86 protein-coding genes and 4 tRNA genes (1 of these 90 running past the window's edge) are annotated in these 115343 nt (G+C 48.0%); 46 read left to right on the top strand and 44 right to left on the bottom strand.

What is annotated here, in order from left to right; all coding sequences use genetic code 11:
• A protein-coding gene (gene gntR / locus OX890_RS00455; RefSeq protein ID WP_268649911.1) for a gluconate operon transcriptional repressor GntR crosses the window boundary here: on the top strand, window positions 1-78 show its 3' end. The gene continues 921 nt to the left of window position 1, outside the view; the window shows 78 of its 999 coding nt (coding positions 922-999); its start codon lies beyond the left edge, outside the window; the stop codon is at window positions 76-78.
• Window positions 79-138: 60 nt separating this feature from the next.
• Here the strand turns inward: gntR and gntU are convergent, their stop codons facing one another.
• Complete coding sequence (gene gntU / locus OX890_RS00450) at window positions 139-1482, bottom strand: gluconate transporter (protein WP_006083518.1); 1344 nt, start codon at window positions 1480-1482, stop codon at window positions 139-141.
• A gap of 85 nt (window positions 1483-1567) precedes the next feature.
• Here gntU and OX890_RS00445 point away from each other — a divergent pair, with 85 nt between their 5' ends.
• Window positions 1568-2128: a gluconokinase gene (locus OX890_RS00445; RefSeq protein ID WP_268649910.1), complete on the top strand. Its 561-nt coding sequence runs from the start codon at window positions 1568-1570 to the stop codon at window positions 2126-2128.
• A gap of 459 nt (window positions 2129-2587) precedes the next feature.
• Here the strand turns inward: OX890_RS00445 and OX890_RS00440 are convergent, their stop codons facing one another.
• From OX890_RS00440 to speFL, 4 genes are all read right to left on the bottom strand, one after another.
• Window positions 2588-3742, bottom strand: coding sequence for a porin (locus tag OX890_RS00440; protein ID WP_259574339.1), 1155 nt, complete (start codon window positions 3740-3742; stop codon window positions 2588-2590).
• Window positions 3743-3860: 118 nt separating this feature from the next.
• Window positions 3861-5180, bottom strand: a complete 1320-nt coding sequence (potE, locus tag OX890_RS00435; protein ID WP_071940644.1) for a putrescine-ornithine antiporter — start codon at window positions 5178-5180, stop codon at window positions 3861-3863.
• An 86-nt stretch (window positions 5181-5266) separates the two neighbouring features.
• A complete protein-coding gene (speF, locus tag OX890_RS00430; protein WP_011848112.1) occupies window positions 5267-7429 on the bottom strand; it encodes an ornithine decarboxylase SpeF in 2163 nt (720 codons plus the stop codon).
• A gap of 320 nt (window positions 7430-7749) precedes the next feature.
• Window positions 7750-7833 (bottom strand): leader peptide SpeFL, encoded by an 84-nt coding sequence (gene speFL, locus OX890_RS21175; protein ID WP_224022194.1) that lies wholly within the window; start codon window positions 7831-7833, stop codon window positions 7750-7752.
• A gap of 502 nt (window positions 7834-8335) precedes the next feature.
• Here speFL and OX890_RS00425 point away from each other — a divergent pair.
• The 7 genes from OX890_RS00425 to OX890_RS00395 all read left to right on the top strand — a co-directional run bounded on the left by OX890_RS00425 (window position 8336) and on the right by OX890_RS00395 (window position 14753).
• On the top strand, window positions 8336-8875 hold the full coding sequence (locus tag OX890_RS00425; protein ID WP_268649909.1) for a YbhB/YbcL family Raf kinase inhibitor-like protein: 540 nt from the start codon (window positions 8336-8338) through the stop codon (window positions 8873-8875).
• 24 nt (window positions 8876-8899) lie between these two features.
• On the top strand, window positions 8900-9658 hold the full coding sequence (locus tag OX890_RS00420) for a helix-turn-helix transcriptional regulator (RefSeq protein ID WP_006083510.1): 759 nt from the start codon (window positions 8900-8902) through the stop codon (window positions 9656-9658).
• Between the two features lie 49 nt (window positions 9659-9707).
• Entirely contained in the window at window positions 9708-10058 is a 351-nt protein-coding gene (locus OX890_RS00415; protein WP_261273303.1) for a YkvA family protein, read from the top strand.
• Between the two features lie 193 nt (window positions 10059-10251).
• A complete protein-coding gene (locus OX890_RS00410; RefSeq protein ID WP_268649908.1) occupies window positions 10252-11649 on the top strand; it encodes a hypothetical protein in 1398 nt (465 codons plus the stop codon).
• 2 nt (window positions 11650-11651) lie between these two features.
• Window positions 11652-12689 carry an acyltransferase family protein gene (locus OX890_RS00405; RefSeq protein ID WP_268649907.1) on the top strand — a complete coding sequence of 346 codons (1038 nt, stop codon included), beginning with the start codon at window positions 11652-11654 and terminating at the stop codon, window positions 12687-12689.
• A gap of 94 nt (window positions 12690-12783) precedes the next feature.
• Window positions 12784-13389, top strand: a complete 606-nt coding sequence (locus OX890_RS00400) for a hypothetical protein (protein WP_268650638.1) — start codon at window positions 12784-12786, stop codon at window positions 13387-13389.
• A gap of 227 nt (window positions 13390-13616) precedes the next feature.
• Window positions 13617-14753: a GGDEF domain-containing protein gene (locus OX890_RS00395; protein WP_268649906.1), complete on the top strand. Its 1137-nt coding sequence runs from the start codon at window positions 13617-13619 to the stop codon at window positions 14751-14753.
• A gap of 184 nt (window positions 14754-14937) precedes the next feature.
• Here OX890_RS00395 and OX890_RS00390 read toward each other — a convergent pair whose 3' ends face one another.
• From OX890_RS00390 to OX890_RS00375, 4 genes are all read right to left on the bottom strand, one after another.
• Window positions 14938-15522, bottom strand: coding sequence for a YSC84-related protein (locus OX890_RS00390; RefSeq protein ID WP_006083498.1), 585 nt, complete (start codon window positions 15520-15522; stop codon window positions 14938-14940).
• A gap of 152 nt (window positions 15523-15674) precedes the next feature.
• On the bottom strand, window positions 15675-16589 hold the full coding sequence (locus tag OX890_RS00385) for a hypothetical protein (protein WP_268649905.1): 915 nt from the start codon (window positions 16587-16589) through the stop codon (window positions 15675-15677).
• Window positions 16590-16646: 57 nt separating this feature from the next.
• Complete coding sequence (locus tag OX890_RS00380) at window positions 16647-17045, bottom strand: nitrous oxide-stimulated promoter family protein (RefSeq protein ID WP_268649904.1); 399 nt, start codon at window positions 17043-17045, stop codon at window positions 16647-16649.
• Window positions 17046-17192: 147 nt separating this feature from the next.
• Entirely contained in the window at window positions 17193-17552 is a 360-nt protein-coding gene (locus OX890_RS00375; RefSeq protein ID WP_268649903.1) for a DsrE/DsrF/TusD sulfur relay family protein, read from the bottom strand.
• A gap of 274 nt (window positions 17553-17826) precedes the next feature.
• Here OX890_RS00375 and OX890_RS00370 point away from each other — a divergent pair, with 274 nt between their 5' ends.
• The 7 genes from OX890_RS00370 to OX890_RS00340 all read left to right on the top strand — a co-directional run bounded on the left by OX890_RS00370 (window position 17827) and on the right by OX890_RS00340 (window position 23424).
• Window positions 17827-18675 carry a hypothetical protein gene (locus OX890_RS00370; protein ID WP_268649902.1) on the top strand — a complete coding sequence of 283 codons (849 nt, stop codon included), beginning with the start codon at window positions 17827-17829 and terminating at the stop codon, window positions 18673-18675.
• Between the two features lie 144 nt (window positions 18676-18819).
• The gene (locus OX890_RS00365; protein WP_012090451.1) at window positions 18820-19131 is read left to right on the top strand and encodes a hypothetical protein; all 312 of its coding nucleotides are present in this window, start codon (window positions 18820-18822) and stop codon (window positions 19129-19131) included.
• Window positions 19132-19140: 9 nt separating this feature from the next.
• Entirely contained in the window at window positions 19141-20595 is a 1455-nt protein-coding gene (locus OX890_RS00360) for a protein adenylyltransferase SelO (protein WP_268649901.1), read from the top strand.
• Window positions 20596-20608: 13 nt separating this feature from the next.
• Window positions 20609-20941 carry a DUF3630 family protein gene (locus OX890_RS00355; RefSeq protein WP_006083491.1) on the top strand — a complete coding sequence of 111 codons (333 nt, stop codon included), beginning with the start codon at window positions 20609-20611 and terminating at the stop codon, window positions 20939-20941.
• Between the two features lie 2 nt (window positions 20942-20943).
• Complete coding sequence (locus OX890_RS00350; RefSeq protein WP_006083490.1) at window positions 20944-21966, top strand: serine/threonine protein kinase; 1023 nt, start codon at window positions 20944-20946, stop codon at window positions 21964-21966.
• Window positions 21967-22096: 130 nt separating this feature from the next.
• The gene (locus OX890_RS00345; protein ID WP_006083489.1) at window positions 22097-22705 is read left to right on the top strand and encodes a thiol:disulfide interchange protein DsbA/DsbL; all 609 of its coding nucleotides are present in this window, start codon (window positions 22097-22099) and stop codon (window positions 22703-22705) included.
• Between the two features lie 506 nt (window positions 22706-23211).
• On the top strand, window positions 23212-23424 hold the full coding sequence (locus OX890_RS00340; protein ID WP_006083486.1) for a DUF1107 domain-containing protein: 213 nt from the start codon (window positions 23212-23214) through the stop codon (window positions 23422-23424).
• On the opposite strand, the gene OX890_RS00335 is transcribed toward OX890_RS00340, so the two are convergent.
• Window positions 23421-23642: a cell division protein ZapB gene (locus OX890_RS00335; protein ID WP_006083484.1), complete on the bottom strand. Its 222-nt coding sequence runs from the start codon at window positions 23640-23642 to the stop codon at window positions 23421-23423. The two genes, OX890_RS00340 and OX890_RS00335, sit on opposite strands and share 4 nt — an antisense overlap.
• Window positions 23643-23821: 179 nt before the next feature.
• Between OX890_RS00335 and OX890_RS00330 the strand changes: the two genes are divergently transcribed.
• Window positions 23822-25315, top strand: coding sequence for a Na+/H+ antiporter NhaC family protein (locus OX890_RS00330; RefSeq protein WP_006084462.1), 1494 nt, complete (start codon window positions 23822-23824; stop codon window positions 25313-25315).
• Between the two features lie 80 nt (window positions 25316-25395).
• Window positions 25396-25749: a RidA family protein gene (locus OX890_RS00325; protein ID WP_126493021.1), complete on the top strand. Its 354-nt coding sequence runs from the start codon at window positions 25396-25398 to the stop codon at window positions 25747-25749.
• 162 nt (window positions 25750-25911) lie between these two features.
• Here OX890_RS00325 and OX890_RS00320 read toward each other — a convergent pair whose 3' ends face one another.
• The gene (locus OX890_RS00320) at window positions 25912-26253 is read right to left on the bottom strand and encodes a hypothetical protein (protein ID WP_126493019.1); all 342 of its coding nucleotides are present in this window, start codon (window positions 26251-26253) and stop codon (window positions 25912-25914) included.
• Between the two features lie 12 nt (window positions 26254-26265).
• Window positions 26266-26538, bottom strand: coding sequence for a Rho-binding antiterminator (locus OX890_RS00315; RefSeq protein ID WP_071940624.1), 273 nt, complete (start codon window positions 26536-26538; stop codon window positions 26266-26268).
• Window positions 26539-27078: 540 nt separating this feature from the next.
• Here OX890_RS00315 and OX890_RS00310 point away from each other — a divergent pair.
• On the top strand, window positions 27079-28170 hold the full coding sequence (locus OX890_RS00310; protein WP_106649153.1) for a branched-chain amino acid aminotransferase: 1092 nt from the start codon (window positions 27079-27081) through the stop codon (window positions 28168-28170).
• Window positions 28171-28265: 95 nt separating this feature from the next.
• Here the strand turns inward: OX890_RS00310 and OX890_RS00305 are convergent, their stop codons facing one another.
• The 7 genes from OX890_RS00305 to OX890_RS00275 all read right to left on the bottom strand — a co-directional run bounded on the left by OX890_RS00305 (window position 28266) and on the right by OX890_RS00275 (window position 41077).
• Window positions 28266-32792, bottom strand: coding sequence for an EAL domain-containing protein (locus OX890_RS00305; RefSeq protein WP_268649900.1), 4527 nt, complete (start codon window positions 32790-32792; stop codon window positions 28266-28268).
• A gap of 391 nt (window positions 32793-33183) precedes the next feature.
• Window positions 33184-34047: an isocitrate lyase/PEP mutase family protein gene (locus tag OX890_RS00300; RefSeq protein ID WP_126493015.1), complete on the bottom strand. Its 864-nt coding sequence runs from the start codon at window positions 34045-34047 to the stop codon at window positions 33184-33186.
• Window positions 34048-34101: 54 nt separating this feature from the next.
• Window positions 34102-35325, bottom strand: a complete 1224-nt coding sequence (prpF, locus tag OX890_RS00295) for a 2-methylaconitate cis-trans isomerase PrpF (protein WP_126493013.1) — start codon at window positions 35323-35325, stop codon at window positions 34102-34104.
• A gap of 144 nt (window positions 35326-35469) precedes the next feature.
• A complete protein-coding gene (acnD, locus tag OX890_RS00290; protein WP_126493011.1) occupies window positions 35470-38073 on the bottom strand; it encodes a Fe/S-dependent 2-methylisocitrate dehydratase AcnD in 2604 nt (867 codons plus the stop codon).
• Between the two features lie 81 nt (window positions 38074-38154).
• A complete protein-coding gene (gene prpC / locus OX890_RS00285) occupies window positions 38155-39282 on the bottom strand; it encodes a bifunctional 2-methylcitrate synthase/citrate synthase (protein ID WP_268649899.1) in 1128 nt (375 codons plus the stop codon).
• Window positions 39283-39378: 96 nt separating this feature from the next.
• Window positions 39379-40257 carry a methylisocitrate lyase gene (prpB, locus tag OX890_RS00280; RefSeq protein ID WP_106649158.1) on the bottom strand — a complete coding sequence of 293 codons (879 nt, stop codon included), beginning with the start codon at window positions 40255-40257 and terminating at the stop codon, window positions 39379-39381.
• Window positions 40258-40309: 52 nt separating this feature from the next.
• Window positions 40310-41077 carry a GntR family transcriptional regulator gene (locus OX890_RS00275; protein ID WP_126493008.1) on the bottom strand — a complete coding sequence of 256 codons (768 nt, stop codon included), beginning with the start codon at window positions 41075-41077 and terminating at the stop codon, window positions 40310-40312.
• A gap of 331 nt (window positions 41078-41408) precedes the next feature.
• Between OX890_RS00275 and OX890_RS00270 the strand changes: the two genes are divergently transcribed.
• Complete coding sequence (locus OX890_RS00270) at window positions 41409-41873, top strand: DUF523 domain-containing protein (protein ID WP_232005129.1); 465 nt, start codon at window positions 41409-41411, stop codon at window positions 41871-41873.
• Between the two features lie 7 nt (window positions 41874-41880).
• Here OX890_RS00270 and OX890_RS00265 read toward each other — a convergent pair whose 3' ends face one another.
• The 3 genes from OX890_RS00265 to OX890_RS00255 form a co-directional block, all read right to left on the bottom strand.
• Entirely contained in the window at window positions 41881-42825 is a 945-nt protein-coding gene (locus OX890_RS00265; protein ID WP_126493006.1) for an acyltransferase, read from the bottom strand.
• A 13-nt stretch (window positions 42826-42838) separates the two neighbouring features.
• On the bottom strand, window positions 42839-43735 hold the full coding sequence (locus OX890_RS00260) for an acyltransferase (protein WP_006083469.1): 897 nt from the start codon (window positions 43733-43735) through the stop codon (window positions 42839-42841).
• Window positions 43736-43844: 109 nt separating this feature from the next.
• Window positions 43845-45371 carry a YifB family Mg chelatase-like AAA ATPase gene (locus tag OX890_RS00255; protein WP_126493004.1) on the bottom strand — a complete coding sequence of 509 codons (1527 nt, stop codon included), beginning with the start codon at window positions 45369-45371 and terminating at the stop codon, window positions 43845-43847.
• A 216-nt stretch (window positions 45372-45587) separates the two neighbouring features.
• Between OX890_RS00255 and OX890_RS00250 the strand changes: the two genes are divergently transcribed.
• The 4 genes from OX890_RS00250 (at window position 45588) to OX890_RS00235 (ending at window position 52364) form a co-directional block, all read left to right on the top strand.
• The gene (locus OX890_RS00250) at window positions 45588-46697 is read left to right on the top strand and encodes a DUF1963 domain-containing protein (protein WP_126493002.1); all 1110 of its coding nucleotides are present in this window, start codon (window positions 45588-45590) and stop codon (window positions 46695-46697) included.
• A gap of 740 nt (window positions 46698-47437) precedes the next feature.
• The gene (locus OX890_RS00245; protein ID WP_126493001.1) at window positions 47438-48466 is read left to right on the top strand and encodes an ABC transporter substrate-binding protein; all 1029 of its coding nucleotides are present in this window, start codon (window positions 47438-47440) and stop codon (window positions 48464-48466) included.
• 45 nt (window positions 48467-48511) lie between these two features.
• Window positions 48512-50296, top strand: a complete 1785-nt coding sequence (locus tag OX890_RS00240) for a sensor domain-containing diguanylate cyclase (protein WP_126493551.1) — start codon at window positions 48512-48514, stop codon at window positions 50294-50296.
• Between the two features lie 751 nt (window positions 50297-51047).
• Window positions 51048-52364, top strand: coding sequence for a hemolysin family protein (locus tag OX890_RS00235; RefSeq protein WP_107946304.1), 1317 nt, complete (start codon window positions 51048-51050; stop codon window positions 52362-52364).
• Here the strand turns inward: OX890_RS00235 and ilvY are convergent.
• A complete protein-coding gene (gene ilvY, locus OX890_RS00230) occupies window positions 52361-53233 on the bottom strand; it encodes an HTH-type transcriptional activator IlvY (RefSeq protein WP_268649898.1) in 873 nt (290 codons plus the stop codon). The genes OX890_RS00235 and ilvY overlap by 4 nt on opposite strands.
• 260 nt (window positions 53234-53493) lie before the next feature.
• Between ilvY and ilvC the strand changes: the two genes are divergently transcribed.
• The 7 genes from ilvC to OX890_RS00195 all read left to right on the top strand — a co-directional run bounded on the left by ilvC (window position 53494) and on the right by OX890_RS00195 (window position 62928).
• On the top strand, window positions 53494-54972 hold the full coding sequence (ilvC, locus tag OX890_RS00225) for a ketol-acid reductoisomerase (protein ID WP_259483683.1): 1479 nt from the start codon (window positions 53494-53496) through the stop codon (window positions 54970-54972).
• 757 nt (window positions 54973-55729) lie between these two features.
• Window positions 55730-57403, top strand: coding sequence for an acetolactate synthase 2 catalytic subunit (gene ilvG / locus OX890_RS00220; protein WP_172599625.1), 1674 nt, complete (start codon window positions 55730-55732; stop codon window positions 57401-57403).
• Window positions 57400-57657, top strand: a complete 258-nt coding sequence (gene ilvM / locus OX890_RS00215; protein WP_006083459.1) for an acetolactate synthase 2 small subunit — start codon at window positions 57400-57402, stop codon at window positions 57655-57657. Before ilvG ends, ilvM begins: the two co-directional genes overlap by 4 nt.
• A gap of 136 nt (window positions 57658-57793) precedes the next feature.
• A complete protein-coding gene (gene ilvD, locus OX890_RS00210; protein WP_126492994.1) occupies window positions 57794-59653 on the top strand; it encodes a dihydroxy-acid dehydratase in 1860 nt (619 codons plus the stop codon).
• A 17-nt stretch (window positions 59654-59670) separates the two neighbouring features.
• On the top strand, window positions 59671-61266 hold the full coding sequence (ilvA, locus tag OX890_RS00205) for a threonine ammonia-lyase, biosynthetic (RefSeq protein WP_126493550.1): 1596 nt from the start codon (window positions 59671-59673) through the stop codon (window positions 61264-61266).
• Between the two features lie 266 nt (window positions 61267-61532).
• Window positions 61533-62666 carry a pyridoxal-phosphate-dependent aminotransferase family protein gene (locus OX890_RS00200; RefSeq protein ID WP_126493549.1) on the top strand — a complete coding sequence of 378 codons (1134 nt, stop codon included), beginning with the start codon at window positions 61533-61535 and terminating at the stop codon, window positions 62664-62666.
• 1 nt (window position 62667) lies between these two features.
• Window positions 62668-62928, top strand: a complete 261-nt coding sequence (locus OX890_RS00195; protein WP_268649897.1) for a hypothetical protein — start codon at window positions 62668-62670, stop codon at window positions 62926-62928.
• 58 nt (window positions 62929-62986) lie between these two features.
• Here the strand turns inward: OX890_RS00195 and OX890_RS00190 are convergent, their stop codons facing one another.
• Together OX890_RS00190 and OX890_RS00185 are read right to left on the bottom strand one after the other, a co-directional pair.
• Complete coding sequence (locus tag OX890_RS00190; protein ID WP_012090428.1) at window positions 62987-63115, bottom strand: hypothetical protein; 129 nt, start codon at window positions 63113-63115, stop codon at window positions 62987-62989.
• 100 nt (window positions 63116-63215) lie between these two features.
• The gene (locus tag OX890_RS00185; RefSeq protein ID WP_071940608.1) at window positions 63216-64973 is read right to left on the bottom strand and encodes a retron Ec67 family RNA-directed DNA polymerase/endonuclease; all 1758 of its coding nucleotides are present in this window, start codon (window positions 64971-64973) and stop codon (window positions 63216-63218) included.
• A 574-nt stretch (window positions 64974-65547) separates the two neighbouring features.
• On the opposite strand from OX890_RS00185, the gene OX890_RS00180 reads away from it, so the two are divergent.
• The 8 genes from OX890_RS00180 to OX890_RS00145 all read left to right on the top strand — a co-directional run bounded on the left by OX890_RS00180 (window position 65548) and on the right by OX890_RS00145 (window position 74220).
• Window positions 65548-66561 carry an IS110 family transposase gene (locus tag OX890_RS00180; protein WP_107946627.1) on the top strand — a complete coding sequence of 338 codons (1014 nt, stop codon included), beginning with the start codon at window positions 65548-65550 and terminating at the stop codon, window positions 66559-66561.
• 496 nt (window positions 66562-67057) lie between these two features.
• Window positions 67058-67921, top strand: a complete 864-nt coding sequence (locus OX890_RS00175) for a Tim44 domain-containing protein (RefSeq protein ID WP_126492992.1) — start codon at window positions 67058-67060, stop codon at window positions 67919-67921.
• 412 nt (window positions 67922-68333) lie between these two features.
• Window positions 68334-68753 (top strand): D-ribose pyranase, encoded by a 420-nt coding sequence (gene rbsD / locus OX890_RS00170; RefSeq protein WP_107402826.1) that lies wholly within the window; start codon window positions 68334-68336, stop codon window positions 68751-68753.
• A 42-nt stretch (window positions 68754-68795) separates the two neighbouring features.
• Window positions 68796-70301, top strand: coding sequence for a ribose ABC transporter ATP-binding protein RbsA (gene rbsA, locus OX890_RS00165; protein WP_107402825.1), 1506 nt, complete (start codon window positions 68796-68798; stop codon window positions 70299-70301).
• A complete protein-coding gene (gene rbsC / locus OX890_RS00160; protein ID WP_006084428.1) occupies window positions 70298-71281 on the top strand; it encodes a ribose ABC transporter permease in 984 nt (327 codons plus the stop codon). The genes rbsA and rbsC overlap by 4 nt, the downstream gene beginning before the upstream one ends.
• Window positions 71282-71294: 13 nt before the next feature.
• Window positions 71295-72179 (top strand): ribose ABC transporter substrate-binding protein RbsB, encoded by an 885-nt coding sequence (gene rbsB / locus OX890_RS00155; protein ID WP_107402823.1) that lies wholly within the window; start codon window positions 71295-71297, stop codon window positions 72177-72179.
• Between the two features lie 14 nt (window positions 72180-72193).
• Complete coding sequence (rbsK, locus tag OX890_RS00150; protein WP_107402822.1) at window positions 72194-73117, top strand: ribokinase; 924 nt, start codon at window positions 72194-72196, stop codon at window positions 73115-73117.
• A gap of 101 nt (window positions 73118-73218) precedes the next feature.
• Complete coding sequence (locus tag OX890_RS00145; RefSeq protein WP_107402821.1) at window positions 73219-74220, top strand: substrate-binding domain-containing protein; 1002 nt, start codon at window positions 73219-73221, stop codon at window positions 74218-74220.
• A gap of 102 nt (window positions 74221-74322) precedes the next feature.
• On the opposite strand, the gene OX890_RS00140 is transcribed toward OX890_RS00145, so the two are convergent.
• Both OX890_RS00140 and OX890_RS00135 read right to left on the bottom strand, forming a co-directional pair.
• Window positions 74323-75687, bottom strand: coding sequence for a sodium-dependent transporter (locus tag OX890_RS00140; protein WP_268649896.1), 1365 nt, complete (start codon window positions 75685-75687; stop codon window positions 74323-74325).
• Between the two features lie 368 nt (window positions 75688-76055).
• Window positions 76056-76556, bottom strand: coding sequence for an Lrp/AsnC family transcriptional regulator (locus OX890_RS00135; RefSeq protein ID WP_006083449.1), 501 nt, complete (start codon window positions 76554-76556; stop codon window positions 76056-76058).
• 192 nt (window positions 76557-76748) lie between these two features.
• Here OX890_RS00135 and OX890_RS00130 point away from each other — a divergent pair, with 192 nt between their 5' ends.
• A complete protein-coding gene (locus tag OX890_RS00130) occupies window positions 76749-77474 on the top strand; it encodes a substrate-binding periplasmic protein (protein WP_012588746.1) in 726 nt (241 codons plus the stop codon).
• Window positions 77475-77527: 53 nt separating this feature from the next.
• Here the strand turns inward: OX890_RS00130 and OX890_RS00125 are convergent, their stop codons facing one another.
• The 3 genes from OX890_RS00125 to OX890_RS00115 all read right to left on the bottom strand — a co-directional run bounded on the left by OX890_RS00125 (window position 77528) and on the right by OX890_RS00115 (window position 80625).
• Window positions 77528-78310, bottom strand: coding sequence for a phosphatase PAP2 family protein (locus OX890_RS00125; protein ID WP_268650637.1), 783 nt, complete (start codon window positions 78308-78310; stop codon window positions 77528-77530).
• A gap of 122 nt (window positions 78311-78432) precedes the next feature.
• Window positions 78433-79911, bottom strand: a complete 1479-nt coding sequence (gene creD, locus OX890_RS00120) for a cell envelope integrity protein CreD (RefSeq protein WP_126492984.1) — start codon at window positions 79909-79911, stop codon at window positions 78433-78435.
• Between the two features lie 207 nt (window positions 79912-80118).
• On the bottom strand, window positions 80119-80625 hold the full coding sequence (locus OX890_RS00115) for a hypothetical protein (RefSeq protein WP_012588743.1): 507 nt from the start codon (window positions 80623-80625) through the stop codon (window positions 80119-80121).
• Window positions 80626-80874: 249 nt separating this feature from the next.
• Here OX890_RS00115 and OX890_RS00110 point away from each other — a divergent pair, with 249 nt between their 5' ends.
• Window positions 80875-82047, top strand: coding sequence for a winged helix-turn-helix domain-containing protein (locus OX890_RS00110; protein ID WP_126492982.1), 1173 nt, complete (start codon window positions 80875-80877; stop codon window positions 82045-82047).
• Here OX890_RS00110 and OX890_RS00105 read toward each other — a convergent pair.
• The 3 genes from OX890_RS00105 to ubiK all read right to left on the bottom strand — a co-directional run bounded on the left by OX890_RS00105 (window position 82044) and on the right by ubiK (window position 83161).
• Window positions 82044-82391, bottom strand: coding sequence for a hypothetical protein (locus OX890_RS00105; protein WP_071940603.1), 348 nt, complete (start codon window positions 82389-82391; stop codon window positions 82044-82046). The two genes, OX890_RS00110 and OX890_RS00105, sit on opposite strands and share 4 nt — an antisense overlap.
• 74 nt (window positions 82392-82465) lie before the next feature.
• On the bottom strand, window positions 82466-82810 hold the full coding sequence (locus tag OX890_RS00100) for a hypothetical protein (RefSeq protein ID WP_126492980.1): 345 nt from the start codon (window positions 82808-82810) through the stop codon (window positions 82466-82468).
• Between the two features lie 96 nt (window positions 82811-82906).
• Window positions 82907-83161: a ubiquinone biosynthesis accessory factor UbiK gene (gene ubiK / locus OX890_RS00095; RefSeq protein WP_006083441.1), complete on the bottom strand. Its 255-nt coding sequence runs from the start codon at window positions 83159-83161 to the stop codon at window positions 82907-82909.
• A 234-nt stretch (window positions 83162-83395) separates the two neighbouring features.
• Here ubiK and rep point away from each other — a divergent pair, with 234 nt between their 5' ends.
• Window positions 83396-85408: a DNA helicase Rep gene (gene rep / locus OX890_RS00090; protein ID WP_006084415.1), complete on the top strand. Its 2013-nt coding sequence runs from the start codon at window positions 83396-83398 to the stop codon at window positions 85406-85408.
• A 47-nt stretch (window positions 85409-85455) separates the two neighbouring features.
• On the opposite strand, the gene OX890_RS00085 is transcribed toward rep, so the two are convergent.
• On the bottom strand, window positions 85456-88104 hold the full coding sequence (locus OX890_RS00085; protein ID WP_126492978.1) for a sensor domain-containing phosphodiesterase: 2649 nt from the start codon (window positions 88102-88104) through the stop codon (window positions 85456-85458).
• Window positions 88105-88310: 206 nt separating this feature from the next.
• Between OX890_RS00085 and OX890_RS00080 the strand changes: the two genes are divergently transcribed.
• The 4 genes from OX890_RS00080 to OX890_RS00065 all read left to right on the top strand — a co-directional run bounded on the left by OX890_RS00080 (window position 88311) and on the right by OX890_RS00065 (window position 88759).
• A tRNA-Arg gene (locus OX890_RS00080) sits at window positions 88311-88387 on the top strand.
• A gap of 53 nt (window positions 88388-88440) precedes the next feature.
• A tRNA-His gene (locus tag OX890_RS00075) sits at window positions 88441-88516 on the top strand.
• Between the two features lie 33 nt (window positions 88517-88549).
• Window positions 88550-88626, top strand: a tRNA-Pro gene (locus OX890_RS00070).
• 56 nt (window positions 88627-88682) lie between these two features.
• Window positions 88683-88759: transfer RNA gene (locus OX890_RS00065), tRNA-Pro, on the top strand.
• A gap of 655 nt (window positions 88760-89414) precedes the next feature.
• Here OX890_RS00065 and OX890_RS00060 read toward each other — a convergent pair.
• From OX890_RS00060 to OX890_RS00005, 10 genes are all read right to left on the bottom strand, one after another.
• Window positions 89415-91334, bottom strand: coding sequence for a bifunctional diguanylate cyclase/phosphodiesterase (locus OX890_RS00060; protein WP_268649894.1), 1920 nt, complete (start codon window positions 91332-91334; stop codon window positions 89415-89417).
• Window positions 91335-91342: 8 nt separating this feature from the next.
• Window positions 91343-92050: a transglutaminase-like cysteine peptidase gene (locus OX890_RS00055; RefSeq protein WP_268649893.1), complete on the bottom strand. Its 708-nt coding sequence runs from the start codon at window positions 92048-92050 to the stop codon at window positions 91343-91345.
• 19 nt (window positions 92051-92069) lie between these two features.
• Entirely contained in the window at window positions 92070-92678 is a 609-nt protein-coding gene (locus OX890_RS00050; protein WP_006083436.1) for an OmpA family protein, read from the bottom strand.
• Entirely contained in the window at window positions 92678-94096 is a 1419-nt protein-coding gene (locus tag OX890_RS00045; RefSeq protein WP_006084411.1) for a TolC family outer membrane protein, read from the bottom strand. Before OX890_RS00045 ends, OX890_RS00050 begins: the two co-directional genes overlap by 1 nt.
• A 29-nt stretch (window positions 94097-94125) precedes the next feature.
• Window positions 94126-95508, bottom strand: a complete 1383-nt coding sequence (locus OX890_RS00040) for an HlyD family type I secretion periplasmic adaptor subunit (protein WP_063884674.1) — start codon at window positions 95506-95508, stop codon at window positions 94126-94128.
• Window positions 95505-97682 (bottom strand): type I secretion system permease/ATPase, encoded by a 2178-nt coding sequence (locus tag OX890_RS00035; RefSeq protein WP_006084409.1) that lies wholly within the window; start codon window positions 97680-97682, stop codon window positions 95505-95507. Before OX890_RS00035 ends, OX890_RS00040 begins: the two co-directional genes overlap by 4 nt.
• Before the next feature lie 90 nt (window positions 97683-97772).
• The gene (locus tag OX890_RS00020; RefSeq protein WP_327238052.1) at window positions 97773-112892 is read right to left on the bottom strand and encodes an Ig-like domain-containing protein; all 15120 of its coding nucleotides are present in this window, start codon (window positions 112890-112892) and stop codon (window positions 97773-97775) included.
• Window positions 112865-114799 carry an Ig-like domain-containing protein gene (locus OX890_RS00015; RefSeq protein WP_268649892.1) on the bottom strand — a complete coding sequence of 645 codons (1935 nt, stop codon included), beginning with the start codon at window positions 114797-114799 and terminating at the stop codon, window positions 112865-112867. The genes OX890_RS00020 and OX890_RS00015 overlap by 28 nt, the downstream gene beginning before the upstream one ends.
• Window positions 114718-115092 carry an Ig-like domain-containing protein gene (locus tag OX890_RS00010; protein WP_268649891.1) on the bottom strand — a complete coding sequence of 125 codons (375 nt, stop codon included), beginning with the start codon at window positions 115090-115092 and terminating at the stop codon, window positions 114718-114720. The genes OX890_RS00015 and OX890_RS00010 overlap by 82 nt, the downstream gene beginning before the upstream one ends.
• Window positions 115011-115265: an Ig-like domain-containing protein gene (locus tag OX890_RS00005; protein WP_268649890.1), complete on the bottom strand. Its 255-nt coding sequence runs from the start codon at window positions 115263-115265 to the stop codon at window positions 115011-115013. The genes OX890_RS00010 and OX890_RS00005 overlap by 82 nt, the downstream gene beginning before the upstream one ends.
• Between the last annotated feature and the right edge of the window lie 78 nt (window positions 115266-115343).

The raw sequence follows: 115343 nt of genomic DNA, 5'->3' as shown, positions 1-115343 counted from the left end.
GACCGATTAAATGGCAAAGAGATAGCCGAATCTGTTATCGATCTGGGCTATCGTATTGATCTAGGGGAAACATTGTAGACTTCCCCTCGATCTTTCGCTTAACGGCTAATGCCTAATGTTTTTGATCTCTGGCTAGCGTTAGAGAAACGCTGAGATGATGACTGCAACTATGCCGCCCGTCGTGCCAATAATGGTTTCCATTACCGTCCACGTTTGCAGCGTTTGTTTTTCTGACAATCCAAGAAAACGGTTAGCGAGCCAGAAGCCTGAGTCATTAACGTGCGAGAGCACAATCGAACCACCGCCAATGGCAATCGTAATCGCCGCCAATTGAGCACCATCTAAGTTTAGTGGTTCAAGTATCGGGATGATAAGGCCGCAAGCCGTTAACATAGCCACGGTTGCCGACCCTTGGATCACGCGCACCGAAGCCGACAAAATAAATGCCAGTATCACAATCGGTAATCCCGAACCTGCCAGCATATTCCCTAACGCATCGCCGACACCCGAATCAATCAGCACTTGCTTGAACACGCCGCCAGCACCGGTGACGAGAATAATAACCCCCGCAGGTTGGAGCGCACTGCTGCAGATTTCCATGATGCGATCATTGGGAATGTTACGTCTCACGCCCAGCACATAGAATGCGATTAAACAGGCCAGCAAAATGGCGGTGAAAGGATGACCTATCAAGGCGAGCCAATTATGCAGATCGGATTTTTCATCAATAAAGCGCGACACCACCGTCTTCAAACCGATAAGCAGCAGTGGAAAAATCACAATACTGATTGATAGCGCGAATGAGGGGATAGGTCCACCTTCTCGTTCACCTTTTTCTTGCTGCTCGTGGGCTGGCAGCTCAACATGGACTTTTTGCGAGATGAGACTGGCAAAGAGTGGGCCGCCAAGAATCATCGCAGGAATCGATGCCAGCAGGCCGAAGACTATCATGTAGCCAAAGTCGGCATTGAGCTGTGAAGCAACTAAAATTGGCCCAGGTGCAGGGATAAGAAACGCCTGACAGGTGGCAATACCCGCGAGCAACGAAATACCAATTTTAACGACGCTGCCGCCCCCTTTACGAACTACGGCAAAGGCGATGCCAATCAGCAGTACCACAGCAACGTCGAAGAAGAGGGGTAGCGCACAGATAAAGCCAGTAAAGGTCATCGCCCAGTGGGCTTTGTCGTTACCAAATTTATTCAGCAGTGTATGGGCTATCTGATCTAGTGCACCAGTCTCTTCCATGACGCGACCAAACATCGCCCCCAAAGCGACCACCACCGCCACAAAGCCTAGTGTTCCCCCCATACCTTGTTGAATAGTATTGGTAATATCGGCTGGGTTCATGCCAGAGAAAAGACCGGCAATGATCGACACCAGTATCAGTGATACCACTGCATGTAATCTCACTTTCATCACTAAGAACAGTAGCAGGGCAATTGAACCCAGCGCTGTCAGAATCAATGACATATCAGACATAAGAGGACTTTTCCTTGTTAGTTAAGTTGTCCACATTTTTGTAGGTTACCGGTAACATGTTACCCGTAATATGGTAGAGTGGGAAGTGACTAAATTCGAGAATTGGCATGAGGTTAACAAAGTGACTGAGAGAAAAAAAGGCAATAGCTATGTGTTCATGGGCGTCTCTAGTTGTGGCAAATCTTCGATTGGTGCTGCGGTCGCAAAGGCGTTAGAAACTAAATTTATCGATGGTGATGACCTGCATCCTAGAGCCAATATTATCAAGATGAAATCTGGCTCACCGCTTAACGATAGCGATCGCGCTCCTTGGCTTGAGCGCATCAACGATGCTGTGTATAGCATTGAACAAAAAGGTGAACAGGGGGTGATTATCTGCTCTGCGCTGCGTCGTCAGTATCGTGACTTAATCCGTCAGAACAACAGTAAGCTGGTGTTTATTCATCTATATGGTGATTTTGAATTAGTCAAAGAACGCATGTTTGCCAGAAAAGCCCACTTCATGCCGATTGAGCTACTTAAGAGTCAGTTCGATACGCTGGAGATGCCCGCGACCGATGAAGCTGACGTTATCCAAGTTAGCATAGATGGCACTTTCGAAGAGGTGGTACAGCGCTGTATTCAGGCGATAAATGGCGAAGCATAAGCATAAGTTGGTCATTGGAGCTTAACGCGCGGCTTGGCTGCTTTATCATGATGTTGCAGATTAGCCTTTAAAGCGAAGGGGGAGCTGAACGACAGTCGTCGGCATTAATAAGTGACGCTGAAGGTCGAAGCAAATCTGGAGCTAGCCGCTCGACATTGAAAAAAAACCACTCCAGAAACTGACTTGGAGTGGCGTAGAGATAATGGTAAGCCTGCGGTACCATCCAATGAGTGTTACGGCGAGCGTTTGTAGACGAAACGTGCGCCGCACCTCAGCCTCAAATAAGCTCACGCATATGAGCGATGACGCGAGCTGCCTGTCCTGCAAAACATGGTTAATTCAACATGTGGCTAAAACAGCCACTGAAGACTGTTACTTAAAACAGTTCTGCCACATGCGACCAAGGAATGCCAAAGTCGAATAAGCGCTTTAGCAACCTTGGTTAAATTCCCTTAAGCCTTAAAAGAAGTAATTAATCCCGACTGCGAAGCTGTTGTCTTCCTGTGCTTCGAGTGCGGCATCATCCATGTCACTGAAATCTAACTTCATTTCGGCAAACATCACAGTGTCGTTACTGTAGCGATAGTGCAGTCCCAGCATGGCAAATTGGCGGGTCCATTTACCTTGGATAGGCGTAGTTGCATCTGTGTCTAAATCTAAATAACTGAGCACGACCATAGGCACAAAACCGTTGTCGAATTGATAGGCTGTCATCAACTCGGCACCAGTGGCGTCGTAGAGATCACCATTGACCAGTTCATTACTCTTACTTTGGTGAGCGTTAAAACCCACATAAAGACCGCTGGCTTCGCGTCCTTCTGCATAGTGATAGTAGTCACCGTACATGGCACCAATGCCAATAATTTCATTGGTCTCATCGACTTGGGTATTACCTAAGTGGCCTTCAAAATCACCGCGGTTAAAGCCTGCGAGTAGCTTGAATTTGTCGGTTGCCGCATAAGTGATGCTGGCGCCGTAACTGCTGTCGAAGCTCAACTCAGAGTTACTCATTTCGCTGCCGTCATCATTTTTTAAGCTGACATCGCCATTGGTTTTGGCTGCATATTGCAAGGCGATTTGCACTGGGCCGACACTATTGCGGTAAATAAAGGCGGAGTCGGCACGGCCAGTGCCAGTGAGGCCGCCATCGCCAAAGGTGTAAGCACCAACGCTGTAACCTGCGAAAACGTTGGGTAAATCTGTGGTGCCGGCGACATCGTAATAGGCGCCCCATTGTTTACCGAAGCTCAAACTCCCCCAGACATCGTGGGACATGCCGACATAACCTAAGCGGTTATAGAGAAAATCATCGGTCTTTTCGGCGGCGAGTTTGCCCCCTTGCATCACTAGGCCATCGTCGCTGGAGACCATATTGATCCCCCATTCTGTGGTGGCGAAGGCGGTCCAGCCGTTTCTCTCACTGCGCTCGAAGCTAAATCTTAAGCGTGAAGAATCGTCGATAACCGAGGTATCGTGGCTGTCATTCAGGGCGGCAAACCCCAACCAACCTGTTAAATCTAATGTGTTTTTTTGATCTTTATAAAGCTCAACCGCCTGACTGCTGGTGGCCGTTAATAGCATAGGTAACACTAAGGCGAGACAAGTCTTATTCATAAATCCCCCGATAATGAGCAAGTATTCTCCAGGGGATCATAGGCTTGGCCTATGATCCCTGAGTAACCGTTCTTTTAGATGGTGTAATTAATCGTTTTCGATAATGCGCTAGCCGGATTTAGGCTGGACGCGTATCGGCAACGGGTGCTTTGTTTGAGATCACGCCGAAGATAGTCCAACCGAAGAAGGTGGCCATGGCGCCAAGCATTACAGCGGTTTCGCCTGAGCTATACAGGGCATAGAAGCTATATAAGGCACCGATCACGGCAATCACGTTGGCAATACGGGCTTTATTAACTGGTACTTTTTGCTGTCTTTGCATTATGCCAAGGGCGGCCATCGATAGGATGTAAGGCACAATGTTGGTGACGACGGCGAGGTTAACGAGTGCTTCGAACTGTTTGCTCAGTGATGGGCTAATAGTCATCAGAGATAAAACGGTTTGAATACAAACGATAATGGTCATACCCCAAATTGGCGCATCGGCTTTACTGACTTTAGAGAAGATTTTAGGGAAGAATCCTTCATCTGCAGAGGCTTTAAACACTTGGGCAATAGTGAACTGCCAACCTAGCAGCGAGCCAGTACAAGAGATAATGGCGCAGGCCATCACGATTTTACCGACCACAGGGTTAAACATCTGCGCGAAGGCTAAACCGAAGGGCGCGTTTGACATGGCAAGTTCGGCGTTTGGCACAATACCGGCAATGACGTTAGTAGAGACGATATAAATTACCGCCGCGCCTAAAGTACCGCCCATTACTGCGATAGGGACGTTTTTCTCTGGATTATCGACGGCTTCTGAGTTGGCACAGGCCGATTCTAAACCAAGGAATGCCCACAAAGTCATCGCGATAGAACCGCCTAACGCTTTGAAGAATGGCATATCATGCGGGTTCCATGCACCTTTGTAGAGGTCGATGTCGAACCAGAACCAACCAATTAACGACACGCCAATCACGGGTAGAATAATCCCCCACACAGTCACGCTACTCACACGACCTGTGATACGGGCACCACCGAAGTTAGCAATCGTTGCCAGCCAAAGCACGCCAACGGTTGCAAGACAAATGGCCATCGGGCTTAGGTTTACATCGAGCAGCACGGCGGCATAACCCACGGCTGAGATCGCAATGGCGACGTTGGCGATAAGCAGCGAAACGGCATAGGTGTAGTTAGCCATAAAGTTGCCTGAGCGGCCGAAGGCATATTCGGCATAACCGCCCATACCACCGGATTTCTTACTGAACATACCGCACTTGGCAAAAGCGTAGGCGAGGGCAGTTGAACCCGCCGCTGTGACTAACCAAGATAAAATCGAAATAGTACCGACTTGAGCTAATTGGGTTGGCAGCATAATAATGCCCGAACCCATCATGTTGACTATGGTGATAATAGTTAATTGGACGACGCCAATTTTATTTTCTGATTTACTCATACTAATAACCTAATGTAGGTGACTTATTATAGGGAGTATGAAATTGACTGCAGAGCGGGGTTAATAAACTCTGCAGTCAGTCTTCATTATTTATTTAGTACATAGCCCATTGCTTGAATTTTGCCGTCAGGAGTGTTTTCGAGATAAACACCTTGTAGTTCTGGCGAGAATCCAGGTAATAAGTTGATACCTTCTTCGAGAGCTTGGAAATAACGTTGAACAGAGCCACCCCATATTTCACCTGGTACCATACATAGCACACCTGGTGGATAAGGAAGTGCGCCTTCTGCAGCAATTCTTCCCTCAATTTGTGATAGCGGGACTAATTCGACTTTGCCACGAATGAATTCTAGGTTTGCTTCCTGTGGGTCCATCACTTTGGTTGGGAAATGCGCTTTACGGAACATTTCTTTCTGCAGTTGTTTTACATCATGGCTGACATAAAGATTGTGCATTTCTTGGCAAAGTTGGCGGATGGTATAGTCTTGATAGCGCGCTTTATTCGCGTTATAGACGTTAGGTAAAACTTCAGATAATGGCGCATCTTCATCGACTAATTTCTCGAATCGAGATATTTGCGATACCAGATGTTGCATCTTGGCCATATCTTCCGCAGGCGTCATCAGGAATAAAATCGAATTTAAGTCGCACTTCTCAGGAATAATATTATTTTCCCGTAAGAAGTTAGCCAAAATAGTTGCTGGAATACCAAAGTCGGTATATTTACCGGTTTCTACATCTATGCCTGGTGTTGTTAATAGGAACTTACAAGGGTCAACGAAGTATTGGCCTTTGTCATAACCTTCGAAGGAGTGCCATTTCTGACCGGGTTCGAATTCGAAGAAACGTAAGTCATCGGCCATTTGCTCAGTTTCATAGTCTTGCCATAGGCGACCATCTATCATGGTTGGCACGAATGGCTTGATATATTTACACTTTTTCAGCAGTAGCTTACGTGCTTCGATGCCGGCTTTTACCGCTTCGCGCCACAGGTAACGACCGCTTGCGCCTTCATGCATTTTCGCGTTCACATCTAGCGCCGCAAATAATGGATAAAAGGGGCTGGTAGAGGCATGCATCATAAAGGCGTTGTTGAAGCGTTTATGGTTGCAATATCTATCTTGTCCTTTGATATGTTTATCTTTTTTATGGATTTGCGATGTTTGCGAGAAGCCCGCCTGCTGTTTATGCACCGACTGAGTCACGATAATGCCAGGATCTTCAGCGGTCAGTTCGAGCAAGAGTGGCGAGCAGTCATTCATCATAGGGATGAACTGTTCGTAACCGACCCAAGCCGAGTCAAACAAGACGTAATCACACAGATGACCAATTTTATCAATCACTTGGCGAGCATTGTAGATAGTGCCGTCATAGGTGCCGAGTTGGATTATCGCTAAACGGAAGGGGCGTTTTTCATCGGCTCTTTCTGGGGCGACTTCGCGAATTTGATCTCTTAAATAGGACTCTTGGAAGCAATGAGCGTCGATGCCACCAATAAATCCGAAGGGATTACGTGCGGTTTCTAAATAAACGGGTGTTGCACCAGCTTGGATTAACGCGCCATGGTGGTTTGATTTGTGGTTATTGCGGTCGAATAATACTAGGTCACCTTTAGCAAGCAGCGCATTGGTCGCCACTTTATTTGAAGATGAAGTCCCGTTAAGTACAAAGTAGGTTTTATCGGCATTAAAGACTTTGGCAGCATATTTCTGCGCTGCCAGTGGTGCGCCTTCATGGATCAATAAATCACCCAATTTGACGTCGGCATTACACATGTCGGCGCGGAAAATCGTTTCGCCAAAAAAGTCGAAGAACTGACGACCCACAGGATGTTTACGGAAGAATTGTCCGCCTTGGTGACCTGGACAAGCAAAGGTGGAATTACCCATTTCAACGTACTTTTTCAGTGTGCCGAAGAAAGGAGGTAATAGCGCTTGCTCATATTTATCGACCGCAGTTTCAACCTGTTTTCCGTAGAAGTCAGTGTTATCGCCGCAGAGTTCAAATACCCCAGTAATAGATGAGCAAACATCGTCTGGGAAAGTTTCTTCGCAGCAAACTGAAACGAAAATCGGTAGTTTCAATCCGGTGTTTTTAATCTTTTCAACAATACCATTTCTAACATCATCAACAGAGACTACAGCCGCGCCCACATCGCAAAAATCTGTGGTTAATACATTGACGACTTCTCTGTCGATATCGAAACAAGATCTAACAGATAAGCTAGCGGCTACTTTTAATGATTTCATAGTTAATTTCCCTTTTACTTTTTAAAAAATAGATACAAGTGTGCCTATACCTAATTAAAAACATTAATGGCATAAAAATTAGATATAGCTATTCCGTGCGCAGGTTAGATGTGGTTATGCAATGTCGCGAAATAAATAAAAGTTAAAATATATTTATTGGGCGTGCAAATAGCTTAGCCGCAGTAAAACTGCACTGATAAAAGAATGCTTTGATAGTGACGCAAGATAATAAACCAAAAAAAGACAGTACATTAAGTGTTTGCAAAAATTAGAGCAATAGCACTTTAGACCTGTTTGTTGGCCTACTACCTGCGCTGAGATTAGCGGAGGAAGATAAAGGAGTGATCGAAATAGTCACGTTGACTAGGCATCATGATATGCCGCGTGCGCCGGATATGCGCCATGATTTTAGATTTCCTCTTCATATACGACTCCATTATGACTTAGAGAAAATAGTTAGGTTTTATTACGGAGTGAAGTTTATATGTGAGTTATAAATAAAATCATGACCTATGTCTTACTTTTTAATATTCAGTGCTTAAATTTAACTTATTTAATCGATATTAAACTGAGTCAATCATACTTAAGTATCTTTATCTAAATTATGAAAGTAAATATTGTCAGTGTTATTTAAATAATGATTTTTGCATAAAACATCTTATTCTTTTTTTCTGATTTTAATTAAAGGGCTGTAGTAATAAGCTTCTTGATTTATACCGTACGACGAACTTGCATGGTTATGCATAAATTCTCTTTACAGAATCACATGCATGCTTAAAGATTGCAAAAATGACAGTTTTTTTCTCACATTTGAGCATTTGGGGCAGAAAGTTGCCGTTTTAGGGCAGATGTGATCTTTTGGATTGACGTAAATTAGTCAGGTCGAAACATCAATGGGAGATAGACATGAATAAATGGTGGCTAGGGGCGAGTTTAGTATTGGGCTTATTTGGACAGGCACATGCTATGACGTTAACGAGCAAAGATATGAGCGAGGGCAATAAACTCACATCGCAATTAGTATTTAATGGTTTCGGTTGCCAAGGTGAAAACATTTCGCCGCAACTGACTTGGACTGAAGTACCTGCGGGGACGAAAGCGTTTGCGGTGACGGCTTATGATCCTGATGCGCCAACGGGCAGCGGTTGGTGGCACTGGGCGGTATATAACTTACCCGCAGCGCAAACATCATTGGCGCAGGGCGCGGGCTCGCATGCTGATGCACTGCCTAAAGGCGCTATCGCTTTGAAGAACGACTTCGGCACCACTGACTTTAGTGGTGCTTGTCCGCCCGAAGGTCATGGCGTACATAGGTATGAATTCACTGTGTGGGCATTGCCCAGTGCATTAGATCTGCCAAAGGACGCTAGCCCTGCATTATTAGGCTTTATGCTCAGAGCACAAGCCTTAGGTAGCGCCAAGTTGACTGCGGTATATAACCGATAATCCATTGATAATTAGGCTGGTGTCATGATCCGTTTGTTTGAATATGATTCGAAGCAGGCACAATCTTTATCTCAAGTACCTGTGCATCAGCCGTCAATTATTCGGGTTATCCATGGGGAAAAGTCTTTACTCTGGCAAGATGAATCCGTTTTGGTGGGCCAAGGTCAGTTACTGTTAATTCCTGCGGGTTCGCATATCAGCTTTGTGAATCGGCCTTTTCTTGGGCGCTATCGGGCGGTGCAGTTATTACTTCCCCACGATTTACCCCAAGGGATTTTATCGAGCACGGCCGATTGGCGCGATCCTATGCCAGTCCAAAACGTATCGCGCGCGGTGGACTTAGCTTGGAATGCGTTATTACAGAGTTTGAGCTTGTCTCTGGCTGATTCTGTTCAGCTGCATTATCTGGCTGCGTTACTGCTCAGTTTGCCTGATAAACGCAGTGTGAACTGGTTGTATGGCCACACGCAACGCAGCGTGACTCAAGCGGCCTTGGCTTTGATGAGCGTGAGTCCTTCGGCGCCATGGCAGCAGGAGGAGATTGCCGACAAGTTACACATGAGCACGGCCAGCCTTAGGCGTAAATTGGCGTTAGAAGACACCAGTTTTAGGCAGTTGTTAGTCGAAGTCCGGCTGAGCCATGGTTTGGCCATGCTGCAAAACTCGGGCGAGCCATTACTACAAGTGGCCTTAGCCTGTGGTTATCAATCGGCGGAAAAGTTTTCCTTACGTTTTAAGCAACAATTTGGCCTGACCCCTGCGGCTTATCGTCGTACACTGTGAGGAGAAATAGATTGATACTCAAACAATCTCAAGCTGCAGGAGCGATATAATGGCGGATGAGCAATTTACCGACAGCGGATTTTGGAACAAGGTTAAACTCTTTAGCCGTCAGGCGGGCAGGGAAGTGATCGAGCGTGCCCTGTGGCTTTATTATGCGGCGCAGCAGCCAAATACGCCTAAATGGGCCAAGTCTGTCATCTTCGGTGCCTTGGCGTATTTTATTTCCCCTTTAGATGCGATCCCCGATCTCACGCCTTTAGTGGGCTTTACCGATGACTTAGGTGCGCTTGCCGCCGCTTTGACTATGGTGACCTTATATATTGATGACGAAGTGAAATCCCTCGCGGCGGATAAACTAGCGCTCTGGTTTGGCGATAAACCGACGGAACCTAAGGCTTAAGCCTAATGTGCTCGACAAGACCTATGTGATGCTAAATTGCGCTAAAAATATGATTTTATTAGGAGTCGTTGATTTGGTTTTTACTTAGATTTTCTGGGGTAAAAATATTTTTTTGCAAACGTTTCACTATTGCTTGATTGCGCTATATGCTAGCGCTGTTTTGTAAACCCCTTGTGTTTGTTTAGGCAGATAAATGAAAAATATTATGGTAGTGATCCTATGGTTTTTAGGTGTCTCTGCCGCTACCCCCGCGTTTGCCGATGAGGCCTCTCCGGAACAACTCGCCCGTCTTTACCTCGATTTTATGGCGCAGAATAGTCGCCAGAGCGAAGCTTTGTGGCCGGGTTTTCGCCTCGAAGATAAAGTGCACCTCTTTAGTTATGGCGGCAACGTCTGGCTGCGTCAGCCCGGTGGCGAAATCATTCAAGATAATAGTGTCTTAGAGTCAGTCAACCTGCAGTCTGGTTTGTCGATTAATTTCGGTTTTCCGCAATATCAAGGTCAGCCAGGGGTATTAATCCAACTCGAAGCGCCGAACATCCAATTTACTGCCGACACTAAGCCCACGGATTTAGCCTTTTTAATCTGGGCCAGTAATGGTCTGCATGAAGCTTTCCATTTTTATGCGCAATCCGAATGGCGAGTATTAGAAGAGGGCAGGCGTTACGAGGGTGAAGTATTTCCGCTCAGCCTCGATGCCCGTTATTACCGTTTACAGTTGTTTGATGCCTTAATGGCGGCGCTGGCACAACCCGAGCAGCAGTCATTACACTTGAGCCATGCGGCCTATTGGTTGCAGCAATGGCGTCAAATTGCGCCGAACGAGGATAGAGTCGGTTACATCAACGACCTCGTCGAAGGCAGCGCTAAGTATGTTGAATTGGCTGCTGGGGCACGTATCTTGAGCCAAAATCAAACCTTACTCGGTTATCAGCAAATACTGACCCAATATGTGCACGACTATTACCAGCAGAGAAAGATGTTGGGTGGTTGGACGGCGGAGGCGGAAAACATCGGCGCCTTGGCGGGCATATTGTTGGATAGCACTCAAGATCCTTATGTGTGGAAAGAGTCTGTCATGTCGGGCATGTTACCGCTAGATTTGCTATTAAATCGCGTGAAACCAGTGCAGCCCTTAGAAAGAAAAGATAATAAACAGAAGAAGCCGCTACAGGAAATGCTAGCGTATTATCCCGCCACTCAAGCGAAATTGTCGCAGCTATTATTGAATGCGCAGGACGTTAGAGTACCGTTATTGGTGATGCCGAGCGTGAGCGATAGCAGTAGTTTTATTGATGTGGGTGATGTGCGTTCTGGTTTTTATGTTGTGCCGTACCAAGATGAAATGACGCAAGCCTATCTAGGGATGAGCGCGCAATTTAGTAACTTGTCAGTGAGTGGCAGTCCATTACTCGATGTTCCTGTACAAAATTATTGTGAGGGCATTGAGGCTGCAACTCTGTTACCTTTGGCATTCCCCTTTCAGCGTGAGGGTCAGTATCTGGTATTCAATGAAGCAGAAGTCCATGGAACTATTAGGGTTTCTGCGAGTGTTGTTGATGGAAGAACCCTCTACTGTGCGATGAATTAATAATGAGAAAAAATCAGCTCGAATTTACCTACATGCGTGGCATTGCGATTATCTTTATCGTACTTGGCCACAGTATTTACAACTCTGGAGAAGGTTTCCCGCTGCTGTTGGAAAACCTATTACGCGGTGGCACGGCCTTGTTCGTGTTTATCTCGGGATACTTTTTCCATCGTATTTTTTATAAGGATTTCGACTACAGTAAGTTCATGAAGAACAAGGTACAGAACGTACTTTATCCTTTTTTAGTCGTGTCTCTGATCGGTTTATTCTGTTTGTGTTTGCGCTGGATTTTTATGGAGCACCAGTCGCTCGGCAAACTCTTGCTGAGTATTTTTTACACAATACGTAACGGTTATATCCTGTATCCGCATTGGTATATTCCATTCATCATGGCGGTATTTTTATTTTCGCCAATATTTTTGTGGTTTATCCGTTGCTCACAGCAGATGCGTTGGACGCTATTTGTACTGAGTTGTGTGGTGGCTATTCTGCTGCATAGACCCATAGGTAACGTCAATTTCATCCACTCAGTGGTGTATTTTATGCCTTTCTATTTGATTGGTATTTTATATTCGCAAGATGAACATATTGTGACGCGCTTTGGTTCTATCTTTACTGCCCTCGCGATGATTTTTTTAGTGGTGAGCTTAGTCGAGCAAACTTATATAGTGCAGCATATTGGTAACTACCATAAGGCTCCGTTTGAATATAACGGCATCGATTGGCAGTTTATTCAAAAACTCTGTTTATGTGTGTTAGTGCTGAATTTCTGCGAATGGTTGTCGGGACGCAGTCGATTGCCTTGGTTAGTGGAAGTGGCTGAGATGAGTTTTGCGATTTTCTTTATTCATCCGCTGTTCGACATGATGTTTAACGCTACTGCGACCTTAATGCGTTACCGTTTACCGCCGGGATCTTGGGTCACTAGCGTGCTCTTCTCCGCGGGGATTTTTATCTTCCTGATGATGGGAAGTATTATTACGGCTCGCTTTATTAAGAAGCGTCTCGGTAACCGTTCACGCACGTATATCGGCTGGTAATCACTTGGCTTATCATCACTAACACTAGGGAAAATTCAGTTTGAATTTATTTCCTAGTGTTAGGGTGTTTTTCATCTAAAAAATGGAGAACATGATGAAGTCCAAAATTGCCCTACAGAGTCTCGCGCTCGCCAGTTTGTCTTCGATTGCCTTACCATCTATAGCGGCTCAAGCTGAGCCCTTATCCACTGAGACGCAGAATGCTTTCTTCGCGCAAATTGCCGCCCATTGTGGCCAAGCTTTTGCGGGAAAAGTGGTTTCGGGTGACACTGCGGACTCGGCCTTTAGCGGTAAGTCCTTAATTATGCACGTGCGCGAATGCAGCGACACTGAGCTTAAGATACCGTTCCATGTCGGTGATGACCATTCACGTACTTGGGTGCTGACTAAAACGCAGCAAGGACTTAAGTTGAAACACGACCATCGCCATCAAGATGGCAGCGAAGATGCTGTGACTATGTATGGCGGCGATACCATGAATGATGGGACAGTGCTGAAACAATCGTTCCCCATTGATAGGGAATCTATCGACAACTTCGTTAAGAATGGGCTAACCCAGTCGATCACGAATGTGTGGCACATGGAAATTACGCCAACAACGTTTAGCTATCAACTCACGCGCGAAAACCGCGATTTCAAAGTCGATTTTGATCTCACTCAACCCGTCGCATTACCGCCAAAACCTTGGGGGCATGAGTAGTTTAGCTGGGCCTATAATTGGGCTGATGTTGCTATAATCTGATGTATTTCGCTTTATTATATGTATTTTATTTGTGATTTGCTTTCAGCATAAACTTTGCTGAAAGCATGCTTTGACATTCTCTATCTGACTCCTTATCAGCATTGCGGAATTACTTCTTACCGTATGAGTATCGACTCTGATACTATTTCTATCTAAACCTAGATATGAACTTATCAGTCCAAAACATGATAGAACTCGATTCTCCAACGCTAATCATCGCACAAGCTATTGTTCAATGGCTGCTTGCAATATTACTGATGGCTGAGAGGGGAATGGATAAAGGGACAAAATACTGGGTTATTGCACTGTTTATTCACGGGATTGCTAACTTACTGCTGTTTTCTCGTCCTTATTTACCTCCCGTTATTGCGGTTATTTTTTATAATTTTTGCGTCACTACTGCGTTTTCATTCAGTTATCTGGCGTTTGCTTGCTTAGTGGGTAAACAAGCGCCGCTTTGGCTCGTTTTATTCCCCATATTCGTGATGATCCTGACTATGTCTATTTATATTGATGACATAGCCATGCGAGTTATTTTTGCAAGTATTATTACGGGTACTCAATTGATCTTAATGGCATTTATTTTAACGAGAGGCAATTGGTCTGGAAGTGAAAAGCTAAAGGGCTGGTTGATGTATTCTACTGGCTTATTCGGGGTAGGCTTTATCGTAAGAGCCTTATTTTGTTATGTAAAACCAGAATTATTTATTCATTTAGTCGCCAAAAGTTCTTTTCAGAGTGGATTAGTGATTGCTGGAATGATTTATATCATTTTCAGCACGGTTGTCATTCTGTTAGTTAGATTGGATAGATTAAACAAAGAGTTATCCACATTAGCTTCGCAGGATAGTTTGACGGGTTTATTTAACCGAAGGGCTTTTATGCATAATGCGACGAGTATCATCGCCAGTGAAAACTTTCCCGTTAGTGTGCTTATGTTAGATCTTGATAATTTTAAGAAAATTAATGACGTACACGGACATAATGTCGGCGATACTGTGCTTAAGCTTTGTGCTGATGCTTTGCAAGATGGACTAAAGCAATATGGCATTATTGGCCGTTTCGGTGGCGAAGAGTTCGCCGCCATTTTACCCAGAGCAGATAGCGAACAAGCATTAGTTGTATCCGAAAAACTTCGATTAGCTATTGAAACAATTAATGTAAATCCAGATATACGGTTATCAATTAGTATTGGTGTGGCGACGTCCAGTAGTGTTTCGAGTATTGAGCCTTTGCTTATTCGGGCCGATAAGGCTTTGTATGAGGCTAAATCTAAAGGTCGCAATCAGGTAATTCATGCAGATCTGTTAGCACTTAATTAGTTTTTTATTCAATGGCTTATTTATTCTGTTATTTCATGTATTCAGCCTTTATACGACCAAGTCACTTGGGAACAAGCTAAAAGTGCTTTCAAACATTGTTTACTTCTATCTTTAAATCATAACGTTATAAAAAAACGGCGAGCACTGAGGCTCGCCGTTTGAGTTAACCGTTTAATGGTTCGTATTAGTTAGCTTTAGGCTCGAAGCTAAAGGCTTGACCCGCAAGGGCTGCTTCAAACATCAAACCGCCTTTCGCTGCGGTAAATACCGCCATGCCGTTAATGTACGAGCCACTTGCCGAGCGATTGCCACCCGATTGGCCTGCGCCTGCTGAGTTGCCTGTGGTTCCCGCTTGAGCACTCGCGCCCATGTTGATGGCAACTGCTGATGCTTGGGCATCAAACTCGAAACTGCCGCTCGTGAAGGCTTCATAGGATTTAGCATCTTTAAAGAAGATGATCTCGCTGTAGGCTTGGCCACCTAATTGAAAACCGATGGATAATTGAGTCAGGCTCGAATCACCCATATAAACACCGCCTTGATAGACTCGGCCCTTGCCATAGGCTGCGCCAATGCCTATGCCGCCTTTACCCACAGTTGGGAATAACGCATAGCCATAGGCTGTGTCGAAAAACTTACTGGTTTCTTTCGCTTTTTGGAAATTGACTACCGCCTGATCATAGCTTTCATCCGCATGTGCAGTGGGCGCCGCAAATAGGCTCACGATAAGGCATGTCGATGCCGCAATGGCAGTTAAAAATGATTTCATGGTAACGCCTCTTCAAGTCTTCAGTTGCTCCAGACTAGCCTTTATCGACACAAATGACAGCCAAAAGTGACTCCTGTGTCAGCTTAGGTTCAGTGTTCGACTCAATGGTTGGAGTGATATTGATGGTGATTATTGGAGTGTGGTTTCGCTAATTAGTTCTTAGGTGGTGAAGAAGCTTGGTGTTTTTCTGTGTCGTCCTGCTGAATTTGATGTAAGAATTCATACTCCTCAGGGGTGAGCACATTTTCAATCGCGATCGGGCGTGGCTGTGGTTGGGGTTTAGCCAGGCGACCTTTTAGGTAGGCAGATCGGGTGATTTGTTTCAGGCCGTATACGGCCAACATATACATGCTCAGCAGTAAGGTGAGTCTTGGTAACGCATGGGATAGCAACGATAAGTTATCACCAAGATAGAAGGGCAAAATCACCACAAACACGCGGATCAACCAGTTCAACAACATGGCTAAAGTCAAACCTATCAGCCACCGAAACCGAATGGTACCGAGCGCCTCTTGGGTTAATGTGGCATCACTTTGATTGCGTTTATGCCGACGAAACAGCACCCACAGCGCGATAAAGTAACAACAGGTTTGTATTGATAGCAGTGCGGGCAGTATGGCGCCCCATTGGCTAATGCTAATTTCCTTCAGCATCTGTGTTAAAGGTTGCCACTCCCCGTAGGGATGCGCGCTTAATCTTAGGGCGATATCTAAAATGGCGAAAACTAAGGTAAATGCTGACGGCCAGTAATGTTTTGAAAACCCTAGTGGTTTATTAGTTGGTACTAAGCTGCGTTTGCAGTAGAGATAGAGCAAAGGCATAAGCAAAAAATAGATAGGGTTAATCAGGTTGAATAGAATATGGATCGGAATTGGACTGTTATCGCGGTTCAACAATCCCGTTAGGAAGTACAGGGCGATGAGACTTAAGAAAGCGGCGAGGAGTTTTTGGTTACCGTCTGGGTGATAAAAGTAGCGAATATAAATAGCTAACGCGAGGCAATGTACGCCTCCGAATAACGACAACCACCAGTAAGCTTGAGCGAAAAAAGTATTAAAATCGTTCATATGCGATACCTCGAGCCCTGTTATATCAGGGAAATCGGCTCGGTAAAAGTATCGCCGTTAGTTTTTCTGCTGGCTTGCTATGCGCTGATGACGATTTGAAGCCGCCTCGGGCACAGCGCTGGGAACGGGAATGCGTTCCGCGAGTAAGTGTTTGATTGCACGAATGGGATGCGGTAACAGCATCCGAGGGCCGGAGAAGATCATGATCTCTTTGACGATTTGTTTTTGCGCTGGTTTGTAGCAATGTACTGGGCATTTATTGCAGGTGGGTTTGCTTTGTCCGTAGGGGCAGCGATCTAGGCGCGTTGCGGCATAATCCAATAACTCAATGCAATCTGCGCATAGGCCCGTCGCGTCTTGGCCTTGGTGTTTTGCCTTGCAATAAATCATCACCATAGCGGCAATTGTCTGGTGCTCGTACAGGAGTTTGCCCGTAAGCAGTGTGGCTGTGCCCATTGGAATACCTTAGCTTGTCACTCGGAAATCCCATCATAGGCAGTGAAATTGGCGCTGACAAAACGAAAGCGCCAATTTATGAAGGTGCGCACAAAATGGGGCTTTAAACAATCCCGCCCTCTTAGCATACGCACCTAAAAGTAAACCTTAGATATGCATCACTTTGTGGGCAGCCAGTGTCCAGCGAGTTAAATCTTGTAGCGTACCTATGCGCGCGCCTTCGATGATCATTTCCGCCGTGACGCCTCGCGCTTGAGCGCAGGTCTTACAAAGCAGGATAGGCACTTGCTGCGCTGAGAGGATCTCGAACATCTGTTGTAGGTTATAGCTTAAGTCGGGTGTGGTTTGATTTTTGAGTGCGCCAAACACGGCATCAGACATGAGAAAGAGTTTAAGATCGACGGCTTGTTCATCCTGATCCTTCAGTGCTAATGCGATGCGTAGGCTGTTAAATAGCTTTTCTGTCCCGTAGGGGCTAGCGTGGGCCACGATAAGAATACTTTGCATCAGGTTTTCCTTATATTTGTCGTAAACTGGGCGATTGGGGTGATAAGGCAACGCGGTTCCGTCAGTCTAGCGCAATTGGCTATAACTATTTGAGCGCAAGCTCGTATAAAAAGGCATAAATACTTGATTTACACCGACACAATGGACTTTAATAGCGGTTAATCTCTGCTCAATTTTTAGCTAGACTCGGTTGCCATGGACACTGTCCTAATGGATTTTGGCAAACCAATTGACACGGCTTCTGACGAGAAGCGGCCATCAAAGGTGAACAAGAATGAAGATCATAGTCGTATTTATACTAATTGCTGTCGGGGTGTTTTTATTCCTTCGCGCGCAGCGATTGGCGAAAGAAGAACAAGAGGCGATGAAACCCAAGTCGACCACGGTAAAACCTGTTGTTCCTACCGAAGACGCACCTATTTCCTCCGCTGCTGAGCCTGAGCGCGTAGAGCCTGAACCAGTTGAGCCGGCAGTGGACACTCGCGTGGTGGAAGTTGAGCCCGTCATCGAAGTGGAAGCGGAATTAATGCCCCGTGAGACGAATGAGCCAGCGAACATTTCGGTGGCGCTAGACACAGATATCATCGAAGTCGATATTCCTGCGGCCCATAATGAAGAGGCGGTGATCATCTTAGGCACCACGCCAACAGATGAACAAGCTGACACCGAAGGTGATGTTAAGACGGAAGCAGAGCCAGCATCGAGCAAGCGTTCAGAGGTCGGTGCACCAGGGGCTTGGGCGAATGTAACCTTAGTTCGGGCCTTTGAGGAGTATCAAGGGGCAACGTCAGCCAGTGCTCGCTATACCGCGCTGCAAAATATGGTCGCTGAGTGCTACAAGCAGCGTAAATCGGCAGATTATCTTAACTATGGCGCTCAGTTAGCTGAAGAATATGTCGCACTGTTCCAAGCGGCTAGCGCCGAGCAAGGCAAAGATACTGAGCTTAAGTCTTCCGGTTTCTTGCATTTAGCCACCTTACTAAATGATACCCAAGCCTTCGATGCCGCCATTGTCATTTGTCGTAAAGCATTAGAGCTTGGGCTGAGCGATGGCACTGTCACTGGCTTTGAGGGCCGGATCAATCGGATTGAGAAAGCACAGGCTAGAGCAACTACGGCTTAACACTTTGGTTGGGAGCGCTTAGCGGGTAAACCCTTAAACGAAAAGCGGTTATTTCCCTCGTCTAAGCAGTGTAGAATCCCTGCTAACTGAATGCGCAAAAGGCGAACTAAGGTTCGCTTTTTTTATGGGCTTGATAGGGGAAAAATGAAACTAAGCTATGCCTTACCGAATGTCTTATTCGGGCTTGGATTATTGCTACTCAGTGGCTGTACTAAAACCCCAGAATGGACCCTATTTTATTATCCCGATGTGAGTGCCATTCCGGTGACGCCTTTGCAGGCCGAGGATATTAATGGCTACTACGACACCCTAGCGCAATGCCAGAGCAAGGCCCACGGCATGCAGCGTCTAAGCAGCTCTGGCGTGAGTGGCTTTGGCCTTGGGGTGTATCAATGTGGGCACCTATGTGAGTTCGACGATAAGTCGGTGCTGGTTTGCAAGACCATGAGCCAATAGGTGGACAAGATGAAGTTTAAACAGGATTTTTTTACACAGTTACCTGAGTTTTACTCGCAAGTGTACCCGCAAGGGATTACTAAGCCTGAATGGCTGGCATGGAGTGATGACGCTGCGCAATTGATTGGCTTAAGCCAACCCACAGATGAGTTGTTATTGGGCTTGTCTGGCAATGCCGCCGTCGATGGCGCGACTTACTATGCCCAAGTGTATAGCGGCCACCAATTTGGCGGTTATACGCCGCGCTTAGGGGATGGACGCTCGATCATTTTAGGTGAAGCGATTGGCCCAAATGGCGCATGGGATGTCGCCCTTAAAGGCGGCGGTCCGACGCCTTATTCGCGCCGTGGTGATGGTCGAGCTGTGATGCGCTCTGCCGTGCGTGAGTTTTTAGTCTCTGAGGCGTTGCATCATTTGCACGTGCCGACGACCCGCGCCTTGGCCGTGATTGGCTCTGACCTGCCCGTATGGCGTGAGAGCCAAGAAACCGCAGCCATTACAGTGCGTTTAGCCCGCAGCCATATTCGTTTCGGTCATTTCGAGTTTTTCTGCCACAGTGAGTGCGGCCGTGCCGATAAGCTGATTCAATTACTCAACTTCACTATTACTCAGCACTATCCCCATTTGAGTTGTGATGCCGCAGGCTATAAAGCGTGGTTTTTACAGGTAGTGCAAGATACCGCCAAGATGATTGCCTACTGGCAGGCGGTCGGTTTTGCCCATGGCGTGATGAACACAGACAATATGTCGATTCTGGGTGACAGTTTTGACTTCGGTCCCTTTGCGTTCCTCGATACATTCCAAGAAGATTTTATCTGCAATCATTCGGATCCCGAAGGTCGTTATGCCTTTGGACAGCAACCGGGTGTCGGTTTGTGGAACTTGCAACGCTTAGCGCAGGCGCTTACTCCTGTGATCCCATCCGATGACTTAATTGCCATTCTTAATCAATACCAAGAGGCGCTAGTGCAGCCTTATTTGCGCTTGATGCGGGCAAAACTAGGTCTATCCATCGTTGATGTTCCGTCGGCGGAGCTGGACAAACAGGATCTCGACCTCATAGGTCGATTCACTGTGCTGATGGAGAAGAATCAGCTTGATTACACTCAGACTTGGCGCCAATTAGGCAAGTTAGATCCGACCAGCAAACACAGTGCGCTACGGGATGACTTTATTGATGTCAGCCAGTTTGATGCTTGGTACCAATCCTACCAACAACGATTGGGCGCAGTAGCGGATATCCCAACGTGGCAAACTGAGCGCAATAGTGTGAATCCCAAATATATTTTGCGTAACTATTTAGCCCAAGAGGCGATAATCGCGGTGGAAGAGGGTAATCTTGCGCCGCTGCATTTGCTGCAAAAAATCTTAACTCAGCCCTTTGCTGAACACGCAGAACATGAAGACTTGGCCAAGCGTCCACCGGACTGGGGCCAAGGTTTGATCATGTCATGTAGTAGTTGATTGGATAACAAGCATGAAATTACCAAGCACGCATTTAAAAGCTATTAGCTTAGATACCATAAGCTTAGATAGAAGCGCCTTAAGTTTAGCGGTCAGTGCGGATATCGATTTTGATCGTTTCGCTGATTTTGCCGAACCCTTAGCCGCGGCGCTCGATTGCACTGTGCGGGAGCGTCAGTGGGGCGCCGACAGGCATCAATGGTTATTAGAATTTGAAGGCAGCCAGTTATGGCTCAATTATGAGTTTTACGGCAACATTTGCTGGCTCTCGACTGAACGAGAAGCCGATTTTGAGGTGCTGGAATACTTAGCTACTTTGCTGCAACCTCACCTAAGAGTGAACTGAATATGAGTCAGAATATGACGCCACCGACCACGAGTTCTAGCGGCGCTGAGTTTCATTTTCAAGCGCTAACACCGGATTTGATCTTAGATGCGATCGAAAGTCTGGGCGTGTACCCAGAAACAGGCTTGCTCGCGCTGAACAGTTACGAGAACCGCGTGTATCAGTTCCGCAGCGATGAAGGTCTGCGCTATGTGGTGAAGTTCTATCGTCCCGACCGTTGGAGCGACGCGCAGATCCAAGAGGAGCATGATTATGCGCTCGCACTTGCGGCAGAAGATATCCCAATTGCGGTACCTGTGATCATCGAAGGTCATACCTTACACAAGTACCAAGGCTATCGATTTACCCTGTTTCCTTCCTTGGGTGGCCGTGCCTTTGAAGTCGATAATTTAGAACAGCTGGAATTAGTGGGTCGATTCATCGGTCGTATACATCAGTACGCAGCGCAAACTGTATTTGCTGAACGTGAACCGCTGAATCCGCAGATTTTAGGCGCCGAGCCGCTCGCGTGGTTAAAGCAATCCAATCTGGTACCTAACAGCCTACGCTTGCCGTTTTTTACCGTCGTTGAGCAAGTGTTGGCTAAGGCGAATGCGATTTGGGATCGCCAAGATTTTGCGGCCATTCGTTTGCATGGCGATTTACACCCAGGCAATATTTTGTGGACGCCAGATGGTCCCGGATTCGTCGATTTAGACGATGCTCGCATGGGGCCGGCGATTCAAGATTTATGGATGATGTTAACGGGTGATAGAGCGCAGCAGTTGATGCAGCTTGAGATATTACTCGAAGCCTATGAAGAGTTTTGTGAGTTTGATACAAGGCAGTTAGCCTTGATTGAACCGCTGCGGGCGCTGCGTATGGTGCACTACAACGCGTGGATTGGTCGTCGCTGGGACGATCCAGCTTTCCCGATGAACTTCCCTTGGTTTGGGGATGAAAAGTATTGGGAACAGCAGATCTTGGCATTTAAGGAGCAGCTTTTTGCCCTTGGCGAGCCACCACTGAGCCTAGTGCCTTATTAGTATTGAGCAAAATATGATGTCACAGACGTATCTTGTGACATTAGATTGAACTCTTAAGCTTGAGTTACACTCAAAAAATGGAATATGTTAGTCTCCAGCCAATTTATCAAAAATGATTTAAGGAATGTTCATGAAAAAAGTATTACTTATGGCCGCGGCTTTGTTACTGGCGCCACTGGCTGTATCGGCTGTGGAATACCAAGAAGGTGTGCATTACACAGTGATTAACGATGGCCCAGCAACCGCTAAGCCAGAGATCACCGAGTTTTTCTCTTTCTATTGCCCACACTGCTTTAATTTCTCTAAAACGGTAGTGCCAAAAATTCTCGCCGAAAAGCCTGAAGGCGTAGCGTTTAACCAAGCACACGTTGATTTTATTGGTAAAGAAATGGGCGTTGAAATGTCACGCGCATTCGCAGTTGCGCATCAGTTAAACGTCGATGATAAAATGGATGCGGCGTTATTCTCTGCCATTCATGAGAAAAAAGAACACTTCACTAGCCTTGCCGATATTCGCGCTCTTTTCGTGGCTAACGGTGTCGATGGTAAAACCTTCGATGCGGCCGCTGAGTCTTTCATGGTGAAGGCGCAAATGGCGAAAATGAAGCGTGATACTGAAAACGCTAAGCTGACTGGCGTACCTGCTCTCGTCGTTAACGGTAAGTATCGTGTTGAAACCGGTGCGATTAAATCCTACGACGAACTGTTAGATATCGCTTTCTACTTAGCAAAAAAATAGTTCGGATGACCTTATCACACCGCTGTCATCTGAGCGGTTGATAATACTGCACGTACAGCGTTTTAAAGGGAGCCTTAAGGCTCCTTTTTTGTTGCGGCAAAGAACAACAGTAAGGTGAAACGAGCAGAGACAGCTGCTGTAAGGCATACGGTAGGCTGTTAGAGGGGTTAGTCGTTTGAACTCATTGAATAAAGACGAGGTAAAAAATGGGCAAAAAAAACCGTACTTCTTATAACGGAAAGTACGGACTTGAGCCAGAGGACTCATTTTTACCCTGAGTAACGCTGCTAATTTAACAGAGCGTCAAAAAATTGGCAAGTGACATTATTATGGCGCTTTGTTTTTTTGGTTTGCAGCATGGCATATTGGTAAGTTAACTAAATCAGATGATTAACAGTGTTGGGCAATCAAATATGAAAAAAAGCCCCCGAAAGATGAACTCAAGTGGTAAAGCTTCTGTCAAACAACTGTAATCAATAACAACAAGAATGCTTGTAGGTGGTCATATGAGAGTTTTTCCTGTCTACGCACCTAAGCTTATCGTTAAGCACGCGCGTATTTTTCTCACTGGTGTTATTTGGGTTAAAGACTTAGGACGATTGGAATTTGAGAAGGGGCGGTTTTTACTGCCAAGAAAAAGCCTGCCAAAAGTGAAGCAGGCTATTTTAGAATTGAACGAACTGATCGAAGCGCAGCATCATCAAACAAATGCTGTTTAGATTTCGCTGTTTAACAAGCCAACAAGGCCAGTCACTTTTTCGTTCCAAGAAGTGAGTTCTTCTTGTAGTTGCTGGTTTTGCGCATTCAATTGTTGATTGTGCTCACTCAGCGTAGACGCTTTTTGCTTCTCTTCTTCAAGCTCCATTTTTAGAAGCTCGATAGTTTCGAGTGCAGCCTGGATTTTGGTTTCCAGTTTGGACAGTAATTCAAGGCTCATCTGGAGAGTCCTATGGTTTCTGGATGGGACTGTGATTCTAGCAGTGCCTAGAACTTAAGGAATAGCGATTCTTGTCGTTTGGTCAAAAAACACCCTATTACTGGGTTCTAAATTAAGTTTTTTTGCATTTGTTATTAACTCGTTAGTATTCTTGGTTTTATTTTTTATCGGAATGGTCCATGTCGCCTAGTCTGCTCGCCATACTCCCGCTACTGTTGACCTTAACCTTAGCCCTGTTTTTACGCCGCACGCTGGTGGCGTTAGGCGTTGGTATCGTCTCTGGCGCCCTATTGATCGCCCAATTTGACCCGCTACAAACTGGGCGGTATTTGCTTGATATCGGTGTTAAACAATTTTATGCCCAAGGCGCGTGGCAAGCGTGGCACCTCAATGTGCTATTGGCCATGTTGCTGCTAGGTAGCATGACGCAGTTGTTAGCACGTGGCGGCGCCGTGGGTCAGTTTGGCGATTGGCTATATAGCCGTATCCGCACTGAGCGTCAGGCGCGTCTGGGAGTGGTTTTCCTCGGTTGGTTAGTGTTCATTGATGGGATTTTCAGTTGCCTTGCCGTCGGTCATGTTTGTCAGCCATTGAGCCAGCGTTATGGCATTCGCCATGAGCAGCTCGCTTATCTGGTCGATTCCAATGCCTCGCCCCTGTGCGCGCTATTGCCTTTCTCCAGTTGGGGCCCCTATGTGATGGCACTTATTGCGGGGATCAGCTTTTTGCCAGTGTCGCCGCTGGAAGCCTTTATAGATGTGGCCTTATTCAACTTTTACGCCATAGTGACCTTAGGTTTGTCCGTGCTTGTCGCTTGGTATGGCGTGGGTTTTCGCTCTTTTGTCGCCGCTACCGTGGTGGAATCTTCAAGTACAGTCGAGACCAAGGGTAATCCTTGGCTGCTCGCGATTCCTATGCTGACTCTGTTATTGGCTTCAGTGGGATTAACTTTGTGGTCGGGGGCTCAGCAGGTCTCTTCTTGGGATGTGTCGCTCTGGATGGCTAAGGCCGATATTGGCGCCTCTATGCGCGATGCTTGTTTGTTGGCGACCTTGGTCACTCTGATTATGCTGGGCTTGTCTGGGCGACGCTTAACGGCGTTAGTGGGGGATTTGAGCCACGGTGTGCGCATGATCGCCTTTGCCATTGCAATTTTGCTCTGCACTTGGATGATTGGCGCTGTTATCCAAGATCTTGGCGTGGCGAAATTGTTGGCCGCTTGGGCTAAATCTTATCTTTCTCCGCACTTGCTGGTGGCGGGCATGTTTTTACTCTGCGCGATAATGGCTTTTGCGACGGGTTCAAGCTGGGGCACATTTGCGATTATGATCCCGATTGGCGCTGAGATTGCCCATAATTTAGATCCTCATCTGTTATTGCCAGTATTGAGCGCTGTGATGGCAGGGTCAGTTTTTGGCGATCACTGCTCGCCCATTTCAGATACCAGCGTGCTCAGTGCGACCAGTTCAGGTTGCGCTCCCCATGACCACGTGGTGACCCAGTTGCCCTTTGCATTAATCGCGGCGTGTTCGGCCTTGGTTGGATTCCAATTAGTGAATTTAGAAGTGGCGACGCCGTTAGTGTGGTTGGCCGTGGTGAGCTGTGGTCTCGGTTTATTTGCCTTGATGGCGCGCTTCTATTCGCCTTGGCCTAAGTTAGCGGCGCAGACATAACGCCTGTTTATCGTTAAAATGGCCTATTCAGTTTGAGCTGAACCAATTATTTAAATGTACTGATTTAAGAGATGATCAATATGAGCATTACCCGTTTAGACGTTGGCACCCGCATGAGCAGCATAGTCATTCACCAAGGTACTGTGTATCTGTGTGGTCAAGTGGCGAAGGATAAGTATCAAGAAATTACTGAACAAACCGTCACTATGCTTGAAGAAGTCGATACCTTGTTGGCGCAGGCGGGGAGTTCGCGTGAGCATGTATTATCAGCGACTATCTATCTGAAAGACATGGGTGATTACGATGCGATGAATGCCGTATGGGATGCTTGGGTGCCTAAAGGCCATGCGCCAGCCCGCGCTTGCGTGCAAGCTGCCATTGCTGAGCCGGAATATTTGGTTGAAGTGTCTGTAATAGCGGCGGTCGCGGTTTAAGCGCTAAGCTATTTTTCGCCCTGTTTAGAAACCTATTTCAATCCCTATTTAGAATCCTGTCACCGAGTGTCATCACTCGGTGAAGCTTTTCCGCAATACACCTCGCTATCTAAACCTGCATTGTTCATCACGTTCACTCTCTTCTAGCTAAATCTTTCAGCTTTAACCTAATAAGTATTCCATTAAATGTTTAGGCACAAGCGGTGGATGATCCACATATTGGATTGAGAGTGCCGCGGCGATCGCATCAATATTCTGTTGCGCTAAGCCCTGTTCGATAATGGCAAACGCCCAAGGAGCCTCAGTTTTGAGCTTTAGGTAATAAGGCGTGTTGATAAATTGTGCGAGTGAGTAAGCCGCGCCACCTAAACCATACCCCCAACCCTCGCTGACCTGAAAGGGTCTATCAAGATGCGCCGTATCAAACTCAATCAGCTGGGGATATTGGCCATTATGCCCACCGGTCCAGTGACCGATTTCAACCGCTAACATTATCTTTGCCATGTGTTGTCCTCGCTAACCTTGTTTAGTGGCAATCTGCATCCTGCCAAATTCAGCATTCACATCGACAGGCGTGATAGCGACGATATGGTCGAGCCTAAGAGATTGTTTATTTTGTTGCTGCTGGATAACAAGCCACTCGGTTTTGTCGGCTCTGGTTTGCGTGGTGATGGCTTGACCTTGGCACTGCGTGCCATCAATCAACTCAATCTTGAGCTGATAACCGCGCAGGCAGGCAAGTTCGAGGTAATCGTAGTGCTCACAGGGGATCATCTTATAGTCAGACATAGGTTTATCTCATCGGGAGTTCGACCCCATTGTGGCAAAAATACTTGCCATTGGCATTATGTGTGACCCAATGCGGGTTGTTTTATCTTGTATCTAATGCAGTGTGAAAGGCTGAGCCAAGCATGTTAGCGAGTTTTTTATTGCTTAGACCTTTATACCCAAGCTACCTGAAGATACGAGTTTCAGAGCGCCTAGGGTGCTTCAATTCAAGGCGCATCAATGACAGAATGTCGGTCACCTTTTGAATTGATGCAACACGGAAGTGGAGTTCCCTAGGCGCTCCGTCCCGGCGGGTTTTAATGCACTTTATGCTGTGTTGGTTATTTTTAACTTAGCCCACTAGGTCCGCAAATAACCGCAATCGCCATGGATGGCGTGAATGCCATTTATGCAGGAGCAATAAAGGGCCTTGCCTAAAGTGCGTTAAATTCCCGCGGAATCCTGCATCTTCAGATTGTTTGGGTATAGATATGCGCGCCCCTCTTGACTTTATTCCTGTCGCTCCCTAGTCTGCTTGTTCAGTAATCAAGGTGGTATGCGATGGAAATAACTTACAATTTAAAACCTGCGTCCGAGCGCCGTACTGAGCAATTCAAGCCCGAGGGGAATGTGGGCTTTGGTAGCCTCAGAACCGATCATATGTTTTTGATGGATTATCATGACGGACAATGGTGCGATCCACGCATCGTTCCCTATGGTCCATTTGAAATGGCACCGGGTGCAATGGCGTTGCATTATGGCCAGTCGATCTTCGAAGGCGCGAAAGCCTTTATGCATGAAGATGGCGAGATTTATACTTTCCGTATTAATAAGAATGCCGAGCGGATGAATCGCTCCGCCGATATCGTCTGTATTCCTAACATCGATGAACAAGTGCAGATGGATGCGATCAATGCGTTGATCGATGTCGATCGTCTGTGGTTCCCGATGCAGGAAGGTGCGTGTCTGTATATTCGCCCCTTTATTTTTGCGACTGAAGACCGTCTCTCTGTTAGCCCAAGCACGCGTTATACCTTCTGTGTGGTATTAAGCCCAAGTGGTGCTTATTACGCCGCTGGCGTGAACAAAGGCATACGCTTGCTGATCAGCAAAACTTTCCATCGCGCGGTATCGGGTGGCACTGGCGCCTCAAAAGCGGCGGGTAACTATGCGGCTTCGTTGCGTGCGGGTAAAGCCGCGGCAGCCTTTGGTGCATCGCAAGTGTTATATCTCGACTCGACCAATCAACAGATTGAAGAAGCGGGCGCGATGAACCATTTCCACATCTTAAAAGATGGCACTGTGATTATTCCTACCTTCACAGATACCATTCTTAAGTCGATCACCTCGCAATCCATCATGGAATTGGGTGAGATGCTTGGTTGTGAAGTGCGCCAAGAGACTGTCATGCTTGATCAATTTATCGCCGATATCGAATCGGGTGAAATTATCGAGGCGGGTGGTTTTGGTACGGCAGCCGTGGTTTCAGCCGTGGGCTCCTACATTTTTGAAGATGGCCACATAGTCACAGTTGGTAATGGTGAAGTGGGCGAGCATATTCAGCGCATCTACAAACTGTATACCGAAATCCAAAAGGGCCACATTCAAGGTCCTGAAGGCTGGGTTAAGCGTGTTGAACGTTTAGCAAAGTAAGGAATTTGTGGTGATGTTTAAAGGCTCCTAGGAGCCTTTTTTATTGGCTGATTTTGACGATGACATTTGTAGGCTTCGCCTCAAATCAAATCAAATCAAATCGGCTGTGGCTTAGATTGATTCTTGAGTAAAGTTAAAAAGTCTGCAGCACTTAAGGGTTTACTGAGTAAGAAACCTTGTACTTGATCGCAACCCTGCATCGCCAAGAAGTTGAGTTGTTCTTGGGTCTCTACGCCTTCGGCGACAACGTTGAGGTCTAAACTGTGGGCGAGGGCGATAATGGCGCTGGTGATGGCCGCATCGTCGGGATCATTGGTGATGTCTCTGACGAACTCTCGATCAATTTTCAGCGTGTCTATCGGGAAGCGTTTGAGATAACTCAGGCTCGAATAACCCGTCCCAAAATCATCCACTGCTATGGTTAAGCCTAGGGCCTTGAGTTTTGACAAAATACTGACTGACTCTTGCGGATTGCCCATGATCATCGACTCTGTCAGTTCAAGCTCAAGGGATTGTGCCGGGAGACCAGAAACTGCCAAGGCAACTTCTATGGTGGAGATAATATCGGCCTTAAGTTGGCGCGCCGATAGGTTAACGGCAACAGTGATACCGTTGAATCCTAAGCTATTCCATTCGGCTAATTGCTGGCAGGCTTGATTGATCACCCAATGGCCAATTTGGGTGATGATGCCGGTTTCTTCCGCCAGCGGAATAAACTCGACGGGGGAAATGGGGCCAAGTTCAGTGTGATGCCAACGTAAAAGCGCTTCTATCCCAGTCAGCGAGCCATCTTTTAAACAGAACTTAGGCTGATAAACTAAGCTCAACTCGTTGCGTTGAATCGCCTCTTTTAACCCACTTTCGAGTTGCACATGGCGAGTGGCAATTTCATTTAACTTAGAAGTATAAAACTGGAAGTTATTTCTACCCGAGGATTTCGCGTGGTACATGGCTGTATCGGCAAATTTAATCAGCGAGTCGGCATTATCAGCATCGTTTGGATAGAGACTGATGCCGATGGAGGTCGAAATGGTTAGCGTTTTATCGTCCAATAAGAAGGGCGTTTGGAATGCTCTGAGTACTTTTTCTGAGATCAAAGTGGCGGCTTTGGTTTTCGCCACCCCTTCTAAAATAATGGTAAATTCATCACCACCTAGGCGTGCGACCGTATCGCCATCGCGCACCGCATTTTGCAGTCTTCTGGCGACTGCTTTGAGCAGTAAATCGCCGACATGGTGACCCATGGAGTCGTTGATATGTTTAAAGCGGTCGAGATCTAAAAACAGTAAGGCGACGATATTGTTCGCCCTATGCGCTTGGGTAATCGCGTGATTGAGCCTGTCTTGGAATAAGGTTCGGTTTGGCAGGCCCGTTAAGGTGTCGAAACTGGCGAGAAAACGCAGATCTTCTTCGGCTTTTTTCCGCTGTGTGATGTCGGTAAATACCGCGACGAAGTGACTGGTTTCACCTTTAATATCGATAACTTGGTTGATCTCAAGCCAGACTAAAATCGCCTGCCGTTGTTTATTGCGGATCCACAGTTCCCCGACCCAATGTTTATGGCGCAGCAGCTGTTGTTCAATGGTATTGAACAATTCACGCTGTTGGCGCCCAAAGGCTAAATGAATGAAATGCCTGTCGGTGATTTGGCGCTCTGTGTAGCCAGTAATGGCACAAAAGGCAGGGTTAACCGAGCGAATGCGATAGTCTAGGCCCGCAACGACAACCGCTTCATTCATACTGTTGAGCACTTGCGAGGACAATACCAGCTCGTTCTCAATCAGTTTACGAGAGGTGATATTACGATTAGTCCCTGTCATGCGGATTGGGTTATCTAGGCTATCTTTTTCAACCACTTTGCCACGGTCTAAAATCCACACCCAATTACCCGGTGAGCGTTCGACACGGTACTCGGCTTCGAAGAAAGGCGAGCGGCCTTGAAGGTGCTCGTTTAGCTCAAGTTTGAATCTCTCTCTGTCTTCAGAGTGCATGCTCTCATGGGCAATATTGCTGCTGTTCCAATGGGGAATCGAAGAGTCCATATTGGTACGATAGACTTGGTTTTCGGGTATGTTCCAGTCCCACATGCCATCGCCAGACGCCCAAAGTGCCAGCTTTAGCCGCTCCTCTGAGGCGCGGATACTGGTTTCAAATTCACGTTGTTGTTGGCGTTTGTTCCTACGCCAGATAATGGCCCAAGCCAGCAGTCCTAAAGTGAGTAAGAAATAGAGGATATAGGCGAATTGAGTGCGATAGAAGGGGGCTTGCACATTCAGATCGACAAGCAGCGCATAGGCACCTTCTGAGTTATATTGCAGCCCATGACGAACATGTAATCGGTAATGGCCAGGATTGATGTTAGTAAAGGTGATTTCATTGCCTGTGGGTAGCTCATGCCATCTGTTATCAAACCCTTCGAGATAATAGCTGAAACGGTTTCTACCCGTGTAGCTGAAATCCAATGAGGTCACCTCAAAACTGATTAGCTGATCGCTATAGTCCATCACTATGCTAGGGGGGCGGCTTAAATCGAGAATCGTATGGCCTTTTCCCGCAATGCTATAGCCAGTGAGCGCGACTTTAACATCGGGTCGTTGATCTGGAATCGACTCTGGATTGAAACGATTGATGCCATTAATGCCACCAAACCAAAGATCACCATCGCTGTCCTGCAGTTTTACGCCGCCGTTAAACTCCAGTGCCTGCAATCCTTCCTGTTCGTTGAATATGATGACGCGATTGGTTTTAGGGTCAAGTTTGCCTATGCCGGCATTGCTGCTAAACCAAATATTATGTTCTTGGTCCTCAAGTAAGGCGTAAATGGTATCGCTTGGTAATCCCTGCTCGCGGGTGTAATGAGTAAAGCCTGCATTGGCATCTTGAGAAGGTAATATACTGATGCCACCATGGGTGGCGAACCACACCTCGCCCGCCTGAGTCACTAAAATATCGCGGACACGGTTATTGATTAAGCTTTTCTTATTAGCAGCTTGATGGAAGTAAGATTTACCTATGCCCGTTTTCATATCCAGTTTCAGCAGGCCATCGAGTGTGCCTATCCAAAGCATATCTTTGTGCGCTCTTAGGATTAAAAACTGGTTTTGTGCCGGATGGAAATTATCAATATGTGCCAATGAGATAAAAGTAAATTCATCGGTATCGATAGCCTTGCGATAGAGGGCGTGGGTCGTTGCGACCCAGAGATGGCCTTGATCATCAATTTCTAAACTTCGGATGTAATTGGCTTCAGAGCCTTGGTCTGTACTTGCTGAGACCTTGAGTAATTGGAAATCTCCCTCTGGCGATAGCCGACCAAGTCCATAGTTAGTGGCAAACCAGAGCACGCCTGCTTTGTCTTGATCAATATCTCGCAGGGTGAGATTTAAATTGCGTTGATGCATCCCTAAGGCGTTCGCAAATCTCTCCGTAAAGTGCTCATATTGCCCGTTCGTTAACATGCGCTTAAGCCCAGCGCCTTCAGTACCTATCCAGAGGGCATCATCTTTACTGCGGAACAAGGTGCGAATATTGTTACTCTGTTGCGACAGATCTGGGGTGTATTCGAAAATATGCTGAAAATACTGGCGGCGGGTATTTATTTTATCTAAGCCCGAATAACTGGCGCCTAACCATAAATTACCAAAGGGATCTTGCAGCAAACTCAGTATGTTGTTTTCACTGATACTGTTGGTGCGCTTAGGATCATACCTGTGGTAAGTCGCATTGAATGCTTTGTTGTTTCTCTCCAGTTGAATAAGACCCGCTTCAGGCCCTACGACCCAAAAATCACCCTGTTCAGTTTGGATAAAATCCTTGATATAAGGCACGTTATCGTCGGTCTGCCAAAGGATTTCGCCCTGTTGCGAGGCTAAGTTGTAGTGCCATAGCTGTCCACCGAGCGCTAAGCTGATCGAATAGGCCGAGTTCGCTTTAATTTGATAGGCCGTGACATTTTGCGGCACGTTCAAGCGGGTGATGGTATTTGCACTGACAGCAAAGGTGCCGCTATCTTGGGTTCCAGCTAACAGATAAGTGTTTTCAACATTGGCTAGGCTTGTGATATGGGGTTCGACACTATTACCTAAACTCACTTGGGTAATGCGTTTAGTTTTGATCGATAGGGAAAATAGCCCTGCTTTAGTACCAATCCAGAGTGTATTACCCACTATGCTGAGTTTGGTGGTGCGGGGATCGGTTAAGCCTTGTTCTTGGCCAAAGTGTTCAAAGGTCCCAGTGCTCAAATCGAGTCGATTGACTCCTTGGCTGAACGTGGAAACCCAGATGTAGCCTTCTGAATCTTGAATAATGTCAGAGACATAACTTTCAGAAATACTGTTAGGATCGTTGGGTGAGTGGGTGAAAATATTGAAGTTATGACCATTATAGGCATGCAAACCATCTTGAGTGCCAATCCACAACATGCCAGCACTGTCCATAAACAGGCTGGTAATTGTATTCTGGTTGAGACCATCTTCACTGCGAATATGTTCAAATTTAAGCTGTGTAAAAGCCGCACTCAAGGGTTGCGTTAATCCATTGCACGATATCCCCCACAAACTTAGGATACAAAGCGCGCTTAGCACAAGCTTGTGGATTAGTTGACTCAAATTTTCCCCTACCAAAAAACGGACCCATCCTGATTAGGTTTCTATTTAGTTTAGTTCTTAGCCTAGACCTTAAATGCCATTTTGTTGTAAAAATTTAGTTTAAATAACTGACTTGGTTTAAAAATAACCAAAATCGATGGGCGCGATTCTATCACCGATCATGCGATAGCTTAAATATACTGTTTCAGTGTCTTTGTGCTGGTTATGACGAGCTTTTTTTCCCGTGTTTAAGCTTAAGAATCTTAGCACTGTTTAAGATAGGCCAACATATGATGCTGCGACAAATGCAGCGAAAACCAGTGCGTGGGGTCACTAAAATCACGAGGGCGAATAGAAAAAGACCTTGCCGGAAGGGGGAGAAGCAAGGTCTTTGGTTGAACTATTTTAAGGCTATAGCGGGTGCATCTCAGTTATGGCCATAACCGAGGTCAAGATCTAAATACGCTTGTGTGTTTATGATCCGTTCACGCTCAGCAAACGACACCATCTTCTCGGCAATGCTGTCACTGTCACCTTGCTCGAGAATGGTGCGTAAGGTGTGCTGACAAGCATGGATAGTCGCTCGCTGTAAGTCAGAGGGAATAATAATGAACTTGTATCCCAACTCTTGCAGTCTGTCCTTCGACACCAGCGGTGTTTTACCACTGTGGAACATATTGATGAGCTTAGGCTGCTTAATATGTTTAGCGATCAATTCAATTTGCTCAACGGTTTCGGGTGCTTCGACAAAGATCACGTCGGCACCTGCCGCTAAATACGCTTGTGAGCGTTCAATTGCAGCGTTGAATCCTTCAACGGCGATCGCATCAGTGCGGGCAATTAAGATAAAATCTGGATCAGTTTGGCTGTCCTTGGCGACATGGATCTTGTGCACCATTTCTTGGGTACTCACCAAAGATTTATCATTCAGATGGCCGCAGCGCTTTGGAAAGGTTTGATCTTCCAAGTGCAATGCTGCGACACCCGCTCGCTCAAAGGCTTTTACTGTGCGACTCACGTTGATGGCATTACCAAACCCAGTATCCGCATCCGCTATGATGGGTACTTGGGTCACTTCGACCATTTGCTCGAGTCGATGCAGCACTTCGCTAAAGCTCAGCATGCCTATATCGGGGAAACCACAACTTCTCGCAATCGCGCCGCCACTGGCGTAAATCAGCTTAAAACCTGTCTGTTCGGCTAAACGTGCCGTCATTCCATCGTAAACAACGGGTGCGACGTGAATATCATCACCACTTAGCATTTGTCGTAATGCCGTTGTTTTTTTCATTTGAATTATCTTCCTTGTGCGCCTTTAGCGATTAATCCAGAACCCTGTAGACGATTAGAAACAATCGCTCGGTACTCGCACAAAACCTTCCATCAGTACGCGGGCGCTGCGGCTCATAATGGCTTTAACCACAGTCCACTGCCCGTCAACCATTGACGCCTCTGCGCCGACGCGCAAGGTGCCAGAGGGATGACCAAAGCGCACCGCATCTATTTTGTCCTTAGTGTCTCCGCCAGCAGCTAAGTTAACTAAGGTGCCGGGGATTGCTGCTGCTGTGCCAATTGCCACTGCTGCCGTGCCCATCATGGCGTGGTGCAGTTTGCCCATCGACAGGGCGCGCACGAGCAAGTCGATATCATCGGTATTGACGGGTTTGCCGCTCGATGACACATAGGCTTTGGGTTTAGCAACAAAGGCGACCTTGGGCGTATGTTGGCGCGTAATCGCTTCATCTATATGCGAAATCAAGCCCATACGCACAGCGCCATAGGCGCGAATGGTTTCAAATTTAGCCAGTGCCGCCGTGTCGCTGTTAATATCATCCTGCAGCTCAGCGCCTGTGTAGCCTAAGTCCTCAGCATTGATAAAAATGGTGGGAATGCCAGCGTTAATCATAGTGGCCTTAAAGCTGCCAATACCCGGCACTTCTAGCACATCAACAACATTGCCCGTCGGGAACATGCTGCCACTCCCTCCGTTAGAATTGGCATCTTCGTCAGCAGCCGGGTTCATAAATTCGATTTGCACTTCGGCGGCGGGAAAGGTCACACCATCGAGCTCAAAATCTCCTGTTTCTTGCACTTCACCCTTGGTGATGGGTACATGGGCGATAATGGTTTTGCCTATGTTGGCTTGCCAAATACGCACAGTGCAGATGCCATTGTGTGGAATGCGGGCCGTATCAATTAAGCCATTACTGATGGCAAAGGCGCCGACGGCGGCGGTTAAGTTGCCGCAGTTACCACTCCAATCGACAAAGGGTTTATCGATGGCCACTTGGCCGAACAGGTAATCGACATCGTGATCGGTTTGGGTGCTAGGGGAGAGGATCACAGTTTTACTGGTGCTTGAGGTGGCAGCGCCCATGCCATCAATTTGTTTACCGTAGGGATCTGGGCTACCAATCACTCGCAGTAACAAGGCATCACGGGCAGGGCCAGCAACTTGTGCGGCTTTTGGCAAATCCTGCAGTCGGAAAAATACGCCCTTGCTGGTGCCGCCGCGCATATAGGTCGCAGCGATTTTGATTTGTGGCGCGTGGGGTGTTGAAGAATTCATAGATTGACTCCAAAAGGACTCCCAATGGAATCCAAATGAGCGCCAGTAACTTAATTGGGGAAGTTATTGGCGCTCGGTTTAGCTAACTAATATCTAAGCGTCGATTCAAGTGCCGACTCTGGCTCGACTCAAACAAGGTTCGATCTAAGCCTGATTCGATTCGAGAAAGTCCTGCGCGAAGCGTTGCAATACGCCGCCCGCCTCGTAGATCGAGACTTCTTCGGCGGTATCGAGACGACAGGTTACTGGCACTTCGATGCGCTCACCATTTTTACGGGTGATAACGACGGTTAAATCCGCTCGTGGCGCTGGCGTGCCGAGGACATCGAACACTTCGGTGCCATCGATGGCGTAAGTCGCGCGGTTGTTGCCGGCTTTAAATTCCAGCGGCAACACGCCCATACCCACTAAGTTAGTGCGATGAATGCGCTCGAAACCTTCGGCAACAATGGCCTCAACACCCGCTAAACGCACGCCTTTGGCGGCCCAGTCGCGGGACGAACCTTGGCCGTAGTCTGCGCCCGCTATGATGATCAGCGGCTGCTTACGTTCCATATAGGTTTCAATCGCTTCCCACATGCGGGTGACCTGGCCTTCGGGCTCGATACGCGTCAGTGAACCTTGTTGCACTTTACCGTCAACGATTGCCATCTCGTTTTTAAGCTTGGGATTGGCAAAGGTCGCACGCTGGGCGGTTAAGTGATCGCCCCTGTGGGTGGCATAGGAATTAAAGTCTTCCTCCGGCAAGCCCATTTTGTGCAGGTATTCGCCTGCGGCGCTGTCCATCATAATGGCGTTCGACGGCGATAAATGGTCTGTGGTGATGTTGTCACCCAGCACCGCCAGTGGTCGCATGCCCTTGAGTGCGCGTTCACCTGCCAATGCGCCTTCCCAGTAAGGAGGGCGGCGAATATAAGTAGATTGCGGACGCCAATCGTACAGCGGGCTAATTTGCTCGCCGTAATCGACGGCTAAATCGAACATAGGCTCGTACACTTTGCGGAATTGCTCAGGTTTAACACTGGTCGCAATCACGGCATCGATTTCTTCATCCGATGGCCAAATATCGATAAGTTTGACTGGATTGCCATCATGATCTAATCCCAGCACATCCTTTTCGATATCGAAACGTATGGTGCCAGCTATCGCGTAGGCGACGACCAATGGCGGCGAGGCCAAAAAGGCTTGTTTGGCATAGGGATGAATACGGCCATCAAAGTTGCGGTTACCCGATAACACAGCGGTGGCGTACAAGTCGCGGTCGATCACTTCTTTTTGAATCACAGGATCCAGCGCGCCGCTCATGCCGTTACATGTCGTGCAGGCAAAACCAACAATGCCAAAACCGAGTTGTTCAAGCTCAGGCAATAACTTGGCTTCTTCCAAATACAACTGCACCGCTTTTGAGCCGGGGGCGAGTGAGGTTTTGACCCAAGGTTTACGACTTAAGCCTTTGGCGTTGGCGTTGCGGGCAATCAGACCCGCTGCAATCACGTTGCGCGGGTTGCTGGTGTTAGTGCAGCTGGTAATCGCCGCGATAATCACAGCGCCATCAGGCATTAAGCCGGGTTCGTTTTCGACTACGCCGCTAATTCCGCGCTCAGCTAATTCTGATGTTGGCACCCGTGCATGTGGGTTTGATGGCCCTGCAATAGTGCGTACCACCGAGGATAAATCAAAACGTAATACGCGTGGATAGTGCACTTCGGTCAAGCTGTCGGCCCATAAACCTGCGGTTTTGGCATAGGTTTCAACCAGTTTAACTTGCTCGGCTTCGCGGCCCGTTAAGGTCAAATAATCAAGGGTTTGCTGGTCGATGTAGAACATGGCCGCAGTGGCACCAAATTCAGGCGTCATGTTCGAAATCGTGGCGCGATCGCCTAATGTCAGCGCCGCTGCGCCTTCACCGAAGAACTCTAAGTAAGAGGAGACGACTTTTTGAGCGCGTAGAAACTCGGTTAAGGCCAATACGATATCGGTAGCCGTAATGCCAGGCTGCGGTCTGCCCGTGAGCTCAACACCGATAATGTCCGGCAGACGCATATAAGATGCGCGCCCCAGCATGACGCTTTCGGCTTCTAAGCCGCCGACACCAATGGCGATAACACCCAGTGCATCAACGTGCGGCGTGTGGCTGTCGGTGCCAACTAGAGTATCGGGGAAGGCCACGCCATTGCGTGAATGCACCACAGGCGACATACGTTCTAAGTTAATTTGGTGCATGATGCCGTTACCCTGAGGGATAACATCAATGTTTTTAAAGGCTTTTTGCGTCCAATCAATAAAGTGGAATCTGTCTTCGTTGCGTCTGTCTTCGATAGCGCGGTTTTTAGCAAAGGCGTCTTTATCAAAACCACCAAACTCAACGGCGAGCGAGTGATCAACAATGAGTTGTGTTGGTACAACAGGGTTCACTTTAGCGGGATCGCCACCTTTAGCGGCAATCGCATCACGCAGGCCCGCAAGGTCAACTAAGGCGGTTTGCCCCAAAATGTCGTGGCAGACCACACGGGCAGGAAACCAAGGGAAATCCAGTTCTTGCTTAGATTCGATAATTTGTTTCAGCGAGGCGGTTAAGTCCGCAGGTGTGCAGCGACGGACTAAGTTTTCAGCCAGCACGCGCGAGGTATAAGGTAGCTTGGCGTACGCGCCAGGAGCAATCGCTTCTATGGCTTCGCGGGTGTCGAAATAATCGAGTTTGGTGCCGGGTAAGGGCTTGCGATATAGGGTATTCATAGCAGTGTTCATAACATCATCCATTTCGGAAAATGAAGTTGGCGCGAGACTGTCTATTAATAGCAGTCTCGCGCCAAGAGTCGTTAGCTTGGCTTAACGGTTGGCAATGGGGACGACTTTGCGTGGGGCCACGCCCACATAATCGGCACTTGGGCGGATGATGCGGTTGTTAGAGCGTTGCTCCATCACGTGCGCCGCCCAGCCCGTTACCCGTGAACACACGAAGATTGGCGTGAACAACTTAGTCGGAATATCCATGTAGTGGTACGCGCTGGCGTGGAAAAAATCAGCATTACAGAAGAGTTTTTTCTGTTCCCACATTAGGGCTTCACAGGCAACCGATACGCGGTATAGACGGTCGTCACCGTTGGCGGCAGCCAGTTTTTCTGACCATTCTTTGATGATGGCATTACGTGGATCGCTGTCGCGGTAAATCGCGTGGCCAAAGCCCATGATCTTATCTTTACGCTCCAGTTTGCCCATCAAGATGTCGCGCGCATCGGCTTCATCTTTCATGTCTTTGATCAGTTCCATCGCCGCTTCGTTCGCGCCGCCATGCAGCGGGCCGCGTAGTGAACCAATGGCGCCAGTGACGCATGAATGCATGTCTGACAGGGTTGAAGCACAGACGCGAGCGGTAAAGGTTGATGCGTTAAACTCATGTTCTGCATAAAGAATTAACGATACGTCCATCACTTTAGCATGCAGTGCCGACGGCGCTTTACCATGTAATAAGTGCAAGAAGTGTGCGCCAATTTGATCGTCATCGGTTTCAGTGTCGATACGCACGCCATCGTGACTAAAGCGATACCAGTAACAGATGATCGATGGGAATGCAGCCAATAGGCGGTCGGTAATTTCACTCTGCTCGCTAAAGCTGTGCTCGGCTTCTAAGTTGCCTAGCATAGAGCAGCCAGTACGCATCACATCCATAGGATGAGTCTCGGCAGGAATGCGCTCCAATACTTCTTTTAATGCTTGTGGCAGACCGCGAAGGCCTTTGAGTTTGGTTTTGTAGGCATCAAGCTGGGCTTGAGTGGGCAGCTCGCCGTAAAGAATGAGATAGGCGACTTCTTCGAAGGTGGCATTTTCACCGAGATCTTTCACATCATAACCGCGGTACGTGAGCCCCGAGCCTGACACGCCCACTGTGCTTAATGCGGTTTCGCCTGCGCTTTGGCCACGTAGTCCTGCGCCGCTTAACTTTTTACCTTCTGACATAATGTAATCCTTCCGTTAACGCTATTTGATTATTGCCAGCGCCGAGCGCTGACGTTTATTGGTTAAGGCTGCTGGTGTAGGGCGGCAGCTTGTCGGTTATTTATCTTGGCTAAACAGTTGATCTAACTTGTCTTCAAAGGCGTGGTAGCCCAAGTATTGATACAAGTCTTTACGGGTCTGCATAGTGTCGAGCACGTTACGTTGATGACCATCATTCATCAGCGCTTGCATCACGTTCAGCGCCGCTTGGTTGGCTGCACGGAACGTACCCAGTGGATAGAGCACCATGTCGGCACCCGCCTCGGCGAGTTCTTCTTTATTGAACAATTGAGTTTGGCCAAATTCAGTCATGTTGGCCAAAATCGGCGCCTTGACTTGGGCCTTGAAGTGGCGATATTGATCGAGCTCAGTTAAGGCTTCGGCGAAGATCATGTCGGCGCCGGCGGCGATATAAGCTTTTGCGCGTTCGATACCGGCTTCTAAGCCTTCCACGGCGACCGCATCGGTTCGCGCCATGATCACAAAGTTAGGATCGGTACGGGCATCGACGGCGGCTTTAATGCGATCGACCATTTCTTCGATACTGACCACCGCTTTGTTAGGTCTGTGGCCGCAACGCTTTTGCGACACTTGGTCTTCCATGTGCACAGCGGCGACGCCGATTTTTTCGAATTCTTTGATGGTACGAGCAATGTTGAATGCGCCGCCCCAGCCAGTGTCGATATCAACCAATAAAGGCACTTGCGTGGCAGAGGTGATACGACCAGCATCAATCAGCACATCATTCATTGAGGTCATGCCTAAGTCAGGCAAACCGTAGGAAGCATTGGCAACGCCAGCGCCAGAAAGATACAAGGCTTGGAAGCCTGTTTGTTCTGCCATCAAGGCAAAATAGGCATTGGTGGTGCCAACGATTTGTAACGGTTTGGCCTTAGCAAGAGCTTGGCGAAAACGTAATCCTGCGCTTTGGGTCATGGTTTTATCCTTTTCCATTTTATGGGAAGTGGGCATAGTGAGCCGTAAGAACTTAGCTAATGTTGGCTAAGGTTTCTTTTGCGGCTGCATTGGCTTGCAATTCAATTAAGCGTAATTCGGTATTTTTACGCCCCTGTTCGATATGGCGGCGCATCAGCAAACTGGCGAGTTCACCATCGCGCTGGGCAATGGCTTCGACTATGCGTCTGTGTTCGGCAATCGCTTTCACGGGGCGATTTTTATTAGTGCACTGGTAGCGATACATACGTAGCAGGTGGTACAGGCCGCCGACTAAGGTTTCCTGCAGATGCTTGTTACCGCTGGCTTGAATAATTTGGTAGTGAAAATCGACATCGCCTTCCTCTTGAAAGTAAGTATCTCCCTTGGCGAGCGCCGCTTCTTGCGTTGCGAGTAGATCTTCTAGCTTGGCTAATTGTTCTGGAGTAATACGGCTGGCGGCGAGTTCGCAGGCCATGCCTTCAAGCACGCTACGAAGTTGATATAAGTCGTTAAGTTCGCTCACTGTTAGTTGTGCAACGCGGGCGCCAACATGGGGGGCGCGCATCACTAAGCGTTGTCTTTCTAAGGTTTGCAGGGCTTCGCGGGTCGGGCCGCGGCTGATGCCGTATTTTTCGGCCAATGCTTGCTCGTTAATCTTGCTGCCTGCAGGCAGTTCGCCCTTGATGATGCTGGTTTGGATCTGCACCAAAATTTGATCGGCTAATGTGGTCGACGTTTTATCTGCCGAGGTCGATTTGACCTTATGCAGGTGGGGAACTTGAGTGTCATCAGAAACGAACGTCGTGTCTTGCTTCAACATAGAACGCATCACTATTAATAGGATTGTCGACAATGGGTAAAAAATAGCCCTCTCTCAGTAGATTGTCAACAATGTGTTTACTTAGACGTAAGTCTACATCCTAATTGATTTTTATTTATTATTATGATTTTTATAGTTTTATTTTAATTTGTTCGTTTTTAATATTTTATCTTATGAATTTTTACATATTAAATTGTCAACAATGAAGTGGTTTTTGCCGTCCGTTCTTGTTGCTGGTGTTGATGGCTTTGGGGGGAAATCGTCCAAATGCATTTTGCATGTTTGTCCTTCGCGTTATGCTATGGGCGGAATGACACGCTTGGAGGTGACAGTGGAAAAAGTGTTAGTGAGCAGTTGTTTGCTCGGGCAAGCGGTGCGCTACGACGGTGGTCATAACTTGATGGAGAGCGAGCTGGTACAGACGTGGCTTGAGCAAGGGCGGATTGTAGCGATTTGTCCCGAATGTGCAGGCGGTTTGCCGACACCCAGACCGCCTGCTGAGCGGGTTGGGCAGCGTATCTTAACCGCTCAGGGTGAGGATGTGACCCACGCTTTTAGTCTGGGAGCCGATCTCGCCCTAAAGCTGGCGCAACAAGAAGGGATTAAAGTGGCGATCCTAAAAGCCCGCAGTCCATCCTGTGGTAATAGGCAGATTTACGATGGTCAATTTGTAAAACAGTTAATTACGGGACAAGGATTAACGGCTGAAAAACTCAGCGCCGCAGGAATAACCGTATTCAATGAATTGGAGTTATCCGCTGCAGCGGCATGCGTTGCTGAACTAGAGCAAAGCTAGAGGCGAGCTAGCTTGCTTGAGTGTGATTAGTGCTGGTGGCGCTATCCGCGACATTTTGATTTGTTTGCAGTAACGCATGAATTTGTTGATCTTTTTCCGCCCACACTTGGTTTAACCAGCGTTGGAACTCGACGCGATATTCAGATTCAGAGAAATAACGCGTTGGATCGACTTGAGGTACAGGCAACGCTCTTATCCTAACAATGATCTTAGTGACTTTACCGTTCATTACCCAAAACAGAATATCGTCAGGTGCATCGGGATAGACAATAGTCATATCCAGCAGGTTAGTAAATTGCTCACCCATGGCCGATAGGGTAAAGGCAATACCGCCCGCTTTAGGGCGTAACAAATGCTGATAAGGCGAGTTTTGGCGCTGATGTTTATCTTGGGTAAAACGGCTGCCTTCAACATAGTTAATGATTGACGTGGGCATATTTTTAAATTTTTCGCAGGCGCGGCGTGTGGTCGCTAAATCTTTGCCCTTAAGCTTCGGATTCTTCTTGAGTTTTGCCGGGCTAGTCCTGTTCATGAAAGGCATATCTAGCGCCCAACAACCCAGTCCCATAATCGGCACATAGGCGAGTTCTCTTTTGAGGAAGAACTTCAGCATAGGAATATGGTTGCGTAACACATAGGTTTGCGCGGCAATGTCGAATCCACTGAGATGGTTGCTGATCAGCAAGTACCAGCTGTTTTTATCGAGTCCTTCTAGGCCTTCGACGTCCCACTCAATTTTAGCGATCAAAAACAGAATGCCACCGTTGCAGCAGGCCCACGCCCACATAAAACGATTCATAACCGCAGTCACCGCATTACGTGCACTTTGCGCTGGCATCACAAGTTTTACGACTCCGCCTATGCTGATAAGCGAGCCCCAAACAGCGGTATTAATGATCAGCAAGCTTAAGCTCAGCATAAACAACACTGGCCCGGGCAGAAAATTCAACATAGTGGCGTTACCTTTATTCTTTATTCGCTTGGCTAGCGAGTTGGCTTAACACTTGATCCTTAGTGAGCCAGAGTTGATTCAGTTGTTCTTGGAAGCCAATTTTAAAATCGCGGTCATTCATATAATCGCCGCGCATCGCAGGATCAATATCAGAAACCTTGATGTGTACTTTAACGCTTGGCAACTTACCTGTCAGGTAGTCCCAATAGCTTGGCACTGAGTCTGGGTAATAAATGGAGACATCGACTAGCTTGTGGATCTGTTCACCCATGGCCGATAGCGCGAAGGCCATGCCGCCTGCTTTAGGTTTTAACAAATGTTGGAACTGTGAGTTCTGCTTTTGATGCTTAGCTTTACTGAAGCGGGTGCCTTCGACAAAGTTCATCACACTTACCGGTTTAGCCTTGAACTTAGCACAGGCTTTACGTGTAATTTCAATGTCTTTGCCCTTTAGCTTAGGGTTTTTACGTAGCTGTGCCGTGCTATAACGGCGCATAAACGGAAAATCGAGCGCCCACCAAGCTAGGCCTAAAATCGGCACAAAAATCAGTTCTTGCTTGAGGAAAAACTTCAAGAAAGGGATTTTTCGATTAAAAATCCGCTGCAGGATCAGGATATCGACCCAAGACTGGTGGTTGGCTATCACCATGTACCACTCTTTAGTGGAAAAGTCGGTGTCACCACTCAGTTCAATCTTAACGGGATGTAAGCAGCGTTCAATTACGCCATTAACACTGATCCAAGCGCTGGCACAAAAGTCGAGTACATGGCTAGTTGCAGTCCTTAACGAACTGATAGGTATCAGTTTTATAAAACTGACCAACAGGATTGGGATTGTCCAAAAGACGGTATTTATAACGTAGCCTAAAAATGCGATACAGCCTTTTATCTGTGAAAACAGCGTTCCCATCCGAGCCCCCTGACAAAAATTGGAGGCCTATGTTACTCGGTGTCGGCGTTTGGCTCAATCTTAGGCACTGCTGGTCGGTGCATTTGTTAACATTTATTCCCGGGCAAACTTAATATTGCTGGGATAAGCGGGCGAGTAATCTATCCATGGCGCGATAACCCAGTGCTTGGGCAATATGGCGGCGTTCTGTGTTAGGCACTTGTTCCAGATCGGCAATCGTGCGCGCAACTCTTTGTATACGATGAAAACTGCGAACCGAGAGGCCAAGCTTTACCACGCTTTGCTCCAAAAACACTAAATCAGCGTCACTGAGTCCGCTAAAGCGTTTCAATTGTTTCCCTGTGAGTTCACTATTGAGCACGCCAGCGCGGGCGAGTTGCAGCTCACGCGCTAGTTTCACTCGTTTGGCGATATCTTGGCTGGTCTCTGTTTGCGGCGCGGCTTGAGTTAAGGTGCCCGCGGGGAGTTTGGGGACTTCAATGGTTAAATCGAAACGGTCGAGAAACGGGCCTGAAAGCCGCGAAAGATAACGCTGAATTTGTTCTGGGCTCGATCTGTGTTGGCTATCGATATCGCCACTCGGGCTGGGATTCATCGCCGCGATTAATTGGAAGCGACTCAAAAATGTCAGCTTAGCGGCGGCGCGGGAAATCACTACTTCGCCGGTTTCCATCGGTTCGCGCAGGCAATCTAAGACTTTACGCGGAAATTCAGCCACTTCATCTAAAAACAGCACGCCACGGTGGGCGAGGGAAATTTCACCGGGTTTGGGAATACTGCCACCGCCCACGAGGGAAATCGAAGAACTCGTGTGGTGCGGCGCCCGAAAGGGTCGCTGTAAAAAATGCTGCGGTTTAATGTCGAGTCCAGCAACGGAATGAATTGCTGCTACTTCTAATGCTTCCTCATAATTAAGCGCGGGCAATAGCGCCATCATGCGACTGGCAAGCATGGTTTTGCCCGTACCTGGCGGGCCTAGCATCAAGAGGTTGTGGTTACCCGCAGCGGCAATTTCGAGTGCTTGCTTGGCCTGATATTGGCCAATCACATCGCTCAGGCAAGTATGGGACTCGGGTGTCTCTTGGCTTACCCATTCTAACTGTGGCGCCAGTGTTGGTAGTTGGTTTTGCCCTTGTAAATACGCGGCTAGACTTTGCAGATGCGAGCCAAACAACACATTGGGATAGCCGACTAGCTCTGCATCGTGGCGGTTATCTAGCGGTAAGACCAAGGTATGGTCTTGGCGCTTCGCCGCGATAATCGCGGGCAATAACCCTTGGCAGTAACGTATGTGCCCAGACAGTGCCAGCTCGCCGACAAACTCGATATTTTTTAAACTGTTAATGGGAATCTGTTCCGAAGCGGCCAATATGCCCACGGCGATGGGTAAGTCGTAGCGGCCACCTTGTTTAGGTAAATCAGCTGGCGCGAGATTGACGGTTATCCGCCGCATTGGAAACTCGAATCCCGCATTGATCAAGGCACTGCGTACTCGCTCACGAGCTTCTTTTACCGAAGCTTCGGGTAAGCCTACAAGATTAAATGCTGGTAAGCCGTTGCTGAGATGCACTTCAACTGTGACTTGAGGAGCTTCGACCCCACAACTGGCTCGGGTATTGACGCAGGCAATCGCCATAAACAAATCCTTTTGTTGATCTTTTTCGCTGAATTTGAGTGTAGCAGTAATTAATGGGAGGGGTTTCCTATCGCCTAGGTCGTTGCCCTTCTCATTAGCAAGCTGTTGACTCCGGCTTTGCTAATCGTGTGATAGGCTTGGCAATTTGCCTTATTTGAAGATGGCAAATAGTTGATAGAAATGATAAAAAACAAACATTGGAGTCGTGAGGTAAATATGGATATGTTGTTAGCAGAAAATTCCCCCATTCGTCAGCAGCTGCTAGAGCAAAAGCTGGTGCAGTTTAAAGACCCGCATCTTGCCCATACGTTATCGGCGTTTATTCGCAGTAGTGTCGATCTCTATCCCAGTGCAATCGAAGACTATGCCCAGTTAGGTAACAGCCGACTGGGTGGATTGCCGGATTTGCCTGTCGACATGGATTACCCAGTGACCTTGGTCGGAAGGGAGGAGATGCTGGATGCTTACGCTGAGGAATTCGACCACACTCGCGAGTATATCGAGGAGCATTATTGGTGGTCGGAACAATGGGATTGGGACGAGGCGGCGGAGGCCTTCCGTGTGCCCATGCAATTTATCGCACAGATCAACTGTAGCGAACTGAAAGTGTTACAACCCTACTTGCCCAGAGAGGGGCGATTGTTATTCTTCTTGGAGCGCTGGCGATTCTCAGAAATGCTTCGCGGCCATGTCTATTATGTCGCTGAGGATCAGCAGCTTAACTCTGGGAAAGCGATTGCCGAACTTAAATTCAGCGATGCTGTATGTGCTAACTATGAGTATGAGGCGGCTTATCAACTTCAGGGGATTGCCAGCATTAAGATGATAGCCACTGACATGATTAATAGTGACAACCCGCATTTATTAAAGTTAGCCAAGGCACGTTTACAAGCGCTACCAGAACAGCAGCAAGCTATGGTGCTACAAGCCCTTGTGGATGATGAATTGGCTCCAGAGTGGCAAGATCAGCTCAAGGGCTATGAGCTGATACAATTGAATGAGCACGGGTTCATCCCTGGCCAGATTCTCACTCAATCGCAATGGGCTAATACCGAGTGGCAGCCATCCAGCTTGCAGTCATTGCTGGTCCCCGAGCAGCCGCTGCCGTATTACAATGGTATCGCCAGCATTAATGGCCATGGCGATAGTCGCTATAAAGCCCCCGAGCTCCACGCTGCGGCTGAGTTAGGCGGCAATGCCGAAGATTATCTAGTACTGTTCAAAGTCGTCTACAGTGAGCATTCTATGCAATTGAATTTTATTATCCACAGGGATGATTTAGCGTTAGGAAAATTCGATCGCATTTACTGCATATATGATTATTAGCGTATTGAAAGGTTGGCTATAACCAACCTTTTTGTTTGGCGATGCGGGCTACGCAGCACTTGGAGTACATAGAGATGATTGGAGATGTATGTTACGACCGACTAAAAGAAGAGTCGCACAATTTCGTGCCTTTGAGTGTATATGAGTTATAAAGGATTGATTCTGGGAGAAATGATTACGACTGAATAGATTAAGTGATTGATATTTATATTTAATTTTTTCAATCAGTTAATGGAGATTAGTCAACCTATGCCATTATATGAGGGCATCGTTGAGCAGCCTCATTTGGTTTACCCTCCAATGAAAATCATGGTTCAAATCCCCCAATCTTGATTCACCTCGGCCGGTAGGCCGCATTAACGGCTAGAATGAACTCGTGTACCTTGTGACTCTTTATGACGAACCAAGACGAACCAACAACTTACCCTTTTAAAACGTTTAGGTTCCCGTCATTTTCTCCGTGGTTAAGCCGTAAGACTGACCCATAAGAGAGTCAGCAACGACTCATAAACATTCTGCTACTGAGCCGCTCTATCTCCCTATACCGACGGGGTGTCGGAATAAATAGTCAGCATATAAAGTATACTTTGTATCATTTTGTGGTTTAATCGAAACATCTGCTGCTGGTTTTAGCAACATTTTGGGCGGCGATGCGGTAACAAGGTTGTGAATCGATAATAATAAAGTGACCTCTTGTGAAGGATGACATTTGAGGGAACATGGTCGAGGAGAACTCGCCTATGCGTTCGTGGATGTTAGCGTGTGTGTTTATCTGTACTGCGGGGTTTGGTGGGGCAGTTTGGGCTAAACTCGATGTCGTATTTTTTAATCCAGGGGCTGTCGATGACAGTTTTTGGGGGGACGTCGACCAATTGATGCTGGAGGCGGCGACAACACTCGATATTAAGCTCGAAATCATTCATTCCGATCGCAATCATTTCAAGATGATCACCCAACTCGATGAGTTGTTAGCTTCCGCAAAGGCGTTACCTAATTACGTTATTCTGGTTAATGAAAAACAATCCGCGATAAAAATGCTGCAAGTGCTTTACTCCCATCCCATCTATGTGCAATTGATTTTAAACGATATCTCTATCGGCGAACGTGATGTTTTACTGCAAGATCCCCATTGGCAAGAATATCTGTTACCCGCCATTATTCCCGATAATTACGCTATAGGTTCGGCGACCGCTAAGGGCTTAATGGACGACTTAGAGGGAAAGCAGGCTAAAGTTTTGTTGATTTCGGGCGATAAGTCGACGCCTGCTTCAGTGCTACGTACCCAAGGTGCCAGCGATTATTTCTTTATGCAGCCCAATGCCACTCTGACTCAAACGGTTTATGGCCAATGGAGTGACGCAGTAGCTTATGGTCAAGCGCTCACTCTGCTGAACCGTTATCCCGATCTGAATGTGATTTGGACCGCCAGTGATCGTATGGCGATTGGAGTGCTTAAAGCATTGAAGGAAAAAGGCTTAGTCTCGGGTAAAGATGTATTTGTCAGTACGATCAATACGTCACCTGAGATTTTACAGCTTTGTCGCCAACACGCGGTGAGCATTATTGGTGGCGGGCACTTTATGGCTGGCGCGTTAGCTTTGGTCGAGTTGCAATATTATCAGCAGCATAAGCGCTATATCCCCTATGACAATGTCACCTTGTTCGGCGTTTTACTGCCTGATTCGGCATTTTATCAAATGTTAGTTGCTCGGGATTGGCCGCAGATTTTCCAGTCTCAGATTTTGAATAAGTTGCCCTTCAAGGCGTAATAACGGGTGTACATGAAGCATCGAAATCATTCTATTAGTCATAAGATGACGCTGACCATCATAGGGGTGAGCTCATTTTTTGCCGTGTTAACTATGCTGGTGCAATTGATTTGGAACTATCAGGATAGTATCGACAACGCCACGTCGGATATCCGCGAATATTCAGAATCTATTCTGCCGAGCGTGGCGAAGTCGCTGTGGGATGTCGACCGCAGCCTGCTATCTGATTTGCTCTCTGGTTTAGGGATGATGCCGTTAGTGTCGAGTGTGCATTTAGACAGTATCGACGGCGTTACTATGCAGCTGGGTAAACCGCTGTTAACCGATGATGAGTCGCAAACTCTGTTTCATTATCCGGTGACTTATCAAGACCAGCCGATCGCCACTTTAACCGTAGGCTTAGACACCAACCAGCTTTACTACGAGCTGTGGCGGCAGTTGATTTTTATTGTGCTTGGCAATGGTTTAAAGACCCTGCTGATGATCTATTTGATCTTGACCTTAGTGCGACTCATGGTGACAGATAGACTGTCGGCATTGGAAGATTTTACTAATAAAATCAATCTAAAATCGTTAAAAAAGTTGTCTGTTCCCGAAACGGTGACCGCCAGTCCTGACGAGATTGCTCATGTGGCATTGTCGCTTAAGGCCATGTACCAAAGGATACGCAATGACCTCGCTATCAATAAACGCCATCAACGTGCGTTACAGCAACAGCAGCATTTATTGTCGGACTTAGTGAAAGAGCGGACCAAAGAACTGGACTGGCAGTCGCAGTCGAATCAGTTGCTGGCAGAGATTTCGTTGCAATTTTTGAGTATCGATCCCTGCAATGTAGATAAAACCTTAACTGAGGTGTGCCACAAAATCGGTCAGTTGTTTGATGTTGAAAGGGTGAGTATTCTCGAATTTCATCAACAACATGCCTATTACCGCAGTTTTTGGACCAGCGAGTTACATGCTAACAAGGTCCAAGGGATTTCGGTGGACAACATTACTCAGCTTGCTAAAAAATTCGAAACTGAATCGACCTTAGTGATTGAGGATCTTGAGGCGTTAAAGGCATTGTCACCGCAGGAATATGAAGTGATGAAATCCGTGGGCATTTGCTCTATTGCTGCCTTTGCGATTAAAAATGCCGGAGAGTTATTGGGATTACTCTCGCTGTCGACTGTGTCGCGGCCCTTGAATTGGAACGCCCAGAAAAAGAATATGCTGACTCAGTTTGCCTCCGCATTGAACGAGTTACTGCTGCGCGAGCAAAAAGAGCGGCAGATGATAGTGCTGCAACAAGCGCTGGTTACTGCCAATACTCAATTGAAAGAAAAGGCCGAAACCGATGAGTTGACTGGGTTAGCGAATAGACGTCCTTTTACCGAAAGGCTAGAGGCTGTGCTACAGACCAAGGCGCCAGCAGGGCTGTTGATGTTGGACGTCGATTATTTTAAATCCTATAACGACACTTATGGTCATATTGAAGGTGACCTAGTGCTTAAGCGTGTGGCGGATGCCTTAGCGCAGTGCGATATCCTGCCGCACAATGCTTTGTTGGCGCGCATCGGGGGCGAAGAGTTTGCCTTAGTCGTTGAGCACGTCTCACCTGCGCAGTTAACGGCCATTGCCACGCAGCTGTGTTATCTCGTCGAGCAACTCAGTATTCCCCATCAAGCATCGCCGTTGGCTGTGGTAACGATTAGTATTGGCAGCGTGTTTTTGCCATTAGACAAGGTCTCGGGACTTAAGATGCCCGACGTGTTACGCCGTGCCGATGTTTGTCTCTATCGCGCGAAGGATAAAGGGCGTAATAGGGTCGAAGTTGAAGTGATTTAATGGCATAGGGGCAAGTCAGCCTTGTACCTATACCTATTGCAGTCTTTTGTTGCTCGGCACCAGTTGAGTATTGCTCCATCATTAGGTGCTCTCTGCGCTTAATGATTGGGATTAAGCCTCAAATTGTCCTATCTCCATGCTTAAGTAATGTTTAGGTCATCAGCGTTCGTCATTTAGCCATCCGGCGATATTTAGGCTAAATCAGCTGAGCCTCTTTATGTCACAGACCGCATTCAATCATGCTAACTAATTGATAACATTTGCATGAAACTGTGCTGTAGATCCATCGTTAAGATAAAAATTACTCAAGGTGAGGTAATATTAGGCGGCAAATGAGATATAATCTGTCGCCCATAGTCGATTTAGCGATGCACTCTGAGTGACATCCATGCTGCCATTCTGGACGTATTTCTCGTAACGCAACTAAGCAAAAGCCACGACTGCCTAGTCAATTCCATTGGCTTAAATGTACGTTCTAGCAGCTCAATATCAAAGCCACCGCACTGAGATGTCTTAATGATGTCGAGTCGCGCCTAAGCCGTGAATTTGCAGATATACTCAGAGCAGCCTAAAACGGCAATGTAAGTGCTTTTTATCTTAGGGTAGCAAGGAGCTGGCACAGCCGTTTGAACGGTTTGTAGACTGGATAAACTCTAGCAAACTGTGCCCCAATAAAATGAATTCAGCTGACTCGCGAGCCATAAAGCGCGGGTTGGTCCTAGTTAGTCCAGTGTTAAATGAAAGGTGTTACATGAGTCTCTTTGATAACGTGATGATTATATTGTGCCTAATCGGCGCGAGTTGTTTCTTCTCTATGTCAGAAATTGCACTTGCCGCTTCACGTAAAATCCGTTTACGTCAATTGGCCGATGAGGGCGATGCCCGCGCAGAAAAAGTGTTGCAGTTACAAGCCGTTCCCGGCAGCTTTTTTACTGTGGTACAAATCGGGCTTAATGCCGTTGCCATCATGGGCGGTATCGTCGGTGAGTCGGCATTTCGACCTTATTTCTATGAATTACTATCGCCTTTGCTGACCGATCCTTGGTTGAGCCAACTGAGCTTTATTTTATCCTTTGTTGTCGTCACCAGTGCCTTTATTCTGGTGGCCGATTTGATGCCAAAACGCATTGCGATGGCGATGCCTGAGCCCGTCGCATTAGCCGTTGTTGGGCCTATGTCTTTCTGTATTGTGCTATTGCGTCCATTAGTATGGTTTTTCAATGGCATGGCGAGCGGCATCTTTAAACTGCTGCAAATCCCAACCGTGCGTAACGATGCTATCACCTCCGACGACATTTATGCTGTGATGAATGCGGGCGCCGAAGCTGGAGTTTTAGATCGCGGTGAACAACAGATGATGGAAAATGTGTTTGAAATGCAAACCGTTTCTGTAACGTCTGCCATGACGGCCCGTGAAAGCTTAGTGTACTTTTTACTGCAAGACAGCGAAGAAGATATCAAGCGTAAGATTTCTGAAGATCCCCATACTAAGTTCCTCGTCTGCGATGGTCAGTTAGATATGATTAAAGGCTTTGTTGATGCAAAAGAATTGCTGATCCGTGTGATCAACGGTGAGAATATCACCTTAAAAGGCAGTAATTTAGTCCACACTTCGCTGATTATTCCCGATACTTTGAGCCTGTCAGAGGCGATGGAATATTTTAAGAATAGCCGCGCCGATTTTGCCGTAGTAATGAACGAATATGCCTTAGTGGTGGGTATTGTCACGACCAACGATTTACAACGCGCCGTGATGGGGGCTTGGTCATTGCACGAGAGCGAAGAGCAGATTATCGCCCGCGATGGTAACTCTTGGTTAGTCGATGGGGTAACACCGATTACCGACGTGATGCGCGCCTTCGGCATCGAAGAATTCCCGCATAATCAAAACTACGAAACCATTGCCGGTTTTATGATGTATATGCTGCGTAAAATCCCTAAGCGTACCGATTTCGTCAACTATGCGGGCTATAAATTTGAGGTGGTCGATATCGATTCTTACAAGGTCGATCAGCTATTGGTGACCCGTATCGATCCTATCGATAAGCTCAACTCGCCGGATGTTTAAATCACATCCAAAAACGCATTGACTATGGGATCGTCGAGCCGCTTCACTTTACAGCAGCAACCTAACTCGAAGGGCGGTATTGCAACGGGAGAAGCGAGTAACTGGATACGATCCCGCACTGGGCTGTTATTGATTACCACTTCTGGGCTCATGCTCACGCCGCAGCCCAACGCCACCATTGAGGCGATCGCTTCTTGGCCCGAGACTTGGGCGTAAATATTAGGGCTGATGCCCATTTGTTTGAACCAGTTATCGGCGCGGCGACGTCCGGGCCCGTGGTCGGGAATGATAAAGGGCATACTCGACCAATCTATGGGCGTTTGGCTAATTTGCTGCTGCACCGCGCAGCGGATAGTCGGCGCGATAATCGACAGCGGCACATCGTCGATTTTGGCAAAGTGCAAGCTGCTCGGAAACGGATCGGGCAGGGCGGCGATGGCGATATCGGCGCGATTCTGTTGTACTTCGGCCAGGGCGTTCGCCGCATCTCCCGTGGTTAAGGCTATCTCGACGAAGGGATGTTCTTGGCGGAATAAATCCAATAAACCCGGTAAATGACTGTAGGCAGCAGTGACCGAGCAATACAGATTTAACCGACCGCGCAGTACGTCCTGCTTGAGATCGATACTGTGCTTGAGCGTGCTCCAATGGTTCAAAGTTTGCTCGGCAAACAGCTTAAACTCGCGTCCCGCGTGGGTTAAGGTCACGCTGCGATTATCCCGCTCTAACAGCTTAGCGTTCACTTCCTCTTCTAATCTTTGCAGAGCTCGGCTTAAGGTCGATGGGCTCACATGCATCTGCTCCGCTGTCTTGGCGAAGTGCAAACTGTCACATAAGTGCAGGTACAATTTGAGGGTACGAATATCCATGAGCTTATCCTGTTTAGTTTGAACTTAAGCCTAGCTTGAGTGACGGCGTGATTCGGTGCTGCATATTGGTGCCGATATTACTGTCAGTGTTATGAATCCATGATTGCCGTTGACGTTGCGCATAATGCAATATGAAGTTTCGAATATATCATTTTAAGCAATGATAAGCATGGGTTATAGTGATTTCAATCACAACCAAGCCGTAACATTATGTTAGTTTGGTTGCGTCCAAAATTTCTGACTTATAGGTGGTATATCAGATGGCTAACTATTTTAACTCTCTGAATTTACGTCAACAATTAGCACAGCTTGGCCAATGTCGTTTCATGGATCGTTCTGAGTTTAGCGACGGCTGTAACTACATAAAAGATTGGAATATTGTTATTTTAGGTTGTGGTGCTCAAGGTCTTAACCAAGGCTTGAACATGCGTGATTCGGGTCTGAATATCTCTTTTGCCCTGCGTCCTGAAGCGATTGAACAGAAACGTGCCTCATGGCAAAAAGCAACCGATAACGGTTTTTGTGTCGGTACCTTTGAAGAATTAATCCCTACGGCGGATCTGGTGCTTAACCTGACGCCGGACAAACAGCATTCCAACGTGGTTAACGCGGTTATGCCACTGATGAAGCAAGGCTCTACCTTGTCTTACTCACATGGCTTCAACATCGTTGAAGAGGGCATGCAAGTTCGTCCCGATATCACGGTAGTGATGGTTGCGCCTAAGTGCCCAGGCACTGAAGTGCGTGAAGAATACAAACGTGGTTTTGGTGTGCCTACCCTTATCGCGGTTCACCCAGAAAACGATCCAAACGGTGACGGCTTAGAGATTGCTAAAGCCTACGCCAGCGCAACGGGTGGCGACAGAGCCGGTGTTCTACTGTCGTCTTTTATCGCCGAAGTGAAGTCGGATCTGATGGGCGAGCAGACCATTCTGTGCGGTATGTTGCAGACGGGCGCCATCTTAGGTTACGAGAAAATGATCGCCGATGGCGTTGAGCCAGGTTATGCGGCCAAGCTTATCCAGCAAGGTTGGGAAACGGTCACTGAAGCGCTGAAACACGGCGGCATCACTAACATGATGGACCGTTTGTCTAACCCAGCCAAGATTAAAGCATTTGAAATTGCAGAAGATTTAAAAGAAATCCTCCAGCCATTATTTGAAAAGCACATGGATGACATCATCAGCGGCGAATTCTCTCGCACTATGATGCAAGACTGGGCGAACGATGATGCAAACTTACTGCGTTGGAGAGCCGAAACTGGCGAAACAGGTTTCGAAAATGCACCCGTATCGAGCGAGCATATCGACGAACAAACCTATTTCGACAAAGGTATTTTCCTTGTCGCTATGATCAAAGCGGGTGTGGAACTGGCGTTCGACACTATGGTGTCTGCGGGTATCGTGGAAGAGTCGGCTTATTACGAGTCACTGCACGAAACCCCACTTATCGCCAACACGATTGCCCGTAAGCGTTTGTACGAAATGAACGTAGTGATTTCAGATACCGCCGAATACGGTTGCTACCTGTTCAATCACGCCGCCGTGCCTATGCTGCGCGATTACGTTAATGCCATGTCACCTGAGTATTTAGGTGCTGGCCTGAAAGACAGCGCAACCGGTGTCGACAACCTAACGCTCATCGCAGTTAACGAAGCGATTCGTGAAACGGCAGTGGAATATGTTGGTGCTGAGCTTCGCGGTTACATGACAGATATGAAGAGCATTGTTGAGGCCTAATTGAGTTTTAGCTGAGATTTAGTTGAGCTTAAATTAAACCCAGCATTGGGGGAGAGAGTTGAGACTCAAAGGACTTGGGTCTCAGCTCAGTTCCCAAACAAGCTCAAGATAGTGAAACGCGCATCTTGAGCTTGCTTAGTGATAAATCAGTTTAGTGGAAACCAAATTTTTTCCTGTTCAGTGGGTTGTCGAGCGGGCAAAAACGACATTGTTAGTGAGTGAATAGTCAGTGAGTGAATCTTCGGTGAGCGTTCGATGGTGAATGGGCGTTCAGTGAATGAATCCAGCGGTAGGCGCATCGCGCCGACTGAGGCTCAACAGTTAACGTTTTACTTTGTTGTTTTGCATTGTCTCGGCAGGGAAGCTGAATTTTTTTTGACAAAAGATATTTTTTATTGTGTTTGGCCGTTGCTTTATGGTAAAGCTAATAGCTCGCGCTAGGGCAAAGCCCAAAGCGATACTAACTTTCATGCAATATCCCAATTTTAGAAACACCGATTAGGAATCCATATTGATGTTTAACCAAGCTGCCAAGCTCATTCTCGTGATTATTACCGTCGTGATTATTAAATCACAGCGGGGGCGGCGCATGGCGAACTGATAGACCTAAAAGGTTAAAAGTTTCGAAAGAACCCCCCGCTCCGAAAGGACCGGGGGGTTCTTCGTTTCAGGGCCTAGAGTAAGGTTCTAAGCTTCGAAAGAGTAAAAAATTAGCGTCGATTTTCGGCAATTCAGGACTAACGTAGCGAGAGAGAATATGGAACCAGGGCAGATGATCAGAGGCGCAGACGCGGTAATCAAAGTGTTAGCAGCACATGGAGTCACCACAGTGTTTGGTTACCCAGGTGGTGCCATTATGCCAATATACGATGCCCTCTATGGAAGCCCTGTTGAACATCTGCTCAGCCGTCACGAACAAGGCGCCGCCTTTGCGGCCGTAGGATACGCAAGAGCCAGCGGTAAAACCGGCGTGTGCTTTGCGACCTCAGGCCCAGGCGCGACTAACCTGATCACTTCCTTAGCCGACGCGCTGTTAGATTCAGTGCCTATCGTGGCCATTACGGGCCAAGTCTCTACCGCCGTTATCGGCACTGATGCGTTTCAAGAAATCGATGTGCTGGGCATGTCACTGAGCTGTACTAAGCACAGCTTTATGGTGACAAATATCAACGACCTGATCCCAACCTTGTATCAAGCCTTCGAAATCGCCGCATCCGGCCGCCCTGGCCCTGTGTTGGTCGATATCCCGAAGGATATCCAACTCGCTTACCTCGAATACCGTACACCTTTGCTGGCCGTCACCAACGAACCTCAAGCCGAAATGAGTGATATCGAGGCCGCCCGTGCGCTGTTGGCTGAGGCTAAACAACCTATGTTGTATGTCGGCGGCGGTGTGGGCATGGCGGGCGCGGTCGATCAACTGCGTGAGTTTATCAAAGTAACGGGTATACCTTCGGTCGCAACCTTGAAAGGGCTTGGCAGTATCGCCCACGGCACGCCAGGTTACTTAGGCATGTTAGGCATGCATGGTGGCAAAGCGGCTAACTTAGCGGTACAGGATTGTGATTTGCTGATCGTGGTGGGCGCCCGTTTCGACGACAGAGTCACCGGCCGTTTAGCGAGCTTTGCCGACAAGGCCAAAGTGATCCATTTAGACATAGACGCCGCTGAGCTGGGCAAGTTACGTATGCCAGAGGTGGCTATCGCCGGTGACTTACGCCAAATCCTCCCCACCTTAGCCATGTCGATGAACATTACGCCTTGGCAGGCCGAGGTGGAGCATTTATCCCGTAAACACCAATGGGATTATCAACACCCCGGCAGTTTGATTTACGCCCCTGCGCTGCTGCGCCGTTTAGCCAATAAGTTACCCGAGGACAATGTTGTTTGTTGCGATGTGGGCCAGCACCAAATGTGGGTGGCCCAGCATATGTGGTTCCGCCGTCCAGAGGATCACCTGTCCAGCGCGGGCTTAGGCACTATGGGTTTTGGTTTGCCCGCCGCGATTGGTGCGCAAGTGGCCCGTCCCGATGCCACTGTAGTGACTGTGTCTGGCGATGGTTCTTTTATGATGAATGTGCAGGAACTGACCACCATCAAACGCCGCAAGCTGCCAGTGAAAATCGTGCTGGTTGATAACCAAAAGCTTGGCATGGTGAAACAGTGGCAACAGCTATTCTTTGAAGAACGCTACAGCGAAACGGATTTATCCGATAACCCAGATTTTGTTTTATTGGCCTCCGCCTTTGATATCCCCGGCCGCACGATTTTCTCTTCCGACGAAGTGGAAGAAGCCTTAACCGAAATGTTAGCGGCTAAGGGCCCGTATTTGTTACACGTTGCAATCGACGATGCTTTTAACGTTTGGCCACTGGTGCCCCCCGGCGCATCAAACAGCGATATGATGGACGAAATGGAGAAACAAACATGATCCACTCTCTGGAATTAACGGTTCAACAACGCCCCGAAGTGCTTGAGCGTGTTTTGCGCGTGACTCGCCATCGTGGCTTTACGATTACCCAAATGCAGATGCGCATGAATGACGATGCGAGCCTGTCGCTGGATATGGAAGTCGATAGCGAACGTGCCATCGAACTGTTAAGTAATCAGCTGAATAAACTGATTGATGTGACTCAATGTAAGGTATTGTTACCGCTGAGCTTGCAACAAACGGCGAATGCTTAAGGCCTTGCTTAGGTGCATTTTAGTCCATGATGTTGAGTGACTATGAGTGCCAGATATTGAGGGGAATGCGGCAAGTGCAGCATTCACCATGTGAATTAAGAATACGATTTTCGATTTGAGATAAAGGATACAGTCAATGCCAAAGTTACGATCAGCTACCAGTACCGAAGGCCGCAATATGGCGGGTGCCCGCGCGTTATGGCGCGCCACAGGGGTGAAAGACAATGATTTTGGTAAGCCAATTATCGCTATTGCTAACTCCTTTACTCAGTTTGTACCGGGCCACGTGCACTTAAAAGACATGGGCTCACTCGTTGCAAGCGCCATTGAAGAAGCGGGCGGTATCGCAAAAGAATTCAATACCATTGCCGTCGATGACGGTATCGCCATGGGCCACGGCGGCATGCTTTACAGTCTGCCATCGCGTGAACTTATCGCCGACAGTGTGGAATACATGGTTAACGCCCACTGCGCCGATGCCTTAGTGTGTATCTCCAACTGCGACAAGATCACTCCCGGTATGTTGATGGCGGCGCTGCGCCTTAATATTCCCGTGGTGTTTGTGTCTGGCGGACCGATGGAAGCAGGCAAAACTAAGCTGTCGGATAAGCTCATCAAACTCGATTTAGTCGATGCTATGGTGGCGGGCGCCGACTCGAACGTGAGCGATGAAGACAGTGCCAAAATTGAGCGTAGCGCGTGCCCAACGTGCGGCTCTTGCTCGGGCATGTTTACCGCCAACTCAATGAACTGTTTAACCGAAGCACTAGGATTATCGCTGCCGGGTAACGGCTCTATGCTGGCAACCCACGCCGATCGCCGCGAGCTGTTTTTGGAAGCGGGTCGTCGCGTGATGGCGCTGGCAAAACGTTATTATCATCAAGATGATGAATCGGCATTGCCACGTAATATCGCAAATTTTAAAGCCTTCGAAAATGCTATGACCTTAGATATCGCCATGGGCGGTTCATCTAACACTGTATTGCATTTATTGGCCGCCGCGCAGGAAGCCGATGTTGATTTTACCATGGCGGATATCGACCGTATGTCGCGCCTTGTGCCGCACCTTTGTAAGGTTGCGCCATCGACGCCTAAATACCATATGGAAGACGTGCACCGTGCGGGTGGCGTGATGGGGATTTTAGGTGAACTCGACAGAGCCGGATTGTTGCATACCGATGTGTTCCATGTGGCGGCGGATGAGGGTGGCAATTTAAAGTCGGTGCTCGCCAAGTACGACATAATGCAAACCCAAGATGATGCGGTAAAACACTTCTTTATGGCGGGGCCTGCGGGCATTCCGACCACTAAAGCCTTTAGCCAAGATTGTCGCTGGCCGTCACTGGATAATGACAGACAAGAAGGCTGTATCCGTAGCCGCGAGTTTGCCTTCAGCCAAGAGGGCGGTCTTGCCGTATTGTCGGGTAATGTGGCCGAAAACGGCTGTATCGTTAAAACGGCGGGCGTGGATGAATCGAATCTGACCTTCATCGGCTCTGCTCGCGTCTATGAAAGCCAAGATGACGCAGTGGCGGGTATTTTAGGCGGTGAAGTGGTGGCGGGCGACGTGGTTGTTATTCGTTATGAAGGCCCGAAAGGCGGCCCAGGTATGCAAGAAATGTTGTACCCAACCAGTTACTTAAAATCACGCGGGCTAGGCAAGGCCTGCGCGCTGATCACCGACGGTCGTTTCTCCGGTGGTACTTCTGGTTTATCTATCGGCCACGTCTCACCCGAAGCTGCCGCTGGCGGCACTATCGCCTTGATTGAAAATGGCGATCGCATCGAAATTGATATACCCAAGCGCAGCATCAAGCTGGCGGTAAGCGATGCTGAACTCAATGCTCGCCGCGAAAAAATGCACAGTCTTGGCCCAATGGCGTGGAAACCTATTGGTCGCCAGCGTTATGTGTCACTCGCGCTTAAGGCCTACGCCATGCTCGCCACCAGTGCCGACAAGGGCGCGGTGCGCGATCGCAGTAAACTGGAGGACTAATTATGTTTACTGCATCTATGTTGCCACTCTCATCGCAAACTCAGGCGGATTTAGCCCATTTTCAGTTGGCACAAAGCTATCTGCAAAAAATCCTGTTGTCATCTGTGTATGACATAGCGAAAGTGACGCCGCTTTCCAGCATGAACAAGTTATCAGCGCGTTTGGGTTGTCAGGTATTTTTGAAGCGCGAAGATATGCAGCCAGTGCATTCCTTCAAGTTACGCGGTGCCTATAACCGTATCGCCCAACTGACGAAAGAAGAATGTCAGCGCGGCGTGGTATGTGCTTCGGCAGGCAATCATGCTCAGGGTGTGGCGATGTCAGCGGCGAGTCGCGGTGTGGATGCTGTGATTGTGATGCCTGAGACGACGCCCGATATTAAAGTCGATGCGGTGCGCCGTTTAGGTGGCAACGTGGTATTGCACGGCCAAGCCTTCGATCAAGCCAATGGTTTTGCAATGGCGATGGCCAAAGAAGAGGGCCGAGTCTATATCGCGCCCTTCGATGATGAAGCTGTGATCGCAGGCCAAGGCACTATCGCCCAAGAGATGTTGCAGCAGCAGCGCGATCTCGAAGTGGTATTTGTGCCCGTGGGCGGTGGCGGTTTAATCGCGGGTATTGCTGCCTATTACAAGGCGGTGATGCCGCAGGTGAAAATTGTCGGCGTCGAGCCAGAAGATGCCGCTTGTTTAAAGGCGGCGATGGAAGCGGGCGAACCTGTGACACTGGCGCAAGTCGGTTTATTTGCCGACGGTGTGGCGGTGAAGCGTATCGGTACTGAGCCGTTTCGAGTCGCCAAACTGTATGTCGATGAAGTAGTCACCGTCACCTCGGATGAAATCTGCGCTGCGGTGAAAGATATCTTCGAAGACACCCGTGCGATCGCCGAACCCGCAGGGGCTTTGTCCTTGGCTGGGCTTAAAAAATATGTCAGCGCCAATGCCAGTGGCGACAGCGGTAAAGGCGAGAAAGTCGCCGCGATTTTGAGTGGCGCGAATGTAAATTTCCACAGTCTGCGTTATGTGTCGGAGCGCTGCGAACTCGGCGAGCAAAAAGAAGCGGTACTGGCGGTGAAAGTCCCTGAACGTCCGGGAAGTTTCTTAAAGTTCTGTGAGTTACTCGACAAGCGGGTGATGACAGAGTTTAACTATCGTTTCAGTAGTCGCGATCTGGCCGTGGTGTTTGCCGGCATTCGCTTAAGCCGAGGCCAAGGCGAACTTGAACAAATCATCGCTACCTTAGAGGCTAACGATTTTGAAGTGCAGGATTTATCCGGCGATGAAACCGCGAAATTGCATGTGCGTTACATGGTCGGCGGTCATCCACCAGAGCCTTTAGAGGAGCGTTTATTTAGCTTTGAGTTTCCTGAACATCCCGGTGCGCTGCTGAAGTTTTTAACTACCTTGCAGAGTAAATGGAACATTAGTCTGTTCCATTATCGTAACCACGGCGCGGCCTTTGGCCGAGTGCTGGCGGGGTTTGAAGTACCCGCGAGTGATGCTTTGCCGTTCCAACAGTTTTTAACTGAGTTGGGTTTCGTCTATCAAGAGGAAACCCAAAGTCCTGCCTATCAGCTGTTTTTAAATGCGGGTAACGGCCACAAAGTCTTATAGCGTTCGCTGTGATGCAAATAGCTTAGATCGACGCGATGACATTTTAGGCAATGTTAGGCACAAGTTAAGTCAAAGTTAGGCTAAAGGAGGGGCGCACATGCGCCCTTTTTTGTGGTAGTTTTGTAGACTTAATACTCTAGCCGCCGATTAATACGTCACAGTTAAGTTACTGACTTAACCCGTTAACGATTAACGGGCAGTTTCTTAAAACAGAACGGCTAACGAATAACAACGAGACCTCGACCTGCACGCATTAAGGAGACATGATGTTACCAGCACCGCGTTTTACCGCTTTTAATCCTCCTCGCCGTATTTTGATGGGCCCTGGCCCGTCGGATGTTTATCCCGAAGTGCTTGCGGCGCAGTCCAGACCGACAATCGGCCACTTAGATCCGCTGTTTGTCGGCATGATGGATGAGCTTAAGAGCCTGATCCAATACGCCTTCCAAACTAAAAACGAAATGACTATGGCAGTATCCGCGCCGGGCAGTGCGGGCATGGAAACCTGTTTTGTTAACTTAGTCGAGCCGGGTGAGAAGGTGATTGTCTGTCGTAACGGTGTGTTTGGTGAGCGTATGCGCCAAAACGTCGAGCGCGTGGGCGCCATTGCAGTGCTGGTGGACAATGAGTGGGGCGCACCTGTCGACCCTGCTGCGGTGGAAGCTGCGTTGAAAGCCAACCCCGATGCCAAGTTTTTAGCCTTTGTGCATGCCGAAACCTCTACTGGTGCTTTGTCCGATGCCAAAACCTTGTGCGCATTAGCCAAACAATACGGTTGCTTATCAATCGTCGATGCTGTGACTTCCCTTGGCGGCGTCGAGTTAAGAGTCGATGAATGGGGCATAGATGCCATTTATTCTGGCAGTCAAAAGTGCCTCTCCTGTGTACCGGGTTTATCGCCCGTGTCTTTCTCGAGCGCAGCGGTAGAAAAACTCAAGAATCGTAAAACTCCTGTGCAAAGTTGGTTCCTCGATCAAAGTCTAGTGATGGCCTATTGGACCAGCGCGGGCGGCAAACGCAGTTATCATCACACTGCGCCAGTGAATGCCCTGTATGCACTGCATGAATCTCTGCGTATGTTGGCGGCCGAAGGCTTAGAGAATGCATGGCAACGCCATCACGAAATGCATTTAGTGCTGCGTGCTGGGCTGGAAAAGTTAGGGCTTAATTTTGTGGTTGCCGAAGATTATCGCCTACCGCAGCTGAATACGGTTTATATCCCAGCAGGTGTGGATGATGCCGCAGTGCGCACTCGTTTGCTGAAGGATTACAACCTCGAAATCGGCGCAGGCCTTGGCGCCCTTGCGGGTAAAGCATGGCGCATAGGTCTAATGGGCTTTGGTGCCCGCCGTGAGAATGTTTCTTTATGCCTCAAGGCATTAGAAGAAGTGTTGAACTAATATGCCAAGATTACGCTTTGCCCTTTGCGGCCTAATGATCGCTCTGCTCAGTGCCTGTTCGGTGAACAATACCAGCAATGCGTCCTGCGATTTTGTATGTGGAACCAACAATAATCAAAGTATGCGTGAGGCGAGCGGCCACGATACGGGCAGCGCCGATGAGCGACAAAAAGATGTCAGTATTGGCTTCTTGAGTGTCATCTTCGGCGGCATAAGCCGAGCACTTTCTTCCGATAAGTCATCGGATGGGAAATGCGTGTAATGCTGTGAGTGTTAGTTGTCTTTGAAATATTGAAAATCCCCGTAATGCGGGGATTTTTTTATTTTGTTAATAAAGTCACTTTTGGCAGCAGGTGATATTGATTAAGCACTGTCATTCCAGTGACACGCCATGAACTCATCCCTGAGGGCTCGACGGCGGCATCCATACCGCCAACGGTCACTTCCATGACAGTGCTTAATCCAGTTAAGCCCGTGGTATGCCTGATAGTCTGTTGTTTACAAATAGGGCATTTCAAAAATTTTAAAATAGGAGGTTCTTTAAAATTGTTAAATTTTATTGTAGTTGGAGATAACCTTTTCCAGCCTATAAAATAATGGTCTAAAACCTTCAAAGTTAATTTTTTTTCTATTTAATTTCACAACATCATTAGCAAAAATGTTTTTGCCATAAAATATATTTTTAGGCTCCTTTTTCTCTGTTGGGTCAAACTTTCTACCATTGACAACAGTTTCCCAAAGCTCTTTCTCGAAAAAATTTTCAATCATTGTGTCGTTTCCATCACTAAGGGGGGTAATGACAAGATATAGATTATGAACAACATGAACAAAGGTTGATGTTTTAACCGCATCACGAGTTGTAGACCCCTTCGTTTTTGGGGGTGAAAAAGTGCAGGTTTTAATCTTCTCTAATTCATTGATTATATCTTTCAATCCTTCATCATTATCAAGAATTATAATTACGGGGTGCTTAGGTTTGGGGGCTTTATATTGTATGTAATTTGAGTGGTAGTTTGCTATGAACATTGCCAAATATGATGTTCCTCCTGCTAACTCCAATAAGAATTTAGTTCTTTTTGTATAATTTAAAAATTTAATTTCAGTTTTGAAATCAGTAGTTTTAGTAGGCGGGGTTGCAAGTTTCTTAAAACTGCTAGACAATGCATGCAATGCAGATAACAAATAAACATTATCCGTTTTTCCTTCGCAAAGAATTGTAGGTTTATCAGAAGAATAAAAATTTTTATAAAATAAAAACTTGCTTAATATCTTTTCGCGCCCATTTAATAAAAGTTTTGTTCTAAAACCAAAGTTTCTATGAGTATAGTGGATACTTAAATTTTGAGGATAATTAACTCTATTGTAGTAATCGATAGAATCGATAAAATTCAATTGCCCTTCTAGCTCTAATAACGAACCTTCAATTTCTTGTCCATCTATTTCTTTCGTGAACCGCCCAGTGTTAAATAGTTTGTTACACATTGCTTTAGTTAACTGGCGATATTCTCGTTTAACCCCAACTTTTTTATTTACAATTAAACCAGTTACATCTTGTCTAGAATCTTTAAATTGAATTCTGGTCTTGCTATTATTAATGTTAAAACCAGATCTAGTTATCTCATGCAACAATCTTTGACTAGGTAAATACTCTCCGTCTTCAAAGTTCATGATTTGAATTGGGAATGTTGATTTTCTAGTTGAAAAAGTTATATCGTCAACATATCGGGTATATGTACAGGAGTATTTTTTTGCCAAAGATGCTAATCTAATATCTAACGAATGGGTTATCAAGTTTGTAATAACGGGGGAGCACGGGCTACCTTGAGGTAATTCATTATTAAAACAACAGATCTGAGCAATAGTTGTCGCAATTACCTCTTCAAGTAAAAAGCTATTGTTTTTAATGAAAAAGCCGCTAACTCGACCAAAATTGAAAGAACCAAAGAAATTTTCAAGATCGATATTAAGTACATTCTTCTTATTTTTATGCATCTCTGCATTAGTTATAATAGATCTCTCTCTGACAAAACCATGCGACAAAGAATTATTAACTCCATTGCGTTTATTTATATTGTCAATGCACTCTAGCAATAGGTTAGATAAATTTCGCTGCAATTGTTTTAATTTTTCATTGGGCGCACTGATTGATCTTTCTCCACCATTTTTTTTTGGTATTAAAAAAGATTTGTACCTTTGTTCAGGTATTGAATGGTAGAGCAAATGAGTAAAATGAGACGGGTTATAATTCAGTAAAATTGCTAAATCACGTCTAGTTTTGCAACTTTGCAATTTATCTATGGCATCCATAACCTATAAAACCTCATCACATTATTATGAAGGTAGCTTACGGGCACTCCTTCGCATAGTCAGAGACATTAGAAGTAATGTAACTATTCATAAGGCGAGTCTATCAGACATTTTTTTCACTGATTGCGATACGCAACCCAAAATCTGCCCGTAAGCTATAACCACGTTACATTAACATTATGATTTGTCAACGTATATTATAAAAAGATACGACAAGCATTTTCACGATGGCGGCTGTGTTAATGACTCTTTCAAAACAGTGTTTGCTGAGATGCTGCTTCGATCTTGGCATTTTTTCGGAGTTCTGGCGAATAGTGCGCACAATAGTTAACGAGATTGAGCACTGAAATTAACGAGCCACCCATTGTGAAATTTACAGAGTGTATGTTTGGTAGAGGGGGGGGCAGATTACTGTCGCGATTGGCAAGATTAAGCACTGGCATGGAAGTGACCGTCCGTGACAGGGATGTCACGGTCGAGCACACAGGGATGATGAGATGGACACCTCTTGTAAAGTAGGCGTCATTAACGCCATATTGAATCTGCAAGCTCAATATCAACAAAGGTGTCCACTATGAAAATTACTCTAATTGGTATCGATTTGGCAAAAAATGTTCTCCAGGTTTGTGGTGTTAATCAAGCAGGGAAAGCGGTATTTAATCGCACAATTAAACGCACCCAACTATTAAAAACGCTTGTGCAATATCCCGAGGCTGTCATTGCTATGGAAGCCTGTAGTGGCTCAAATTATTGGGGCAGAGAACTTATCTCTCAGGGTTTTGAGGTCAGATTAATTCCACCACAACATGTGAAACCATTCGTGAAAGGGAATAAAAATGACCGCAATGATGCTTTTGCTATATGTGAAGCGGCTCAACGTCCTAACATCATTTTTGTTAAACCAAGATCTTTAGAGCAGGTCGATGTGATCATTAGCCATCGGATCCGAGAGCGCCGTATTAGGGTCAGAACGGCATTAACTAATCAGATCCGTGGTTTATTAAGTGAATATGGCATCGTTATCCCTAAAGGTCGTGATCCACTTAACCTAGCACTTCCTGAGTTACTCGAAGATGCAAGTAACTCGCTTACCACTATCGCTCGTCGTTACATTAGGGAATTGCTCGATGAGCTTTATGCCATAAATGCTTCGATTAAGTCATTAGAAAAAGATATTCGGATACAAGCAAGAAATCATCCAGATACCAAACGGTTAACCGCAATACGAGGTGTCGCTGAGATTATTGCCACAGCAGCGGTATCCTTTGCTGGTGATGGCTCCAGTTATCAAAATGGTCGACATTTTTCTGCAAATTTAGGGCTCGTTCCAAAAGAGTTTTCAAGTGGTGGAAAACAGAAATTAGGTGGCATAACCAAGCGTGGTAACAGCTATCTAAGGCGTCAGTTAATTCAAGGTGCATGGTCTGTCATACGCTACGCAACAAACAACGATGATAGGCTGTCTGTATGGGCGAGAAATATCATTGAACGAAGAGGCAAGCAAAAAGCAGCTGTGGCAGTTGCAAATAAACTGGCGAGGATAATTTGGGCGATGCTCTACTATAAAACAGAGTACAGAGCCTGTTAACTAAATGAAGCAATAACATACCCTAAAAAACCGAACACAATTAATGAAGTAACAGGTAATACCGGCCTTTGCAAATGCTGAGAGAGTATAAGGAGTTATAACTCCGAAGGGACGATAAGCAGCAAAGGCGCGGTTCTCATTAAGGCCAGAGAACAAAGATTCTCACAAACAGGTCGGATATACGTACGCAGTATTACTTTCTGTTACTCATAAAGTGGTTGATCTGTTCGAGGTGTCCATATATGTGCTTGCTGCGTGTCACTGTAATGACAGTGCTTAATCATTTCTCACATTACATAGTCAGAACTGACGTGTCTTTTGTCGCATTCTTAGTCGAGTCATGTTGAACAATTAGGGATGAAGCCCCACGACTTTGATTTCGATTTAGAAGAACAAACGAAGTTTGTAAGCCTAGGCCCCTCTTTTGATAGTTGACATATAATGTCATCCCGCTATGATGCCGACACCACAGGTTATACAAACAAAGATCTTATAAATGAAAAAGTTATTAATTATGTTTGCGATGATTTTTGCGGTTAGCTTGGTTGCTAGTCCAGTCGCAGAAGCGAAAAAGTTCGGCGGTAGTAAGTCTATTGGCAAGAGTCATCAAACAGCGCCTGCTCAACCAGCGGCGACTAACACACCGACTACGGCACCAGCGGGAGCGCCGGGCAAGAAAGGTATGATGGGCGGCATGTTAGGCGGTTTATTAGCGGGTGGCTTATTGGCGGCGTTGTTTATGGGCGGTGGTTTTGAAAATATTCAAATCATGGATATTTTGATTATCGGTTTGCTGGCATTCGTACTATTCAAAATTGTCCGTACTGTGATGGCCTCAAAAGCGGGGGCGCAGCAAAGACCAGCCTACGCGGGAGCAGGCCAACCCAATCCGAATATGCAGCGCCAACAGACTGAACAAACAGGTTTTGCCACCAATGCAAACAGCGGCAGCAATGGTTTTGGCCAAGCGACAAGCGCAGTTCCTTTTGATTTGCCTGCCGGTTTTGATTTACCCGGCTTTTTGGAAGGTGCTCGTAGCCACTACAAAACCTTGCAATTGGCGTGGAATGAAAACGACTTAAGCAAAATCCAAGAGTATGTTTCTATTGATCTTTACAATGAACTCAGCAACCAACGTCGCGAGTTAGTTGGCGATCAGCACACTGAAGTGATGTTTTTGGATGCCGAACTCGTCCGCGCCACACACAATGCAAATCTTGCGGAAGTGAGCGTTAAATTTAGCGGCCGCTATCGCGATACCGTTGAAGGCGTAGAAGAGGACATTAAGGAAATCTGGCATTTAGAGCGTAACGTAACGCAAGCCAATTCACCTTGGTTGATTGTCGGTATCGAACAGTAACCTGCCCGTCTTCAAAAGCAGCCTTAATCTCTTAAGGCTGCTATTTATATCCCCTTGAGTTCCTATCCAGCCTTCCCTCAGTAGTTCAACGTTATTGATAGATAGAAAGAAGCCACCGCTTAGGTCAGATTACTGCGACTGATATAGCAGTCACTTTTATAGCAATTACTAATCAGGGTTCATTTTTCAATCAAGCCAGTTTTAACTTTGTTAACCCAACCGCTTAAGTGTGATCAAGATCTCATTTTTGATGCTAATAAGCTGCAAAACCTTCAATAAGTTCTTACAGTTCCTGCCATCGAAACGATTGCGCAAACGGTTCGCTTGTGTTTTATCACTGCGATTTTCTACAAAATCCCTAGGTGAATTGCCAAGAATGCCGTTGAGTGCGACTTAAGCTGTGGGAATTAAAATGAAAAAAACAACCCTACTCAACCCTGCTTTATCAGCTCTAGTGGCTCATTGCGGTCACTTTGACGAAATAACGATCTGTGATGCTGGCTTGCCGATCCCTGCCAATGTTGAACGTATCGACATGGCGTTATCACCCGGTGTGCCCGATTTACTCGCCTGTATTGATGCCATCTTGAGTGAACTGCAGTTGCAATCAGTGATCTTAGCGCAAGAAATCATTGAGATTAATCCGCAAGTACATCAACAAATTTTGGATCGGATTGCGCAAGAGCATCAGCTCAGTGGCCGCCAGATTGATATCACTTATATCAGCCATGACGCCTTTAAACGACAAAGTCATAACAGTCGCGCCATAGTGCGCAGTGGTGAGTGCAGCCCTTACGCCAATGTGATTTTCAGTTGTGGTGTGCCCTTTTAACGGCGTCTCCTTTTAACGGAATAGGATAAGGGTCTGATAGATATGCAATCAGCCATTCTCAAATTAGACAAGATAGTCAAAACTTTCCCTGGGGTTAAGGCGTTAGATGGTGCCAGCTTGCAGGTTTATCCCGGTAAGGTGATGGCCTTAATGGGTGAAAACGGTGCCGGTAAATCGACGTTAATGAAGGTGCTGACAGGCATTTATCAAAGCGATAGCGGCAGTATTGAATACCAAGGGCAAGCGGTTAAATTTAGTGGTCCACGTCAATCACAATTGGCGGGAATTAGCATTATTCACCAAGAGCTTAACTTGATCCCTGAGTTATCTATTGCTGAGAACATCTTTTTAGGTCGTGAGCCTTGCCATCGTTTTGGGGCTATTAATTGGCAAGCCATGTATCAGCAAGCCGATAAGTTGCTTGCGCGTTTAGATGTGAAACACAGTAGCCGTACTTTACTGGGGCAGTTGAGTTTAGGGGAGCAACAACTGGTTGAAATTGCGAAAGCAATTTCCTTTGAGTCCAAGGTCATCATTATGGATGAACCGACGGATGCACTCACGGATGTGGAAACTTTGAGCCTGTTTCGGGTGATTAACGAGCTTAAACAGCAAGGTTGCGGCATCGTTTATATTTCCCATCGTCTTAAAGAAATCTTCACTATTTGTGATGATGTGACCGTGCTCAGAGACGGCCAATTTATTGCCGAACGCAGCATAGATGATTTAAGTGAAGATACCATGATTGAGCTGATGGTTGGTCGCCAGCTTGATGAGCAATATCCCTATCAAGATCATCGCCAAGACAGCGTGTGTCTTGAGCTGAAAGAGCTGTGCGCCGCTGATTCATCTGCGGTGAGCTTTAAGCTTAAGCAAGGGGAGTTACTCGGTATTGCAGGGCTTATGGGGGCGGGTCGAACTGAGCTGATGAAGCTGATTTTTGGCGCGATTCCAATTCGATCGGGCAACATTTTATTGAATGGTCAGCCGCTGAATATTAAGTCAAGCCAAGACGCCCTTGCTAATGGCATTGCCTATATTTCTGAAGACAGGAAAGGCGATGGCTTGTTGCTGGAACTCTCGGTGAAAGAAAATATGTCGCTGTGCAGTTTAGGGGAATTGTCGCAGTTTGGACAAATTCAGCATAAGCGTGAACAAGCCAAAGTAGCGGAATTTATTAATGCTTTTAATATAAAAACGCCGACACAAGATCAAGCGATTGGTTTGTTATCTGGTGGTAATCAACAAAAAGTCGCCATCGCTAAGGGGTTAATGACTCAACCTAAGGTATTGATCTTAGATGAGCCAACCCGTGGGGTAGATGTTGGCGCGCGTAAAGAAATTTACCAACTGATTAATCAATTTAAAGCTCAAGGTCTTGCCGTGATCATGGTGTCATCCGATATGCCCGAACTACTGGGTTTAAGCGATCGCATTTTAGTGATGCACCAAGGTCAAATCAGCGCTGAATTTGAGCGCCATCAAGCTGGACAAGAACAAATACTGGCCGCTGCCGTCGGTAAATACCAAACAGAGGGAACCCTATGAAGCCTGTAAGCACTAACCCTGCGGCTGTGCCATCGCCACAAAGCGTGCGTGTTAAAGCTTGGATGATTGAGCAAAAGTCACTTTTGGCTTTGCTATTTTTAATTGCGCTCGTGTCTATGCTTAACCCACATTTTTTCAGCCTTGATAACCTGCTGAATATATTTAGACAAACCTCAGTCAATGCGATTATTGCCGTAGGTATGACGTTAGTTATCTTAACCGCGGGTATCGATTTAAGTGTGGGCTCTGTATTGGCCCTGTGCGGTGCACTCGCTGCCACCTTAATTGGTATGGAAATTCCGGTCGTTGTTGCTGTGCCGACGGCACTGGTTGCAGGTGCGGGTTTAGGTGCAATCAGCGGCATCATTATCGCTAAAGGCAAAGTGCAGGCGTTTATTGCAACCTTAGTGACCATGACATTGCTGCGTGGCGTAACCATGGTATATACCGATGGCCGCCCAGTTTCGACTGGCTTTACCGACGTTGCCGATCAATTTGCTTGGTTTGGTACGGGCAATGCTCTCGGTATTCCTGTGCCTGTCTGGCTGATGGTGATTGTGTTTGCTGCCGTGTGGTATCTGCTTAATCACACTCGCTTTGGACGCTACATTTATGCAGTGGGTGGCAATGAGTCAGCAGCTAAACTGTCGGGTATCAATGTTGATCGCGTCAAGATAGGGGTCTATGCACTCTGCGGCACCTTGGCGGCATTAGCGGCCATTATCGTAACTTCGCGTTTATCATCGGCGCAGCCGACTGCGGGTACGGGTTATGAACTCGATGCGATTGCTGCAGTTGTGCTGGGGGGCACTAGTTTAGCGGGGGGGAAAGGCCGGATTATGGGCACCTTAGTTGGCGCCTTGATTATTGGCTTCTTGAATAACGCGTTGAACTTGCTCGATGTATCTTCGTATTACCAAATGATAGTCAAAGCCAGTGTGATCTTGTTGGCTGTGATGGTCGATAACAAACATAAATAATAAGGTTAACTATATGAAATTTTTAAATATTGCCATTAAGGCTAGCGTGTTGTCTCTCTCTTTAACGTTGGCTAACAGTGCTTTTGCACAAGACACGTTAGCTATGGTGGTATCAACCCTTAATAATCCTTTCTTCGTGACGATGAAAGAAGGAGCCGAAGCTAAAGCACAAGAACTGGGCTATCGCTTGATCGTACTCGATTCGCAAAATGATCCCAGCAAGGAATTAGCCAATGTGGAAGATTTGGTTGTGCGTGGCGTCAAGGTGATATTGATTAACCCAACCGATTCCGATGCGGTAGCGAATGCCATTCGTCTTGCGAACAACAGTAATATTCCGGTCATGACCTTAGACCGTGGCGCTAATCACGGCAAAGTGGCCAGCCATATTGCCTCTGACAATGTGGCCGGTGGCAAACTGGCCGCTGAGTTTATTGCTCAACGCTTAGGTGCCGATGCCAAGGTAATCCAATTAGAAGGTATTGCAGGAACGTCGGCGGCGCGTGAGCGTGGCGAAGGTTTCAGCAAGGGGGCGGCTGAGCATAAGCTGACAATTTTAGCGAGCCAACCTGCAGATTTTGACCGTACTAAAGGTTTGAACGTACTTGAAAACCTATTGATTTCTAACAGCAATGCCAATGGAGTATTTGCCCAGAATGATGAAATGGCACTTGGTGCCGTACGTGCTGCGCAAGCTGCGGATAAATCATTACTGATTGTTGGTTTCGATGGCACCAAAGAAGGTATTGCCATGGTTAAGCGTAAACGCCTCGCGGCGACGATAGCCCAACAACCAGAATTGATTGGTGCCTTAGGGATTGAATCTGCCGACAAGCTGTTAAAAGGCCAAGCTGTTGAGGCATTTATTCCAGTGCCATTAAAAGTTATCAGCGAATAATTAAGGGAAACGTAATGAGTCAACTTGTTGTATTAGGCAGTGTTAATGCCGACCACGTGGTACAAGTGCCTAGTTTTCCTCGTCCGGGTGAAACCTTGACTGCATCGGGATATCAAGTGATTGCTGGTGGTAAAGGGGCGAATCAAGCCGTTGCCGCAGCACGCTTGGGTGCCGATGTCGCGTTTATCGCCTGTGTGGGTGATGATGATTTTGGTCTGCGGGTATACAAAGAATATCAAGCCTTAGGGATGGATATTTCAGGATTGATGATTGTCAGCAACATGACCACAGGTGTCGCGATGATCCAAGTTGCTGATAGCGGTGAAAACAGCATTTGTATCGCCCCCGGTGCTAATGCGGCGTTAACGCCTGCGCTTTTGGCTCCGCATCAGCATTTAATTAGTCAGGCAGATATCCTGCTGATGCAACTAGAAACGCCGTTAGAGACCATCTTCAGTGCAGCGACTATGGCTAAGGATGCGGATACGTTAGTGGTGTTGAATCCTGCACCGGCTATGGAGTTAGCCGATGAACTGCTGGCGAAGGTGGATATCATTACCCCTAATGAAACCGAAGCTGAATTGCTGACGGGTATTAAGGTTGATAGCATTGACAGTGCTGCGCTTGCCGCAGCACATCTGCATGCTAAAGGCATAGCCATAGTGATGATCACCTTAGGCAGTAAAGGCGTGTATGTCAGCGAGCATGGTCAAGGCCAGCAAATCGTAGGTTTCAGTGTTACAGTGAAGGACACGACAGCCGCAGGTGATACCTTCAATGCGGGCGTGTTAACTGGATTGTTGCAGAGCAAAACCTTAAATGAGGCTATTGTCTTTGCCCATGGCGCCGCGGCGATTAGCGTTAGCCGCTTTGGTGCGCAAACTTCTATCCCGTTACTCGCAGAAGTGGATGCCTTTTTAGCGGAACAAGTTCGATAATATAATCTTGGTAATACTCATCACTTTGTCACTTATACAGTTGCAGAGTGATACTTAAGCCTCTCATAGTTAAATGATATTTAGGAACCTCAAGCACGCCCATGGCTACCATTAAAGACATCGCTAGGCTCGCACAAGTATCAACATCCACAGTGAGTCATGTGCTTAATAACACTCGCTTCGTGAGTGACACAGTGAAAGATCGAGTATTAGCCGCGGTTAAAGAGCTCAACTATGCGCCATCGGCATTAGCTCGCAGTCTTAAAACCAAGAATACCCGTACTTTTGGCATGTTGGTCACGACTTCTACTAATCCCTTTTTTGCCGAAGTGGTTAAAGGGGTTGAAGCACACTGTTATCTGAATGGCTATAGCTTGATTTTGTGTAATACAGAGGGTGATGCCGAGCGTATTCGTTTTAGTTTGTCCACCTTACTGCAAAAGCAAGTAGATGGTTTATTGTTGATGTGCAGTGAGGCTGAGGCTCCCGCCTTTGCCCAACTTAGCAGTCAGCCAAACTTGCCTACAGTGGTAATGGATTGGGGGCCGACAGATTTTCAATGCGATAAAATTCAAGATAACTCCCGCCAAGGTGGTTATTTAGCGACCCGTTATTTAATTGAACAAGGGCATAAAGAGATCGGCTGTGTCAGTGGCCCATTAGATAAACTCCCTTCTCAACAACGATTAGCTGGCTTTATCGATGCCATGACAGAGGCGAATTTACCGCTACCCCCTCACTGGCAAATAAGCGGTAACTTTGAATGTGATGGTGGCGAAGCTGCATTTGGGTGTTTGATGCAAGCCCCCACACTCCCAACGGCGATGTTTGTAAGTAACGATATGATGGCTATGGGATTTATTCATGCGGCCTATAATGCGGGAGTAAGTATTCCTGCGCAGCTGTCGGTGATTGGCTACGATGATATTGAATTAGCGCGCTATTTAACGCCAGCATTAACAACTATTCACCAGCCGAAACAACAGCTTGGGCGCACAGCCGTCGAAGTATTACTTGAACGCCTTAATAATCCAGGTGCTAGCAAGACTATTCAATTAGAGCCAAGCTTAGTGATCCGTAACACGGTCAAATCACTGCTCTAATTTTTAGTGGGTGAGCCGATGAGTTCGGTGCTTAGGTCAATCGGTAGCTTAGTTTCAGAGAAAAATCCCCGCACTTAGCGGGGATTTTTGCTTTTTAAAGGGTTACACAAATTGCCTGATAGCGATCGCGATAATCAGGACTGGGCACACATACTTCACGTACCTTGGCCAAATGCGCCAGAAGAGTCCTGTGGTATTAACATCATCTTGTCCACGAATCGCCTTGAGTAATTGTGTTTGGCGCCAAATCCAACCTAAGTAAATCGCAATGCCGAGGGCGACCAGCGGCTGTGCGATTTGAGTGGTGAGCATAATAGTGAAGCTAAATAACGTCTCAAAAAATACCGCCAGTAATAGGGATAATGAGGTCAGCAATAGGCCGATGATCAAGGTGGCGCGCTGGCGACTGAGTCCGAATTTTTGCATCACATAGCTAGTCGGGACTTCGGCGATGGAAATGGCAGAAGTCAGGCCGGCGATGATCAGCAGAATAAAGAACACCACGCTGATGATGAGGTTGGCGGTGTATCCTAAGGTCGAAAATAAAGCGGGTAAAACAGTAAACACCAATGCATCCGAATCGAGTAATTTACCCTCGGCGTTAAAAATCTCCACGCCATTGTGCTGGGCCACATACATGGCTGGGATAATCAAGAAAGCGGCGAGAAAGGCGATGCCACTATCGGTAAAGGCAACCCAGACAGTCAGCTTGGCGATATTCTCTTTTTGGCTCAAATAGCTGCCATAAACCATCATGGCACCTGTGCCTATGGTGAGGGAGAAGAAGGTTTGTCCGAGCGCGCTGATCAAGGTATCAGGCGCCAGTGCCTTGGCAAAGTTAGGCGTTAATAGTGCGGTAATACCTTCGCTCGCACCATTAAGGGTGAAGATATACGCCACGCCTGCGATCAGCATGATCAACAATAACGGCATCAAGCGTTTCGACCATTTTTCTATGCCTTCTTGCACGCCTTGCAGCAATACCAGAAACACGAGTGTGCTGAAGATCAGCGTGAACACCAGATTGCGCGATAGCGAGAAATCCACTAACCAAGCTGCGGTGTCGTTCGAGCCCAAAGCTGTGGCAATCGGGGCGATGGCGTAGCTGACAAACCAGCCAGAAAGAATGCTGTAGAAGGTATAGATCAATCCTGCTGTGACGATGGAAATCAAACCTATCGCCTTGCCTAAATTGCGAGTTAGGGTGTTGAAGCCGAGCTTGCCCATGGCATCGGCGGGATTGGTCTGTCCGTGGCGGCCTATCATGAGTTCGGCCATTAACATGGGAATGCCTAGGATGAAAATCAGGACCAGGTAAACCAGTAAAAAGGCACCGCCGCCATGGGTGGCTGCTTGGGTGGGGAATCCCCAGATGTTACCTACACCAACGGCGCTACCGGCTGCCGCCATGATAAAACCTAAGCGTGAGCTGAAGTGGTTAGTCGAACTTGTATTGGCCGATTGCATTATGCCTCCCGTAAAAAGAAGGCGTATCTTAGGCGGATAAACAAGAAGTTCAACGCAATTTTAGTGCGTTAAAATGATGTTAATCGGCAATTTATATTCTCATTTTGCTGATATTTTGGTGTTGTGTTTCGCCAGTAGGCTTTATGCGAGACTATATTGCGAGTGACGACAACTCGCGACCTCACTTTAGCGAATAATTGCGATGATAAAAATGCAATGAATTGTGATCTTATGGTCAAAAAATACCGTATGGCAGAATCTTAGTGGGTATTTTGATGCTATGACTTTACTTGAGTCACGATTGTGACTGGATAAGTCTGAGTCATGTCGCAGCACTTTGTGTCTGAACGCCGTATCTTTTACATAGCCTATGGTTGAATGGTGATATGGCTTAAGGGAATGGCCGTGTGGTCCTTGACCTTTTTCAACACAAAGCTGGAATGCACACCTGCGATATGCACATTCGTCGTGAGTTTATCTAACAGGAAAGTGCGAAAGTGCGCCATATCTTGTACTAACACTTTAAGTTGGTAGTCGGCTTCAGAACCTGTGATAAGCGCGCATTCTTGGACTTCTTCGTAGGCTAGTACATTGGCTTCAAATTGATTGAGGATTGCTGGCGTGTGTTTTTCCATTCGCACATGGATATACGCAGTCAAATGCAGGTTGAACTTATCCGCCGACAGACGCGTTGCATAATCGGCAATATAGCCCGCTTCTTCTAGGGCTTTAACACGGCGCGAGCAAGGGGACGGCGACAGGCCGACTTTATTGGCCAGTTCGAGGTTGGACAATCTGCCGTGGGTTTGCAGTAAACGCAAAATGGTTAAATCGAGTTGATCGAGTTTGTATGGGTGAGTTTCTGTCATCGAAAGCTTAGGGTTGGCTGGGTCTGCCCCTAGTTTGCCAGCCTTAGCCAAGTTTGCCAAAAATCTTGAGTCAATCGGGATTTAAAAGTTGGGAGAGTGATCACCCTTACTGACTGTGGGTGAGGGGCGCGCTGTCTGGATCTCCCACCATTTACCGCTATAGTTATAATACTAATAAGAGTGAGACACTGTATGCGCTTGAGTTTGCTGTTAATCTGCCTATTAATCTTACCGACGTATGCATTTCCTGCCTCGATAACCATTGGTAGTGCGTTAAATCGCCCACCCTATATTATCGAAGATGCCGAATCGGGACTTGAGATTGATATTATTAAGGCTGCCTTTAAGGAAATGGGCCAGTCAGTTAACTTTAAATTTTACTCTCGTAAGCGCCAAGTCTTATATTTCAACAAAGACAGATTAGATGCCGTGATGACCATGAATCCCGCAAATGGTGTCGATGGCTATTGGTCTAATGATTATGTCGACTATACCAATGTGGCGATTAGCTTGGCTGCGCAACACCTTGAAATAAAAAGTATTGCCGATCTAAAAAACTACAGTATTGCGGCCTTTGAAAATGCTCGCCTATTGCTCGGTGCTGAATTTAATGCCGTAGCGCAACAGACGATTTATCGCGAAGTTGATACTCAATTAAGCCAAAATCGTATGTTGTACTTAGGCCGGATTAATACTGTGATTGCCGACCGTTATATCTTCACTCAATTGAATCGGTTTGTTGAGCCCAATATCGACACCCAGCAAGCATTGAGCTATCACTTTATTTTCCCGCCGACATCCTATCGCATGGTATTCCACAACTCAGTGGCGCGGGATACTTTTAATCAAGGGCTGGCAAAAATTAAGGCCAATGGGATTTATCAGACCTTAGTGGTCAAATACTTAGGCAGTGCTTAGCAAGGCCTAAGTATTTGAGTGAAAGGCTGAATCGAGATGATCAACTACAGAGGTTAGCGTTCAGGCTCGTTCACGAGCGCTTGCGTGAGAGGGCGTATTTTACTGACTAAGAACACGCTCAAGCTGCTGATGAAGGCGGCTAAAAAGGTCGAAAACAACACATCTTGTGGCCAGTGCATCCCTAACAGCATGCGGCTCAATCCCATCAAAAATCCCCAACCCAATAATACCAATGCAACGCTAGGTAGGCCTGCGAGCAGCAGATAGTAACTGGCCGTGAGCACCAGTGTCACAGCAAAAATGGTATGCCCAGAAGGGAATGAATAACCAATTTCATCTTCCCAATGCTGGTGAATGCGCGAGTCGAGTCTCATCTCAGGCTCCGTCACTTTTAAGCCATCGAGCGCAGTGGATATTGTCTTGGAGCGCCCTTGTTTATCCAATTGATAAAAGGCATCGAGTGAAAGCTGTTCGTCCGTAGGCAGTGCTTGCTTAGCCAAAAAGACTAGATTAGGTCTGGGCTCTTTAAAATAGGATTTGAGCGTATGGCTCACACTTAAGCTGATGACTTGGCTGAGACTAATGGCTAAAAACAAACTCATAAAGAGGGCTTTAGGCATAAGACGATAGGCGATAGCCAGCACAAACAACACAGTGGCCACGCCATAAGGCGCTGTGCCCGTCATGGTAATCCAATATAAGGTTCGGGCTAAGTGAGAATGCAGATCGATCAGTGGAAACAACTGATTTTGGGTCAGTAACAGTAAGCTTGGAATGCTTGCCAGCAATAACCAGGCTAAACCTAAACGGCGGAAAAGATAGGCGCTATGGGTCAAAATATAAGCCTCTTGATAAACGCCATAGGCTACAACGCGGCAATGGCTTTGCCAATAAAAAAATCCCGACAGCAAAAAGTGGCGCTGTCGGGGGTCTTCAAGGGTGGATCGGTTGGGCGCTGTTACGCTGTGTTCTTGGGTTGATGCCTTGTGACAAACATCAAAATCAGTAGGACGACTAACAGTAATCCTGTGCCCATTAGCAGGGCGTAGTCTTCCAGTTGCAGTATCGAGTACAGCACGGCATATAAACTCACCAGCATAATGCCCACTATCGCACCGCGCTTGATGCTTGCGGTGGCACTGCCCACGTAGGCAGATACCGACAACACGGGAATACAGGCGGCAATTAAATAGGCATGCAAGAAGGCTAAATGCTCGGACAGCGACAGCAGTAGCAAATAGAACAAAGCCATGGCGCTGCCGACTAACACATATTGAATCGTGCTGAGGCTGGTTTTTTGCCCAAGCTCAAAAATGAACAACATGATAAAAGTCAGTACGATAAACAGTAGGCCATATTTCACTGAGCGTTCAATCTTGCCATAGTGAGTCACAGGTTCGAATAAAATCGCATTGGCCGATACTTCGGTCAGGCTCGATTGATTACTCTTAATGAACTCCTGAGGATAGTTACGGGTTAAGTGACTGATATTCCAGCTTGCCGTAAAGCCCTGCGCGTTAATATCACGCTCTGCGGGCAACAATCCCTTAAAGCTGGGGTGTGGCCAGTCGGCGTGAATGTTAATTAAGGTTTGCTCACCCAGTGGCAGGGCGCTGATGGACTGAGAACCGCGCAGTGTCATCGCAAAGTCCACGCTAAAGTCACTGGCTTCGGCGACTTGTACGCCTTGGTTAAAGCCCTTTTCTAGACCACCTGTGCTGCCTAATCCGGTACCCGACATCAGCGAGCCTGAAAGCGTGACCGCATCACCCGTTAATTCAAGTTTATCTACTTTATCAATGGCTTGATTTGATGAAACACCAAAGGCGAGGCGCGCATTTTTATTATCAAAGGCAATGAGGTTAGGGATTTCATAATGACTTAAACTGAAATCTGCCTTGCCTTGCAAAGTAGCGTTGTAGACTAAGGATTGATAAATCCCGCGAGTACGAAAGTCATGCTTAAGATCTAAATCGAGCTTGAGTTTTTTTGGCAGTATGACCAATTCATCTTGATAGGTACGCTTCACTTGATGGCGATTTTTGCCATCGGCGCTGACTTCTTCCTGCATCACAAAATAGCTATAGGGAATGACAAGCACAGGCCCAGAGAGAGTTTGCTGCTCGCCCCATGAACGGCCAATTTCATCGACAACACTGTGGTACAAGGCTTCGCGATCTGAGGTCATATCCATGATGATCCCTAATGGGATCATAGCTAAGATCGACAGTATGCCTATGGTTAACGCTTTCAATAGGGTGGTGTTTTTGGCGAGTGGTGTCCCTTTGCTGTTTGAGGACTGTGCCTGTGGCGATTCCATGTCTATTCCTTGATCTCGATTGAATTTTTTTAGTAGTGCGCGTACGACTAAGTAGGCTGCACCACCAAATAATGCCAAAGTGAATAGGGCGATGACGCCCACGATAATGTTGAACATGTGATTTCATTCCCTATGAAATACAGTACTGAGCCTTAAGTTTTTATGCCATGTTTCGCCAAGAAGGCTAAGCATTAACGGCAAGTATTAAAACAGATTTCCCCACAAGAGTTGCGGGCAAGTTGCTGATCAATAGTGGCAAAATTATGGCAGTGGCTGTTAATTAAAATATTAAGCGATACATGAGTTACTCAGAAGCATGGCGCTTTAGCCAAACTTGGGGTGTTTTGCCTCATAGTCGTCTTCTTTTCGAATATGCTTAAGCAGTGCTTCGAAGCTTTGCTTAAAGACGTCAAGTTCGGCGGAATAGACTACGGCATGGTGGGAAAACCAGTGCTGTTTTTCACGCTCACGGTTACTGTAATCGGGCCAAATACGCAGCTCATACTCATCACCTATGACGACAATGACATAGGCGATGGCGCCATTGCTAAAGATGATGCATTGGGGCAGGTACACCAGCTCTTCGCCTTTGAATAACTCATACTCTATCGCTTCGGTGCGCCAACTCACTATCGGTAGCGGCGCTTTGATAGAGCAACCAATCGACTGATGTCGATTAAATAGTACGGTGTTAATGTCATCCATTGAAAAGGGCTGGTGATCGCCATTTTTAGCCGCAAGTGAATACAAGATATTCATCAAAAATGGCAGCTTAGCGCCATTGCCCGTTTTGCGGCCGCAGAGTTGTGCTTGGCGATAGTAGATATTCATCATCAATCCTTAATGAGGCGTCAGTACGTGGTTAGCGCGACCTTGAGTCGTGAAACTAGCAGGCCTGTAAAGCGATAGCCGTTAAGTTATAAATGGCTTATGTTATCCGAAGAGCGCGCTGCATGAGCTGGTTTGCGGCGCATTTTAGAAGCTCACTCGCAGAATATAAAGTACATCAGATTTATTTTCAGTAACTTGGGTTTATATATTGGGCCTGATGTTTTGCCAGTCGTTGCGTTAGGAGACTTGATGTCTAATCCCTTTTCACCCCACGAATGGCTGCAATTAACGATGCAGCAGCAAGGATTATTACAGCCACAGACTTCGGTGGCTGAGACTGTCTCGCGCCTCAGTTATGTGCAAATCGACTCGATTAATGTGGTTGAGCGTGCGCATCACCATGTGTTGCATAGCCGTATGCCAGGATACCAGCCGAAGATGCTCGATTCGGCTTTAGCTAAGGGGAATATCTTCGAGTATTGGTCCCATGCGGCGGCTTATTTACCGATCACTGATTACCGTTTTAGTTTGCAACGTAAACTGCAGCTGCAAAATGGCGGTAAGCATTGGTTTGAGCCCGACGATAAAGTAATGCAAGAAGTGCGGGCACGAATCCTTGCAGAAGGGCCACTCAAGGCCAGTGATTTTGAACACAGTGAAGGTAAAAACGGTGCCTGGTGGGATTGGAAACCCGCGAAAAAAGCCCTAGAGCAGCTCTTTATGCGTGGTGAGCTGATGGTGGTGCGGCGAGAGAAATTCCAGAAGGTTTACGATCTTACTGCGCGGGTGTTACCACAAGACATAAATGCCAAAGCACCGACAGAGGCTGAATTTACCCGCTATCTGATTGATCGTTATCTCGATGCCCATGCCTTTGGTACTGCGGCGCAAATAGCTTATCTACGCAAAGGCTTAAAATCAGCAGTAGCCCAAGAGCTGGCAGAGATGCAGTCACAGGGGGGATTAGCGAGTTTTAAGGCGGCGGGGCAAAGCTACTTTTACTACCCTGCATTACAGCTCCATGCGCCATTACCCAATAAAGTCTGGCTGCTAAATCCCTTCGATAATTTATTAATCCAACGGCAACGGCTAAAGCAATGGTTTGATTTTGATTATCAAATTGAAGTCTATGTGCCCGCCGAAAAGCGTCGGTATGGTTATTATTCTTTAGCGATTCTGTGGCGCGATACTTTTGTCGGCCGCGTGGATGTGAAAGCCGATCGCCAAACGGGCATCTTGTTATTGCAGCAATTGACCTTAGAAGCGGGCGTGATGGTGAATGGCCTAGATGAGGATTTCTGTGCTGCGTTTGATATCGCCGTCAGTGAATATGCCCGCTTTAACGGTTGCGATCGCTGGAAGTTAGTTAAAGCAAATCATAAAGGCCTTAAGCAGAAGTATGCTCGCCAACAAAAGTGTTAGTCATCAGTCGCTTTAATTGGAATGTCCATAAAGCGAAAGCAACCATAGAGTAAAATGAGATACAGCAGTGGCAAGGCTGCGGTGACTAAGGGTGACGAGGCTGTGCTATCGCTAGCGATGCGATAGCAGGGAATATATACGGCGGGATAAACTAAGCTGCCCCACAGAAAACACTGATTCATCAATCGATAAATAAAAGCGGGTTTGATACTGGATTGACTGGCCAGTCCCATCAAACTGGCGAGGAGCACTCCGGGATAAGTGAGTAGCGGCAGGCCACCAAGCAGGAGTAATGTCCAGCGTATTAGGCTCTCAAAAGTCGTCAATTCCACTGCGGTTTCCATCACGCTTATCGTCTTCCCTCTGTTGACGCTTTGCCTCAATCAATCACTCAGGTTTGCTGGTCTATTTTACGGGTCTATATTGAGCTACGATCCCGTTGCATTTTGAGCCAGAATCCCTGTTGGCAAAGGTTACTGAAGGATTTCTGCTGTGGTGAAATAACGATTCCGTTCGATGCTATCACTCGATAGTTTATCCAATAGTCTTCGCAAACATTATCCGATGTCGCCTCAATCATGAGTTGATCTTGCTCGGTTTGCAGGCAGATCACCACGCCATTATCGAAGTGATACAGCGTTTCTACTTCATGAATAGTGAGGTCGTTATCTTGATAGCTATGGCTTTTACTCGAATGGCTCACTACCGACACTAAGCTTGGATATCCATGAATCGCAAGAATATAGCTGGCGAGTTGCTGCATTGTTTCCCCAAGAGACGCACTGCTCGAAGCGTTAAAAACAAAAAAGCACAGCTGCGCTTTCGCTCACCGTGCTTTATTCAATATGCGTAACGTAAGTTAGCCCGCAGCGTTGAGCTTTTTTTCTAACTCATTGACTTGAGCTTGCAGCGCTTCTAACTTTTCGCGGGTTTTCAGTAGCACATGTTGCTGCACATCAAATTCTTCACGGGAAACCATATCCAACTTGAGTAATTGATTTTGCAGAACTTGTTTGCTGCGCTCTTCAAATTCACCGGCAAATTGCTTCAGACCGCTGGGCAAACTTTCGCTCAGCTGTTTCGCCATTTCTTCGATTTTCTTTGGATTGATCATAATCTTGTCCGCCTCTTCACTGAATAGCTCGATTGTAACTCAGTGCGTTAGGTTTCAAAAGTAAAGCTAACGCGCTATGGCTTTAGTGAGTCGTTGTTGAGGCTTATATCACGGCTAAGCATGTCTATTGGGTTGAGTTCTGCTCAGCCCAAGCGGGGATTTGTTAGCCTTAAAACCGCCGATTCTGCTATGATCCCATCCCTTTCTGTCGACTTGTTTGGATATTGCGCAAAGATGAAACTCAATCCCGCCCAAAACGATGCTGTTCATTATGTTTCAGGCCCTTGCCTAGTATTGGCGGGTGCGGGCAGTGGTAAGACGCGCGTAATTATCAATAAAATCGGTTACTTGGTCGAAAAGTGCGGCTATAAGGCGCGCAATATTGCGGCGGTGACCTTCACCAACAAGGCTGCCCGTGAGATGAAAGAGCGGGTCGCTCAGTCCATGGGACGCAAAGAGGCCAGAGGTCTGTGGATTTCAACCTTCCACACCTTAGGGCTTGAAATCATTAAGCGTGAGCATAAGGTCTTAGGCTTAAAGCCGGGATTTTCGCTGTTTGATGATCAAGATACCTTGGCACTGCTCAAAGAGTTAACCCAAGACGAGTTAGACGAAGATAAAGATTTACTCAAAGCGCTCGCCAGTACGATTTCAAACTGGAAGGGCGGTTTAATTATTCCCGAGCATGCACGCAAGATCGCTAAAGATGAGCAGCAGCATTTATTTGCCATGTTGTATCAGCGTTATGCCCAGCACATGAAAGCCTATAACGCCTTAGATTTTGACGATTTAATCCTGATGCCAACCTTATTGTTGCGGCATCATGAAGAAGTGCGTACCCGCTGGCAAACCAAGATCCAATACTTGCTGGTGGATGAATATCAAGATACCAATACCAGCCAATATGAGATGGTAAAGCTGTTAGTGGGTGATCGGGCGCGCTTTACCGTAGTGGGTGACGACGATCAGTCCATCTATTCATGGCGCGGCGCTAAACCACAAAACTTAGTGTTATTGGGTACGGATTTTCCGCAGCTTAAGTTAATTAAGCTCGAGCAGAATTACCGTTCTAGTCAACGGATCCTGCGGGCTGCTAACATTCTTATCGCGAACAATCCCCATGTTTACGATAAAGCGCTCTTTAGTGAGCTTGCCTATGGGGAGCCGCTGCGGGTGCTATTTGCCGCCAACGAGGAGCAAGAGGCAGAACGTGTGGTCGCGGAAATTGTGCGACACAAGTTTGTTGGCCGTACTCAGTTTGGCGACTATGCGATTCTGTATCGCGGCAACCATCAATCGCGGTTACTCGAGCGCGCGCTGATGACGAACCGCATTCCTTACAAATTGAGTGGTGGCACGTCATTCTTCGCCCGTGCTGAAATCAAAGACATCATGGGCTATCTAAAGCTGGTGGTGAATCCCGATGATGATAATGCTTTTCTGCGCATCGTTAACTTGCCTAAACGTGGCATAGGCCCATCGACTTTAGAGCGCTTAGGTAATTTCGCTAATGAGAAGCATATTTCTATGTTTGCGGCGATTTTTGAGCCTGAACTCAATCATCATTTGCCGCCGGCGGCCATGTCATCCCTGTATCAATTTGGTCGTTTCATTGTCGAGACCGGGGATCATGCAGAGCGTGGTGAACCTGTCGAGGCTGTGAAGCATTTGATCCGTAAGATCAATTATGAAGATTATCTATACGAAACCAGCACGAGTGCCAAAGCCGCTGAAATGCGGATGAAGAATATCTCAGAGCTATACCGTTGGGTAACTGAGATGCTCGCGGGTGATGAATTAGATGAGCCAATGACCTTGCCTGAGGTTGTGACTCGACTGACGCTCAGAGACATGATGGAGCGCAATAGTGAGGACGAAGGCGGCGATCAAGTGCAGTTGATGACCTTGCATGCTTCTAAGGGCTTAGAGTTCCCGTTTGTGTTTATGGTGGGAGTGGAGGAGCGGATCTTGCCCCATCAGACCAGCATAGATGAAGACAATGTCGATGAAGAGCGCCGCTTAGCCTACGTGGGCATCACTCGGGCTCAACGTGAACTGTGGTTTACCCTCTGTCGTGAAAGACGTCAATTTGGTGAAACCATGCGTTGTGAGCCGAGCCGTTTCTTGCTTGAGTTACCTCAAGATGATGTGGTGTGGGAAAATCGTAAACCACAGCAGACAGAACAGGAGCGGATGCAGACTGGGCGAGCCAACATTTCTAGCTTAAGGGATATGTTTAAAAAATAACGAGCGTTTCGCTTACTGTTATTTAAAGTCAATCGCTCGGGTTTTATCTAGGCATATTCGAGCTGAGTACAGATCTGTGATTGGGTGTCACTTAAGGTAAAAGTGTCGGCTAAAGCAGCCCCCTGACCCAGCTGATAACCCAGTTCACTGAAGATACGTTTTTGTTCAGGGCTATCAATGCCATCAACAAAGGTTTGCAGTTCTAAGGTTGATGCCGTTTTTTGATAAGCGGACATTAATTTAAGCTGCTGTTCAGCGTGTATCTGTTTAGTGAGATTGGCGTCGAGCTTTAAGCCTTTAATCGGCAAAAACAATAAGCTATTTAATGCACTATAGCCGCTACCGTAATGACTGATACCGAGTTTTACCCCGAGTTTCTGCAACAATTCAAAGCCATTGATATGATTCTCAGTCTCCTGCACTAGCGCTTTTTCATTAAAGAATAACCACAAATGGCTCAGGTTTAACTGGGTCTGCTTGAGGGTGTTTTTCAAACTGCGCAGTACGTGCTTATGCTTGAGATGTTGGCTCGAAAGCATCACATGTAATTCAATAGATTCATCATGTTGCTTGAGCAGTTCAGCATAAGTGCGATCTATGATGCTGATCGTATATTTATCGAGTTCAACGGTAAGATGTGATTGTTCAGCAAGTGCACTGAGTTGTTCTTGTTGTAAAAGTCCACGCTGTGGATGTTGCCAGAACAGACGGCTTTCTAATGCATGCACTTGACCAGTGTTAAAATCGACGACAGGTAAATAACTTAGTTCGATTTCGGCATGGTGTAATGCCTGTCTAAATTCTGTTTCTAACTCGACATCCTGCATGACTTGATGTTGGGCGTTATCATCAAAAATAACATAGCAGCCCTTACCGTTGGCTTTCGCTTGATACATGGCTGTATCTGCATTACGCAACATAGATTCACTGGTATCGACTTTATGTTTACCACTGATGGTGATACCGATACTGGCGCCAGAGTTAAATTCCATCGTGCCGAGTCGATAGGGCTGGGATATTTTTTGGATCACTCTTTCTGATACGTCTCTTGCGTCGTTGATGTTGTTAATACTATCGAGCAGAATGACGAACTCATCGCCACCCAGACGCGCTAATGTATCGTTATCACGAATGCAGGACTTGAGGCGGCTTGCGGTCTCGATTAAGAATTTATCGCCTTCTAAGTGCCCCATAGTGTCGTTAATCTGTTTGAAGCGGTCGAGATCGATAAAGAGCAGGGCAAACTGTTCTAAGCTATGGCGACGGACGTGCTTAATGGCTTGAGATAAGCGTTCCATAAACATAGCGCGGTTAGGCAAGCCTGTGAGCGCATCATGTTTAGCGTCGTGGACTAACTTAGCTTCCATACTGCGGCGTTGTTGAATTTCTTTTTCAAGGTTTTGATTGAGTTCGGCTAACGCTTTAGTGCGGTCGATGACTTTTTCTTCTAGCTCTTCATAACTGCGTTGCAAGGACTCTGCGGACAGTTTCTTCTCAATAGCAGAACCAATGTGTTGCGAGACAAATGTCAGTAATTCTAAGTCTTTGACTTGGTAATTTTGCGTCATGCTAAAACTGTAAATCGTCAAGGCACCACGTACTTGATCATGGATAAAGAGGGGGATGCCAATCCATTGATGCATAGTTTGAGTGTGGTTTAACGCTGGCGCTTGGGAATACAATTCGCCAGAGGCAATTAACGCATTGATACTATTTTGATCTAACAGTAATGGGCGCTTATGTTTGAGTACATATTCGGTTAAGCCATCCTGTAGCGGCCGAGTTCCTGGATGCTTATTGGCTAATTGCGAGACATAAAAGGGGAACGTGAGATGAGTTTCTGTGTCATCCAAAAGCGCGATATAGCAATTGTTGGCGGGAATGAGGTGTCGAATGACATTATGCAATTGGGCATAAAAGTCTGGGTTGTCGGCACTGGAACTGGCTAGTTCGGCAATCTCAAACAGTGATTTTTGTAAGCGCTCAGCTCTGCGTCTTTCATAGACTTCTAGTTTTAATTTGTCGTAGGCTTGGCTGAGTTCTCTGGTTCTTTGCTGGATGGCTTGTTCTAATTGCTCCTGATGCTTGAGCCGTTCCATTACTCCTGAGATATGGTGACAAATGAAGGTCATTAACTCGAGTTCGATTTCACCATAACTGACATTCGTGTCGTAGGTTTGCACGACTAACACGCCAGTCACTATGTCATCGTGTTTGATGGGTACGCCAAGCCATAAATGGCAGGGAGAACCTAAGTTAACAATTTCCTCTGCGGCAATCAGTTCATTGACTTTGTCATCATCACATAACAAAGCCTTACCCGTTCTGAGAACGTAGCCCGTTAATCCCTGCTGTAGTAATGTTGATAAGGATTGTTCAGGATAAAGCTCAGCAGGATGTGCGTCTTTCTCATCGGCGAAAAAAGGGATAGCAAGCTCGCCCGTGCTGACATCGAGGGTTGAAATAAAAAAATTATCAGCGGGAATGAGTTGTTTTAGGTGGCTATGCACGCCGACATAGAATTCTTCGAGTGAAGAAGCATGGGTCGCAATATTGGATATTTCGAGTAATGCGTTTTGAATGATCTCAGCATGCTTATACTTATGCGCTAATTGTTTTAAGCGAATAATTTTTTTGCGTAAGCGTTCAGCTTCATTTATACGAGGCTGGCCAGTTTCATCTTCATCCTTAAACATGATACTCACTAGTTAAATATAGGGTTGTTTTTACCAATCTCTATAATTAGCATGAAATACTGTAACATCCAAGTCATATTTTGGCTGCATTTTGCTTTAAAAGTCAGCTAATGTGATAAAACTTGAGCAGTCAGTAAAAAAAGTGCAAAACAGCTATAGACTCAAAGGGGATTTGACCCTAGTATATGCGGCGCTAACCAAGGCGAGCGCCCATAGCTCAGCTGGATAGAGCGCACCCCTCCGGAGGGTGAGGCCGAAGGTTCGAATCCTTTTGGGCGCACCAATTCCGAACAGAGTTGTGAGCTTTTAGGTTAGCAAGATAAGTGAAAGTCAGTGGTGATTGTAGCTCAGTTGGTAGAGTCCCGGATTGTGATTCCGGTTGTCGTGGGTTCGAGCCCCATCAGTCACCCCATTTCGTTTACTTTGATATAAAGATTGATATTCTCGGTGATTAGCGCAGCCCGGTAGCGCATCTGGTTTGGGACCAGAGGGTCAGAGGTTCGAATCCTCTATCACCGACCAAATTTTTCGCATAGCTAGCGAGCTTAATGTAAGTTAAGTAAATAGTGAACAGTTTACGGTGATTAGCGCAGCCCGGTAGCGCATCTGGTTTGGGACCAGAGGGTCAGAGGTTCGAATCCTCTATCACCGACCAAATAAGTAAAAAAGCCTCAGTATTCTAATGAATACACTGGGGCTTTTTTGCATCTGCGGTTTGCTTGTCTTGATTGGCATTAGAAGCCTTATTGCCAGAAAGCAGAGGTCGAATCCTCACTCTTTCAGCGCATCGACCAAATAAGTAAAAAAAGCCTCAGCATTCTTAATGAATACACTGGGGCTTTTTTGCATCTACTGTTTGCTTGTCTTGATTGGCATTAGAAGCCTTATTGCCAGAAAGCAGAGATCGAATCCTCACTCTTTCAGCGCATCGACCAAATAAGTAAAAAAGCCTCAGCATTCTTAATTAATACACTGGGGCTTTTTTGCATCTGCGGTTTGCTTGTCTTTATTGGTATTAAGAGCCTTCTTCTTAGAAAGAAGAAGATGCCGAATCCTCGCGCTTTCAACGTATCGACCAAATTCAACGCATCGAACAGATAAGCAGAAACGTCTCAGCATTCTTAATCAATACACAGGGACTTTTTGCCACTTGTGCAATGTAGCTTCATATAGAAATTGTTTATGCGTTTGCTTAAACTCTATGTAGGCAATACAGATGTGCAACGGTATCGATATAGGCATTCTGTCGTTAGAAAAACAAAAAGCTCCTTACGGAGCTTTTTGTTTTTAATATCACTTCTTAATTCGGCTTAATCAAGACTCACCGGAGGGGCGATAAAGCCCTGATAGGCATCAGTTCTAAGCTCGTTAAAGCGCTCTAGCTGAGCTTTTTCTTGAATACCCGTCACTATGACTTGAATATCTAATCCTTTCGCTACGTTGATTAGCGCGCGGCAGAGCTCACTATTATGGTGTGTCTCATCATAGTAGGCGAAGGATTGATCGAGTTTCACATAACTCGGTCTTAATTCCTGTAGATAAGACATAGAGCCAAACTGACGGCCAAAGTGATCAATGCCGAACTTAGCGCCATTATCTCGAATAATGTTACATAAGTGCTGACACGACTTAAGATCGCTATAAACGCCTGCGTCAGGTATTTCGAAGCAGATCCGCTCAATAAATGCGGCATTACGTAAGAAGTGATTGAGCCACTCATGGAAGTGAGGATCGTTAATACTTTGGTGGGTTAAGTTAATCGCGAGCGGTTCATAGCTACGCTCTAGTAGTTTTTGCTCGTAGACGGTTTCAATCAAGCATTTATCGAGCAAGGCACCGAGAGATAAGAGCTCGATATAAGGCATAAATTGCCCTGCATGGGCGAGTTGATCACCTAGCTCTAATTGGCAATATAATTCCCGCTGCGCTATACCATCCCCATCGCAAAACTGGATAGGCTGCCATCTAAACTTAAACTTCTTATTACTGATGGCATGGCTAAGGTTATCCCGCCACTGTTCACGGGTGAATAGTTGCTGCTCTGTGGTTTCAAACCAATGGAATGTTTTATTCTCTTGTAACGCTTTTTGAAGGGCGTTGTCGGCTTGGGCCAAAATATCCGACACATTCATTTGCCCAATACGCTCCGCAATACCAATCGCAAAGTCTTCATTAGGCTTACAGCCTGCCTTCGACATTTCTTGGTTGATGGTGCGGATAAGCGTTTGTAAATATTTGCTGATTTGATCATGTTCAACATCAGTCACTAAAAATGCAAATTCATAGGCGGCAATGCGGCCTATAACAGAAGGTGTTATTTCGTTTAACTGCAGCTGAAACTTCTCTGCCAAGATCCGTATGGTTTCATCCCGAACTTGGTAGCCATATTTGCTGTGCACTTCTTCGAGCCAGTCGAGTTTAGCGAGAAATAACGCGCCGCTGCTAGGTTCACTCAACCAACCATTTAAACGGCTCACTACGTATTGGCGGTTAGGCAGGCCTGACGCCGGATCGACAAGATTCTTCTTACGTAATGCGCCGACTTCTTCGTCGAGGGAATGAAACACTTGCTTCAACTGCGCCGACATACTGTTAAATGCGGTCACTAAGTCTTTCAATTCAGTGGTCTTAGGTAATGCCATGTCTGGGCCAAATTGGCGTGCCGCAATACTTTTCGCGTGTTCCGACAAAGTGTGTAGAGGTTTCAATATCCACGTTAAACCAATTCTTGCGGTAAAAATGGCGACGAGGAAAAGTAGAGAGAAGGCAATGATCGTATTGGACATGATTCGCCACAGCTCATGGTAACCAAACCCAGGATGAGCGGTGATCTCAAGTTGCGCGAGTTGCAACCAGCCAGAAGTGATAGTGCTTTGTTTTTTGATGGTTTTAAATAGATTTAAATTGATAAACCATTGAGGTACATCTTCAATTCTTAAAGGGTTATTCCACTCTTGTTGCTTACCATCCACCATCCATGTCAGCTTTACATTTTGATAATAGCCACCTTCAAAGATGACATTCACTAAGGTTTCTGCCGCTGCGGTATCGCCAGCTTGAAGTGCTGGAGTAAGCATTAGACCAAGTGAAGTACTGGCATTGTTTAGATCTGACTCCATTTGCTTGGTTAAAAAGCTTTGAGTCTCAGTAAATTGCACATAGCCAAGGCTTGCAACTACGAGCAAAAATAGGCTAAAAAGCAGCGAATAAATCTGTCTAAACAGTGTCATTTTTGGTGCTACTCCAGTTTTAATTTTGGTTGTCTAAGGCGGTCAACACCTAATCTATGGTTAAGATCGTTCCATTTTTCTAGCCGTGTTGACGAACCCGCTAGTACACCTCGACCTTGCTCTTTATTGAGCCATAACTGTTTACCGTTAAAGCTATAAACAGGTAGTAGATCTTTTCTTTTGGTGGCGGGCTTTATTTCATGATCGAGATTATCGAGAACTAAGGGGATCGATGCTGGTGTCTCATAGTAAGCCAATACCATGTGGTATTGATTCACCGTAGTCGCTTTAACCATAGTGATCCGCATCTTGTCCTCTTGCACGCCAAGTTGGAGCAAGGTAAAGTATTTAGCGATCGAAAAATCTTCGCAGTCACCACCATTCACGCCAATAAACTCCATCGGCGTTGCCCAATAATTTGACTCACCCCATAATTTACTGTCATCAATAAAGCGGAATAAGTTAAAAAAGTTGTTTACTTTCAATAGCTTTTCTTTTTCATTTAGCGTACTTGCTTCCGATAAAACTTTGAACCAAGCCCTAGCTCGCATCCCTGCACGCTCACCATAATGTTTTTCAAGGGTTGAAGTGATCTTCCCTTCATCAAGGTTTTGTGTGGGGGCAGCATATAGGCAGCATATGCCTAAGGCTGACGCTATGAGGCTAAAGCGGCAGACTCGCAATAATGAATGTTTATAACCAAGTCTGCCGTTCATAACCTAATGTGTGAGTCCTTTATTGTGTGTTGTCATCGACCGAGTAAATCGTCCATTTCATGTCCGTGGCCGTATCATCACCGGTCACTTCAGCCACGACACGGCGGTTACGGATCTCAGCATCTGGTGTTTGCTCTAAAACAACAGGGCGACTAGAGCCATATCCAATTGCAGTTAATCGACTTCTATCAATACTAAAGCGTTCGGCTAACACAGCAGTCACCGCATTTGCACGATCTTGCGATAATACCGCATTACGCTCATCGGTGCCTGTGCGACTAGTATGGCCTTCAATCGTCACTTTGGTCGTTGGATACTGACGAAGAAAAATGGCAACTTCTTCTATCTGAGGATAATACTCAGGTGCGATATATGCAGAGTCATTAGGAAATAAAATATTTATTTCTTTTCGCTCGTTTATCGCTTTGATTTTGCCGCAGCCATAGTTGTCTGTGCCAGCCCCTTGCGCGGTATCATTGCAACGTTCACGGGCCTCTATCACGCCATCACCATCTTTATCAGATAGATCATAGGCTTGGGTTGTGGTCATTTCGTCAATATTAACTGTATCGCGCATTGAACAACCAGCTAAAAGAGTGACACTGAGAAAAAATGTGAGAGTTTTCATTAGTTAGCTCCTCCTTCATAGTTGCGCTCACCACGCCATGCTTCAGGTCTGGTGACTCTGAGTGAGTCTAATAAGCGTCCAGTAGAATTTAGCACGCGATACTTAGCGATGATCTCGTCATATTCGGCTTGTAAGTAGTCTTTACGTGCTTCGAAGAGCTCATTTTCGGTATCCAATAAGTCGAGTAGACTGCGTTGACCTAAGTTGAACTGTTGCGCATAGGCTGTTTGGGTATCCTTTGCGGCCACAACATGATCTCGAATGTATTGTTTTTGCGGCGCAAGCATTTCAAAAGCGTTCCAAGCCAGGTTGACGCCTTCAACGACTTCGCGCTGGGCACGTTGACGGATTTCTTTGGCTTCACCAAGTTTGTAGGCCGTTTCTTTCTCACGGGCAAGATCTTTACCGCCCGAGAATAAGTTATATTTTACTCGAACCATGGCCATTAAATCATTGCTATAGCCACCCACATCACTGCGGAAGGCTCCTGCGCCAGAGATACCATCTTCGCCGCCGACATCATTATTCCAATTACCATTCAGCTCTAAAGAAACCTGAGGATAGTAATTAGATTGTACTGAAGAGCGTTCATTCTCTGCTGCACGGATATCATTCGCTGCAGATTTGAGTATGGGGTGATTCTCCTGCGCTTCGATAATGCCTGAGCTTAGATCCTTTGGCAGCATATCTGCATCGGGCACTGGTAAGATTAAGTCTGCTGGTGCCGACTCTACAATTCTAATGTACTGCGCTTTTGCATCAAGTAAATTGTTACGAGCAGAAATCACGTTGGCATTGGCCCGCGCTAAGCGTCCCGTGATTTGGGAGAGATCTGCAATTGAGCCTAAACCTGAATCAGTACGTTGCTTGATTTGGTCATAAATTTCTTTATGGCTGTTAAGGTTTTTCTCCGCTAATTTTAGCACTTCATCAGTGCGTAAATAGTTGAGGTAGACCTTACTGACATCGAGTGCCATATCTTCAGCCGCTGCAAGTAGCGCCCATTGGTCTGCGCTGGCTTCAAAGCTATAACGATCAACTTCGCTGCTGGTATAGAAACCATCGAAAAGCATTTGTTTTAAGCTAACACCAAACTCTCCGCGGTTTAATTCTGCCACCCCTTTGCTATCAACTTCACCGACGTTAGGTCGTCTACGGGTCGACACACTGTCTGTCTGTTCGTAACCGTAGCCACCAGTGACATCAATCGTCGGCATATAGCCTGCGATTGCTTGATTAACTTGCTCTTCACGCGCTTTAAAGCGGTTAAAGGCAACCCGTAAATCAGGGTTCGTATCAAGCGTATGTGCAACGGCTTGTTCTAACGTCTGGCTTTGAGCCGATAAAGGTAACAGGATCAATGACAGCACTATGGCTATCTTTGAACATTGAAATTGTCGTCTTGCTGAAGTCTTCATGACCAACCTCCCGGTTTATAAAAAAAGGCTTAGTGCTCTCTTAGCGCTGTGTCCTTAGCCCTTAAAATTGGATTTAAAATGTACTCAAGTATGGATCTTTGCCCCGTGATAACGTCAACCGAAGTTAACATTCCCGGGATAATTGGCATCTGTGTGCCATCGTTTTTGGTTAAACTGGATTCTGCGGTTCTGACTCGAATGAGATAATAGCTATTGCCTTCTTCATCTTGGGATGTGTCGGCACTGATATGTTCAACTGTCCCTTTAAGGCCGCCATAGCGAGTAAAGTCATAGGCGGTAATCTTTACCACTGCGGGTAATCCTGGGTGTAAGAAGGCGATATCTTTAGGCAAGATTTTGGTTTCAATCAGTAACTGATCTTCCGATGGCACTATCTCGATAATATCGACTCCAGGTTGCACAACGCCGCCTAGTGTATTGATGTGAGTGGTTTTAATGGTGCCATTGACTGGTGAGGTGATAATGGCTTTGCTGACTTTATCCTGTGCGCCCACTTGTGCTTCATTCATGCGAGACAGGCGGGTTTGGGTTTCATTAAGCTGTGCGCGTAGATCGGCGGCATAAACGAATACGGCTTCACGGCGTTTTAAGATGGCTTCATCCATCGCCGCTTTGACTTTCGGGCGCAGTAGGCGCATTGAATTCAATTCGCCTTGCAAATCGTTCACCGTGCGTTCGAGCTTGAGCAGTTCAACTTCAGGCACGATACCTTTTTTAGCTAAAGGCCGAGTGAGTTCAAGCTCACGGGAGATCAGCTGCATACTGGTGGTTAATGTCGTTGTTTTAGACGCGAGATCATCAATTTCTTGTTGTCTTTGTTGAATTTGACGGACTAGGATTTCAAGCTGGTTACTTAAGTTATCTAAGCGTCCGTTGTATTCCTCTTGTTGTCTTTTAACTAAGGCCGGTTCCGCTGCAATAATATTCTCCGGGAATACCAATGCTTTTTTAGTAATGAGTACTTGCTCGCGCCAGTCGGAAGTCATGTCTGATATGAGGATACTGTCGAGTTCGGCGCGCATACGAATAGCATTGGTTTTTAAGCCAAAAACTTCTTGCTCTTGTTGAGCATAGTCGGAGCGGAAGCGAGTATCATCAATACGTACTAAAGGTTGCCCTTTAATCACCATTTCGCCTTCCTGAACGTAGAGTTCTTGCATTATGCCGCCATCTAAACTCTGGATGACTTGGACTTGTGATGAGGGGATGACTTTCCCCGTCCCAGTGGTGACCTTGTCTAATTTAGCAAAACCTGCCCACAGTAAAAAACACACAACCATAGCTGCAAGTGCCCATATGATTAACCTGTGTCCGCTGGGAGCGTCCGTCATCATGGCGCCGTAGACATCATCAACCATGTCTAAGTCATTTGCGGTTAAATTTTTACTCATCTTTTAGCTTCTCCATTCACGAGGCCAAAATTGAGTTTTTCTAACACTTCTGCCTTGGGACCATCGGCGACCACATGGCCGCGTTCGAGTACGATAATACGGTCAACAAGCTGCAGCAGATGCATCTTATGGGTAATAAGAATCAAGGTTCTGTCTTTGCTGACATTCTGCATTGAGCGAATAAATTGTTGTTCTGCGCGCGCATCCAAGCTGGCGGTGGGCTCATCCATCAATAGCACTGGAGGGTCATTGAGTGTGGCACGAGCAAGGGCAACGGTCTGTCTTTGTCCGCGACTGAGCGACATGCCGCCTTCGCCGACCTGTTGGTCTAACCCCTCTGCTTCTAGGTTGGTAAATTGACTCACTCCAGAAAGTTGTACGGCACGGATTAGCTGATGTTCAGTGACTTGGCGGGTACCAAATAAAATATTGTCGCGAATCGAACCGTGGAACAGGGTGACATCTTGGGGCAAGTAGCCAAAGTTACGGCGTAAATCACTCGGATGGATTTGTGCCGAGTCTAAACCGTCATAACGCAAGCTTCCTGCTGTCGGTTGAAATAGTCCAACCAATAGCTTAGCAAGGGTACTTTTACCTGAACCATTGCGGCCAATAATCGCAATACGCTCGCCGGGATTAATCGTCAATGACATAGGATGAAGTACAGGTTTTTCTGACCCAGGGTAACCAAAACCGACATGATCAGCATTGATTTTGCCTATTAGCCTTTGTTTGCTAACCAAATGTCCTTTATTTTCAAACTCATCTTCTTGAGTCATAATTTCATTAAGCTGACGCAGTGCGCTGGCAGTGTGATTTGCTCTGGTCATTAGGCCTGCAAGCTGCGCCATAGGTGAAATAGCACGGCTCGATAACATAACGGCTGCAATAATTCCGCCCATCGATATCGCATTATCGGCCACGCGATAAACGCCCAAAATCACCACACAAACAACGGTAAATTGCACTGTGAAGTTAGCCACGTTCGATACTGAGTTAGATAGCTTTTTTGACCTTAATTGCCAGTTGGCACTGTGGCCTATCATTTGTTGCCAGCTTTTTTGTACTATCCCTTCGGCACCATTGGCTTTGATTGACTCTAGTGCCGATAAACTCTCGATTAAATGCCCATGTTTCAGGCTTGAAAATTTATTGCCTTCTTCGATAGCGGCTTTGAGTTTAGGTTGAATATAAAGCGTAAAGCCAATAATGATGGCGCCACCGATCACTGGAACAATGGCGAGATCGCCAGCAACGATGTAGATAATAATTAAGAAAAATACCGCAAAGGGCAGATCGACTAAAGTTGTGATCGTCGCCGAGGTTAAAATCTCACGGATGTTATCGAATTCGCCTAATTGTTTTGCCATACCGCCAATACTGGGGGAGCGTTTTTCTAAGGGGATACCAATCGCTTTTGCAAAGAGGCGAGAAGAGACGATGATGTCTACTTTTTTACCTGCTACATCAATCAGGTAGCTTCTGAGTTGACGCATGACAAGATCAAATAAATAAGCAATAGAAGCGCCAATCGCTAACACCCACAGGGATTCAAAGGCAAGATTGGGCACGACTTTGTCATACACGTTCATAATAAATAAAGGTGAAACTAAGGCGAACAAATTCACTAATACAGAAGCGATTAATGCATCGCGATAAATGGGGGCAGAATCTTTTAAGGTTTGGACTAGCCAGTGGGTTTTATTATCGTGTAGATAAACATCAAAGCCCATGTCACCACGGTATTCTTGTTTAACTAAGAATAAATATCCCACATATAAGGCTTCAAGCGACTCAATTGTCAGCGTCTCTTCACCACCTGTCTCGGGTAATTGAATAATCGCTTTATCGGACTCAACATCAAGTTCACGCAATATGCAGGCTTTCTTGTCTTTTAATAACAAAATGCAAGGAAGCAATATGGGTGATACTTCGTTTAAGCCTTTTCGAGATAACTTCGCCGCTAGGCCAGCTCTCGATGCGGCCTGAGGTAATAAATCGGGTGTTAATACCGCACCTGACAAAGGTAAACCTGCCGCAAGCGAGTCGCTTGAGCACGGGTTGCCAAAATGCTCAGTGAGTAACACTAAACAATCCAGCAGCGGATCCACTAAGACTCTTTGCGAGGCTGAAATGGTCCATTGGTCAATTTTTTCAGAAGCTGCAGCTGACACCTAATTACTTATCCTTTGGATTTTTATATGGTTATGGCAAGTATCGGTCATGATGGCCTATATTTCTATAGGCCATCTGAACTGATTTTATTAAGGAATCATAGTGCCGTTAGTATTATTATAAGGGTCTATCAGTGACGTCACTCCTTGTGGTGCATCTAGTGTCACTGGCGCGGCATCAATAATGAGTGGGCCATTACCATTGGTACCAAGTAACCCATTAATAATTCCAGCATTATCAGTCGTTCCATATTGGCTATAGAGGTCAACCCCATCAAGCACGATATGTTGATCAGCTATGCCATCCTTATTTGCATCTATATCGATAACGGTAGAGCCACTGCTATCTAGGCTAAAGTTCAGATAGCTTTCTAACGTATTAGCCGTTTCTCCTTGGAGCAAATCACTCAGATCTAGCTTATCTTCATTTGTATTGAAGTCCACAATGTGGTCAGTGCCTTTGTCAGCATCGGCATAGCGCCACACGAAGGTATCGGCACCGCTATCACCACGCAGAACGTCATTACCAAGGCCGCCAATCAGAATGTCGTTGCCAGCACCACCAATCAAGGTATCGTTGCCAGTGCCTCCATAGAGGGTATCGTTGCCTGCTCCTCCATCTAAATAATCATTACCACCTTGACCAAAGAGAATGTCGTTACCGGCACCACCAAATAGGATGTCTGCTTTATCGTTTGCACCAGATTGGTCAAACTCGTCAGTATGTTCACTGATGTATCTGTGAACTTGGGCATCACTAGCATCAGCTAGACCGAGCTTATCGGCAACGTAAGCTTTAATAGCGGCGAAGCCTTGACCACTGATACCGGTAAAGTGTATCGCATCACCAAAGATGATATCGTCGCCAGCACCACCATCAAAACGATCTGAGCCTGGAATGGCGTTCACTTGGTCTCCAAGGATGGCCTCGGCTAGATCATCAGCATCAATATTCGTTTGAACATTACCGTCAGTGTCATAAGGAAGTAAGTCAGCCTCATCGATGTTTGCGCCCATGCCGATAGCTTGAACCGTGACGCCAAGGCCCGAGAGCAATGCAAAGCCAGCTTGGGAATTTGTAACTGTATCAGTGCTGGTGTCACTACCGTTACCAGACAAAGCATAGTACTGATAGTTACCTTGGGGATCGGGTCGCATTGCTCCAACAGGGCTCCGGCTCACGCTGTAGAAGTCGTCTACGCGGAACACATTACCATTTTCATCAATCACCACACGTCCGTTAACTGTATAGACTTGGCCGAATACGTAGCCAGTGCCGATGACTTGTGACAAGCTACGATCATTATTGTCCCACCATGTGTCGTAGACATTTGGGTTACCACCCGCATTAGCATTATAGTAGGTCGGTTTGCCGTCAGTGATAAAGAAGGCAAGATTAGTAGCCCCACTATTATTTTGGGCATCACCATTGGCGAACCAGTTGGCCGTGGTAGTGAATACATCCTCATAGTTGGTGCCGCCGCCGCGGCTCATATCATCTAATGCTTCTTGAAGAATATTCAATGCATTGGGGTCACTAAGATCTACACTGATGCTGCCCTTAGCATGAGTATCAAAATCAACCAAGAAGATGTTCACTGTGCCGCTTTGTGGGCCACCGGCACTGTCTATGAGGTTTTCCAATACCTGGGCCAACTGCAACTTCATCGTCTCTAGCGTATCAGCGTTAATACTACCGGAACTATCGACCATAAAGGCGATATTGTAGTTTTGGCCTGGCAGAATAATGCTGCCATCCAAGTCGCCAACCACAATATTGTGCTCGCTACCAAAATTGACATCTTGGTTTCCAGGTTCACCTTCAGTGCCCTTGAAGTAATCAAGGCGGATGGTATCTTCACCCGTTGCTGAATTAGTGAGATCGGTCCCTTTTTCTCTGGCAACCGCTTCTACCACCAAGTCCACCTGACCTGCATTTGCTCCGGGAACGCGAATTGTGACTCCAGTCAGCGAAGCGTCTAGTGCATTTTCAGCCCAGAGATTGCCACCAGTCCAGCCATTAGGGCCGTTGTAATCCAGCAGTAGCTTGCCATCATTGTCAGCTACACCGAGTAGCACTCCCTGGTAGAACACTTGCGTGCCAGCGGGCAAACCACTCAATTCAATGGAGTCGAGCAATTCGCTGCCGTCACGATCAGTTAGAGATGCATTGATTTCAACTGGGTAGTCAACATAGGTTGGCTGAACCATGACGAGCTGACCAGTGTTCTTGTCAAGTGTATAAATGCCGTCATCAAATTGAATGTACTCGATATCATGAAGCGCCTTAACGACGGCTGCGCCATTTTCTTTAGTTGTAAAATCAAACCAGATATCGTTTTGAGGATGATATCCACTGCCTTTGGTGATGATGTAATCGGCACGATTGCCCATCAGCACGGCAATATCAGTTCCTGTGTCACCATACAAGCCATCATGGCCTAAACCTGCAACCAGAATGTCATTACCAGTTCCGCCATAGAGTGAATCACCTTGAATATGATCGCCACCAACCAGAACGTCATTGCCGCCGTACCCGTAGAGCATATCACCGCCACCTTGTTGGCTGACAAGGTGATCATTCTTGGAGTCTGAACCCAACACTTGGTCTTGGCCGCTAGTGGTATCGGTCTTCTTAGCTTCGGTACTAAATGGCTGTTTAGTGAAATCACCACTGCGGAACTGTTCAGTTGTAATCCCTGAGCTGATAAATCCGCTGTAAAGAGGTGTGCCATTAGCGGTCAGTATCACGTCAACCAATGGTTTGTCTGCAACTGGTTGAACAGTAATATTGAGTGTTGCCGTATCTCCCGTATTAGTCGTGTATGTCACAGTTGATACATCTGATACATCGCCTGACCAATGTTGATTAGGTATAAACGTGAACTCTCCATTGGCTTGTATTAGCAAGCTACCTATGGAAAGGGCCACTGTTTGACCAGCATTGTAGCTTGTTAGTACACCGTTATGCATAACGGTAAAGCTGACGACGCTGGTATTGCTTGGATGGTCGTTGGTCAGAAGTTGGCCAGTTACTAACTGATCTTCTGGCTTGGTAAAGCTATCGTCATTCGCATAAATGACGGTAGCGGTGTCAGAGCCAGGGCCTGAGGTGTTGTTTGCTGCATCGGTCTGGGTCGCGGTGACCGTAATGCTCTGACCTTCACCTGGGGCGGTTTCAGTCCAGCTGATAACGCCCGTGGTGGCGTTGTAGCTGTAGCCTGTAGCAGGATTACCATTGGCAAACTGCAGTACTCCATCCACCAGCTTCAGTTCCACATTGGTGGCCTCGGTGCCATTGACGATAGTCAGGTTAATAGTGCCGCCTTGGGTAAGCTCAGCGTGGTTAATGTTGACCTGCAGTTGCACTCCAGCACCATTGCTGTTGATTTCAGCTTGGGTGAGCAGGCCATCACCAGGATTGCCGTCATCGACGATTAACACGGTTGGTGCATTCGGGGCCGCGGTGTCGACCCCGGCGGTATCGACGCCGGCGGTGCCGAGGTTGCCGTTTAGATCCGTATAGCTGCCGCCGGTGACAGTAACACTGGCGGTGCCAGTGAAGCCTGGGGTCGGCGTAAAGGTCGCAGTCCAATTGATGCCATCTGTGCTGCTAAGGTTGCTGAGCGTGCCGCCCACAACCACTAAGTCAGAGGCGTCAAAACCGGTGACTTTCTCACTGAAGGTGAAGGTCACTTCACTGGTTTCGCCAACCGTTAGCACGTCATCGACAATGTTAACCACGACGCTTGGGCCTTGGGTATCCACGCCTGCAGTATCACTGCCGGCGGTGCCGAGGTTGCCGTTTAGATCCGTATAGCTGCCGCCGGTGACAGTAACACTGGCGGTGCCAGTGAAGCCTGGGGTCGGCGTGAAGGTCGCAGTCCAATTGATGCCATCTGTGCTGCTAAGGTTGCTGAGCGTGCCGCCCACAACCACTAAGTCAGAGGCGTCAAAACCGGTGACTTTCTCACTGAAGGTGAAGGTCACTTCACTGGTTTCGCCAACCGTTAGCACGTCATCGACAATGTTAACCACGACGCTTGGGCCTTGGGTATCCACGCCTGCAGTATCACTGCCGGCGGTGCCGAGGTTGCCGTTTAGATCCGTATAGCTGCCGCCGGTGACAGTAACACTGGCGGTGCCAGTGAAGCCTGGGGTCGGCGTAAAGGTCGCAGTCCAATTGATGCCATCTGTGCTGCTAAGGTTGCTGAGCGTGCCGCCCACAACCACTAAGTCAGAGGCGTCAAAACCGGTGACTTTCTCACTGAAGGTGAAGGTCACTTCACTGGTTTCGCCAACCGTTAGCACGTCATCGACAATGTTAACCACGACGCTTGGGCCTTGGGTATCCACGCCTGCAGTATCACTGCCGGCGGTGCCGAGGTTGCCGTTTAGATCCGTATAGCTGCCGCCGGTGACAGTAACACTGGCGGTGCCAGTGAAGCCTGGGGTCGGCGTAAAGGTCGCAGTCCAATTGATGCCATCTGTGCTGCTAAGGTTGCTGAGCGTGCCGCCCACAACCACTAAGTCAGAGGCGTCAAAACCGGTGACTTTCTCACTGAAGGTGAAGGTCACTTCACTGGTTTCGCCAACCGTTAGCACGTCATCGACAATGTTAACCACGACGCTTGGGCCTTGGGTATCCACGCCTGCAGTATCACTGCCGGCGGTGCCGAGGTTGCCGTTTAGATCCGTATAGCTGCCGCCGGTGACAGTAACACTGGCGGTGCCAGTGAAGCCTGGGGTCGGCGTGAAGGTCGCAGTCCAATTGATGCCATCTGTGCTGCTAAGGTTACTGAGCGTGCCGCCCACAACCACTAAGTCAGAGGCGTCAAAACCGGTGACTTTCTCACTGAAGGTGAAGGTCACTTCACTGGTTTCGCCAACCGTTAGCACGTCATCGACAATGTTAACCACGACGCTTGGGCCTTGGGTATCCACGCCTGCAGTATCACTGCCGGCGGTGCCGAGGTTGCCGTTTAGATCCGTATAGCTGCCGCCGGTGACAGTAACACTGGCGGTGCCAGTGAAGGCTGGGGTCGGCGTAAAGGTCGCAGTCCAATTGATGCCATCTGTGCTGCTAAGGTTACTGAGCGTGCCGCCCACAACCACTAAGTCAGAGGCGTCAAAACCGGTGACTTTCTCACTGAAGGTGAAGGTCACTTCACTGGTTTCGCCAACCGTTAGCACGTCATCGACAATGTTAACCACGACGCTTGGGCCTTGGGTATCCACGCCTGCAGTATCACTGCCGGCGGTGCCGAGGTTGCCGTTTAGATCCGTATAGCTGCCGCCGGTGACAGTAACACTGGCGGTGCCAGTGAAGCCTGGGGTCGGCGTAAAGGTCGCAGTCCAATTGATGCCATCTGTGCTGCTAAGGTTGCTGAGCGTGCCGCCCACAACCACTAAGTCAGAGGCGTCAAAACCGGTGACTTTCTCACTGAAGGTGAAGGTCACTTCACTGGTTTCGCCAACCGTTAGCACGTCATCGACAATGTTAACCACGACGCTTGGGCCTTGGGTATCCACGCCTGCAGTATCACTGCCGGCGGTGCCGAGGTTGCCGTTTAGATCCGTATAGCTGCCGCCGGTGACAGTAACACTGGCGGTGCCAGTGAAGCCTGGGGTCGGCGTAAAGGTCGCAGTCCAATTGATGCCATCTGTGCTGCTAAGGTTACTGAGCGTGCCGCCCACAACCACTAAGTCAGAGGCGTCAAAACCGGTGACTTTCTCACTGAAGGTGAAGGTCACTTCACTGGTTTCGCCAACCGTTAGCACGTCATCGACAATGTTAACCACGACGCTTGGGCCTTGGGTATCCACGCCTGCAGTATCACTGCCGGCGGTGCCGAGGTTGCCGTTTAGATCCGTATAGCTGCCGCCGGTGACAGTAACACTGGCGGTGCCAGTGAAGCCTGGGGTCGGCGTGAAGGTCGCAGTCCAATTGATGCCATCTGTGCTGCTAAGGTTGCTGAGCGTGCCGCCCACAACCACTAAGTCAGAGGCGTCAAAACCGGTGACTTTCTCACTGAAGGTGAAGGTCACTTCACTGGTTTCGCCAACCGTTAGCACGTCATCGACAATGTTAACCACGACGCTTGGGCCTTGGGTATCCACGCCTGCAGTATCACTGCCGGCGGTGCCGAGGTTGCCGTTTAGATCCGTATAGCTGCCGCCGGTGACAGTAACACTGGCGGTGCCAGTGAAGCCTGGGGTCGGCGTAAAGGTCGCAGTCCAATTGATGCCATCTGTGCTGCTAAGGTTACTGAGCGTGCCGCCCACAACCACTAAGTCAGAGGCGTCAAAACCGGTGACTTTCTCACTGAAGGTGAAGGTCACTTCACTGGTTTCGCCAACCGTTAGCACGTCATCGACAATGTTAACCACGACGCTTGGGCCTTGGGTATCCACGCCTGCAGTATCACTGCCGGCGGTGCCGAGGTTGCCGTTTAGATCCGTATAGCTGCCGCCGGTGACAGTAACACTGGCGGTGCCAGTGAAGCCTGGGGTCGGCGTGAAGGTCGCAGTCCAATTGATGCCATCTGTGCTGCTAAGGTTGCTGAGCGTGCCGCCCACAACCACTAAGTCAGAGGCGTCAAAACCGGTGACTTTCTCACTGAAGGTGAAGGTCACTTCACTGGTTTCGCCAACCGTTAGCACGTCATCGACAATGTTAACCACGACGCTTGGGCCTTGGGTATCCACGCCTGCAGTATCACTGCCGGCGGTGCCGAGGTTGCCGTTTAGATCCGTATAGCTGCCGCCGGTGACAGTAACACTGGCGGTGCCAGTGAAGCCTGGGGTCGGCGTAAAGGTCGCAGTCCAATTGATGCCATCTGTGCTGCTAAGGTTACTGAGCGTGCCGCCCACAACCACTAAGTCAGAGGCGTCAAAACCGGTGACTTTCTCACTGAAGGTGAAGGTCACTTCACTGGTTTCGCCAACCGTTAGCACGTCATCGACAATGTTAACCACGACGCTTGGGCCTTGGGTATCCACGCCTGCAGTATCACTGCCGGCGGTGCCGAGGTTGCCGTTTAGATCCGTATAGCTGCCGCCGGTGACAGTAACACTGGCGGTGCCAGTGAAGCCTGGGGTCGGCGTGAAGGTCGCAGTCCAATTGATGCCATCTGTGCTGCTAAGGTTGCTGAGCGTGCCGCCCACAACCACTAAGTCAGAGGCGTCAAAACCGGTGACTTTCTCACTGAAGGTGAAGGTCACTTCACTGGTTTCGCCAACCGTTAGCACGTCATCGACAATGTTAACCACGACGCTTGGGCCTTGGGTATCCACGCCTGCAGTATCACTGCCGGCGGTGCCGAGGTTGCCGTTTAGATCCGTATAGCTGCCGCCGGTGACAGTAACACTGGCGGTGCCAGTGAAGCCTGGGGTCGGCGTGAAGGTCGCAGTCCAATTGATGCCATCTGTGCTGCTAAGGTTGCTGAGCGTGCCGCCCACAACCACTAAGTCAGAGGCGTCAAAACCGGTGACTTTCTCACTGAAGGTGAAGGTCACTTCACTGGTTTCGCCAACCGTTAGCACGTCATCGACAATGTTAACCACAACGCTTGGGCCTTGGGTATCCACGCCTGCAGTATCACTGCCGGCGGTGCCGAGGTTGCCGTTTAGATCCGTATAGCTGCCGCCGGTGACAGTAACACTGGCGGTGTCAGTGAAGCCTGGGGTCGGCGTAAAGGTCGCAGTCCAATTGATGCCATCTGTGCTGCTAAGGTTGCTGAGCGTGCCGCCCACAACCACTAAGTCAGAGGCGTCAAAACCGGTGACTTTCTCACTGAAGGTGAAGGTCACTTCACTGGTTTCGCCAACCGTTAGCACGTCATCGACAATGTTAACCACGACGCTTGGGCCTTGGGTATCCACGCCTGCAGTATCACTGCCGGCGGTGCCGAGGTTGCCGTTTAGATCCGTATAGCTGCCGCCGGTGACAGTAACACTGGCGGTGCCAGTGAAGCCTGGGGTCGGCGTAAAGGTCGCAGTCCAATTGATGCCATCTGTGCTGCTAAGGTTACTGAGCGTGCCGCCCACAACCACTAAGTCAGAGGCGTCAAAACCGGTGACTTTCTCACTGAAGGTGAAGGTCACTTCACTGGTTTCGCCAACCGTTAGCACGTCATCGACAATGTTAACCACGACGCTTGGGCCTTGGGTATCCACGCCTGCAGTATCACTGCCGGCGGTGCCGAGGTTGCCGTTTAGATCCGTATAGCTGCCGCCGGTGACAGTAACACTGGCGGTGCCAGTGAAGGCTGGGGTCGGCGTGAAGGTCGCAGTCCAATTGATGCCATCTGTGCTGCTAAGGTTGCTGAGCGTGCCGCCCACAACCACTAAGTCAGAGGCGTCAAAACCGGTGACTTTCTCACTGAAGGTGAAGGTCACTTCACTGGTTTCGCCAACCGTTAGCACGTCATCGACAATGTTAACCACGACGCTTGGGCCTTGGGTATCCACGCCTGCAGTATCACTGCCGGCGGTGCCGAGGTTGCCGTTTAGATCCGTATAGCTGCCGCCGGTGACAGTAACACTGGCGGTGCCAGTGAAGCCTGGGGTCGGCGTAAAGGTCGCAGTCCAATTGATGCCATCTGTGCTGCTAAGGTTGCTGAGCGTGCCGCCCACAACCACTAAGTCAGAGGCGTCAAAACCGGTGACTTTCTCACTGAAGGTGAAGGTCACTTCACTGGTTTCGCCAACCGTTAGCACGTCATCGACAATGTTAACCACGACGCTTGGGCCTTGGGTATCCACGCCTGCAGTATCACTGCCGGCGGTGCCGAGGTTGCCGTTTAGATCCGTATAGCTGCCGCCGGTGACAGTAACACTGGCGGTGCCAGTGAAGCCTGGGGTCGGCGTAAAGGTCGCAGTCCAATTGATGCCATCTGTGCTGCTAAGGTTACTGAGCGTGCCGCCCACAACCACTAAGTCAGAGGCGTCAAAACCGGTGACTTTCTCACTGAAGGTGAAGGTCACTTCACTGGTTTCGCCAACCGTTAGCACGTCATCGACAATGTTAACCACGACGCTTGGGCCTTGGGTATCCACGCCTGCAGTATCACTGCCGGCGGTGCCGAGGTTGCCGTTTAGATCCGTATAGCTGCCGCCGGTGACAGTAACACTGGCGGTGCCAGTGAAGCCTGGGGTCGGCGTAAAGGTCGCAGTCCAATTGATGCCATCTGTGCTGCTAAGGTTGCTGAGCGTGCCGCCCACAACCACTAAGTCAGAGGCGTCAAAACCGGTGACTTTCTCACTGAAGGTGAAGGTCACTTCACTGGTTTCGCCAACCGTTAGCACGTCATCGACAATGTTAACCACGACGCTTGGGCCTTGGGTATCCACGCCTGCAGTATCACTGCCGGCGGTGCCGAGGTTGCCGTTTAGATCCGTATAGCTGCCGCCGGTGACAGTAACACTGGCGGTGCCAGTGAAGCCTGGGGTCGGCGTAAAGGTCGCAGTCCAATTGATGCCATCTGTGCTGCTAAGGTTACTGAGCGTGCCGCCCACAACCACTAAGTCAGAGGCGTCAAAACCGGTGACTTTCTCACTGAAGGTGAAGGTCACTTCACTGGTTTCGCCAACCGTTAGCACGTCATCGACAATGTTAACCACGACGCTTGGGCCTTGGGTATCCACGCCTGCAGTATCACTGCCGGCGGTGCCGAGGTTGCCGTTTAGATCCGTATAGCTGCCGCCGGTGACAGTAACACTGGCGGTGCCAGTGAAGCCTGGGGTCGGCGTGAAGGTCGCAGTCCAATTGATGCCATCTGTGCTGCTAAGGTTGCTGAGCGTGCCGCCCACAACCACTAAGTCAGAGGCGTCAAAACCGGTGACTTTCTCACTGAAGGTGAAGGTCACTTCACTGGTTTCGCCAACCGTTAGCACGTCATCGACAATGTTAACCACGACGCTTGGGCCTTGGGTATCCACGCCTGCAGTATCACTGCCGGCGGTGCCGAGGTTGCCGTTTAGATCCGTATAGCTGCCGCCGGTGACAGTAACACTGGCGGTGCCAGTGAAGCCTGGGGTCGGCGTGAAGGTCGCAGTCCAATTGATGCCATCTGTGCTGCTAAGGTTGCTGAGCGTGCCGCCCACAACCACTAAGTCAGAGGCGTCAAAACCGGTGACTTTCTCACTGAAGGTGAAGGTCACTTCACTGGTTTCGCCAACCGTTAGCACGTCATCGACAATGTTAACCACGACGCTTGGGCCTTGGGTATCCACGCCTGCAGTATCACTGCCGGCGGTGCCGAGGTTGCCGTTTAGATCCGTATAGCTGCCGCCGGTGACAGTAACACTGGCGGTGCCAGTGAAGCCTGGGGTCGGCGTAAAGGTCGCAGTCCAATTGATGCCATCTGTGCTGCTAAGGTTGCTGAGCGTGCCGCCCACAACCACTAAGTCAGAGGCGTCAAAACCGGTGACTTTCTCACTGAAGGTGAAGGTCACTTCACTGGTTTCGCCAACCGTTAGCACGTCATCGACAATGTTAACCACGACGCTTGGGCCTTGGGTATCCACGCCTGCAGTATCACTGCCGGCGGTGCCGAGGTTGCCGTTTAGATCCGTATAGCTGCCGCCGGTGACAGTAACACTGGCGGTGCCAGTGAAGCCTGGGGGCGGCGTGAAGGTCGCAGTCCAATTGATGCCATCTGTGCTGCTAAGGTTGCTGAGCGTGCCGCCCACAACCACTAAGTCAGAGGCGTCAAAACCGGTGACTTTCTCACTGAAGGTGAAGGTCACTTCACTGGTTTCGCCAACCGTTAGCACGTCATCGACAATGTTAACCACGACGCTTGGGCCTTGGGTATCCACGCCTGCAGTATCACTGCCGGCGGTGCCGAGGTTGCCGTTTAGATCCGTATAGCTGCCGCCGGTGACAGTAACACTGGCGGTGCCAGTGAAGCCTGGGGTCGGCGTGAAGGTCGCAGTCCAATTGATGCCATCTGTGCTGCTAAGGTTGCTGAGCGTGCCGCCCACAACCACTAAGTCAGAGGCGTCAAAACCGGTGACTTTCTCACTGAAGGTGAAGGTCACTTCACTGGTTTCGCCAACCGTTAGCACGTCATCGACAATGTTAACCACGACGCTTGGGCCTTGGGTATCCACGCCTGCAGTATCACTGCCGGCGGTGCCGAGGTTGCCGTTTAGATCCGTATAGCTGCCGCCGGTGACAGTAACACTGGCGGTGCCAGTGAAGCCTGGGGTCGGCGTAAAGGTCGCAGTCCAATTGATGCCATCTGTGCTGCTAAGGTTGCTGAGCGTGCCGCCCACAACCACTAAGTCAGAGGCGTCAAAACCGGTGACTTTCTCACTGAAGGTGAAGGTCACTTCACTGGTTTCGCCAACCGTTAGCACGTCATCGACAATGTTAACCACGACGCTTGGGCCTTGGGTATCCACGCCTGCAGTATCACTGCCGGCGGTGCCGAGGTTGCCGTTTAGATCCGTATAGCTGCCGCCGGTGACAGTAACACTGGCGGTGCCAGTGAAGCCTGGGGTCGGCGTAAAGGTCGCAGTCCAATTGATGCCATCTGTGCTGCTAAGGTTGCTGAGCGTGCCGCCCACAACCACTAAGTCAGAGGCGTCAAAACCGGTGACTTTCTCACTGAAGGTGAAGGTCACTTCACTGGTTTCGCCAACCGTTAGCACGTCATCGACAATGTTAACCACGACGCTTGGGCCTTGGGTATCCACGCCTGCAGTATCACTGCCGGCGGTGCCGAGGTTGCCGTTTAGATCCGTATAGCTGCCGCCGGTGACAGTAACACTGGCGGTGCCAGTGAAGCCTGGGGTCGGCGTAAAGGTCGCAGTCCAATTGATGCCATCTGTGCTGCTAAGGTTACTGAGCGTGCCGCCCACAACCACTAAGTCAGAGGCGTCAAAACCGGTGACTTTCTCACTGAAGGTGAAGGTCACTTCACTGGTTTCGCCAACCGTTAGCACGTCATCGACAATGTTAACCACGACGCTTGGGCCTTGGGTATCCACGCCTGCAGTATCACTGCCGGCGGTGCCGAGGTTGCCGTTTAGATCCGTATAGCTGCCGCCGGTGACAGTAACACTGGCGGTGCCAGTGAAGCCTGGGGTCGGCGTGAAGGTCGCAGTCCAATTGATGCCATCTGTGCTGCTAAGGTTGCTGAGCGTGCCGCCCACAACCACTAAGTCAGAGGCGTCAAAACCGGTGACTTTCTCACTGAAGGTGAAGGTCACTTCACTGGTTTCGCCAACCGTTAGCACGTCATCGACAATGTTAACCACGACGCTTGGGCCTTGGGTATCCACGCCTGCAGTATCACTGCCGGCGGTGCCGAGGTTGCCGTTTAGATCCGTATAGCTGCCGCCGGTGACAGTAACACTGGCGGTGCCAGTGAAGCCTGGGGGCGGCGTGAAGGTCGCAGTCCAATTGATGCCATCTGTGCTGCTAAGGTTGCTGAGCGTGCCGCCCACAACCACTAAGTCAGAGGCGTCAAAACCGGTGACTTTCTCACTGAAGGTGAAGGTCACTTCACTGGTTTCGCCAACCGTTAGCACGTCATCGACAATGTTAACCACGACGCTTGGGCCTTGGGTATCCACGCCTGCAGTATCACTGCCGGCGGTGCCGAGGTTGCCGTTTAGATCCGTATAGCTGCCGCCGGTGACAGTAACACTGGCGGTGCCAGTGAAGCCTGGGGTCGGCGTGAAGGTCGCAGTCCAATTGATGCCATCTGTGCTGCTAAGGTTGCTGAGCGTGCCGCCCACAACCACTAAGTCAGAGGCGTCAAAACCGGTGACTTTCTCACTGAAGGTGAAGGTCACTTCACTGGTTTCGCCAACCGTTAGCACGTCATCGACAATGTTAACCACGACGCTTGGGCCTTGGGTATCCACGCCTGCAGTATCACTGCCGGCGGTGCCGAGGTTGCCGTTTAGATCCGTATAGCTGCCGCCGGTGACAGTAACACTGGCGGTGCCAGTGAAGCCTGGGGTCGGCGTAAAGGTCGCAGTCCAATTGATGCCATCTGTGCTGCTAAGGTTACTGAGCGTGCCGCCCACAACCACTAAGTCAGAGGCGTCAAAACCGGTGACTTTCTCACTGAAGGTGAAGGTCACTTCACTGGTTTCGCCAACCGTTAGCACGTCATCGACAATGTTAACCACGACGCTTGGGCCTTGGGTATCCACGCCTGCAGTATCACTGCCGGCGGTGCCGAGGTTGCCGTTTAGATCCGTATAGCTGCCGCCGGTGACAGTAACACTGGCGGTGCCAGTGAAGCCTGGGGTCGGCGTGAAGGTCGCAGTCCAATTGATGCCATCTGTGCTGCTAAGGTTGCTGAGCGTGCCGCCCACAACCACTAAGTCAGAGGCGTCAAAACCGGTGACTTTCTCACTGAAGGTGAAGGTCACTTCACTGGTTTCGCCAACCGTTAGCACGTCATCGACAATGTTAACCACGACGCTTGGGCCTTGGGTATCCACGCCTGCAGTATCACTGCCGGCGGTGCCGAGGTTGCCGTTTAGATCCGTATAGCTGCCGCCGGTGACAGTAACACTGGCGGTGCCAGTGAAGCCTGGGGTCGGCGTAAAGGTCGCAGTCCAATTGATGCCATCTGTGCTGCTAAGGTTACTGAGCGTGCCGCCCACAACCACTAAGTCAGAGGCGTCAAAACCGGTGACTTTCTCACTGAAGGTGAAGGTCACTTCACTGGTTTCGCCAACCGTTAGCACGTCATCGACAATGTTAACCACGACGCTTGGGCCTTGGGTATCCACGCCTGCAGTATCACTGCCGGCGGTGCCGAGGTTGCCGTTTAGATCCGTATAGCTGCCGCCGGTGACAGTAACACTGGCGGTGCCAGTGAAGCCTGGGGTCGGCGTAAAGGTCGCAGTCCAATTGATGCCATCTGTGCTGCTAAGGTTACTGAGCGTGCCGCCCACAACCACTAAGTCAGAGGCGTCAAAACCGGTGACTTTCTCACTGAAGGTGAAGGTCACTTCACTGGTTTCGCCAACCGTTAGCACGTCATCGACAATGTTAACCACGACGCTTGGGCCTTGGGTATCCACGCCTGCAGTATCACTGCCGGCGGTGCCGAGGTTGCCGTTTAGATCCGTATAGCTGCCGCCGGTGACAGTAACACTGGCGGTGCCAGTGAAGCCTGGGGTCGGCGTGAAGGTCGCAGTCCAATTGATGCCATCTGTGCTGCTAAGGTTGCTGAGCGTGCCGCCCACAACCACTAAGTCAGAGGCGTCAAAACCGGTGACTTTCTCACTGAAGGTGAAGGTCACTTCACTGGTTTCGCCAACCGTTAGCACGTCATCGACAATGTTAACCACGACGCTTGGGCCTTGGGTATCCACGCCTGCAGTATCACTGCCGGCGGTGCCGAGGTTGCCGTTTAGATCCGTATAGCTGCCGCCGGTGACAGTAACACTGGCGGTGCCAGTGAAGCCTGGGGTCGGCGTGAAGGTCGCAGTCCAATTGATGCCATCTGTGCTGCTAAGGTTGCTGAGCGTGCCGCCCACAACCACTAAGTCAGAGGCGTCAAAACCGGTGACTTTCTCACTGAAGGTGAAGGTCACTTCACTGGTTTCGCCAACCGTTAGCACGTCATCGACAATGTTAACCACGACGCTTGGGCCTTGGGTATCCACGCCTGCAGTATCACTGCCGGCGGTGCCGAGGTTGCCGTTTAGATCCGTATAGCTGCCGCCGGTGACAGTAACACTGGCGGTGCCAGTGAAGCCTGGGGTCGGCGTGAAGGTCGCAGTCCAATTGATGCCATCTGTGCTGCTAAGGTTGCTGAGCGTGCCGCCCACAACCACTAAGTCAGAGGCGTCAAAACCGGTGACTTTCTCACTGAAGGTGAAGGTCACTTCACTGGTTTCGCCAACCGTTAGCACGTCATCGACAATGTTAACCACGACGCTTGGGCCTTGGGTATCCACGCCTGCAGTATCACTGCCGGCGGTGCCGAGGTTGCCGTTTAGATCCGTATAGCTGCCGCCGGTGACAGTAACACTGGCGGTGCCAGTGAAGCCTGGGGTCGGCGTGAAGGTCGCAGTCCAATTGATGCCATCTGTGCTGCTAAGGTTGCTGAGCGTGCCGCCCACAACCACTAAGTCAGAGGCGTCAAAACCGGTGACTTTCTCACTGAAGGTGAAGGTCACTTCACTGGTTTCGCCAACCGTTAGCACGTCATCGACAATGTTAACCACACGCTTGGGCCTTGGGTATCCACGCCTGCAGTATCACTGCCGGCGGTGCCGAGGTTGCCGTTTAGATCCGTATAGCTGCCGCCGGTGACAGTAACACTGGCGGTGTCAGTGAAGCCTGGGGTCGGCGTAAAGGTCGCAGTCCAATTGATGCCATCTGTGCTGCTAAGGTTGCTGAGCGTGCCGCCCACAACCACTAAGTCAGAGGCGTCAAAACCGGTGACTTTCTCACTGAAGGTGAAGGTCACTTCACTGGTTTCGCCAACCGTTAGCACGTCATCGACAATGTTAACCACGACGCTTGGGCCTTGGGTATCCACGCCTGCAGTATCACTGCCGGCGGTGCCGAGGTTGCCGTTTAGATCCGTATAGCTGCCGCCGGTGACAGTAACACTGGCGGTGCCAGTGAAGCCTGGGGTCGGCGTAAAGGTCGCAGTCCAATTGATGCCATCTGTGCTGCTAAGGTTGCTGAGCGTGCCGCCCACAACCACTAAGTCAGAGGCGTCAAAACCGGTGACTTTCTCACTGAAGGTGAAGGTCACTTCACTGGTTTCGCCAACCGTTAGCACGTCATCGACAATGTTAACCACGACGCTTGGGCCTTGGGTATCCACGCCTGCAGTATCACTGCCGGCGGTGCCGAGGTTGCCGTTTAGATCCGTATAGCTGCCGCCGGTGACAGTAACACTGGCGGTGCCAGTGAAGCCTGGGGTCGGCGTAAAGGTCGCAGTCCAATTGATGCCATCTGTGCTGCTAAGGTTGCTGAGCGTGCCGCCCACAACCACTAAGTCAGAGGCGTCAAAACCGGTGACTTTCTCACTGAAGGTGAAGGTCACTTCACTGGTTTCGCCAACCGTTAGCACGTCATCGACAATGTTAACCACGACGCTTGGGCCTTGGGTATCCACGCCTGCAGTATCACTGCCGGCGGTGCCGAGGTTGCCGTTTAGATCCGTATAGCTGCCGCCGGTGACAGTAACACTGGCGGTGCCAGTGAAGCCTGGGGTCGGCGTGAAGGTCGCAGTCCAATTGATGCCATCTGTGCTGCTAAGGTTGCTGAGCGTGCCGCCCACAACCACTAAGTCAGAGGCGTCAAAACCGGTGACTTTCTCACTGAAGGTGAAGGTCACTTCACTGGTTTCGCCAACCGTTAGCACGTCATCGACAATGTTAACCACGACGCTTGGGCCTTGGGTATCCACGCCTGCAGTATCACTGCCGGCGGTGCCGAGGTTGCCGTTTAGATCCGTATAGCTGCCGCCGGTGACAGTAACACTGGCGGTGCCAGTGAAGCCTGGGGTCGGCGTAAAGGTCGCAGTCCAATTGATGCCATCTGTGCTGCTAAGGTTGCTGAGCGTGCCGCCCACAACCACTAAGTCAGAGGCGTCAAAACCGGTGACTTTCTCACTGAAGGTGAAGGTCACTTCACTGGTTTCGCCAACCGTTAGCACGTCATCGACAATGTTAACCACGACGCTTGGGCCTTGGGTATCCACGCCTGCAGTATCACTGCCGGCGGTGCCGAGGTTGCCGTTTAGATCCGTATAGCTGCCGCCGGTGACAGTAACACTGGCGGTGCCAGTGAAGCCTGGGGTCGGCGTGAAGGTCGCAGTCCAATTGATGCCATCTGTGCTGCTAAGGTTGCTGAGCGTGCCGCCCACAACCACTAAGTCAGAGGCGTCAAAACCGGTGACTTTCTCACTGAAGGTGAAGGTCACTTCACTGGTTTCGCCAACCGTTAGCACGTCATCGACAATGTTAACCACGACGCTTGGGCCTTGGGTATCCACGCCTGCAGTATCACTGCCGGCGGTGCCGAGGTTGCCGTTTAGATCCGTATAGCTGCCGCCGGTGACAGTAACACTGGCGGTGCCAGTGAAGCCTGGGGTCGGCGTAAGGTCGCAGTCCAATTGATGCCATCTGTGCTGCTAAGGTTGCTGAGCGTGCCGCCCACAACCACTAAGTCAGAGGCGTCAAAACCGGTGACTTTCTCACTGAAGGTGAAGGTCACTTCACTGGTTTCGCCAACCGTTAGCACGTCATCGACAATGTTAACCACGACGCTTGGGCCTTGGGTATCCACGCCTGCAGTATCACTGCCGGCGGTGCCGAGGTTGCCGTTTAGATCCGTATAGCTGCCGCCGGTGACAGTAACACTGGCGGTGCCAGTGAAGCCTGGGTCGGCGTGAAGGTCGCAGTCCAATTGATGCCATCTGTGCTGCTAAGGTTGCTGAGCGTGCCGCCCACAACCACTAAGTCAGAGGCGTCAAAACCGGTGACTTTCTCATTGAAGGTGAAGGTCACTTCACTGGTTTCGCCAACCGTTAGCACGTCATCGACAATGTTAACCACGACGCTTGGGCCTTGGGTATCCACGCTGCAGTATCACTGCCGGCGGTGCCGAGGTTGCCGTTTAGATCCGTATAGCTGCCGCCGGTGACAGTAACACTGGCG

The organism is Shewanella sp. DAU305 (assembly GCF_026802235.1).
Taxonomy (GTDB): Bacteria; Pseudomonadota; Gammaproteobacteria; order Enterobacterales; family Shewanellaceae; genus Shewanella; species Shewanella baltica.
This window is presented reverse-complemented; position numbering and strand designations above follow the sequence as displayed.

Bases quoted from the DNA above. Each gene is read 5' to 3' on its own strand.
- gntU (WP_006083518.1), bottom strand. From the start codon at position 1,482: ATGTCTGATATGTCATTGATTCTGACAGCGCTGGGTTCAATTGCCCTG.
- OX890_RS00440 (WP_259574339.1), bottom strand. From the start codon at position 3,742: ATGAATAAGACTTGTCTCGCCTTAGTGTTACCTATGCTATTAACGGCC.
- potE (WP_071940644.1), bottom strand. From the start codon at position 5,180: ATGAGTAAATCAGAAAATAAAATTGGCGTCGTCCAATTAACTATTATC.
- speF (WP_011848112.1), bottom strand. From the start codon at position 7,429: ATGAAATCATTAAAAGTAGCCGCTAGCTTATCTGTTAGATCTTGTTTC.
- speFL (WP_224022194.1), bottom strand. From the start codon at position 7,833: ATGGCGCATATCCGGCGCACGCGGCATATCATGATGCCTAGTCAACGT.
- OX890_RS00425 (WP_268649909.1), top strand. From the start codon at position 8,336: ATGAATAAATGGTGGCTAGGGGCGAGTTTAGTATTGGGCTTATTTGGA.
- OX890_RS00420 (WP_006083510.1), top strand. From the start codon at position 8,900: ATGATCCGTTTGTTTGAATATGATTCGAAGCAGGCACAATCTTTATCT.
- OX890_RS00415 (WP_261273303.1), top strand. From the start codon at position 9,708: ATGGCGGATGAGCAATTTACCGACAGCGGATTTTGGAACAAGGTTAAA.
- OX890_RS00410 (WP_268649908.1), top strand. From the start codon at position 10,252: ATGAAAAATATTATGGTAGTGATCCTATGGTTTTTAGGTGTCTCTGCC.
- OX890_RS00405 (WP_268649907.1), top strand. From the start codon at position 11,652: ATGAGAAAAAATCAGCTCGAATTTACCTACATGCGTGGCATTGCGATT.
- OX890_RS00400 (WP_268650638.1), top strand. From the start codon at position 12,784: ATGAAGTCCAAAATTGCCCTACAGAGTCTCGCGCTCGCCAGTTTGTCT.
- OX890_RS00395 (WP_268649906.1), top strand. From the start codon at position 13,617: ATGATAGAACTCGATTCTCCAACGCTAATCATCGCACAAGCTATTGTT.
- OX890_RS00390 (WP_006083498.1), bottom strand. From the start codon at position 15,522: ATGAAATCATTTTTAACTGCCATTGCGGCATCGACATGCCTTATCGTG.
- OX890_RS00385 (WP_268649905.1), bottom strand. From the start codon at position 16,589: ATGAACGATTTTAATACTTTTTTCGCTCAAGCTTACTGGTGGTTGTCG.
- OX890_RS00380 (WP_268649904.1), bottom strand. From the start codon at position 17,045: ATGGGCACAGCCACACTGCTTACGGGCAAACTCCTGTACGAGCACCAG.
- OX890_RS00375 (WP_268649903.1), bottom strand. From the start codon at position 17,552: ATGCAAAGTATTCTTATCGTGGCCCACGCTAGCCCCTACGGGACAGAA.
- OX890_RS00370 (WP_268649902.1), top strand. From the start codon at position 17,827: ATGAAGATCATAGTCGTATTTATACTAATTGCTGTCGGGGTGTTTTTA.
- OX890_RS00365 (WP_012090451.1), top strand. From the start codon at position 18,820: ATGAAACTAAGCTATGCCTTACCGAATGTCTTATTCGGGCTTGGATTA.
- OX890_RS00360 (WP_268649901.1), top strand. From the start codon at position 19,141: ATGAAGTTTAAACAGGATTTTTTTACACAGTTACCTGAGTTTTACTCG.
- OX890_RS00355 (WP_006083491.1), top strand. From the start codon at position 20,609: ATGAAATTACCAAGCACGCATTTAAAAGCTATTAGCTTAGATACCATA.
- OX890_RS00350 (WP_006083490.1), top strand. From the start codon at position 20,944: ATGAGTCAGAATATGACGCCACCGACCACGAGTTCTAGCGGCGCTGAG.
- OX890_RS00345 (WP_006083489.1), top strand. From the start codon at position 22,097: ATGAAAAAAGTATTACTTATGGCCGCGGCTTTGTTACTGGCGCCACTG.
- OX890_RS00340 (WP_006083486.1), top strand. From the start codon at position 23,212: ATGAGAGTTTTTCCTGTCTACGCACCTAAGCTTATCGTTAAGCACGCG.
- OX890_RS00335 (WP_006083484.1), bottom strand. From the start codon at position 23,642: ATGAGCCTTGAATTACTGTCCAAACTGGAAACCAAAATCCAGGCTGCA.
- OX890_RS00330 (WP_006084462.1), top strand. From the start codon at position 23,822: ATGTCGCCTAGTCTGCTCGCCATACTCCCGCTACTGTTGACCTTAACC.
- OX890_RS00325 (WP_126493021.1), top strand. From the start codon at position 25,396: ATGAGCATTACCCGTTTAGACGTTGGCACCCGCATGAGCAGCATAGTC.
- OX890_RS00320 (WP_126493019.1), bottom strand. From the start codon at position 26,253: ATGGCAAAGATAATGTTAGCGGTTGAAATCGGTCACTGGACCGGTGGG.
- OX890_RS00315 (WP_071940624.1), bottom strand. From the start codon at position 26,538: ATGTCTGACTATAAGATGATCCCCTGTGAGCACTACGATTACCTCGAA.
- OX890_RS00310 (WP_106649153.1), top strand. From the start codon at position 27,079: ATGGAAATAACTTACAATTTAAAACCTGCGTCCGAGCGCCGTACTGAG.
- OX890_RS00300 (WP_126493015.1), bottom strand. From the start codon at position 34,047: ATGAAAAAAACAACGGCATTACGACAAATGCTAAGTGGTGATGATATT.
- prpF (WP_126493013.1), bottom strand. From the start codon at position 35,325: ATGAATTCTTCAACACCCCACGCGCCACAAATCAAAATCGCTGCGACC.
- acnD (WP_126493011.1), bottom strand. From the start codon at position 38,073: ATGAACACTGCTATGAATACCCTATATCGCAAGCCCTTACCCGGCACC.
- prpC (WP_268649899.1), bottom strand. From the start codon at position 39,282: ATGTCAGAAGGTAAAAAGTTAAGCGGCGCAGGACTACGTGGCCAAAGC.
- prpB (WP_106649158.1), bottom strand. From the start codon at position 40,257: ATGACCCAAAGCGCAGGATTACGTTTTCGCCAAGCTCTTGCTAAGGCC.
- OX890_RS00275 (WP_126493008.1), bottom strand. From the start codon at position 41,077: ATGTTGAAGCAAGACACGACGTTCGTTTCTGATGACACTCAAGTTCCC.
- OX890_RS00265 (WP_126493006.1), bottom strand. From the start codon at position 42,825: ATGTTGAATTTTCTGCCCGGGCCAGTGTTGTTTATGCTGAGCTTAAGC.
- OX890_RS00260 (WP_006083469.1), bottom strand. From the start codon at position 43,735: ATGGGAACGCTGTTTTCACAGATAAAAGGCTGTATCGCATTTTTAGGC.
- OX890_RS00255 (WP_126493004.1), bottom strand. From the start codon at position 45,371: ATGGCGATTGCCTGCGTCAATACCCGAGCCAGTTGTGGGGTCGAAGCT.
- OX890_RS00250 (WP_126493002.1), top strand. From the start codon at position 45,588: ATGGATATGTTGTTAGCAGAAAATTCCCCCATTCGTCAGCAGCTGCTA.
- OX890_RS00245 (WP_126493001.1), top strand. From the start codon at position 47,438: ATGCGTTCGTGGATGTTAGCGTGTGTGTTTATCTGTACTGCGGGGTTT.
- OX890_RS00240 (WP_126493551.1), top strand. From the start codon at position 48,512: ATGACGCTGACCATCATAGGGGTGAGCTCATTTTTTGCCGTGTTAACT.
- OX890_RS00235 (WP_107946304.1), top strand. From the start codon at position 51,048: ATGAGTCTCTTTGATAACGTGATGATTATATTGTGCCTAATCGGCGCG.
- ilvY (WP_268649898.1), bottom strand. From the start codon at position 53,233: ATGGATATTCGTACCCTCAAATTGTACCTGCACTTATGTGACAGTTTG.
- ilvC (WP_259483683.1), top strand. From the start codon at position 53,494: ATGGCTAACTATTTTAACTCTCTGAATTTACGTCAACAATTAGCACAG.
- ilvG (WP_172599625.1), top strand. From the start codon at position 55,730: ATGGAACCAGGGCAGATGATCAGAGGCGCAGACGCGGTAATCAAAGTG.
- ilvM (WP_006083459.1), top strand. From the start codon at position 57,400: ATGATCCACTCTCTGGAATTAACGGTTCAACAACGCCCCGAAGTGCTT.
- ilvD (WP_126492994.1), top strand. From the start codon at position 57,794: ATGCCAAAGTTACGATCAGCTACCAGTACCGAAGGCCGCAATATGGCG.
- ilvA (WP_126493550.1), top strand. From the start codon at position 59,671: ATGTTGCCACTCTCATCGCAAACTCAGGCGGATTTAGCCCATTTTCAG.
- OX890_RS00200 (WP_126493549.1), top strand. From the start codon at position 61,533: ATGTTACCAGCACCGCGTTTTACCGCTTTTAATCCTCCTCGCCGTATT.
- OX890_RS00195 (WP_268649897.1), top strand. From the start codon at position 62,668: ATGCCAAGATTACGCTTTGCCCTTTGCGGCCTAATGATCGCTCTGCTC.
- OX890_RS00190 (WP_012090428.1), bottom strand. From the start codon at position 63,115: ATGGAAGTGACCGTTGGCGGTATGGATGCCGCCGTCGAGCCCTCAGGG.
- OX890_RS00185 (WP_071940608.1), bottom strand. From the start codon at position 64,973: ATGGATGCCATAGATAAATTGCAAAGTTGCAAAACTAGACGTGATTTA.
- OX890_RS00180 (WP_107946627.1), top strand. From the start codon at position 65,548: ATGAAAATTACTCTAATTGGTATCGATTTGGCAAAAAATGTTCTCCAG.
- OX890_RS00175 (WP_126492992.1), top strand. From the start codon at position 67,058: ATGAAAAAGTTATTAATTATGTTTGCGATGATTTTTGCGGTTAGCTTG.
- rbsD (WP_107402826.1), top strand. From the start codon at position 68,334: ATGAAAAAAACAACCCTACTCAACCCTGCTTTATCAGCTCTAGTGGCT.
- rbsA (WP_107402825.1), top strand. From the start codon at position 68,796: ATGCAATCAGCCATTCTCAAATTAGACAAGATAGTCAAAACTTTCCCT.
- rbsC (WP_006084428.1), top strand. From the start codon at position 70,298: ATGAAGCCTGTAAGCACTAACCCTGCGGCTGTGCCATCGCCACAAAGC.
- rbsB (WP_107402823.1), top strand. From the start codon at position 71,295: ATGAAATTTTTAAATATTGCCATTAAGGCTAGCGTGTTGTCTCTCTCT.
- rbsK (WP_107402822.1), top strand. From the start codon at position 72,194: ATGAGTCAACTTGTTGTATTAGGCAGTGTTAATGCCGACCACGTGGTA.
- OX890_RS00145 (WP_107402821.1), top strand. From the start codon at position 73,219: ATGGCTACCATTAAAGACATCGCTAGGCTCGCACAAGTATCAACATCC.
- OX890_RS00140 (WP_268649896.1), bottom strand. From the start codon at position 75,687: ATGCAATCGGCCAATACAAGTTCGACTAACCACTTCAGCTCACGCTTA.
- OX890_RS00135 (WP_006083449.1), bottom strand. From the start codon at position 76,556: ATGACAGAAACTCACCCATACAAACTCGATCAACTCGATTTAACCATT.
- OX890_RS00130 (WP_012588746.1), top strand. From the start codon at position 76,749: ATGCGCTTGAGTTTGCTGTTAATCTGCCTATTAATCTTACCGACGTAT.
- creD (WP_126492984.1), bottom strand. From the start codon at position 79,911: ATGTTCAACATTATCGTGGGCGTCATCGCCCTATTCACTTTGGCATTA.
- OX890_RS00115 (WP_012588743.1), bottom strand. From the start codon at position 80,625: ATGAATATCTACTATCGCCAAGCACAACTCTGCGGCCGCAAAACGGGC.
- OX890_RS00110 (WP_126492982.1), top strand. From the start codon at position 80,875: ATGTCTAATCCCTTTTCACCCCACGAATGGCTGCAATTAACGATGCAG.
- OX890_RS00105 (WP_071940603.1), bottom strand. From the start codon at position 82,391: ATGGAAACCGCAGTGGAATTGACGACTTTTGAGAGCCTAATACGCTGG.
- OX890_RS00100 (WP_126492980.1), bottom strand. From the start codon at position 82,810: ATGCAGCAACTCGCCAGCTATATTCTTGCGATTCATGGATATCCAAGC.
- ubiK (WP_006083441.1), bottom strand. From the start codon at position 83,161: ATGATCAATCCAAAGAAAATCGAAGAAATGGCGAAACAGCTGAGCGAA.
- rep (WP_006084415.1), top strand. From the start codon at position 83,396: ATGAAACTCAATCCCGCCCAAAACGATGCTGTTCATTATGTTTCAGGC.
- OX890_RS00085 (WP_126492978.1), bottom strand. From the start codon at position 88,104: ATGTTTAAGGATGAAGATGAAACTGGCCAGCCTCGTATAAATGAAGCT.
- OX890_RS00060 (WP_268649894.1), bottom strand. From the start codon at position 91,334: ATGACACTGTTTAGACAGATTTATTCGCTGCTTTTTAGCCTATTTTTG.
- OX890_RS00055 (WP_268649893.1), bottom strand. From the start codon at position 92,050: ATGAACGGCAGACTTGGTTATAAACATTCATTATTGCGAGTCTGCCGC.
- OX890_RS00050 (WP_006083436.1), bottom strand. From the start codon at position 92,678: ATGAAAACTCTCACATTTTTTCTCAGTGTCACTCTTTTAGCTGGTTGT.
- OX890_RS00045 (WP_006084411.1), bottom strand. From the start codon at position 94,096: ATGAAGACTTCAGCAAGACGACAATTTCAATGTTCAAAGATAGCCATA.
- OX890_RS00040 (WP_063884674.1), bottom strand. From the start codon at position 95,508: ATGAGTAAAAATTTAACCGCAAATGACTTAGACATGGTTGATGATGTC.